This window comes from Modestobacter sp. DSM 44400 (assembly GCF_900107175.1).
In the GTDB taxonomy this organism is placed as follows: Bacteria; Actinomycetota; Actinomycetes; order Mycobacteriales; family Geodermatophilaceae; genus Modestobacter.
Genome location: NZ_FNOZ01000002.1, coordinates 1 through 111,193 on the forward strand (window position 1 = coordinate 1; position 111,193 = coordinate 111,193).

119 protein-coding genes, 1 rRNA gene and 1 pseudogene (1 of these 121 cut by a window edge) are annotated in these 111,193 nt (G+C 73.9%); 41 read left to right on the forward strand and 80 right to left on the reverse strand.

Annotated elements, in window-relative coordinates; genetic code table 11:
* The 11 genes from BLW04_RS02275 to argC form a co-directional block, all read right to left on the reverse strand.
* Nucleotides 1-286, reverse strand: a 16S ribosomal RNA gene (locus BLW04_RS02275); the annotation flags it as partial.
* Between the two features lie 341 nt (nt 287-627).
* Nucleotides 628-1,920, reverse strand: a complete 1,293-nt coding sequence (gene tyrS / locus BLW04_RS02280; RefSeq protein ID WP_091536888.1) for a tyrosine--tRNA ligase — start codon at nt 1,918-1,920, stop codon at nt 628-630.
* Nucleotides 1,917-2,588, reverse strand: coding sequence for a DNA-3-methyladenine glycosylase (locus tag BLW04_RS02285; RefSeq protein WP_091536891.1), 672 nt, complete (start codon nt 2,586-2,588; stop codon nt 1,917-1,919). The genes tyrS and BLW04_RS02285 overlap by 4 nt, the downstream gene beginning before the upstream one ends.
* On the reverse strand, nt 2,588-4,033 hold the full coding sequence (argH, locus tag BLW04_RS02290) for an argininosuccinate lyase (protein WP_091536893.1): 1,446 nt from the start codon (nt 4,031-4,033) through the stop codon (nt 2,588-2,590). Before argH ends, BLW04_RS02285 begins: the two co-directional genes overlap by 1 nt.
* A complete protein-coding gene (locus BLW04_RS02295) occupies nt 4,030-5,244 on the reverse strand; it encodes an argininosuccinate synthase (RefSeq protein WP_091536894.1) in 1,215 nt (404 codons plus the stop codon). Before BLW04_RS02295 ends, argH begins: the two co-directional genes overlap by 4 nt.
* Complete coding sequence (locus BLW04_RS02300; RefSeq protein ID WP_091536896.1) at nt 5,241-5,786, reverse strand: arginine repressor; 546 nt, start codon at nt 5,784-5,786, stop codon at nt 5,241-5,243. The genes BLW04_RS02295 and BLW04_RS02300 overlap by 4 nt, the downstream gene beginning before the upstream one ends.
* A complete protein-coding gene (argF, locus tag BLW04_RS02305) occupies nt 5,783-6,727 on the reverse strand; it encodes an ornithine carbamoyltransferase (RefSeq protein WP_091536897.1) in 945 nt (314 codons plus the stop codon). Before argF ends, BLW04_RS02300 begins: the two co-directional genes overlap by 4 nt.
* Nucleotides 6,724-7,908 carry an acetylornithine transaminase gene (locus tag BLW04_RS02310; protein ID WP_091536899.1) on the reverse strand — a complete coding sequence of 395 codons (1,185 nt, stop codon included), beginning with the start codon at nt 7,906-7,908 and terminating at the stop codon, nt 6,724-6,726. The genes argF and BLW04_RS02310 overlap by 4 nt, the downstream gene beginning before the upstream one ends.
* On the reverse strand, nt 7,905-8,927 hold the full coding sequence (argB, locus tag BLW04_RS02315; protein WP_091536901.1) for an acetylglutamate kinase: 1,023 nt from the start codon (nt 8,925-8,927) through the stop codon (nt 7,905-7,907). The genes BLW04_RS02310 and argB overlap by 4 nt, the downstream gene beginning before the upstream one ends.
* Nucleotides 8,924-10,075 (reverse strand): bifunctional glutamate N-acetyltransferase/amino-acid acetyltransferase ArgJ, encoded by a 1,152-nt coding sequence (gene argJ / locus BLW04_RS02320; protein ID WP_091536902.1) that lies wholly within the window; start codon nt 10,073-10,075, stop codon nt 8,924-8,926. The genes argB and argJ overlap by 4 nt, the downstream gene beginning before the upstream one ends.
* Nucleotides 10,072-11,112, reverse strand: coding sequence for an N-acetyl-gamma-glutamyl-phosphate reductase (gene argC, locus BLW04_RS02325; RefSeq protein ID WP_091536904.1), 1,041 nt, complete (start codon nt 11,110-11,112; stop codon nt 10,072-10,074). The genes argJ and argC overlap by 4 nt, the downstream gene beginning before the upstream one ends.
* A 137-nt stretch (nt 11,113-11,249) precedes the next feature.
* Between argC and BLW04_RS02330 the strand changes: the two genes are divergently transcribed.
* The 6 genes from BLW04_RS02330 (at nt 11,250) to acs (ending at nt 17,801) form a co-directional block, all read left to right on the forward strand.
* Nucleotides 11,250-12,362, forward strand: a complete 1,113-nt coding sequence (locus BLW04_RS02330) for a sensor histidine kinase (protein WP_091536906.1) — start codon at nt 11,250-11,252, stop codon at nt 12,360-12,362.
* 39 nt (nt 12,363-12,401) lie between these two features.
* On the forward strand, nt 12,402-13,136 hold the full coding sequence (locus BLW04_RS02335) for a LytR/AlgR family response regulator transcription factor (RefSeq protein WP_091536908.1): 735 nt from the start codon (nt 12,402-12,404) through the stop codon (nt 13,134-13,136).
* Nucleotides 13,133-13,498 carry a hypothetical protein gene (locus tag BLW04_RS02340; RefSeq protein ID WP_217630800.1) on the forward strand — a complete coding sequence of 122 codons (366 nt, stop codon included), beginning with the start codon at nt 13,133-13,135 and terminating at the stop codon, nt 13,496-13,498. Before BLW04_RS02335 ends, BLW04_RS02340 begins: the two co-directional genes overlap by 4 nt.
* Nucleotides 13,499-13,502: 4 nt before the next feature.
* Nucleotides 13,503-15,023 (forward strand): sodium/solute symporter, encoded by a 1,521-nt coding sequence (locus tag BLW04_RS02345; protein ID WP_091536909.1) that lies wholly within the window; start codon nt 13,503-13,505, stop codon nt 15,021-15,023.
* 157 nt (nt 15,024-15,180) lie between these two features.
* On the forward strand, nt 15,181-15,834 hold the full coding sequence (locus BLW04_RS02350) for an acetate uptake transporter (RefSeq protein ID WP_091536911.1): 654 nt from the start codon (nt 15,181-15,183) through the stop codon (nt 15,832-15,834).
* A complete protein-coding gene (gene acs, locus BLW04_RS02355; protein ID WP_091536912.1) occupies nt 15,831-17,801 on the forward strand; it encodes an acetate--CoA ligase in 1,971 nt (656 codons plus the stop codon). The genes BLW04_RS02350 and acs overlap by 4 nt, the downstream gene beginning before the upstream one ends.
* Before the next feature lie 290 nt (nt 17,802-18,091).
* On the opposite strand, the gene BLW04_RS02360 is transcribed toward acs, so the two are convergent.
* From BLW04_RS02360 to pheS, 3 genes are read right to left on the reverse strand one after another with little or no spacing between them, the layout of a single operon-like run.
* Nucleotides 18,092-18,997, reverse strand: a complete 906-nt coding sequence (locus BLW04_RS02360; RefSeq protein WP_254780969.1) for an SDR family NAD(P)-dependent oxidoreductase — start codon at nt 18,995-18,997, stop codon at nt 18,092-18,094.
* The gene (gene pheT, locus BLW04_RS02365) at nt 18,990-21,470 is read right to left on the reverse strand and encodes a phenylalanine--tRNA ligase subunit beta (protein ID WP_091536914.1); all 2,481 of its coding nucleotides are present in this window, start codon (nt 21,468-21,470) and stop codon (nt 18,990-18,992) included. Before pheT ends, BLW04_RS02360 begins: the two co-directional genes overlap by 8 nt.
* A complete protein-coding gene (gene pheS, locus BLW04_RS02370) occupies nt 21,467-22,534 on the reverse strand; it encodes a phenylalanine--tRNA ligase subunit alpha (protein ID WP_091536916.1) in 1,068 nt (355 codons plus the stop codon). Before pheS ends, pheT begins: the two co-directional genes overlap by 4 nt.
* A 150-nt stretch (nt 22,535-22,684) precedes the next feature.
* Here pheS and BLW04_RS02375 point away from each other — a divergent pair, with 150 nt between their 5' ends.
* Nucleotides 22,685-23,524: a DMT family transporter gene (locus BLW04_RS02375; RefSeq protein WP_091536917.1), complete on the forward strand. Its 840-nt coding sequence runs from the start codon at nt 22,685-22,687 to the stop codon at nt 23,522-23,524.
* A 58-nt stretch (nt 23,525-23,582) separates the two neighbouring features.
* Here BLW04_RS02375 and BLW04_RS02380 read toward each other — a convergent pair whose 3' ends face one another.
* The 5 genes from BLW04_RS02380 to BLW04_RS27990 all read right to left on the reverse strand — a co-directional run bounded on the left by BLW04_RS02380 (nt 23,583) and on the right by BLW04_RS27990 (nt 26,780).
* Nucleotides 23,583-24,386 carry a TrmH family RNA methyltransferase gene (locus tag BLW04_RS02380; RefSeq protein ID WP_091536919.1) on the reverse strand — a complete coding sequence of 268 codons (804 nt, stop codon included), beginning with the start codon at nt 24,384-24,386 and terminating at the stop codon, nt 23,583-23,585.
* A 280-nt stretch (nt 24,387-24,666) separates the two neighbouring features.
* On the reverse strand, nt 24,667-25,056 hold the full coding sequence (gene rplT / locus BLW04_RS02385; protein ID WP_091536922.1) for a 50S ribosomal protein L20: 390 nt from the start codon (nt 25,054-25,056) through the stop codon (nt 24,667-24,669).
* 37 nt (nt 25,057-25,093) lie between these two features.
* Nucleotides 25,094-25,288, reverse strand: coding sequence for a 50S ribosomal protein L35 (rpmI, locus tag BLW04_RS02390; protein WP_091536924.1), 195 nt, complete (start codon nt 25,286-25,288; stop codon nt 25,094-25,096).
* A 100-nt stretch (nt 25,289-25,388) separates the two neighbouring features.
* Nucleotides 25,389-26,090, reverse strand: coding sequence for a translation initiation factor IF-3 (gene infC / locus BLW04_RS02395; protein WP_217630801.1), 702 nt, complete (start codon nt 26,088-26,090; stop codon nt 25,389-25,391).
* Nucleotides 26,091-26,381: 291 nt separating this feature from the next.
* The gene (locus BLW04_RS27990) at nt 26,382-26,780 is read right to left on the reverse strand and encodes a PH domain-containing protein (RefSeq protein WP_091536927.1); all 399 of its coding nucleotides are present in this window, start codon (nt 26,778-26,780) and stop codon (nt 26,382-26,384) included.
* Between BLW04_RS27990 and BLW04_RS02405 the strand changes: the two genes are divergently transcribed.
* From BLW04_RS02405 to BLW04_RS02415, 3 genes are all read left to right on the forward strand, one after another.
* The gene (locus BLW04_RS02405) at nt 26,755-27,960 is read left to right on the forward strand and encodes an MBL fold metallo-hydrolase (protein WP_254780971.1); all 1,206 of its coding nucleotides are present in this window, start codon (nt 26,755-26,757) and stop codon (nt 27,958-27,960) included. The two genes, BLW04_RS27990 and BLW04_RS02405, sit on opposite strands and share 26 nt — an antisense overlap.
* A gap of 729 nt (nt 27,961-28,689) precedes the next feature.
* Nucleotides 28,690-29,268 carry a YeeE/YedE thiosulfate transporter family protein gene (locus BLW04_RS27995; RefSeq protein WP_254780973.1) on the forward strand — a complete coding sequence of 193 codons (579 nt, stop codon included), beginning with the start codon at nt 28,690-28,692 and terminating at the stop codon, nt 29,266-29,268.
* A gap of 58 nt (nt 29,269-29,326) precedes the next feature.
* The gene (locus BLW04_RS02415) at nt 29,327-30,460 is read left to right on the forward strand and encodes a uroporphyrinogen-III synthase (protein WP_091536929.1); all 1,134 of its coding nucleotides are present in this window, start codon (nt 29,327-29,329) and stop codon (nt 30,458-30,460) included.
* Here BLW04_RS02415 and BLW04_RS02420 read toward each other — a convergent pair.
* Nucleotides 30,442-30,984 (reverse strand): DinB family protein, encoded by a 543-nt coding sequence (locus BLW04_RS02420; protein ID WP_175483871.1) that lies wholly within the window; start codon nt 30,982-30,984, stop codon nt 30,442-30,444. The two genes, BLW04_RS02415 and BLW04_RS02420, sit on opposite strands and share 19 nt — an antisense overlap.
* A 221-nt stretch (nt 30,985-31,205) precedes the next feature.
* On the opposite strand from BLW04_RS02420, the gene BLW04_RS02425 reads away from it, so the two are divergent.
* Together BLW04_RS02425 and BLW04_RS02430 are read left to right on the forward strand one after the other, a co-directional pair.
* Nucleotides 31,206-32,003 carry a hypothetical protein gene (locus tag BLW04_RS02425; RefSeq protein ID WP_091536934.1) on the forward strand — a complete coding sequence of 266 codons (798 nt, stop codon included), beginning with the start codon at nt 31,206-31,208 and terminating at the stop codon, nt 32,001-32,003.
* A 144-nt stretch (nt 32,004-32,147) separates the two neighbouring features.
* Entirely contained in the window at nt 32,148-32,390 is a 243-nt protein-coding gene (locus tag BLW04_RS02430; protein WP_139306703.1) for a hypothetical protein, read from the forward strand.
* 32 nt (nt 32,391-32,422) lie between these two features.
* On the opposite strand, the gene BLW04_RS02435 is transcribed toward BLW04_RS02430, so the two are convergent.
* From BLW04_RS02435 to arfB, 3 genes are all read right to left on the reverse strand, one after another.
* Nucleotides 32,423-32,968, reverse strand: a complete 546-nt coding sequence (locus tag BLW04_RS02435) for a DinB family protein (protein ID WP_091536939.1) — start codon at nt 32,966-32,968, stop codon at nt 32,423-32,425.
* A 189-nt stretch (nt 32,969-33,157) separates the two neighbouring features.
* Nucleotides 33,158-34,294 carry a Nickel transporter NicT gene (locus tag BLW04_RS02440; protein WP_217630804.1) on the reverse strand — a complete coding sequence of 379 codons (1,137 nt, stop codon included), beginning with the start codon at nt 34,292-34,294 and terminating at the stop codon, nt 33,158-33,160.
* Between the two features lie 78 nt (nt 34,295-34,372).
* Nucleotides 34,373-34,810, reverse strand: coding sequence for an alternative ribosome rescue aminoacyl-tRNA hydrolase ArfB (gene arfB, locus BLW04_RS02445; protein ID WP_091536942.1), 438 nt, complete (start codon nt 34,808-34,810; stop codon nt 34,373-34,375).
* Between the two features lie 71 nt (nt 34,811-34,881).
* Here arfB and BLW04_RS02450 point away from each other — a divergent pair, with 71 nt between their 5' ends.
* Nucleotides 34,882-35,085, forward strand: a complete 204-nt coding sequence (locus tag BLW04_RS02450; RefSeq protein ID WP_139306704.1) for a hypothetical protein — start codon at nt 34,882-34,884, stop codon at nt 35,083-35,085.
* Nucleotides 35,086-35,095: 10 nt separating this feature from the next.
* Here the strand turns inward: BLW04_RS02450 and yidD are convergent, their stop codons facing one another.
* Nucleotides 35,096-35,374, reverse strand: a complete 279-nt coding sequence (gene yidD / locus BLW04_RS26485; RefSeq protein ID WP_254780975.1) for a membrane protein insertion efficiency factor YidD — start codon at nt 35,372-35,374, stop codon at nt 35,096-35,098.
* Between the two features lie 33 nt (nt 35,375-35,407).
* Nucleotides 35,408-35,593: a hypothetical protein gene (locus BLW04_RS26490; RefSeq protein ID WP_175483872.1), complete on the reverse strand. Its 186-nt coding sequence runs from the start codon at nt 35,591-35,593 to the stop codon at nt 35,408-35,410.
* 90 nt (nt 35,594-35,683) lie between these two features.
* On the opposite strand from BLW04_RS26490, the gene mmuM reads away from it, so the two are divergent.
* Complete coding sequence (gene mmuM, locus BLW04_RS02460) at nt 35,684-36,601, forward strand: homocysteine S-methyltransferase (RefSeq protein WP_091536947.1); 918 nt, start codon at nt 35,684-35,686, stop codon at nt 36,599-36,601.
* A 14-nt stretch (nt 36,602-36,615) separates the two neighbouring features.
* Here mmuM and BLW04_RS02465 read toward each other — a convergent pair whose 3' ends face one another.
* Entirely contained in the window at nt 36,616-37,473 is an 858-nt protein-coding gene (locus BLW04_RS02465; RefSeq protein ID WP_091536950.1) for an SDR family oxidoreductase, read from the reverse strand.
* 116 nt (nt 37,474-37,589) lie between these two features.
* Here BLW04_RS02465 and BLW04_RS02470 point away from each other — a divergent pair, with 116 nt between their 5' ends.
* Together BLW04_RS02470 and BLW04_RS02475 are read left to right on the forward strand one after the other, a co-directional pair.
* On the forward strand, nt 37,590-40,196 hold the full coding sequence (locus tag BLW04_RS02470) for a DEAD/DEAH box helicase (RefSeq protein ID WP_217630805.1): 2,607 nt from the start codon (nt 37,590-37,592) through the stop codon (nt 40,194-40,196).
* A gap of 367 nt (nt 40,197-40,563) precedes the next feature.
* A complete protein-coding gene (locus BLW04_RS02475; protein WP_091536952.1) occupies nt 40,564-40,743 on the forward strand; it encodes a hypothetical protein in 180 nt (59 codons plus the stop codon).
* On the opposite strand, the gene BLW04_RS02480 is transcribed toward BLW04_RS02475, so the two are convergent.
* Nucleotides 40,686-41,294: an SRPBCC family protein gene (locus BLW04_RS02480; RefSeq protein ID WP_091536954.1), complete on the reverse strand. Its 609-nt coding sequence runs from the start codon at nt 41,292-41,294 to the stop codon at nt 40,686-40,688. The genes BLW04_RS02475 and BLW04_RS02480 overlap by 58 nt on opposite strands.
* A 213-nt stretch (nt 41,295-41,507) precedes the next feature.
* Between BLW04_RS02480 and BLW04_RS02485 the strand changes: the two genes are divergently transcribed.
* Nucleotides 41,508-42,299, forward strand: a complete 792-nt coding sequence (locus BLW04_RS02485; protein ID WP_091536956.1) for a sulfite exporter TauE/SafE family protein — start codon at nt 41,508-41,510, stop codon at nt 42,297-42,299.
* Between the two features lie 10 nt (nt 42,300-42,309).
* Entirely contained in the window at nt 42,310-43,071 is a 762-nt protein-coding gene (locus tag BLW04_RS02490) for a sulfite exporter TauE/SafE family protein (protein WP_091536959.1), read from the forward strand.
* Nucleotides 43,072-43,119: 48 nt separating this feature from the next.
* Here the strand turns inward: BLW04_RS02490 and BLW04_RS02495 are convergent, their stop codons facing one another.
* From BLW04_RS02495 to BLW04_RS02515, 5 genes are all read right to left on the reverse strand, one after another.
* A complete protein-coding gene (locus tag BLW04_RS02495) occupies nt 43,120-43,764 on the reverse strand; it encodes a hypothetical protein (RefSeq protein WP_091536962.1) in 645 nt (214 codons plus the stop codon).
* A gap of 166 nt (nt 43,765-43,930) precedes the next feature.
* Complete coding sequence (locus BLW04_RS02500) at nt 43,931-44,617, reverse strand: DUF6629 family protein (protein WP_091536964.1); 687 nt, start codon at nt 44,615-44,617, stop codon at nt 43,931-43,933.
* Nucleotides 44,618-44,679: 62 nt separating this feature from the next.
* On the reverse strand, nt 44,680-46,359 hold the full coding sequence (locus BLW04_RS02505) for an alpha-amylase family protein (protein ID WP_091537311.1): 1,680 nt from the start codon (nt 46,357-46,359) through the stop codon (nt 44,680-44,682).
* A 57-nt stretch (nt 46,360-46,416) separates the two neighbouring features.
* Nucleotides 46,417-47,094 (reverse strand): hypothetical protein, encoded by a 678-nt coding sequence (locus tag BLW04_RS02510; protein WP_091536966.1) that lies wholly within the window; start codon nt 47,092-47,094, stop codon nt 46,417-46,419.
* A gap of 114 nt (nt 47,095-47,208) precedes the next feature.
* Nucleotides 47,209-49,305 carry an elongation factor G-like protein EF-G2 gene (locus tag BLW04_RS02515; RefSeq protein ID WP_254780976.1) on the reverse strand — a complete coding sequence of 699 codons (2,097 nt, stop codon included), beginning with the start codon at nt 49,303-49,305 and terminating at the stop codon, nt 47,209-47,211.
* Nucleotides 49,306-49,390: 85 nt separating this feature from the next.
* Here BLW04_RS02515 and BLW04_RS02520 point away from each other — a divergent pair, with 85 nt between their 5' ends.
* Nucleotides 49,391-50,470 carry a threonine aldolase family protein gene (locus BLW04_RS02520; RefSeq protein WP_091537316.1) on the forward strand — a complete coding sequence of 360 codons (1,080 nt, stop codon included), beginning with the start codon at nt 49,391-49,393 and terminating at the stop codon, nt 50,468-50,470.
* Here BLW04_RS02520 and BLW04_RS02525 read toward each other — a convergent pair.
* Nucleotides 50,445-51,242, reverse strand: a complete 798-nt coding sequence (locus BLW04_RS02525) for a cytochrome c oxidase assembly protein (RefSeq protein WP_175483873.1) — start codon at nt 51,240-51,242, stop codon at nt 50,445-50,447. The two genes, BLW04_RS02520 and BLW04_RS02525, sit on opposite strands and share 26 nt — an antisense overlap.
* Nucleotides 51,239-51,709 carry a DUF2243 domain-containing protein gene (locus tag BLW04_RS02530; protein WP_091536972.1) on the reverse strand — a complete coding sequence of 157 codons (471 nt, stop codon included), beginning with the start codon at nt 51,707-51,709 and terminating at the stop codon, nt 51,239-51,241. The genes BLW04_RS02525 and BLW04_RS02530 overlap by 4 nt, the downstream gene beginning before the upstream one ends.
* Before the next feature lie 48 nt (nt 51,710-51,757).
* Between BLW04_RS02530 and hrpB the strand changes: the two genes are divergently transcribed.
* Entirely contained in the window at nt 51,758-54,244 is a 2,487-nt protein-coding gene (gene hrpB / locus BLW04_RS02535) for an ATP-dependent helicase HrpB (protein WP_091536975.1), read from the forward strand.
* A 141-nt stretch (nt 54,245-54,385) separates the two neighbouring features.
* Here the strand turns inward: hrpB and BLW04_RS02540 are convergent, their stop codons facing one another.
* The gene (locus BLW04_RS02540) at nt 54,386-54,751 is read right to left on the reverse strand and encodes a hypothetical protein (RefSeq protein WP_091536980.1); all 366 of its coding nucleotides are present in this window, start codon (nt 54,749-54,751) and stop codon (nt 54,386-54,388) included.
* Between the two features lie 15 nt (nt 54,752-54,766).
* A complete protein-coding gene (locus BLW04_RS02545; protein ID WP_371327764.1) occupies nt 54,767-56,017 on the reverse strand; it encodes a chromate transporter in 1,251 nt (416 codons plus the stop codon).
* A 361-nt stretch (nt 56,018-56,378) separates the two neighbouring features.
* On the opposite strand from BLW04_RS02545, the gene BLW04_RS02555 reads away from it, so the two are divergent.
* Nucleotides 56,379-56,567 carry a hypothetical protein gene (locus BLW04_RS02555; RefSeq protein ID WP_091536982.1) on the forward strand — a complete coding sequence of 63 codons (189 nt, stop codon included), beginning with the start codon at nt 56,379-56,381 and terminating at the stop codon, nt 56,565-56,567.
* A 285-nt stretch (nt 56,568-56,852) separates the two neighbouring features.
* Here BLW04_RS02555 and BLW04_RS02560 read toward each other — a convergent pair whose 3' ends face one another.
* The 4 genes from BLW04_RS02560 to BLW04_RS02575 all read right to left on the reverse strand — a co-directional run bounded on the left by BLW04_RS02560 (nt 56,853) and on the right by BLW04_RS02575 (nt 59,783).
* Nucleotides 56,853-57,116: a YggT family protein gene (locus BLW04_RS02560; protein ID WP_091536985.1), complete on the reverse strand. Its 264-nt coding sequence runs from the start codon at nt 57,114-57,116 to the stop codon at nt 56,853-56,855.
* Between the two features lie 120 nt (nt 57,117-57,236).
* Nucleotides 57,237-57,716: a glycine-rich domain-containing protein gene (locus BLW04_RS02565; protein ID WP_091536988.1), complete on the reverse strand. Its 480-nt coding sequence runs from the start codon at nt 57,714-57,716 to the stop codon at nt 57,237-57,239.
* Nucleotides 57,717-58,012: 296 nt separating this feature from the next.
* Entirely contained in the window at nt 58,013-58,579 is a 567-nt protein-coding gene (locus BLW04_RS02570; RefSeq protein ID WP_091536991.1) for a DsbA family protein, read from the reverse strand.
* Between the two features lie 628 nt (nt 58,580-59,207).
* Nucleotides 59,208-59,783: a hypothetical protein gene (locus BLW04_RS02575; protein WP_091536993.1), complete on the reverse strand. Its 576-nt coding sequence runs from the start codon at nt 59,781-59,783 to the stop codon at nt 59,208-59,210.
* A gap of 164 nt (nt 59,784-59,947) precedes the next feature.
* Between BLW04_RS02575 and BLW04_RS02580 the strand changes: the two genes are divergently transcribed.
* Nucleotides 59,948-60,361, forward strand: a complete 414-nt coding sequence (locus BLW04_RS02580) for a MerR family transcriptional regulator (RefSeq protein WP_217630806.1) — start codon at nt 59,948-59,950, stop codon at nt 60,359-60,361.
* A 996-nt stretch (nt 60,362-61,357) separates the two neighbouring features.
* Here BLW04_RS02580 and BLW04_RS25635 read toward each other — a convergent pair.
* From BLW04_RS25635 to BLW04_RS02590, 3 genes are all read right to left on the reverse strand, one after another.
* Complete coding sequence (locus BLW04_RS25635) at nt 61,358-61,489, reverse strand: SDR family oxidoreductase (RefSeq protein ID WP_139306705.1); 132 nt, start codon at nt 61,487-61,489, stop codon at nt 61,358-61,360.
* A gap of 128 nt (nt 61,490-61,617) precedes the next feature.
* Nucleotides 61,618-62,406, reverse strand: a complete 789-nt coding sequence (locus tag BLW04_RS02585; RefSeq protein ID WP_091536998.1) for an SDR family NAD(P)-dependent oxidoreductase — start codon at nt 62,404-62,406, stop codon at nt 61,618-61,620.
* 640 nt (nt 62,407-63,046) lie between these two features.
* On the reverse strand, nt 63,047-63,490 hold the full coding sequence (locus BLW04_RS02590) for a hypothetical protein (RefSeq protein ID WP_254780977.1): 444 nt from the start codon (nt 63,488-63,490) through the stop codon (nt 63,047-63,049).
* Nucleotides 63,491-63,598: 108 nt separating this feature from the next.
* On the opposite strand from BLW04_RS02590, the gene BLW04_RS02595 reads away from it, so the two are divergent.
* The 5 genes from BLW04_RS02595 (at nt 63,599) to BLW04_RS02615 (ending at nt 66,874) form a co-directional block, all read left to right on the forward strand.
* A complete protein-coding gene (locus tag BLW04_RS02595) occupies nt 63,599-63,928 on the forward strand; it encodes an ArsR/SmtB family transcription factor (RefSeq protein WP_091537002.1) in 330 nt (109 codons plus the stop codon).
* Between the two features lie 25 nt (nt 63,929-63,953).
* Nucleotides 63,954-64,874: a cation diffusion facilitator family transporter gene (locus tag BLW04_RS02600; RefSeq protein WP_091537005.1), complete on the forward strand. Its 921-nt coding sequence runs from the start codon at nt 63,954-63,956 to the stop codon at nt 64,872-64,874.
* Between the two features lie 29 nt (nt 64,875-64,903).
* A complete protein-coding gene (locus BLW04_RS02605; protein ID WP_091537007.1) occupies nt 64,904-65,638 on the forward strand; it encodes a cation efflux transmembrane domain-containing protein in 735 nt (244 codons plus the stop codon).
* A gap of 17 nt (nt 65,639-65,655) precedes the next feature.
* Nucleotides 65,656-66,066 carry a YkvA family protein gene (locus BLW04_RS02610; protein WP_254780979.1) on the forward strand — a complete coding sequence of 137 codons (411 nt, stop codon included), beginning with the start codon at nt 65,656-65,658 and terminating at the stop codon, nt 66,064-66,066.
* Between the two features lie 76 nt (nt 66,067-66,142).
* Nucleotides 66,143-66,874 (forward strand): sulfite exporter TauE/SafE family protein, encoded by a 732-nt coding sequence (locus tag BLW04_RS02615; protein ID WP_091537010.1) that lies wholly within the window; start codon nt 66,143-66,145, stop codon nt 66,872-66,874.
* 149 nt (nt 66,875-67,023) lie between these two features.
* On the opposite strand, the pseudogene BLW04_RS29445 reads toward BLW04_RS02615, so the two are convergent.
* The 5 genes and pseudogenes from BLW04_RS29445 to BLW04_RS02635 all read right to left on the reverse strand — a co-directional run.
* A pseudogene (locus tag BLW04_RS29445) lies at nt 67,024-67,299 on the reverse strand (hypothetical protein); the annotation flags it as partial.
* 103 nt (nt 67,300-67,402) lie between these two features.
* The gene (locus BLW04_RS02625; protein WP_091537015.1) at nt 67,403-67,975 is read right to left on the reverse strand and encodes a GNAT family N-acetyltransferase; all 573 of its coding nucleotides are present in this window, start codon (nt 67,973-67,975) and stop codon (nt 67,403-67,405) included.
* A 42-nt stretch (nt 67,976-68,017) separates the two neighbouring features.
* The gene (locus tag BLW04_RS02630) at nt 68,018-68,176 is read right to left on the reverse strand and encodes a hypothetical protein (protein WP_217630807.1); all 159 of its coding nucleotides are present in this window, start codon (nt 68,174-68,176) and stop codon (nt 68,018-68,020) included.
* A gap of 158 nt (nt 68,177-68,334) precedes the next feature.
* On the reverse strand, nt 68,335-68,586 hold the full coding sequence (locus tag BLW04_RS25645; RefSeq protein ID WP_139306706.1) for a hypothetical protein: 252 nt from the start codon (nt 68,584-68,586) through the stop codon (nt 68,335-68,337).
* Nucleotides 68,583-69,389, reverse strand: coding sequence for a COG4705 family protein (locus BLW04_RS02635; protein WP_091537018.1), 807 nt, complete (start codon nt 69,387-69,389; stop codon nt 68,583-68,585). The genes BLW04_RS25645 and BLW04_RS02635 overlap by 4 nt, the downstream gene beginning before the upstream one ends.
* An 82-nt stretch (nt 69,390-69,471) precedes the next feature.
* Here BLW04_RS02635 and BLW04_RS02640 point away from each other — a divergent pair, with 82 nt between their 5' ends.
* The 7 genes from BLW04_RS02640 to BLW04_RS02670 all read left to right on the forward strand — a co-directional run bounded on the left by BLW04_RS02640 (nt 69,472) and on the right by BLW04_RS02670 (nt 75,532).
* On the forward strand, nt 69,472-70,146 hold the full coding sequence (locus BLW04_RS02640) for a response regulator transcription factor (RefSeq protein WP_091537021.1): 675 nt from the start codon (nt 69,472-69,474) through the stop codon (nt 70,144-70,146).
* Complete coding sequence (locus tag BLW04_RS02645) at nt 70,143-71,498, forward strand: sensor histidine kinase (protein WP_091537023.1); 1,356 nt, start codon at nt 70,143-70,145, stop codon at nt 71,496-71,498. The genes BLW04_RS02640 and BLW04_RS02645 overlap by 4 nt, the downstream gene beginning before the upstream one ends.
* Nucleotides 71,499-71,564: 66 nt before the next feature.
* Nucleotides 71,565-72,176 carry a DedA family protein gene (locus tag BLW04_RS02650; RefSeq protein WP_254780980.1) on the forward strand — a complete coding sequence of 204 codons (612 nt, stop codon included), beginning with the start codon at nt 71,565-71,567 and terminating at the stop codon, nt 72,174-72,176.
* A gap of 37 nt (nt 72,177-72,213) precedes the next feature.
* On the forward strand, nt 72,214-72,615 hold the full coding sequence (locus tag BLW04_RS02655) for a hypothetical protein (RefSeq protein WP_091537025.1): 402 nt from the start codon (nt 72,214-72,216) through the stop codon (nt 72,613-72,615).
* Nucleotides 72,616-73,135: 520 nt separating this feature from the next.
* A complete protein-coding gene (locus BLW04_RS02660) occupies nt 73,136-73,708 on the forward strand; it encodes a sugar O-acetyltransferase (protein ID WP_091537027.1) in 573 nt (190 codons plus the stop codon).
* Nucleotides 73,705-74,280, forward strand: coding sequence for a TetR/AcrR family transcriptional regulator (locus BLW04_RS02665; protein WP_091537030.1), 576 nt, complete (start codon nt 73,705-73,707; stop codon nt 74,278-74,280). Before BLW04_RS02660 ends, BLW04_RS02665 begins: the two co-directional genes overlap by 4 nt.
* On the forward strand, nt 74,270-75,532 hold the full coding sequence (locus BLW04_RS02670) for an MFS transporter (protein WP_091537033.1): 1,263 nt from the start codon (nt 74,270-74,272) through the stop codon (nt 75,530-75,532). Before BLW04_RS02665 ends, BLW04_RS02670 begins: the two co-directional genes overlap by 11 nt.
* A gap of 96 nt (nt 75,533-75,628) precedes the next feature.
* On the opposite strand, the gene BLW04_RS02675 is transcribed toward BLW04_RS02670, so the two are convergent.
* The 5 genes from BLW04_RS02675 to BLW04_RS02695 form a co-directional block, all read right to left on the reverse strand.
* Complete coding sequence (locus BLW04_RS02675) at nt 75,629-76,000, reverse strand: GntR family transcriptional regulator (protein ID WP_254780981.1); 372 nt, start codon at nt 75,998-76,000, stop codon at nt 75,629-75,631.
* 5 nt (nt 76,001-76,005) lie between these two features.
* On the reverse strand, nt 76,006-76,944 hold the full coding sequence (locus BLW04_RS02680) for a hypothetical protein (protein WP_091537038.1): 939 nt from the start codon (nt 76,942-76,944) through the stop codon (nt 76,006-76,008).
* Between the two features lie 195 nt (nt 76,945-77,139).
* Nucleotides 77,140-77,490, reverse strand: a complete 351-nt coding sequence (locus BLW04_RS02685; RefSeq protein WP_139306707.1) for a hypothetical protein — start codon at nt 77,488-77,490, stop codon at nt 77,140-77,142.
* Between the two features lie 119 nt (nt 77,491-77,609).
* Nucleotides 77,610-78,254: a class I SAM-dependent DNA methyltransferase gene (locus BLW04_RS02690; RefSeq protein WP_091537043.1), complete on the reverse strand. Its 645-nt coding sequence runs from the start codon at nt 78,252-78,254 to the stop codon at nt 77,610-77,612.
* Nucleotides 78,255-78,265: 11 nt separating this feature from the next.
* Entirely contained in the window at nt 78,266-79,144 is an 879-nt protein-coding gene (locus tag BLW04_RS02695) for a bifunctional 5,10-methylenetetrahydrofolate dehydrogenase/5,10-methenyltetrahydrofolate cyclohydrolase (RefSeq protein ID WP_371327765.1), read from the reverse strand.
* 220 nt (nt 79,145-79,364) lie between these two features.
* On the opposite strand from BLW04_RS02695, the gene malQ reads away from it, so the two are divergent.
* The 5 genes from malQ to BLW04_RS02720 all read left to right on the forward strand — a co-directional run bounded on the left by malQ (nt 79,365) and on the right by BLW04_RS02720 (nt 82,953).
* A complete protein-coding gene (gene malQ, locus BLW04_RS02700; protein ID WP_254780982.1) occupies nt 79,365-81,269 on the forward strand; it encodes a 4-alpha-glucanotransferase in 1,905 nt (634 codons plus the stop codon).
* A complete protein-coding gene (locus BLW04_RS02705; protein ID WP_091537048.1) occupies nt 81,266-81,763 on the forward strand; it encodes a GNAT family N-acetyltransferase in 498 nt (165 codons plus the stop codon). Before malQ ends, BLW04_RS02705 begins: the two co-directional genes overlap by 4 nt.
* A 97-nt stretch (nt 81,764-81,860) precedes the next feature.
* Complete coding sequence (locus BLW04_RS02710; RefSeq protein ID WP_091537325.1) at nt 81,861-82,148, forward strand: hypothetical protein; 288 nt, start codon at nt 81,861-81,863, stop codon at nt 82,146-82,148.
* A gap of 80 nt (nt 82,149-82,228) precedes the next feature.
* Nucleotides 82,229-82,426, forward strand: a complete 198-nt coding sequence (locus tag BLW04_RS02715) for a hypothetical protein (protein WP_091537051.1) — start codon at nt 82,229-82,231, stop codon at nt 82,424-82,426.
* 104 nt (nt 82,427-82,530) lie between these two features.
* The gene (locus BLW04_RS02720; RefSeq protein WP_091537054.1) at nt 82,531-82,953 is read left to right on the forward strand and encodes a hypothetical protein; all 423 of its coding nucleotides are present in this window, start codon (nt 82,531-82,533) and stop codon (nt 82,951-82,953) included.
* A 60-nt stretch (nt 82,954-83,013) separates the two neighbouring features.
* On the opposite strand, the gene BLW04_RS02725 is transcribed toward BLW04_RS02720, so the two are convergent.
* On the reverse strand, nt 83,014-83,346 hold the full coding sequence (locus tag BLW04_RS02725; RefSeq protein ID WP_091537056.1) for a YnfA family protein: 333 nt from the start codon (nt 83,344-83,346) through the stop codon (nt 83,014-83,016).
* Between the two features lie 70 nt (nt 83,347-83,416).
* Between BLW04_RS02725 and BLW04_RS02730 the strand changes: the two genes are divergently transcribed.
* Nucleotides 83,417-84,232 (forward strand): DUF998 domain-containing protein, encoded by an 816-nt coding sequence (locus tag BLW04_RS02730; protein WP_091537059.1) that lies wholly within the window; start codon nt 83,417-83,419, stop codon nt 84,230-84,232.
* A gap of 15 nt (nt 84,233-84,247) precedes the next feature.
* Here the strand turns inward: BLW04_RS02730 and BLW04_RS27330 are convergent, their stop codons facing one another.
* The 3 genes from BLW04_RS27330 to BLW04_RS02745 form a co-directional block, all read right to left on the reverse strand.
* Nucleotides 84,248-84,454 (reverse strand): hypothetical protein, encoded by a 207-nt coding sequence (locus BLW04_RS27330; protein WP_091537062.1) that lies wholly within the window; start codon nt 84,452-84,454, stop codon nt 84,248-84,250.
* A gap of 94 nt (nt 84,455-84,548) precedes the next feature.
* Nucleotides 84,549-85,307 carry an SDR family NAD(P)-dependent oxidoreductase gene (locus tag BLW04_RS02740; protein WP_091537064.1) on the reverse strand — a complete coding sequence of 253 codons (759 nt, stop codon included), beginning with the start codon at nt 85,305-85,307 and terminating at the stop codon, nt 84,549-84,551.
* Nucleotides 85,308-85,335: 28 nt separating this feature from the next.
* Complete coding sequence (locus BLW04_RS02745) at nt 85,336-87,234, reverse strand: helix-turn-helix domain-containing protein (RefSeq protein WP_254780983.1); 1,899 nt, start codon at nt 87,232-87,234, stop codon at nt 85,336-85,338.
* 237 nt (nt 87,235-87,471) lie between these two features.
* Between BLW04_RS02745 and BLW04_RS02750 the strand changes: the two genes are divergently transcribed.
* Nucleotides 87,472-88,476 carry an oxamate carbamoyltransferase subunit AllH family protein gene (locus tag BLW04_RS02750; RefSeq protein WP_091537069.1) on the forward strand — a complete coding sequence of 335 codons (1,005 nt, stop codon included), beginning with the start codon at nt 87,472-87,474 and terminating at the stop codon, nt 88,474-88,476.
* 9 nt (nt 88,477-88,485) lie between these two features.
* Here BLW04_RS02750 and BLW04_RS02755 read toward each other — a convergent pair whose 3' ends face one another.
* The 23 genes from BLW04_RS02755 to carB all read right to left on the reverse strand — a co-directional run.
* On the reverse strand, nt 88,486-88,893 hold the full coding sequence (locus tag BLW04_RS02755; RefSeq protein ID WP_217630809.1) for a RidA family protein: 408 nt from the start codon (nt 88,891-88,893) through the stop codon (nt 88,486-88,488).
* Between the two features lie 166 nt (nt 88,894-89,059).
* Nucleotides 89,060-89,926 carry an ATP phosphoribosyltransferase gene (hisG, locus tag BLW04_RS02760; protein WP_091537072.1) on the reverse strand — a complete coding sequence of 289 codons (867 nt, stop codon included), beginning with the start codon at nt 89,924-89,926 and terminating at the stop codon, nt 89,060-89,062.
* Nucleotides 89,927-89,961: 35 nt separating this feature from the next.
* Nucleotides 89,962-90,225, reverse strand: a complete 264-nt coding sequence (locus BLW04_RS02765; RefSeq protein WP_091537075.1) for a phosphoribosyl-ATP diphosphatase — start codon at nt 90,223-90,225, stop codon at nt 89,962-89,964.
* On the reverse strand, nt 90,222-90,752 hold the full coding sequence (gene ribH, locus BLW04_RS02770) for a 6,7-dimethyl-8-ribityllumazine synthase (protein ID WP_091537078.1): 531 nt from the start codon (nt 90,750-90,752) through the stop codon (nt 90,222-90,224). Before ribH ends, BLW04_RS02765 begins: the two co-directional genes overlap by 4 nt.
* Nucleotides 90,753-90,825: 73 nt before the next feature.
* Complete coding sequence (locus tag BLW04_RS02775) at nt 90,826-92,109, reverse strand: bifunctional 3,4-dihydroxy-2-butanone-4-phosphate synthase/GTP cyclohydrolase II (protein WP_091537081.1); 1,284 nt, start codon at nt 92,107-92,109, stop codon at nt 90,826-90,828.
* A complete protein-coding gene (locus tag BLW04_RS02780) occupies nt 92,106-92,723 on the reverse strand; it encodes a riboflavin synthase (protein WP_091537084.1) in 618 nt (205 codons plus the stop codon). The genes BLW04_RS02775 and BLW04_RS02780 overlap by 4 nt, the downstream gene beginning before the upstream one ends.
* A gap of 1 nt (nt 92,724) precedes the next feature.
* On the reverse strand, nt 92,725-93,798 hold the full coding sequence (gene ribD / locus BLW04_RS02785) for a bifunctional diaminohydroxyphosphoribosylaminopyrimidine deaminase/5-amino-6-(5-phosphoribosylamino)uracil reductase RibD (RefSeq protein WP_091537086.1): 1,074 nt from the start codon (nt 93,796-93,798) through the stop codon (nt 92,725-92,727).
* The gene (gene rpe, locus BLW04_RS02790; RefSeq protein WP_254780984.1) at nt 93,795-94,463 is read right to left on the reverse strand and encodes a ribulose-phosphate 3-epimerase; all 669 of its coding nucleotides are present in this window, start codon (nt 94,461-94,463) and stop codon (nt 93,795-93,797) included. The genes ribD and rpe overlap by 4 nt, the downstream gene beginning before the upstream one ends.
* 205 nt (nt 94,464-94,668) lie before the next feature.
* On the reverse strand, nt 94,669-95,202 hold the full coding sequence (locus tag BLW04_RS27335; RefSeq protein ID WP_217630810.1) for an alpha/beta hydrolase family protein: 534 nt from the start codon (nt 95,200-95,202) through the stop codon (nt 94,669-94,671).
* 62 nt (nt 95,203-95,264) lie between these two features.
* The gene (locus BLW04_RS02800; RefSeq protein ID WP_091537092.1) at nt 95,265-96,683 is read right to left on the reverse strand and encodes an RsmB/NOP family class I SAM-dependent RNA methyltransferase; all 1,419 of its coding nucleotides are present in this window, start codon (nt 96,681-96,683) and stop codon (nt 95,265-95,267) included.
* Nucleotides 96,680-97,681, reverse strand: coding sequence for a methionyl-tRNA formyltransferase (gene fmt, locus BLW04_RS02805; protein WP_254780986.1), 1,002 nt, complete (start codon nt 97,679-97,681; stop codon nt 96,680-96,682). Before fmt ends, BLW04_RS02800 begins: the two co-directional genes overlap by 4 nt.
* On the reverse strand, nt 97,606-98,163 hold the full coding sequence (gene def / locus BLW04_RS02810) for a peptide deformylase (RefSeq protein WP_091537095.1): 558 nt from the start codon (nt 98,161-98,163) through the stop codon (nt 97,606-97,608). Before def ends, fmt begins: the two co-directional genes overlap by 76 nt.
* A gap of 144 nt (nt 98,164-98,307) precedes the next feature.
* A complete protein-coding gene (locus BLW04_RS02815; protein ID WP_254780988.1) occupies nt 98,308-100,269 on the reverse strand; it encodes a primosomal protein N' in 1,962 nt (653 codons plus the stop codon).
* Nucleotides 100,270-100,420: 151 nt separating this feature from the next.
* Complete coding sequence (gene metK / locus BLW04_RS02820) at nt 100,421-101,644, reverse strand: methionine adenosyltransferase (protein ID WP_091537098.1); 1,224 nt, start codon at nt 101,642-101,644, stop codon at nt 100,421-100,423.
* A gap of 129 nt (nt 101,645-101,773) precedes the next feature.
* Complete coding sequence (coaBC, locus tag BLW04_RS02825) at nt 101,774-103,009, reverse strand: bifunctional phosphopantothenoylcysteine decarboxylase/phosphopantothenate--cysteine ligase CoaBC (protein WP_091537101.1); 1,236 nt, start codon at nt 103,007-103,009, stop codon at nt 101,774-101,776.
* Between the two features lie 158 nt (nt 103,010-103,167).
* The gene (gene rpoZ, locus BLW04_RS02830) at nt 103,168-103,431 is read right to left on the reverse strand and encodes a DNA-directed RNA polymerase subunit omega (protein ID WP_014741310.1); all 264 of its coding nucleotides are present in this window, start codon (nt 103,429-103,431) and stop codon (nt 103,168-103,170) included.
* A 65-nt stretch (nt 103,432-103,496) separates the two neighbouring features.
* Nucleotides 103,497-104,111 carry a guanylate kinase gene (gene gmk / locus BLW04_RS02835; RefSeq protein ID WP_091537104.1) on the reverse strand — a complete coding sequence of 205 codons (615 nt, stop codon included), beginning with the start codon at nt 104,109-104,111 and terminating at the stop codon, nt 103,497-103,499.
* 50 nt (nt 104,112-104,161) lie between these two features.
* Nucleotides 104,162-104,491, reverse strand: a complete 330-nt coding sequence (gene mihF / locus BLW04_RS02840) for an integration host factor, actinobacterial type (protein ID WP_091537106.1) — start codon at nt 104,489-104,491, stop codon at nt 104,162-104,164.
* A 283-nt stretch (nt 104,492-104,774) separates the two neighbouring features.
* Nucleotides 104,775-104,969, reverse strand: coding sequence for a hypothetical protein (locus BLW04_RS02845; protein WP_091537109.1), 195 nt, complete (start codon nt 104,967-104,969; stop codon nt 104,775-104,777).
* Nucleotides 104,970-105,075: 106 nt separating this feature from the next.
* Nucleotides 105,076-105,975 carry an orotidine-5'-phosphate decarboxylase gene (gene pyrF, locus BLW04_RS02850; protein ID WP_091537112.1) on the reverse strand — a complete coding sequence of 300 codons (900 nt, stop codon included), beginning with the start codon at nt 105,973-105,975 and terminating at the stop codon, nt 105,076-105,078.
* Nucleotides 105,972-106,925, reverse strand: coding sequence for a dihydroorotate dehydrogenase (locus BLW04_RS02855; RefSeq protein ID WP_091537114.1), 954 nt, complete (start codon nt 106,923-106,925; stop codon nt 105,972-105,974). The genes pyrF and BLW04_RS02855 overlap by 4 nt, the downstream gene beginning before the upstream one ends.
* Nucleotides 106,922-107,893, reverse strand: coding sequence for an iron-sulfur cluster-binding protein (locus BLW04_RS02860; protein WP_217630811.1), 972 nt, complete (start codon nt 107,891-107,893; stop codon nt 106,922-106,924). The genes BLW04_RS02855 and BLW04_RS02860 overlap by 4 nt, the downstream gene beginning before the upstream one ends.
* Nucleotides 107,890-111,193, reverse strand: partial view of a carbamoyl-phosphate synthase large subunit gene (gene carB, locus BLW04_RS02865; protein ID WP_175483874.1) — the 3' portion only. 53 nt of this gene lie beyond the right edge of the window; only the last 3,304 of its 3,357 coding nucleotides appear in the window; the start codon falls outside the window, past its right edge — the gene reads right to left on this strand; the stop codon is at nt 107,890-107,892. Before carB ends, BLW04_RS02860 begins: the two co-directional genes overlap by 4 nt.

Below are 111,193 nucleotides of genomic sequence, written 5' to 3' on the forward strand. Positions count from 1 at the left end.
CTACCCGTCGTCGCCTTGGTGGGCCGTGACCCCACCAACAAGCTGATAGGCCGCGGGCCCATCCCCAGCCGATGAATCTTTCCACCACCAGACCATGCGGTCAGCGGTCACATCCGGTATTAGCACCAATTTCTTGGAGTTATCCCAGAGCTGAGGGCAGGTTGCCCACGTATTACTCACCCGTTCGCCGCTAGGGCACCACCCCGAAGAGTGGGCCTCGCTCGACTTGCATGTGTTAAGCACGCCGCCAGCGTTCGTCCTGAGCCAGGATCAAACTCTCCGTAGATGATTTGATCGCAGCTGAGACCGAGAGTTGACACTCTCGTTCAATCAACCAAAGGAACCCACCGAATCCAAAGACCCGGATAGGGATTTGTTACTTGGCACTGACTTTCGGCACGCTGTTGAGTTCTCAAGGAGCGGACGCGCACGGAACCGGACCCCCAGGGTCGTCGTCCGCAGCTTGTGTTGTCCTACTCGGCGCCCGGGCCCGGCCTCGCGGTCGTTCCCGGCGCAGAGAGAAAGTTACGTGGCTCGACGGGAGGTGTCAAACCCGGGGGGTCGTGACGCGCGCCACCCGGTGGAACGCGGCGGACACACGGAGATCACCTTCCGTGAGAGCTGAGGTCAGCCCGCTGTCGGGCCCAACCGGTGAACCCCCGCGACTGTTCGGCGACCACGGCGCAGGACCAGCCAGCCCCCCGGGAGCCAGTCCGACTCCGCCGGCACCGCCTCCGCGTCGGTCACCCGCTCGTTGTTGAGGTAGGCCCCGCCCTCCTTCACCGTGCGGCGGGCCTCGGACAAGCTGGAGACCAGACCGGACAGCTGCAGCAGTTGCGCCACCGAGGGGGTCGGGCCGGTCAGCTCCTGCGCACCGGCCTCCCGCAGCGCGGCATCCAGGGTGCCGGCGCCGAGGTCGGCCAGCTCGGCCCGCCCGAACAGCGCCCGCCCGGCCGCCTCCGCCTGAGCCAGCTCCTCCGGCCCGTGCACCAGGAGGGTGAGCTCCTCGGCCAGCGCCCGCTGGGCGGCCCGCGACGCCGGCCTCTCCTCCGACTCGGCGATCAGCGCCGCCACCTCCTCGGCCGGGCGTTCGGAGAACAAGGGCAGCCAGGTCCGCGCGTCGATGTCGTCGAGGTTGAGCCAGTACTGGAAAAAGGCGTAGGAGCTGGTCAGCTCCGGGTCCAGCCACACCGACACGCCCTCGGTCTTACCGATCTTCTTGCCGTCGGCAGTGGTGATCAGCGGTGTCGCCAGGGCGTGCACCGACGTCCCGTTGGTGCGGCGGACCAGGTCGACGCCGGCGGTGATGTTGCCCCACTGGTCGGATCCGCCGCTCTGCAACGTGCAGCTGTGCCGGGTGAACAGCTCACGGTAGTCGTTGGCCTGCAAGATCTGGTAGCTGAACTCGGTGTAGCTGATGCCGGCGTCGCTGTTGAGGCGCACGGACACCGCTTCCTTCGCCAGCATCCGGTTGACCCGGAAGTGCTTGCCGAGGTCCCGCAGGAAGTCGATGGCTGACAGGGGCTGGGTCCAGTCCAGGTTGTCGACGTAGATGGGTGCGGGCAGTCCCCGCTCGGCCGCGGGCAGATCGAGGAAGGGCGCCACCCGCCGACGGATCCGGTCCACCCAGCCGGCGACGGTGTCCCGGTCGTTGAGCTGCCGCTCCGCGGACTCCCGCGGGTCGCCGATCAGCCCCGTCGCCCCGCCCACCAGCACGATTGGCTGATGCCCGGCCCGCTGCAGCTCCCGCAGCACCATGAACTGGATCAGATGCCCGACGTGCAGGCTCGGCGCGGTCGGGTCGAAGCCGCAGTAGTAGGTGACCGGCCCCTCGGCGAGGTGTGCGCGCAGCGCCTCCTCGTCGGTGCTGAGGGCGATCAGCCCACGGCGGTGCAGCTCGTCGATCACGTCGGGGGTCACGGCGGACCATCCTGCCTGGCACTCCCCCGCCGGGGCTTCCCACCCGCCCGGAACACGCTCACCGAGGGCGCATCGGTCGCCCAGAACCGCCAGGGCAGTTCGGCGGCGACGCTGATCCCCACGCGTGGTCCGACCGACACGGCGGTCGGTGGGCTGCCAGCGTGCAGCCGCACCGGCGAGGCTGGGTCGAGCAGGTCCGTGCCCCGGTCGTCCGGCCCGATGGCGAGCGCCTGGGTCAACCGGGCCGGGCCCCGGGCCAGGTCGCGCGCGGTCCGGGCCGCCGGCCGGCGGGCCCGTGCCAGCTCCTCCCCCACCGCCACCTCACCGGCGCGCATCAGGGCCGCCGACCCCCGCCCCGCGGGACCGACCACGATGTTGGCGCACCAGTGCACGCCGTAGCTGAAGTAGACGTAGAGCCGCCCGGGCGGGCCGAACATGATCTCCGCCCGCGGGGTCGGCCCTCGGTGGGCGTGCGACGCGGGGTCCTCCCCCGCACCCGAGTAGGCCTCCACCTCGGTCAGCCGCAGCGCCACCCGCCCCTCCGGGCGGTCGGTGACCACCCAGCAGCCGAGCAGCGAGGGGGCCACGACGTCGACCGGCCCGAGCAGGTCCTTCTCGGTGAGGAGCGGACCCGGCTCGGACCTGTCGGACGGCGGGACGTCGGCCATCACAGAACGGCGGCCACCGGCGAGGACGACGCCCAGGCGGTGTGCCGGCGCGCCAGCTCGGCGAGTGAGGCGAGCTGCTCGGCGACCCGGATGGGCGCGGTCCCCCCGCGGGTGTTGCGGGCGGCCAGCGCTCCCGGCACCGACAGCACCGACCGGACGTCGGGAGTCAGCCGCTCGTCGATCGCGGCCAGCTGCTCGTCGTCGAGTTCGTCGAGCTCCAGGCCGGCCTCCTCGCAGAAGGCCACCATCGCCCCGCTGATCTCGTGCGCCGACCGGAACGGCACCCCGGCCGACACCAGCCACTCGGCGACGTCGGTGGCCAGCGCAAAGCCCTGCGGAGCCGCGGCCTCGACGACCTCCGGGCGCAGGGCCAGCGTGGCCACCATGCCGGTGACCGCCGGCAGCAACAGGAGCAGCTGCTCGACGGAGTCGAAGACCGGCTCCTTGTCCTCCTGCAGGTCACGGTCGTAGGCCAGCGGCAGGCCCTTGAGCATCGTGAGCAGGCCGGTCAGGTTGCCGACGAAGCGGCCGGCCTTGCCCCGGGCCAGCTCGGCGATGTCCGGGTTCTTCTTCTGCGGCATGATCGAGGACCCGGTCGCCCAGGCATCGTCCAGCCGCGCCCAGCCGAACTCGGTCGACGTCCAGAGCACGACCTCTTCCCCCAGCCGGGACAGGTGCACGCCGAGCAGGGCCGCGACGAAGCAGAACTCGGCGGCGAAGTCCCGGTCGCTCACCGCGTCGATGCTGTTGTCCGCCGCCCGGTCGAAGCCGAGCTCGGCGGCCACGGCGTCGGGGTCCAGTGGCAGTGACGAGCCGGCCAGCGCACCGGAGCCCAGCGGGCTCACCGCCGTCCGCCGGTCCCAGTCCTGCAGCCGGTCGACGTCGCGGGTGATCGCGTGCGCGTGGGCCAGCAGCTGGTGAGCGATGAGCACCGGCTGGGCGTGCTGCAGGTGGGTCATGCCCGGCGCGGGCACGTCGCGGTAGCGCATCGCCAGCCCGACGAGGGCGTTCTCCAGGTGTGCCAGTTCCCCGGCCAGCGCGCGCACGTTGTGCCGTAGGTACAGCCGCAGGTCGGTGGCCACCTGGTCGTTGCGAGAGCGCCCGGCACGCAGCTTGCCGCCCAGCGTGCCCAGCTTGTCCAGCAACCCCCGCTCGAGTGCCTCGTGCACGTCCTCGTCGGCCTCGATCGGCGCGAACGTACCGTCGACGACCTCGACGGAGAGCTCGGTGAGGGCACCGACCATGGCGGCCAACTCGTCGGCGTCCAGCAGCCCGGCCCGGTGCAGCACCCGTGCGTGCGCCCGGGAGCCGGCCAGGTCGTAGCGCGCCAGCCGCCAGTCGACGTCCGTGGACTTGGACAGGGCAGCCATCGCCGCCGACGGCCCGCCGCCGAAGCGGCCGCCCCACAGCCGGGTGGAAGGCGAGGTGGAGGCGTCCGAGGTCACGCCGGGGCCCCACCGGACAGCCGCTGGTCGCGCGCCGTGGCCAGCCTGGAGGGCATCCCCCAGAGCTGGACGAAGCCCTTGGCCAGCCGCTGGTCGAAGGTGTCGCCGGTGTCGTAGGTGGCCAGGTTGAAGTCGTACAGCGAGGCCTCGCTGCGCCGGCCGGTGACGACCGCGCGGCCACCGTGCAGCGTCATCCGGACCTCGCCGGTGACCTGCTGCTGGGACTCGGCGAGGAACGCGTCCAGCGCCCGCTTAAGCGGGGAGAACCACAGACCGTCGTAGACCAGCTCGGCCCAGCGCTGTCCGACGGTCCGCTTGAACCGGGCCAGGTCACGCTCGACGGTAACCGCCTCCAGCTCCTGGTGGGCGGTGATCAAGGCGATCGCGCCGGGAGCCTCGTAGACCTCGCGGCTCTTGATGCCCACGAGCCGGTCCTCGACCATGTCCAGCCGGCCGACGCCCTGGGCGCCGGCGCGGGTGTTCAACTGCTCGATGGCCTGCAGCATGGTGACCGGCCGGCCGTCGATGGAGGTCGGCACACCGGCGGTGAAGCCGATGGTCACCTCGTCGGCCTCCCGCGGGACGGCGGGGTCGGCGGTGTACTCGTAGAGGTCCTCGACGGGGCCGTTCCAGATGTCCTCAAGGAAGCCGGTCTCCACCGCCCGACCCCAGACGTTCTGGTCGATCGAGTAGGGAGACTTCTTGGTGGTCTGGATCGGCAGGCCGCGCTCCTCGGCGAAGGCAATCGCCTTGTCCCGGGTCATGCCGGAGTCGCGGACCGGGGCCAGCACCTCCAGGTCCGGGCCGAGCGCGCCGATGCCGACCTCGAAGCGGACCTGGTCGTTGCCCTTGCCGGTGCAGCCGTGGGCCACCATCGAGGCGCCGTGGTACTTCGCCGCGGTGACCAGGTGCTTGACGATCAGCGGCCGGGACAGCGCGGAGACCAGCGGGTAGCGGTCCATGTAGAGGGCGTTGGCGTGCAGCGCGGGGAGGCAGTACTCGTCGGCGAACTCGGCGCGCATGTCGGCGACGATGGACTCCACGGCGCCGCAGTCCAGGGCGCGCTGACGGATGACGTCCATGTCCTCGCCGCCCTGGCCCACGTCGCCGGCGACAGCGATCACCTCGGCGCCGGTCTCCTCGGCGATCCAGCCGATGGCCACGGAGGTGTCCAGGCCGCCGGAGTAGGCGAGGACGACACGATCGGTCACGGTGCACTCTCTTCCACGTTGTTGTCCGTCCAGCTGAGGTCGATGGGCGGGGCCGACGCGCGCTCGGCGAGGGCGCGCAGGCGGTCGGCCAGGGCCGGCCCGCCGTCAGGCTGCCGGGAGACGACCATCAGCGTGTCATCCCCCGCGATGGTGCCCAGCACGTCGGGCAGGCCGACTTTGTCCAGCGCGGAGGCGAGAAACTGCGCGGCCCCCGGCGGCGTGCGCAGCACCGCGAGGTTGGCGCTGCCCTCGGCGCTGGTCAGCAGGTCGGCCAGCATCCGGGTCAGCCGGGCCGGCGACGACTGCGCCGGCCGCAGCGGGGCGTTCTCCGGCGGCAGCACGTAACTGGCCGGGGCGCCGTCAGAGCCGCGCAGCTTGACCGCGCCGAGCTCCTCCAGGTCCCGCGAGAGCGTGGCCTGGGTGACCTCGACGCCGGACTCGGCGAGCAGCCGGGCCAACTGGGTCTGGGAGGTGATCGGGACGACCGTGATCAGCTCGGTGATCCGCGCGTGCCGGGCCGACCGGGTCAGCGTGGTGGTCACCCCGATCGCTCCAGCAACCACACCAGGAGGGCCTTCTGCGCGTGCAGCCGGTTCTCCGCCTCGTCCCAGACCGCGCTCTGCGGCCCGTCGATGACCTCCGCGGCGATCTCCTTGCCTCGGTAGGCAGGCAGGCAGTGCAGGACGACCGCGTCGGACGCGGCGCGGGCCAGGGCCGGCTCGTCGACGGCGTAGGGCAGGAACGGCGCGATGCGGGTGTCGTACTCGGCTTCCTGGCCCATCGACACCCAGGTGTCGGTGACCAGGACGTCGGCGCCGTCAGCCGCGGCGGCCGGGTCGACGGTCCACTGCACCGAGCCGCCGGTGTCGGAGGCGATCTCCCCGGCCCGCTTCAACACCGCGGGGTCGGGCTGGAATCCCTCGGGCGAGCCGATCCGCACGTGCATCCCGGCCAGCGCGCCGCCCAGCAGGTAGGAGTGCGCCATGTTGTTGGCGCCGTCGCCCAGGTAGCTGAACGTCAGCCCGGTCAGCTCCCCGCGCCGCTCGGCGACGGTCTGCAGGTCGGCCAGGATCTGGCACGGGTGGTAGGAGTCGGTGAGCGCGTTGACCACCGGCACCCGGCTCACCGCGGCCATCGCGTCCAGCCGGTCCTGGCCGAAGGTGCGCCACACTATCGCGGCGACCTGCCGGTCGAGCACCCGGGTGGTGTCCTCGACCGGCTCGCCGCGGCCCAGTTGACTGGTGCCCGCGTCGATGACCAGCGGCTGCCCGCCCAGCTCGGTGACGCCGACGGAGAAGGACACCCGGGTGCGGGTCGAGGGCTTGTCGAACAGCACCGCGACCGTGCGGGGCGTGCCGTTGGACGCCCGCAGCGGTGTCGGTGCCGCCGCGGTGTGCCGGCTGGCCTTGAGTTCGGCGGCCAGCGCCAGGACCTCGGCCTGCTCGTCCGGGGTGAGGTCGTCGTCCCTGGTGAAGTGCCTCATGAGTCGACCATCGCGGCATCCAGGGCGGCGGGGAGCGCCGCCACGAAGGCGTCGATCTGCGCGTCGGTGAGCACCAGTGGCGGCGCCAGCCGGACGACGTCCGGCGCGACGCCGTTGGTCAGGAAGCCGGCGGTGCGCAGCTGCGCCTCGACGGCGGCGGCCACCGGCGCGGTGAGGACGACGCCGAGCAGCGCCCCCCGCCCCCGGACGCCGGAGACCCCGGCGTGCCCCAGCCCCTCGATGCCGGCGGTGAACCGGTGCTCGATCTCCTTGGCCCGCTCCAGCAGCCCCTCGTCGCGGATGGTGTCCAGTACGGCCAGGGCGGCCGCGGCGGCGATCGGGTTGCCGCCGAAGGTGGAGCCGTGGGCGCCGGCCTGCATGAGCTCCGCGGCGTCCCCGAAGGCCAGCGTGGCGCCCAGCGGCAGGCCGCCACCGAGGGCCTTGGCCAGCGTGATCACATCCGGCTGCAGACCGTCGGCCTGATGGGCGAACCAGTGCCCGGTACGGCCGGTGCCGGTCTGCACCTCGTCGACGGCGAACAGCGCCCCGGCGGCGTGCGCGGCCGACTCCGCGGCGGCGAGGTAGCCGGCCGGGGCGGGCAGTACGCCGCCCTCACCGAGCATCGGCTCGAGCAGCACCATCGCCGTCCGCTCCCCCACCGCCGCGCGGAGCGCATCGGCGTCGCCGTACTCGACGAACTGCACGCCGCCGGGCAGCGGGGCGAACGCCTCGGCCTTGCCCGGCTGGCCGGTGAGCGCCAGCGCGCCCATGGTCCGCCCGTGGAAGGAGCCGAGCGCGGTGACCACCTCGGGCCGCCCGGTCAACCGGCTGATCTTGAAGGCGGCCTCGTTGGCCTCGGCGCCGGAGTTGCAGAAGAACACCCGGCCGGGGCGGCCCACCAGTTCCAGCAGCCGCTCGGCGAGCCGCACCCCCGGCTCGTGCATGGCCAGGTTGGACACGTGGCCCAGCGTCTGGGCCTGGGTGGTGATCGCTTCGACCACCTTCGGGTGGGCGTGGCCCAGGATCGTGGTGGCGATGCCGCCCAGCAGGTCGCTGTACTCGCGACCGTCGACGTCCCAGACCGTCGCGCCCGCGCCGCGGGCCAGGGCCACCGGCGGGGTCCTGTAGTTGCCCATCATCACGGCCGACCAGCGAGCGGCCAGCTCCTCGGTGTGCGTCATGGCGCTGTCCCCTCCTCCTGGATCGGTCCTGCGTGTGGTGGTGCGGCCGGGACGACCATCGTCCCGGTGCCCTCGGTGGTGAACATCTCCAGCAGCAGGGCGTGCGGCAGCCGGCCGTCGACGACGGTCGCGCGCGCCACCCCGCCCTCCACCGCCCGCAGGCAGGCGGCCATCTTCGGGATCATCCCGGCGTCCAGGGTCGGGAGGATCTCGGCCAGCTCGGCGGCGTCGATCTGCTCGACCAGCGAGTCGCGGTCGGGCCAGTCGGCGTAGAGCCCCTCGACGTCGGTGAGCACGACGAGCTTCACCGCACCCAGCGCCACCGCCAGCGCGGCGGCGGCGGTGTCGGCGTTGACGTTGTGCACCCGGCCGGCGGCGTCCGGGGCGACCGTGGCGACCACCGGGATGTGGCCGGCCTCGATCAGCGCGGTCACCGGGGTGGGGTCGACCGCGACCACGTCCCCGACCAGGCCGACGTCCACCGGCTCGCCGTCCACGATCGCGTGTGTGCGCGCCGCGGTGAACAGTCCGCCGTCCTCACCGGACAGGCCCACCGCCAGCGGACCGTGGGAGTTGATCAGCCCGACGACCTCCGGGCCGATCTGTCCGGTGAGCACCATCCGGACGACCTCGATGGACTCCTCGGTGGTGACCCGCAGGCCGCCGCGAAACTCACTCGCGATGCCCAGCCGGTCCAGCATGCTGCTGATCTGTGGCCCGCCGCCGTGCACCACGACCGGGTGGATGCCGCAGGTGCGGAGGAAGACCATGTCCTCGGCGAAGGCGCGGCGGCACTCCTCGTCGACCATGGCGTGGCCGCCGTACTTGACCACCACCACGTGGCCGTGGAACTCCTTGAGCCACGGCAGTGCCCCGGTGAGGACGGCGACCTTCGCGGCGTCGCCGGCCGGGTCGTCGGTGCGCATGACCCGCGTGGTGCCGACCTTGCGCTTCGGCAGGGCCGGCGGGGTCTCGTCGGGGGCGACGTCGGGCGGGGTGGGGTCCTGTGCGGTGCTCATGTCGAGTACGCCGAGTTCTCGTGCACGTAGGCGATGGACAGGTCGTTGGTCCAGATCGTGGCCTGCTCGCTGCCGGCCCGCAGGTCGACGTCGATGGTGACCGCCCTTCCGATGAGGTCGACGCCCTCCCGGGGGTCACCAATCCCGCCGCCGCGGCAGACGGTGACGCCGTTGATGGCCACGTCGACCTGGTCGGCCTCGAAGGCGGCGTCGGTCGTGCCGATCGCGGCGAGCACCCGGCCCCAGTTGGGGTCGTTGCCGAACAGTGCGGTCTTGAGCAGGTTGTTGCGCGCGCAGGCCCGGCCGGCGGTCAGCGCGTCGGCCACGCTGGCGGCGTTGCGGACGGTGATCGCGATGTCCTTGGTCGAGCCCTCGGCATCGGCCAACAGCTGCATCGCCAGGTCCAGCGCCGCGGCGTCGAGCGCCTCGGCGAACTCCTCGGCGCTCGGTGTCACGCCGCTCGCGCCGCTGGTCATCAGCAGCACGGTGTCGTTGGTCGACAGGCAGCCGTCGGAGTCGACCCGCTCGAAGCTGAGGCTGGTGGCCGTCGTGAGTGCGGCCCCGAGCAGGTCGGCAGGGACGACGGCGTCAGTGGTCAGGACGACGAGCATCGTGGCCAGCGACGGCGCCAGCATGCCCGCGCCCTTGGCCATCCCGCCGACGCTCCACCCGTCGCGCTGCTGGACGGTCGTCTTGGGCACCGAGTCGGTGGTCATGATCGCCCGGGCGGCATCCGGGCCGCCGTCCCTGCTGAGGGCCTTCGCGGCCGCGGTGATCCCAACGGTGAGCCGGTCCATCGGCAGCCGGGTGCCGATCAGGCCGGTCGAGGCGACCGCGACGTCGATCGCGCCCATCCCGAGCTCGGCCGCGACGTGCTCGGCGGTGGCGTGGGTGTCGCCGAAGCCCTCCGGGCCGGTGCACGCGTTGGCGCCGCCGGAGTTGAGCACGACGGCCCGGACCCGACCGGCGCCGAGCACCTGACGGCTCCACTGCACCGGTGCGGCCGGGAAGCGGTTGGTGGTGAAGACCGCGGCCGCGGCGTCGTCCGGACCGTCGTTGACGACCAGCGCGACGTCCGGGTCGCCGGAGGACTTGAGGCCGGCGGCGGCCCCGGCTGCCCGGAACCCCTGCGGATGTGTGGTGCTCACGGCGCAACTCCTACGGTCGGCAGACCGGTGGTCTCGGGGATACCGAGGGCGAGGTTGGCGCACTGCAGGGCGGCGCCGCCGGTGCCCTTGGTCAGGTTGTCCACGGCGGCGACGACGACCAGCCGGCCGGCGTCGGGGTCCACCGCCACCTGGAGCACGACGGTGTTCGCGCCGAGCACGGCGGCCGTGGTCGGCCACTGGCCCTCGGGCAGCAGGTGCACGAACGGCTCGTCGGCGTAGGCCTTCGCGTACGCCGCGCGGGCCGCCTCGGCGTCCACGCCAGGGGCCAGCGGCGCGGAGCAGGTCGCCAGGATGCCCCGGCTCATCGGCACCAGCGTCGGGGTGAAGCTCACCGTCACCGGTCCGCCGGCGGCCAGCGAGAGGTTCTGCACCATCTCCGGGGTGTGCCGGTGCACGCCCCCGACGCCGTAGGCGCTGGCAGAGCCCATCACCTCACTGCCGATCAGATGGGTCTTGGCCGACTTGCCGGCGCCGGACGTACCGCTGGCCGCGACCACGACGACGTCGGGAGTGACCAGGCCGGCGGCGAGCGCCGGGGCCATCGCCAGGGTGACCGACGTCGGGTAGCAGCCCGGGACGGCGATCCGCTTCGCGCTGCGCAGCTGCTCCCGCAGGCCGGGTAGCTCCGGCAGGCCGTAGGGCCAGGTGCCGGAGTGCTCGCCGCCGTACCAGCGCGCCCACGCGGCGGGGTCGTTCAGCCGGTGGTCGGCGCCGCAGTCGATGACCAGGGTGTCGTCGGGGAGCTGCGCCGCGATGGCCGCCGACTGCCCGTGCGGAAGGGCCAGCACGACGACGTCGTAGCCGGCCAGCGACGCCGGGTCGCTGGGCTGCACCACCATGTCGGCGTAGGGCAGCAGGTGGGGCTGGGACTCACCGAGGCGTCGGCCGGCGCTCGATGCTGCGTGCACCCCGGCCAGCTGCAGCTGCGGGTGCGCGGCCAGCAGCCGGCACACCTCACCGCCCGCGTACCCGGTAGCGCCGGTGACCCCCACCGTCCACGTCCGTCCATCCGTCACGGTGCATCATCATGCATTGTTATGCATTGCCGTGCAAACCGACCCGGTCCTGCCCGTCGTAGGCGCGGGCCGCAAGGCCGGGGGCGTCCGATGGATGATCGTCCCGTCGGACACCGCGCGACGAGCAAGAGGCGACGATGGCACTGCTGCGACGACGCGACCTCGGATCGAGGTCGAACCAGGCCACGTTCGACACGCTGCACACCGTCAGCCTGATCGCGCCGGCCCTGCGCGAAGGACTGACCGGAGCCGGCGCGCACCGGGCCGTGAAGCAGTTGCGCACGCTGCTGGGCGTCACCGCTGTCGCGTTGACCACCGATGTGACGGTGATCGGGCTGGACGGCGGGAACCACCGGCACGGGGCAACCGCACTGGAGCACGCCGCCGAGGTGTTGCGGACCGGGAAGACGACCGTCCACCGGTCCCGGCAGTTGTCCTGCGGCTCGGCCGACTGCGACGTCCGGGCCGTGGTCGCAAGCCCGCTGGTCGAGGGCGGTTCGGTGGTCGGGGCGCTGGTTGCCTACGGCCCGTCGTCCGGAGCCCTGTTGGTCCGGGCCGTCGACGAGGTCTCCCGGTGGGTGTCGACCCAGCTGGAGCTGGCCGCGGCCGACCGCCAGCACAGCCGCGCCGTGGAAGCGGAGCTGCGGGCGCTGCGGGCGCAGATCAGCCCGCACTTCATCTACAACGCGCTGACCGCCGTCGCTTCCTTCACCCGCACCGACCCCGACCGCGCGCGCGAGCTGTTGCTGGAGTTCGCCGACTTCACGCGCTATGCGCTGCGCAGCGGTGGCCAGCTGGCCACGGTGGGCGAGGAGATACGCAACACCGAGCGGTACCTGGTGCTGGAGCAGGCCCGTTTCGGCGAGCGGCTCGCGGTCCTGCTGCGGGTCGCGCCCGAGGTGCTGCCGGTCACCGTTCCGTTCCTGGTGATCCAGCCGCTGGTCGAGAACGCCGTGCGGCACGGCCTGGAAGGGGCGTCCGGGCGGGTCACCGTGACGATCACCGCTGCCGACGACGGCACCGATGCCCGCCTCACCGTCGAGGACGATGGCGCGGGCGCCTCGGCGGCCGCGATCCGCGACAGCCTCGAACGCGCCGGCCGGGCCGGCCCGGACACCCGCGGCATGGGGCTGGGCAACGTCGACGCCCGGCTGCGGTCGGTGTTCGGCGACCCCTACGGACTCGTCGTGGAGACGGCGCCGGGCGCCGGTACCAAGGTGACCGTCCGCATCCCGAAGTCGCTCGCGTGACCCTGTGCGGGGCCAGTACGTCCCTGTAACGTGCGCCACATGTCCGTCCTGGCGGAGGCTGCCTGCAGCCTGCGGGTCCTCGTCGTGGACGACGAGGCGCCGGCCCGGTCGGAGCTGGCCTATCTGCTCAGCTGCGACACCCGGATCTCCTCGGTCCGCTGCGCGGCCAGCGCCGCGGAGGCCCTCGAGATCTCCGCCGCCGAGCCCGTGGATGCCGTCTTCTGTGACATCAAGATGCCGGGCATGGACGGCATCGCGCTCGCCCGCATCCTGGGCAGCTTCGCCCACCGCCCGCAGATCGTCTTCGTCACCGCCTATGACGAGCATGCGGTGGACGCCTTCGAGTTGCGCGCCGTCGACTACGTGATGAAACCGGTGCGCGCCGGCCGGGTGGCCGAGGCGGTCCGCCGGCTCTACCCCTCGCCCGACCGTGCTGACGACCCCGACGAGACCGTCCCGGTGGAGCTGGCCGGCGTCACCCGGTTCGTGCGCCGGTCCCAGGTCCGCTTCGTCGAAGCGCAGGGCGACTACGCGCGCCTGCACACCGCTGCCGAGAGCCACCTGGTGCGGATGTCCCTGGCCACCCTGGAGCAGCGGTGGCCCGACTTCGTCCGGATCCACCGCAGCACGCTGGTCTCCCTCGCCCATGTGCGGGAGCTGCGGATGGACGACGGGCGCTGCACGGTCGGTCTGGACGGCGTGGAGCTCGCCGTGAGTCGCCGGCACACGCGGGAGCTGCGGGAACGGCTGATGCACCGGAGCAGTCCGGCATGACGGCGCGGGTCCGGATCACCCATCCCCGAACCACCGCCGCGCGCTCGGTGCCGGTCCGTCCGCCGGCCCGGGAGATCGACGAGCTGACCGCGCTGGGTGAGCTCTACCTGGCGTCCCTGATGCGCAGCCAACGGCGGGCGGCGTTCGCCGGCTGCGCCGGAACCATCGGCCTGTTGCTCGCCGTAGCCGTGGCCACCGCGGAGTTCAGCTCCTGGGGGCACGTCACGGTGCTCGGCATCGCGCTGCCCTGGATCCTGGTCGGGATCGCGGTCTACCCCGTCCTCGGTGGCATCGGGTTCCTCGCCGTCCGGCTGGCCGAACGCAACGAGCGGGCGTTCGCCGCGCTGATGCACCAGCGCTGAGGCGATGGCACACCAGGCCTGGTCGGTCGTCGGCGTCCTGCTCGTCACCGTGGTGACCCTCGCGGTCGGCAGCCTCGGCATGCGCCGGTCGCACACCCTCGGGGATTTCTACGTCGCCTCGCGGTCGGTCACCCCACGGTGGAATGCCGCCGCGGTCAGCGGGGAGTACCTGTCCGCGGCATCCTTCCTCGGCATCGCCGGCCTGCTGCTCACCTACGGCTTCGACATGCTCTGGTACCCGGTCGGCTACACCGCGGGTTACCTGATCCTGCTGGCTCTCGTGGCGGCGCCGCTGCGCCGCTCGGGGGCATACACCGTGCCCGACTTCGCGCAGATCCGGCTGGGCTCGGTCGCTGTGCGCCGGACCGCCAGCGTGCTGGTGGTGCTGATCGGCTGGTTGTACCTGGTACCGCAGCTGCAGGGCGCGGCGCTCACGCTGTCAGCGCAGACCGGGGCGCCGGGGTGGGCCGGGGGCCTGCTCGTCTGCATCGTGGTGCTCATCAACGTGGCGATAGGCGGCATGCGGTCCATCACCTTCGCCCAGGCGGTCCAGTACTGGATGAAGCTCACCGCCCTCCTGGTGCCGGCCGTCGTGCTCGGCGCGGTATGGCACGCGCGGCACGATCGGTTGCCCGAGGCTGCCGACGGCTGGCTACAGCCGCTGGGGTCGGGACTGGAGCACCCGCTCTATGCGACGCTGTCGTTGATCGTGGCGATCTGCCTGGGCACGATGGGACTGCCCCATGTGCTCGTCCGCTTCTACACGAACCCGGACGGACGGGAAGCCCGCCGCACGGCGCTGATCGTCATCGGCCTGTTGTCGGTCTTCTACCAGCTGCCCACCGTGTTCGGCGTCCTCGGTCGCCGGTACCTGCCCGAACTGGCCGGTGGCCGCTTGGCGGATGCGACGGTTCTGCTGTTGCCCGAACGGATGCTTCCCGGCCTGCCCGGTCAGCTGCTCGGGGGTCTGGTCACCGCCGGAGCGTTCGCCGCCTTCCTGTCGACCGCTTCCGGGCTGACGGTGTCCGTGGCGGGCGTCCTGGCTCAGGACGCAGGAGCGCGTCACAGCCGGACCTCGCGGATCAACCGGTTCCGCGGAAGCGCACTGGTCTCCATCGCCCTGCCGTACGCCCTCAGCCTCACCGGAGCGCGACTCGGGCTGGCCGCGGTCGTCGGGCTCGCCTTCGCCCTGGCGGCCTCCACCTTCTGCCCGCTGCTGGTGCTGGGCATCTGGTGGCGGGGTCTCACCGATGTCGGAGCGCTGGTCGGACTCCTCACCGGCGGCCTGATCGCGGGCTCCGCAGTGCTCATCACGCTGGTCGGGCCCGGCCGCCACGGGTGGCCGGGAGTGCTGCTGTCCCAGCCGGCTGCGTGGGTCGTGCCCCTCGTGTTCGCCGTGATGATCGGCGGCTCGCTGCTCACCCGCTCCCGCATCCCGCCCGACGTGAGCCGGGTGCTCATCCGGTTGCACGCACCGGAGTCGATGGCCGCCGACCTGCCCTCGCTCGACCGATCGGCGCGCTGAGCCTGCCGCTGGGCGCAACGACCCGCCCGCTCACCCGCGCGGATGGTGCGGTGGCCGATCGCTGCTTCCGCGACGCCACCGGCGCTGCCAGCGTGAACGCACATAACGGCCCCGAGCCGCTGAATGCGCGGCGGGCCGCAGCGAAGGGAGCACGAACATGGCACGAACGACCGACACGGCAGACACACCGGGAAGGGCAGCGGCACCGCAGCGGGACGAGGCCGTCAGCACGCCGGCCAGCGTATCCGCCGGTTTCGCCGATCCCGGACCGCTGGGCCTGGCAGGCTTCGCGGCGACGACGTTCTTCCTGTCCACCGTCAACGCCGGGCTGCTGCCCGGCACGGTCGAGGCCGTCGTCCTCGGGCTGGCCTTCTTCTACGGCGGCCTGGCGCAGTTGCTCGCCGGCATGTGGGAGTTCGTCAAGGGCAACACGTTCGGCGCGTTGGCCTTCACCTCGTATGGTGCGTTCTGGCTGTCCTTCTGGTACCTGGTCACCCACCTGCCGGCGGACGCGCCGGCCACCGACGTCAGCCACGCCGTCGCCACGTACCTGCTGGTCTGGACCATCTTCACCGCGTACATGCTGGTCGCGTCGTTCCGGACCTCCGGGATCCTCGTGGCCGTGTTCGCGGTCCTGACCCTGACATTCCTCTTCCTCACCATCGCCGACTACAGCGGGATGGCGTGGCTGACCAGGGTGGGTGGCTGGCTGGGCCTGGTGACCGCGGTGCTGGCCTGGTACGCCTCGTTCGCCGGCGTCCTGAACTCCACGGCCAAGCGCGTCGTCCTGCCGACGTTCCCGCGCTCATGAGCGAGACCCTGTCGAACCTGTCGCGGGAGGATCGGCGGTTTCCCCCGGCGGCGGAGTTCGTCGCGCAGGCCAACGTGAGCGAGTCCGCCTACACCGAGGCGTCAGCCGACCGGCTCGCCTTCTGGGAGACCCAGGCCCGCCGGCTGACCTGGGACCAGCCGTGGGAACAGGTTCTGGACTGGTCGAACGCACCGTTCGCCCGCTGGTTCGTCGGCGGCCGGCTGAACGTCGCCTACAACTGCGTGGACCGGCACGTCGAGGACGGCCACGGTGACCAGGTCGCCTACCACTGGGAAGGGGAACCGGGCGACACCCGCACGATCACCTACGCCCAGCTGAAGGACGCCGTGTGCCGCGCGGCCAACGCCCTGCAGGAACTCGGTGTGCGCACCGGCGACCGGGTCGCGATCTACCTGCCGATGATCCCCGAGACGGTCATCGCGATGCTCGCCTGCGCCCGGCTCGGCGCGCCGCACACGGTGGTGTTCGGCGGCTTCTCCTCCACCGCCCTGTCCGACCGGATCATCGACTGCGATGCGCGGGTGGTCATCACCGCCGACGGCGGCTACCGCCGCGGCGCGCCCGCCGCGCTCAAGCCGGCCGTGGACGAGGCACTGGAGAAGTGCCGGGACGTCCGCGCCGTCCTGGTGGTGCGGCGCACCGGACAGGACGTCGCGTGGACCGAGGGCCGCGACCGGTGGTGGCACGACCTGGTCGACGGGCAGTCGGTCGACCATGAGCCCGAGGCCTTCGACGCCGAGCATCCGCTCTACGTCATGTACACCTCGGGCACGACCGGGCGACCGAAGGGCATTCTGCACACCAGCGGCGGCTACCTGACCCAGGTCGCCTACACCCACTCGGCGGTGTTCGACCTCAAGCCCGACGACGACGTCTACTGGTGCGGTGCGGACATCGGCTGGGTGACCGGGCACAGTTACATCGTCTACGGGCCGCTGGCCAACCGGGCCACCTCCTTCCTCTACGAGGGGACCCCGAACACCCCGGACGAGGGCCGCTGGTGGCGGATGATCGAGCAGTACAAGATCTCGATCCTCTACACCGCGCCGACCACGATCCGGACGTTCATGAAGTGGGGCGAGGAGATCCCGGCGCGCTCGGACCTGTCCTCGCTGCGCCTGCTGGGCTCGGTCGGTGAGCCGATCAACCCCGAGGCCTGGATCTGGTACCGGCGGGTGATCGGCGGGGACCGCACCCCGGTGGTGGACACGTGGTGGCAGACCGAGACGGGCGCGATCATGATCAGCCCGCTGCCGGGGGTGACGGCCACCAAGCCGGGCTCGGCCACCCGGGCACTACCGGGGATCGGCGCGGACGTCGTGGACAACGACGGCACCCCGGTGCCCAACGGGGGCGGGGGTCTCCTCGTGCTCACCGAGCCGTGGCCGGCGATGCTGCGCGGCATCTGGGGTGATCCCGAGCGGTACCAGGAGACGTACTGGTCACGGTTCGCCGACCAGGGCTTCTACTTCGCCGGCGACGGGGCCAAGAAGGACGAGGACGGCGACCTGTGGCTGCTGGGCCGGGTGGACGACGTGATGAACGTGTCCGGTCACCGCATCTCCACCACGGAGGTCGAGTCGGCGCTGGTGTCCCATCCGAGGGTGGCCGAGGCCGCCGTGGTCGGGGCCAACGACCCCACCACGGGGCAGGGCATCGTCGCCTTCGTGATCCTGCGCGGTGGCGGCCCGACCGAGGAGGCCGAAGGGCAGGAGCTGGTGGGCGTCCTGCGCGAGCACGTGTCCCGGGAGATCGGTCCCATCGCCAAGCCCCGGCAGGTCATGATTGTCGCGGAGCTGCCCAAGACCCGCAGCGGCAAGATCATGCGTCGGCTGCTCCGCGACGTGGCCGAGCACCGTGACCTGGGCGACGTCACCACGCTCACCGACTCGACGGTGATGGACCTGATCACCGAGAAGCTGCCGGCCGCGCCCGCAGAGGACTGACGCTGCCCCGTCGGCGCTGCACAGGGTCCCGACCCGCCCCGACCGCGGGCACCGGACAACCGGTGCCCGCGGTCGCGGCGTGCGTGACGGCGTTCTCCCGCGTGCCGATGCCCTCGGCCCGGGCCGATGCCGGGCCCCGCAACCTGGGATTCCACGGGCCTGGGATGCCCCGGCCTGGGACTCCACGGCCCCGTCAGCCGGGCCGGCTCCCGCTGCCGTCGATCGGGCCCTCGCGCAGCAGAGACTGCCCCTGGGCCGGTTGCCCACCACCGGCTGCACGGCCGGCCGCGTCAGTTGATCGGGTCGTCCTCCCCGTAGGGGCGCAGCCGCAGCTGCCGGCCCGCACCGGTCGGCGCCGTCGCCCGCAGGATGGCCAGATCGTCGGCCCCGGCGCGGAAGAACCGCCCCGACCAGGCGTCGAGCTCACCGGCGGCGATGGCGACGGCCAGGTCGACGACGTCCTCGGGCCGGGTCCACTCGGTCCGGCCCTCGTGCATCGGCATGGCCCGGGTCATCTCTGTGTCGACCACGCCGGGTGCCAGGTCGAACGCCCGCACGCCGTGCGCGGCGCCGGCCAGCGCGATGCCCTCGGTGATCCGCATCTGCGCGCTCTTCCCGGCGGAGTAGGCGCTGTAGACGTCACTCCCCCGCGTCCCGAGGCCGCTGGCCAGGCCGACCACCCGGCCGCCACCGCACGCCACCATCGCCGGGACGACGGCGCGCGCCAGCAGGAACGGCCCGCGCACCTGGCTCTCCACCACCTGCCACCACTGGTCGGGGTCGGCCTCCCACAGCGGGACCTCGGCCCCGTCGATCGAGCCGGCGTTGTTGACCAGCAGGTCGACCGGCCCCAGCTCGGCGGCGACCCGTGCCACGGCGGCGTCCACGGCCGCCCGGTCGGTGACGTCGGCGGCGACGGCCAGCGTGCGCGCGCCGGTCGCCGCGGCGATCTCGGCCATCGCCGTGCGCAGCCGGTCGGGGGTGCGGGCGATGCCGGCCACCGCGGCACCGCGGGCAGCCAGCCCCTCGGCGACGTACCGGCCGATGCCGGCCGAGGCCCCGGTGATCAGCGCGACGGTGCCCGCAAGTCGTGTGGCCCCGTCCAGGGCACCGCCCTGAGCGGGCGAAGGGTGGGGAGGACGGGGTCCTTCTACCTTCTCCGCAGGGTGGGGAGGACGGCGTCCTTCTTCAGCCACGTAGCACCGCCGCGGTGGCCGTGGCCGCGGCCGACACGGCGCCCTCGAAGGCCGCGCGGGCCTCCTCACCGGTCAGCGTGCGGTCCGGGGCGCGGAAGGTGAACGCGTACGCCAGCGACCGCTGCCCCTCGGGCACCGGCGGCCCGGTGTAGACGTCGAAGAGGCGCAGGTCCTCCAGCAGCTGGCCGGCGCCGGCGACCAGCGCGGCCCGCACGGCGGCCTCCGGCTGCTCGGCCGGCACCAGCAGGGCTGCGTCCATGTGCACCGGCGGGAAGCTGGACACGTGCGGCCCCACCGGGACCGGTGCCGGCGGCAGTGCGTCGGCGTCGAGCTCCATCGCGCAGGTGCGGGCCGGCACCTCCAGCGCCGCGCACACCCGCGGGTGCAGCTCACCGGCGTACCCGATGACCCGGTCGGCGCCGTCAACGGTGACGACCAGCTCGGCGCACCGGCCGGGGTGCCACGGCGCCCGCTCTCCCGCCCGCACGGTCAGCGCGACACCAGACGCGGTCGCGACGACCCGGGCGGCCTGCACCGCGTCGGCCCAGCCGGCCGGCCGTCCCGGACCCCACCAGCCGCGGGGCTCGCGGTGGCCGGTCAGCACGACGCCCACGTGCCAGGGCTGCGGCGGGACGGCACCCAGCAGCGTGGCCAGCACATCGTCGTCCGGACGGCGGTCGACACCGGGCACCGGCGCCTGGGCGCCGGCGCCCCCGGGGAAGACCACACCGTGCTCGAACACCGCCAGGTCGCGCTGCCCGCGGGCGAGGTTGCGCGCCAGGGTGGCGAGCAGGCCGGGCAGCAGCGTCGTCCGCAGCGCCGGTTGCTCTTCCGACAGCGGGTTGCGCAGCAGGGTCAGGGTGCGGCGGTCGTCGTCCTCGGGTACGCCGAGGTCGTCGAGCACCGCGGCACCGATGAACGGGTAGGACGGCGCCTCGACGTAGCCGGCGTCGGCCAGCGCCCGGCCGATGCTGCGTCGCCGGCGCTGGCGCTCGGTCAGCCCGCGACCGGGCGGTGCGGTCGGCAGCACCGAGGGGATCTCGTCGAAGCCGACGTAGCGGACCACCTCCTCGACCAGGTCGGCCGGGTCGGTGAGGTCCCCGCGCCAGGAGGGCGGGGTGACCGCCAGCCGGTCGCCGTCGGACTCCACCGTGGCGCCGATGGCCCGCAGCACGTCGGCGACCTGCCCCGGGGAGTAGGCGACCCCGGCGATCCGGCCGGGCAGCCCGGCGTCCATCGAGATGACCGGCCGCGGGCCGCGCACATCGAGGTCGACCGGTCCGCCGACCACCCGGGCGCCGCCGTGCTCGGCGAGCAGCGCGGCGGCCCGGGCCAGTGCCACGACCGTGACGTCGGGGTCGGTGCCGCGCTCGAAGCGTTTGGCCGCCTCGCTGGGCAGCTTGTGCCGCCGCACCGCCCGGGAGATCCCGGTGGGCTCCCAGTGGGCCGCCTCCAGCAGCACCGAGGAGGTGCCGTTGCCGATCTCGGTGGTGGCCCCGCCCATGACGCCGGCCAGCCCGATCGGGCCGGACCCGTCGGCGATGAGCAGGTCGTCGTCGGTCAGCGTCCGGACGACCCCGTCGAGGGTGGTCAACCGCTCCCCCGCCGCGGCGCGCCGCACGGTGATCGGGCCGGTGAGGGTGTCGCGGTCGAAGGCGTGCATCGGCTGGCCGAGCTCGAACATCACGTAGTTGGTGACGTCGACCGCCAGCGAGATGCTGCGGATGCCGCACTGCGCCAGCCGGCGGCGCAGCTCCCAGGGGCTCGACGCGGTGGGGTTCAGCCTCTCCATGGCCACCATGGAGAACCGGTCGCAGCGAGCCGGGTCGGCCACCTCGACGACCCAGCCGGGCTCTCCGGACCAGACGGGCGGGGAGAGCGCCGCAGGGTCGCGCCACGCGACGCCCAGCGCGCCGGCGAGGTCACGGGCGATCCCGCGCAGCGACATCGCGTAGCCGCGGTCGGGGGTGACCTCCAGGTCGAAGACCACGTCGTCCAGCCCGAGCAGGCCGGCGGCCGGGGTGCCCGGCGCCGGACCGTCCCCTCCCGAGCCGAGCACCAGGATGCCGGCGTGGTCCTCGCCGATGCCCAGCTCGCGGACCGAGCAGATCATCCCGTCGGAGACGTGGTCGTACGTCCGCCGAGCAGCGATGGCGAAGTCACCGGGCAGCACGGCGCCGGGCAGCGCGACGGCCACCAGGTCGTCGACGGCGAAGTTGCGGGCGCCGCAGACGATGCCCCGCGGTTCCGCCTCGCCGACGTCCACCTGGCAGTAGCGGATCGGCTTCTTGAAGCTGGTGAGCTCCTCGATCTCCCGCACCCGGCCGACCACCAGCGGGCCGGTGGTCTCCGGCGGGCGGTGGACCTCCTCGACCTCCAGGCCCAGGCCGACGAACGCCGCGTCGAGCTCCTCGGCCGTCGTCCCCGCGGGGATGTCGACGTACTCGCTCAGCCAGCTGACCGGGAGCTTCATGCCTGCACTCCGAACGCGCTCGTGAACCGGACGTCGCCCTCGACGATGTCGCGCATGTCGCCGACCCCGGAGCGGAACTGCAGGGCGCGCTCGATGCCCATGCCGAACGCGAACCCGGTGAACTCCTCCGGGTCGATGCCGCAGGCGGTGAGCACCCGCGGGTTGACCATGCCGCAGCCACCCCACTCGACCCACCGGGGGCCGTCGCGGTGCTCGGGGAACCAGACGTCGAACTCCGCCGAGGGCTCGGTGAAGGGGAAGAAGTGCGGGCGCCAGCGGGTGAGCGCGTCGCCGCCGAACAGCTGTCGGGCGAGGTGGTCCAGGGTGCCGCGCAGGTGCGCCATGGTCAGCCCGCGGTCGACGGCCAGGCCCTCGACCTGGTGGAACACCGGGGTGTGCGTCGCGTCGAGCTCGTCGGTCCGGTAGACCCGGCCGGGAGCGACGACGTAGATCGGCGGACGGCGCTCCAGCATGGTGCGCGCCTGCACCGGGCTGGTGTGCGTGCGCAGCACCAGTCCCGAGTCCTCGGGTGCCACGAAGAAGGTGTCGGCCAGCGACCGCGCCGGGTGATCCGGGCCGGTGTTCAGCGCATCGAAGTTCAGCCACTCCGCCTCGAGCTCGGGGCCCTCGGCCACCTCGTAGCCCATGCCGACGAAGACGTCGGCGATCCGCTCGGTCAGCGTGGTCAAGGGGTGCCGGGCGCCGAGCGGGGTGCGGTCCCAGGGCAGGGTCACGTCGACCCGCTCCTCGGCGAGCACCCGCACGTCCCGCTCCGCCTCCAACTCGGTCAGCCGCGCGGCGTGGGCATCGGTGACGGCGGTGCGCGCGGCGTTCACCCGCTTGCCTGCGTCGGAGCGAGCGGCCGGTGGCAGTGCTCCGAGCTCGCGGCGGGCCAGCAGCACAGGAGCGCGGTCACCGAGGTGCGCGGGCCGGACAGCGGCCAGCGCCTCCAGATCGGCGGCCGCGGCGAAGGCCTCGGTCGCCGCGCTCACCGCGGCCTCGAGGGCCTCCGCGGACAGCGCAGCGACCTGCTTGGGGTCATAGGGGTCGTTGGCGCCAGACACGGGAGGCCATTCTGCCCGGCGGCGGTCGCACTGCGCGCCCCGGTTCCGCCGGCAGGCCCGTCGGCGGAACCGCGGACCGGACGCGTCGGACCCGGATGCTAGAACGGATCGGTTGCGCAGCAGCGCACGTCCCCGCATCAGGAGGTCGGCGTGGCAGTGGTCCTGGCGCTGGCTTCGGCCGTCGTCTACGGCATGTCCGACTTCCTCGGCGGTCTCTCCAGCCGACGGGCGTCGGCGTTCGGGGTGGTGGTGCTGTCGCAGGCCGTCGGCCTGGTCGCACTGCTGGTCCTGTTGCCCTGGCCCGGCCCGGCCCGGCCGGCCGACCTGGCCTGGGGCGCAGCCGCCGGCCTGGCCGGAGCGGCGGGGCTGGTCGTCTTCTTCCACACCCTGGCCCGTGGGGTGATGAGCATCATCGCCCCGGTGACTGCGGTGACCGCGGCCGCCGTCCCGGTCGTGGTGGGGCTGCTGAGCGGGAACAGCATCGGCCCGTGGGCTGCTGTCGGCATCGTTCTGGCGCTGGTCGCCGTGATCCTGGTGTCCGCCGAGGGCGGTCTGTCGGCCCTCCGGACGGCACGACCGGCCAGCCTGGCGCCCGCGCTCGTGGCCGGCGCGGCGTTCGGCATCTTCTTCGTGCTCCTCGACCGCACCTCGGCGGACTCCGGACTGACGCCCCTGGTCGCGGCACGTCTGGCATCGGTGTTCCTCGTCGTTGCCATCGCCGTGGTCGGGAGGCAGTCGCTGCGGGTCGGGCGGCCGGCGCTCCCGCTCGTGGCGCTCTCCGGGGTCGGCGACATGACCGCGAACGCCCTGTTCCTCCTCGCCACCCAGCAGGACGGCCAGCTGGCCATCACGGGGGTCCTGGCCTCGCTCTACCCGGTCAGCACCGTCGTCCTGGCGCAGGTGCTGCTCCGCGAGCGCCTGGCCACCGCCCAGGTCACCGGCCTCGGGACGGCGGTGGCGGCCGTCGTGCTGATCACGCTGCCCGGCTGATGAAGGACCCCCTGCCCCCCACCGCTCGCAGGCTCGCGGCGGGCCCCTGCAGGGGGCCTCATTGGGCGAGCTGGGTGGCGTAGAGGCAGATGGCCGCGGCGACGGAGAGGTTGAGGCTCTCCGCGCGGCCGCGCATCGGGATGCGGACGCGCGCATCCGCCGCGGCCGCCAGCGCGGGGTCCAGCCCGCGGGCCTCGTTGCCGAACAGCCACAGCACCGGCGCGGCCAGCAGCCCGTCGCCGGCGGCCTCGTCCAGGGTCACCTCTCCCCCGCCGTCGGCGGCCAGCACGGTGATGCCGGCGGCCTGCGCCTGCGGCAGCAGCTCCGCCAGCGGCGCGCTGCGCACGACGTCGACGTGGAAGATGCTGCCGGCGCTGCTGCGCACCACCTTGCCGTTGTAGGGGTCGGCGGAGCCGGCGCCGAACACGACCGTGCCTGCGCCGCAGGCGTCCGCGGTCCGCAGCACCGTGCCCGCGTTGCCCGGGTCGGCCAGCTCGGCCAGCGCAACGGCCAGCCGCGGCGGATCGGCGGTCAGCACGGAGACCGGCACGTCGCGCAGGGCGCAGACGGCGATCAGGCCCTGCGGGGTCACCGTCTCCGACAGCGCAGCGGCGGCCCGCTCGGTGACCAGGTGCACGGGCACGCGGGTGCCGGCCAGCAGCTCGCGGTGCGCGGCGGCGGCGGCCTCGGTGACGAACAGCTCACGGACGACGTCCGGGTCGCCGACCGCCTCGGCCAGTGCCTCGCTGACCGCCTGCCGTCCCTCGGCGAGAAAGGCGCCGGCGTCGTCCCGACCGCCGCGCCGGGTCAGCTTGCGGGCCGCGGCGACCCGGCCGGAACGCTCGGTGAGCAGCTCGGTCACGGCGTCCTCCTCTCGGACGTGCAGAGACGACGACGCCGTCGCCGGCGGGTCGAGGTGACCCACCGTGCGACGGCGTCGACGGGTGGTGCGGGACTCGGCCCTCCTGCGGGGGGCAGGGTCAGGCCCCTTTCAGGGTCCCGCCCTGAGCGTGCGAAGGGCGGGGGGAAGGGGTCAGGCCCTCCCGCAGGGGCCCGCCGCGAGCCTGCGAGTGGCGGGAGGTCAGGCCCCTTTCAGGGTCCCGCCCTGAGCGTGCGAAGGGCGGGGGGAAGGGGGTCCTTCATCAGGCGGCTGCGGCGCCGGTCGCCTCGGGGTGCGCGACGAGGGCAGCCCGGGCGGACTCCACCAGGGTGGCGAAGGCGGCCGGCTCGTTGACGGCCAACTCGGCCAGGACCTTGCGGTCCAGCTCGATGCCGGCCAGCTTGAGGCCCTGCATGAACCGGTTGTAGGTCATGTCGTTGGCGCGGGCCGCGGCGTTGATGCGGGTGATCCACAGCTTGCGGAAGTCACCCTTGCGGACCTTGCGGTCGCGGTAGTTGTAGGTCGCGGAGTGGAGGAGCTGCTCCTTGGCCTTGCGGTACAGCCGCGACCGCTGGCCGCGGTAACCGCTGGCGGCCTCGAGGGTCGTACGACGCTTCTTCTGGGCGTTGACCGCCCGCTTCACGCGTGCCACGTGGAAGCTCCTGTCTGCTCGTTACGGGTGGGCGGTCTCAGAGACCGAGGAGCTTCTTCATCCGGCTGGTGTCGGCCGGGGACAGCACCTCGGTGCCGGAGATCCGGCGCTTCCGGCTCGAGGACTTGTGCTCGAACTTGTGCTGGTTGTTCGTGTGCTCACGCACCAGCTTCCCGGTGCCCGTGACGCGGATGCGCTTGGCGGCGCCCTTGTGGGTCTTGTTCTTCGGCATGTCGTCGGTCCTCGTCGTCTGTCGTGGGTACAGGCGGGGGCCCGAACGGGTCCTCGCCCGCACCGGTGCGTCTCGGCAGTGCGGTGGTGCGGTGCGCGGCTCAGGCCTGCGGGGCCTGCTCCTGCGCGGGGGCCGGGGCCCGCTCGGCCGGCGCCTGCTGCTCGGCCGGCGCCTGCTCGGACGCTGCGTGCTTCTCGGCCTTCGCGGTGCGTCGGACGGCGTCGGTGGCCACCTGGTTCCGGTGCGGTGCGATCACCATGACCATGTTGCGGCCGTCCTGCTTGGGGTTGGACTCGATCATCCCCAGCTCGGACACGTCGCCCGCCAGACGCTGCAGCAGCTTGTAGCCCATCTCCGGGCGGGACTGCTCGCGACCGCGGAACATCACGGTGATCTTGACCTTGTCGCCGCCCTTCAGGAAGCGCTCGACGTGGCCCTTCTTGGTTTCGTAGTCGTGCGGGTCGATCTTGAGGCGCAGCCGCATCTCCTTGATGACGGTGAGCGCCTGGTTGCGCCGGGCCTCACGGGCCTTCTGCGCGGCTTCGTACTTGAACTTCCCGTAGTCCATGAGCTTGACGACGGGCGGCCGGGCCATAGGGGCGACCTCGACGAGGTCGAGCTCGGAGTCCTGGGCCAGGCGCAGCGCCTCGCCGATCGGCACGATGCCGACCTGCTCACCCTCCGGGCCGACCAGGCGGACCTCGGGGACGCGGATACGGTCGTTGATGCGGGGCTCGGTGATGGCCTCTCCTCTGCTTCCTGCGGTGAGGAGCCTGCCCGCCCACCCCCGGACCGACGACAAAGGCCCCGTGAGCAGCTGCTCACGGGGCCCACTCGCCGGAGTACCGCGCGAGCCCGGTGGGCGCGTGCGGGGCCACCTGGCCGGAACAAGTCCGGCCCGGTGTTCCGGGGACCTGGACGCCTGCGCGGCACCAGGTGGGAGCGGGCTCCTCTTGGTCGGCGACCCGGGGCGGGGTCACCGTTCGATCGTGCGCCTCGATGTAGCGGGGGGAGGCGCACCCATGCTAGCGCGCCGGGGGGCTCCGATCATTCCCGGGTCGGTGCGAATCATTCCTGGGTCGGCGCGAGCTGGTCACTCGTAGAGCAGCTGCGTCCGGGTCGAGGGGTCCTCGGCGGGCACGGCGGCGGCGTGCAGCGCCCGTAGGCCCTGCACCGCGTCGAGCGCGCGCTGCTTGTCCGCGGCCTGCACGGCGAGCACGGCCACCTCCTCGCCGTTGGTCAGCAGCAGCGACGCCCATGGCGAGTGCCGGTCGAACCGCACGGCCCGCACGAACGTCCAGGGCAGCCGGTAGGAGCCGACGATGTTGCGGACGCCGACACCCTCGGCGTCAGCGTCGACCCGCGGCCGGGACACCCAGAGCACCCCTGCCCCGAGCGCGAGCCCGAGACCGACCATGGCGACCTGGTCGGCGGTGTGGAACGCGACGACGCCGGTGGTGGAGGACTTGAGCAGCACCGCGACGACGGTCATCACGACGATGATCGCGGTGGCCGCGCACGCGCAGATCAGCCGCAGCCGACGCGGGACGGCCGACACCGGACGGGGAGCGGGTTGGTCGGGCACCCCTCCATCCTGCACCGCCTGGCTGGCAGAGTGCCCGGACGTGGCGATCACCGGGACGGCGCAGCACCAGGCGTGGCGGCACAAGACCCTGCCGCCGGTCGAACAGCTGCGCCCGGATCTGTGGTCGATCCCGGTGCCGATCCCACACAACCCGCTGCGGTACGTCTCGGTCCACGCCTTCGCCGTCCCCGGCGGCATCTCGCTGCTCGACACCGGCTGGGAGAGCGAAGAGGGCTGGGCCGCGCTCACCGGCGGGCTCGCCGCCATCGGCGCCGACGTCACCGACGTCCGGGGCGTGCTCATCACCCACCTGCACTTCGACCACCTGGGGCTGGCCGCCCGCGTCCGGAAGGCCAGCGGCGCGTGGGTCGCCATGCACCCGGCCGACGCCGAGCTGGTCGTGAGCTGGAACGCCCGGGACGGCGCCGCGGCGGTCGCGGCGGAGATCGAGTTCCTGGTCGGACTGGGCGCCCACCGGGCCGACGCGGTCGCCGACGTCGGTCCGCCGGAGGCGATGGAGCGGTTCACCCGGATGGCCGCACCCGATCGACTGCTGGCCGACGGGGACCTCGCCGACCTACCCGGGTGGGCGCTGCGCGCGGTGCACACCCCAGGGCACACCCCCGGTCACCTGTGTTTCACCGAGGAGCGCACCGGGCTGTTCTTCTCCGGAGACCACGTGCTGCCGCGGATCAGCCCCCACATCTCCACCCGCGCCGAGGGGGACGACGACCCGCTGCGGGCGTTCCTGTCCTCGCTGGCCGCGGTGCGGGGGCGGCCGGCGACCGAGGTGCTGCCGGCCCACGAGTGGCGGTTCACCGGGCTGGCCGAGCGGGTCGACGAGCTCACCGACCACCACGAACAGCGGCTGGCCGAGCTGCTCGCCGCCATCCACGCGCACCCGCACAGCACACCGTGGGACCTCGCCGCACACCTGACCTGGTCGCGACCGTGGTCGTCCTACGAGCGGCGGATGCGGATCTTCGCCGTCACCGAGACCGATGCACACCTGCGACTGCTGGCCAGCCGAGGACTCGTCGTTCCGAGCGGGACGACCGTGCCGACCTGGACCGCCGCCGTTCGCTGACCCGTCCGCGTTTCCCGACCGGCGGGGTGATGATCAGTACGTGCCGAGCGCCCGCCCCGGGGCCGGCCGTCGTCCTACGGTGGGATCCTGTGGCCATCACTGCACTCCCCTGCCCGTTGCTGCCTGCGGTCGACCGGCTCTTCCCCACCGCCGGGCCGCCGCCGACCGCGGCAGCGGCGCCCCCGGTGCGCTGGGCGCCGCTGACCGTCGCGGCCCTGCTGGGTGCCGCCCCGGTCGGCTGGACGTGGAGCCAGTACGGCGGGCAGCGCGGGGTCTTCGCGCTGCTGGGCATCGCGCTGGGTGCGGCCCTGTTCCACTCCCGGTTCGGCTTCACCTCCGCCTGGCGGCAGCTGGTCGCCGTCGGCAACGGCAGCGGGCTGCGCGCGCACGCGGCGCTGCTCGACGCCACCGCCACCCTCTTCGCGCTGATCATCGGCACCGGCACCGGCCTGTTCGGCACCACACCGGCGCCGTCGGCCGGCACGCTCGGAATCGGTCTGGTCACCGGCGCGGCGTTGTTCGGCATCGGCTCGGGACAGACCAGCATCGTGCTCACGCTGGGTGGGTTCATCACCGGCACGGTGCTCTACGCGTGGGCCTACCCGCTGATCGACGACCTGCCTGCGCTGCCGGCGTTCGTCCTGGCCGACCATGTCGGGTGGGCCGGCTCGCAGCTGGTCACGATCGTCGTCCTCGGCGCGATCGTCGCGGTGTCCGCGGTGTCGCCGGGTGCCCCCGCCGAGCGCCGCACCGGATTCGGCCCGCGGATTGGCGCGGGTGCTGCGCAGCTCGTGGCCGATGTGGGTCGGGGCCCTCGTGCTGGCGGTCCTCGGCGCCGGCGTGCTGCTCACCTCCGGCGGCGCATGGGGCATCACCAGCGCCTTCACCTTCTGGGGCTCCAAGCTCCTCCAACTGCTCGGCCTGCACCCGGAGACCTGGGAGTACTGGCAGCAGCCGGTCCAGGCCACGTCACTGGCCGGCCCGGTGCTGGCGGACAGGACCTCGCTGACCGACCTCGGCATCATCCTCGGCGCCGCGCTGGCCGCGGCTGCGGGTGGCGCCTGGACCTTCCACCGGCGGATCCCGCTGAACACCGCCGTCGCCGCGGTGCTCGGCGGCGTGTTCATGGGCATCGGCGCTCGCCTGGCCAGCGGGTGCAACATCGGCGCCTACCTCGCCGGCATCGACTCCTGGAGCGCCTCGGGCTGGGTGTGGGGAGCGGCCGCGCTGGCCGGCCCCTGGCCGGGGCTGCGGGCGTGCCGGATGTTCGGACTCAGCGTCCCGGCCCCTCGCGACAGCGCGTGCTGACGACGGCGGGGCGGAGTCCGCGCGTTCGGCCGAGGGAACTCTCCCCGATCATGACGGGATGACGACGCTCGACAGCCCGGACGGCGCGACCCCGGCTGCGGAGCTGCTGCCGCTGGCCGGCTACACCGTCGGTGTGACCGCCGCCCGCAAGGCGGAGGAACTCGGGGGCCTGCTGGTCCGCCGCGGGGCGCGGGTGCTCTACGCCCCGGCCATCCGCATCGTGCCGCTGGCCGACGACGCCGACCTGGTGTCGGCGACCCGCGAGGTGCTGGCGGCGCCGGTCGACCTGGTGGTCGCCACGACCGCGGTCGGCTTCCGTGGCTGGCTGGAGGCGGCCGCGGCCTGGGACCTGCCCCTGCGCGACCACCTGGCCGGTGGCCGGGTACTCGCCCGCGGGCCGAAGACGCGCGGTGCGATCCGCGGTGCTGGCCTGGTGGACGCATGGTCACCGGCCTCGGAGAGCTCCGCGGAGGTTCTCGAGCACCTGTTGTCGGGCGCCGAGGGGCCGCTGACCGGACGCCGGATCGCCGTTCAGCTGCACGGGGACCCACTGCCGGCGCTGGTGTCCGGGCTGCGGGACGCCGGTGCGGACGTCGTCCAGGTGCCGGTCTACCGGTGGATCCCTCCGGAGGACACCGCACCGCTGCGCCGGCTGGTCACCGGGATCGCCGCACGTGACGTGGACGCCGTCACGTTCACCAGCGCGCCGGCCGCGGCGAGCCTGCTGCAGATGGCCGCCGAGGAGGGCGTTTGGGCCGGGGTGCTGGCCGCCTTCGCCGACGGCGTGCTGCCGGTCTGCGTGGGGTCCACGACGGCTGCCCCGCTGGAGGCCGCCGGACTCGCGACGGTGCAGCCGGAGCGGGCCCGGCTGGGCGCGCTGGCCCGCGAGGTCGTCGCCCGGCTGCCCGCACGCGACCCGGTGCTGACCTCCGGTCCCCACACCGTGCAGGTGCGCGGCCACGCCGCGGTGCTCGACGGGCGGTTGGTGGAGCTGCCCCCGGGCCCGATGGGCGTGCTGCGGGCGCTCGGGCGCCGTCCGGGCGTGGTGGTGTCCGCCATGGAACTGCTCGGCGAACTGCCCGGCGGCGGGGACCCGCACGCCGTGGAGACGGCGGTGACCCGGCTGCGGGCGGCGCTGGGGGCGTCGGTGGTGGAGACCGTGGCGAACCGGGGTCACCGGCTGGCGGTCTGACCCCTCCAGCCGTACAGGTCGCGGAGCAGAGCGATCTCGGCGGCGTGGTGGACCAGTTCGTCGAGGGCGTGCACGAACAGGTCGGCCCAGCGGGACTCGGCGTACGGCCCCCACGACGGACCGAGCAGGCTCCACATGCCCTCCTCGCCGAGGTCGGTCATCGCCGCGCGGAACGCGGTGACAGCGGTGCCGAGGTCGCGCAGCGCCGGCTCCGCGGTGCCGTGCCACTGGGTGCCGGCCACCGCCACCGGGCGCCCGGCCGGGGACCGGTCCAGGTAGCCGGCCAGGCAGTCCGAGCCGAGGTGCCACGTCCGCCAGGCGATGGTGGTAACCGGCGCCGGGTCAGGGTCGGGCCGGGTCCGGTCGACCTCCCACATGTCCCCCACCCGCCGCGCCGTCCACGCGCCGGACACCGGCTCCCACCGGTACTCCTCGTCCCCGAGTCCGGCCAGCCGACGGTCGAGCCGCTCCCAGGCGTCGTCGTAACCCCGGAGCAGGACGGGCAGCACGGCGTGTGCGGTCATGCCCGGGAAGGTAGGGCAGCGCACCGACATCTAGCCGCCGGCCATCCGGGTGCCCGGGCGCAGGTGGGCCACACAGGTCACCACGACGCACACGGCCTGGGGAAGTACTCGGCAAATCCTTCCCTGCAGCACCTCCGTTGTGCTCGCTCCGGGTGCCCCGCTGTGGTGAGGGACGCCGCCTGTCGGGTGCACCGACGGCGCGCAACGGCCATGATCGCCGCGTGCAGGACTACCTCGATGGCGAAGCGGCAGCTGGGCGGCACCTGGTGGAAACCGGGGAACTGGTCGCCGGCTCCATGAGCCGTGCCGTTGCCGGCCTTCTCTTCGACCCCAGCTCCGCCGTCGTCCAGCTCGACGACCGGCTCTCCGGCGTCCTGCGGGAGGCCGCGATCACGGCCGCCGACCTGCCGTTGACCTGGGAGCGGGCCCGGGCCGGCGCCGTGCTGGCCTTCGCGGCCGAACTGGCCGTCACCCGGTCCCACCAAGGCCGCGGGGTGCGCACCGACGGCTTCTTCAGTGTGCGGTCGATGGCCCGGTCGGCGGCCGAGCGGCTGGTGGAGTCCGCCGTCCGGGCGGCCCGGGACACCACCGAGGACCGCCAAGTGCGGCACCTGGGGTACCTGGTCGCCGAGGTGGTCGTCTCCCCCGACATCGACTCCGCGCTGGCCGTGCGCGGCCTGCAGCTCGCCGAGTCCTGCAGCTGGCGGCAGCTGGCCCTGCTGTCCGCCGTCGGCCGCCGCGAGCGCGCACCGCTGCCGCTGGCCCCGCTGGACGACGAGCCCCGCAGCTGGCGGGCATGGGGCGCGCGGCAGGACCTCGCCGACCTCCAGCGCGCCGGCCTGCTCGACCCGTCGCCGGCCGCTCCCCGATCCGGTAGTGCCGCGCTCCCCCGGCTGCGCCCCGCCGACCTGCGGCTCACCCGCCGAGGCGTGCTTGTGCACCGGCTGCTCGCGCTGGACTTCGTCCGGGAGGACGACGTGCTCAGCGCCCTCGCCGACCTGGACCTCGCCGCTTCCTGAGCCGTGCCGGACGCCTGTCGTTGCCGCGCCCCCACCCAGAGCGAGAGATGACCGCGCCGGCACGGGCGCCGGTGGCGGCCGGCGTCCTGCGCGCTGGTCGGCTGCGGGGCCGGCCCGGTGACCGGCTGCCCGGCCATCGGGTACGTGGATGTCCTGGTCGTGGAGTTGGCCCCCGAGTGGCCAGTCGACCAGGCCCGCACCGTGACCATCGCCTGCGAGGGCCAGTGCAGCGATCCGTCGGCCGGGGGACAAGGCGCCGGCGAGCGCATCGAACCGGTGACCGCGAGCGAGGCCGTCTTCTACTGGGGCGCGCAAGCTGACTCCGTCGGCAGGACCGAGGAGTGCGGCGGCCCGCAGCGGGCCACGGTCACCGTCCCGGCGCCCTGACTGCACCGCCGCGATGACCACCCGGCGCCGGTTCACTCGCCCGTCTGACCGTCTATCGACTCGCGGATCAAGTCTGCCTGCCCGTTGTGCCGGGCGTACTCCTCGGTCATGTGGGAGAGCACCCAGCGGAGCGAGACGCGTCCCAGCCAGGCTGGGTGCGTGTCGTCGAGCGCAGCGGCGCCGCCATCCCTGAGCCGCCCGCCGACGACGGTCCGTGCGCGCTGCACACGCTCGCTCCACAGCGCACGCAGCTCGTCGCCGCTGTCGTCGGCCGCGCTGCGCCACTCCCAGCCGGGGTCTGCCGCACGGTCGACGCCCGCCCACGGCTCCGCGGTCGGCTCGCCGCCCACGGCCTCCGTGAACCACTCGTCCTCGACCTGGGCCAGGTGCTTCAACAGCCCGCCGAGCGGGATCGGGGAGGGCGACAGCGCGACCCGCAGCTGGTCGTCGGTCAGACCCGCGCACTTCCACGCCAACGTCGCCCGCTGGTACTCGAGGAACCCCAGCAACGTCGCGACCTCACCGCCGGCCAGCGGCGGGAGCGGCCGGCCGTGCTCGTCCGTGCTGCCCTCGGCCATGGTCGGAACGTAGCTCGTCGCTCTCCGGCACCTGGTCCGGGCTCACCCGCGGTCGGGACGACACAGCACGGCCGGACCAAGCATCCTCGAGCAACGCTTCCAGAACCGGCGGTCGACGGCGGCGAACTCCACCCGGACCCCGGGGAGCCTCGACCCCCTCGTCCATCCGTACGGGCGCGGCCGCCGAGTTCAGGCCTCGGCCGGCGCCGCGGCGCCACGCATCCGGCGGCCGACGGCGGTGTACCGCCACACCAGTGCCGAGACCAGCCACGCCGCCAGGAACAGCCCGACGATCACGAAGCCGACCGCGCTCAGGTCCAGCGACCCCAGCCAGGCGACCGGCCCGGAGGTGAGCCCCATCCGCTCGGTGATCAGCGCCAGCACCTCCAGGCCACCGATCGCGAGCGCGACGACGACCGACAGCGCAGTGACCGTGAGGTTGTAGAACATCTTCCGGCTCGGTGAGGCGAACGCCCAGCCGTACGCGTACCCCATGGCCGCGCCGTCGGCGGCGTCGAGCAGGCACATGCCGGCCGCGAAGAGCACCGGCAGCACCATGATCGCGTACCAGGGCAGCGAGAAGGCGACCGCGCCGCCGGCGAGCACCAGCAGCCCGACCTCGGTGGCGGTGTCGAAGCCCAGGCCGAACAGCAGGCCGACCGGGTACATGTGCCAGGGCTTGCTCACCCGGCGGGTGACCCGGCCCAGGATCCGGTTGAGCACGCCGCGCTTGGCCAGCTGCTCCTCCAGCGCCTGCTCGTCGAGCTGGCCGGTCCGGGAGCGCCGGTAGACCTTGAGGATCCCGACGAACACGACGAGGTTGAGGCTGCCCACCAGCAGCAGGAACGTGGCCGACACCGACAGGCCCACGGTGCCGGTCAGCTGCTGGAGCGTGGAATCCTCGTTCCCGACCTGGCCGGCCAGCGCCCGAAGTCCGAAGGCCAGCAGCACGCAGAGGCCGAAGACGACCGAGGAGTGGCCGAGGGAGAACCAGAAGCCCACCGACAGCGGACGGCGCCGGCTGCCCTGCAGCGCGCGGGTGGTGTTGTCGATGGCTGCGATGTGGTCGGCGTCGAAGGCGTGCCGCATGCCGAGGGTGTAGGCGGTCAGCCCCAGCCCGACACCGAAGACCGTCGTCCCGCCGAGCTGGTAATGCTCCGGGACGACGAGGAGCAGCAGGGTGCCCCAGCCGAGCACGTGGAGCAGGAGGATGAACCCGCCCATGCCGGCCAAGCTGCGCCACTCGGCCCGGGTGGGACGGCCGCCGGGCGGGAGCTCGGACGTCAGATCGGTGTCCGCGATGGTCACGACGTCCGGCGCGCTCATGGCGTCACCCTCGGCTTGTTGCACATCGCTCGCAACAAAACCACATGCGGCGCCCCCAGCGCGAGGTGGCGCGCCCGGTCAGTCCCAGGTTCGCCGCTGCTTCTTCAGCTGCCCGCGCTGTTTCTTGGCCTCGATCCGCCGCTCTTTCGAGCCGCGGGTGGGCTTGGTCTTCCGGCGCGGCGGGGCCGGGGGCGCCAACGCCGCGCGCAGGACGGCCGCGAGCCGAGCGCGGGCGGCCTCCCGGTTGCGCAGCTGGGCGCGGTGCTCGCTGGCCGCGATGGTGAGCACCCCGTCGACCAGCCGGTCGCCGAGCCGCTGCACCAGCCGGGTGCGCTGCGGCTCGCTCAGGCCCGGCAGCTCCAGTAGCGGAACCGACAGTTCGACCCGGGAGTCGGCGGTGTTCACGCCCTGCCCGCCGGGCCCCGAGGAGCGCGAGAACCGCCACGACAGCGCCCCGGCCGGGACGACGAGGTCGCCGACGACCGGCAGGTCACCGAACGCGTCGTCCCCGGGCATGCCGGACAGTCTCCCCGACCGGCGCGGTGCGGACGACCCACTTCCGCCGCAGCTGCTGGCACCCGGCCGCCATGACCGATGCCGACCCGGCCCGGCTGGCAGGTCGTCGACGTGCCGACCGCCCTGTTGGTCCTCGCGGCAGCTCGGACGCCGTGATCGCCGACCTCCTCGGCGCCCTGTATTCGACCGGCATCCGCGGGGTGCTGCCTCTCCTGCTGGCAGTGCGGATCACCCGCCCGCCCGGCTCCCGGATGCCGGCGCCCGCCGGCGTCTGACGCCGCTCGCTCAGCCGGCCGCGGGCACCGGGTCGGCCCCGTTGGATCCGCCGGGGCGGCAGCGCAGCAGCCGGCGCGCGGCGAGCCAGCTCCCCCGCCGGGCGCCGTGGCCCTCCAGCGCCTGGACGGCGTACTCCGAGCAGGTGGGCGTGAAGTGGCAGACCGGACGCCGGTGTGGGCTGACCTCCCGCTGGTAGACCCGCACGGCGGCGACCAGCCGGTCGGCGAGCGTGCCCCGCGAGCCGACCGCCCGGACGCGCCGGGCCGTCGACGGAGCAACCAGCATCATGTCCATGCCGCAGCCCAGCGACTCGGCCAGGCATCACCCGGTGTTGAGCAGCAGCAGGTCGCGGAGGCAGCCGCCGCCCCCGCCGCCCCGCTGATAGCGCGGGCCGCCGTACTGCGGTCCGTAGCCGTATCCGCGGCGGGGCCCGCCCCAGCCACGTCGCCGGCGCGGACCGCCGCCGCCCCATCCCCAGACGAAGACCATGGTCGCGTTCTCCCTCATGTCGTCCGCGGTGCGCGCGCGCCGCGGTGCTCGTGTCGATCGTGCTGTGTGACCGGCCGTTCCGCTGGGCGACCGGGGAGACTGACCCGGGTGAGCCGTCTCTCCCTCGGCGCCGCGCTGGCCGCCGGTCCCGTCGTCCTGGACGGCGGGCTGTCCACCGAGCTGGAGTTCCGTGGGCACGACGTGACCTCGGCGCTCTGGTCGGCCCGGCTGCTGCGCGACGACCCGCAGGCCATCGCCGGCGCCCACGCCGCCTTTGCGGCGGCTGGCGCCCAGGTGGCGACGACGGCCAGCTACCAGGCCACGCTGCCCGGCTTCGCCGCCGCGGGCATCGACGCGGCGGCGGCGTCGACGCTGATCCGCCGGTCGGTGCAGCTGGCCCGGGAGGGGATGGCCACAGCCGGCCGGGACGGCTGGGTGGCCGGTTCGGTGGGCCCGTACGGCGCTTACCTGGCCGACGGGTCGGAATACCACGGCGACTACGTCGTCGGTACGTCGGTCGCCGAGCTGCGGGCCTTCCACCGGCCGCGACTGGAGCTGCTGGCCGAGGCCGGAGTCGACGTGCTGGCCTGCGAGACAGTGCCCGCCGCCGCGGAGGTCAAGGCGCTGCTGGCGGAGGTCGACCGGCTCGGCATTCCCGCGTGGCTCTCGCTCACCGCGGCGACCGGCCCTGACGGGGTACCGCGCAGCCGCCGGGGCGAACTCCTGTCCGACGTGCTGGCCGCCACCCGCGACGTCCCGGCCCTGATCGCCGTGGGGGTCAACTGCACCGACCCGGCGGGCGTCGTCCCGGCGATCGGGGTCGCGGCGGCGGCCAGCGGCAAGCCCGTCATCGTCTATCCCAACAGCGGCGAGCTGTGGGACGCCGCCGCCCGGCAGTGGACCGGCGCCGCCGGCGTCGGCGACGTGACCAGCTGGGTGGCCGCGGGCGCCCGGCTGGTCGGCGGCTGCTGCCGGGTACGGCCGGCCGACGTCCGCGACATCGCCGACGCGGTCGCCGGCGGCTGACCCGGCTCAGCCGGTCACAGGATCGGGTTGCCGCCGGTGACCGCGACCCGGGCGCCGGACACATAACTGGCCTCGTCGCTGGCCAGCAGCACGTAGACCGGGGCGAGCTCGGCCGGCTGCGCGGCCCGGCCCATCGGCACCTGCTCGCCGAAGCCCTCGACCTTCTCCTCCGGCATCGTCGAGGGGATCAACGGCGTCCACACCGGGCCGGGGGCCACGCTGTTGGCCCGGATGCCCTTCTCGGCCAGCAACTGGGCCAAGCTGGCGGTGAAGTTGGCGATCCCGGCCTTGGTCATCGCATACGGAGCCAGCGTATGGCTGGGCATGTCGGAGTTCACCGACGAGGAGTTGATGATCGCCGCACCCGGCTGCATGTGCGGGATCGCGTCCCTGCACAGCACGAACATCGCGGTCAGGTTCGTGGCCACCGTGTGGTCCCACTCCTCGTCGCTGATCTCGTCGAGGGACCCGTGGGTCATCTGGAACGCGGCGTTGTTGACCAGCACGTCGACCCGGCCGAACTCCTCGACGCACCTCGGGATGATCGTCTTGGCGTGCGCCCGGTCGGACAGGTCTCCGGCGACCAGCACGCAGGTCCGGCCCGCCTGCTCGACGTAGCGGGCAGTGTCCTGAGCGTCCTCGTGCTCGTCGAGGTAGGCGATGAGCACGTCGGCTCCCTCCCGCGCGAAGGCGATGGCCACCGCCCGGCCGATACCGCTGTCCCCGCCGGTGATGACGGCCTTCTTCCCGGTCAGCCGCCCGGAGCCGCGGTAGCTCTCCTCGCCGTGGTCGGGCTCGGGATCCATCGCGCCGAGAGTGCCGGGCGGGGTCTGCTGCTGAGTGGGCTGCGATTCGGGACGGGGCTCTGACATCGGGGCCTCCTGCGATCGGTGCGCTGGCGCGCCGCCGTCCCGCTACCCCTGCACGGGCGGGTCAACCGACGTCCTGGGCGGGAAGGTCTGCGGCATCGGGCACGCTGTCCCCCACGATGACGCTCTCCCCCGCCGGCACCGACTCGACCCCGGCCGACTCCCCCGCCACCGCGCTGCCCTCCCCGCCCTCAGGGGCGCTGATCGCCGACCCCGACGACCTGAGCGAGCTGCTGGCCCTGGGCGACGACCCGGACGCGGTGTTCGCCCGCTTCGCCCAGTGGGCCGAGGACGCCGGCACCGTGCTGTACCCGGCGCAGGAGGAGGCGCTGATCGAGCTGGTCAGCGGCGCCAACGTCGTCCTCGCGACCCCGACCGGATCGGGCAAGTCGCTGGTCGCGACGGGCGCGCAGTTCGCGGCACTGGCGGCCGACCGGGTGAGCTTCTACACGGCTCCTATCAAGGCGCTGGTGAGCGAAAAGTTCTTCGCCCTCTGCGGGGTCTTCGGCGCGGCCAACGTCGGGATGCTCACCGGTGACGCCAGCGTCAACGCCGACGCCCCGATCATCGCCTGCACTGCCGAGGTGCTGGCCAACATCGCCCTGCGCGAAGGCCCGGATGCCGACATCGGCCTGGTCGTGATGGACGAGTTCCACTTCTACGGCGACCCCGACCGCGGCTGGGCGTGGCAGGTGCCGCTGATCGAGCTGCCGAAGGCCCAGTTCCTGCTGATGTCGGCGACGCTCGGGGACATGACCTCGCTGCGGGAGGACCTCACCCGGCGCACCGGGCGGCCGACCGCGCTGGTGGCCAACGCCGAGCGCCCGGTGCCGCTGCACCACTACTACGCCACGACGCCGATGCACGAGACGATCGCCGAGCTGCTGGACACCCGGCAGGCACCGGTCTACGTCGTCCACTTCACCCAGGCCTCGGCGCTGGAGCGGGCGCAGGCGCTGATGAGCGTAAACGTGTCGACCAAGGAGGAGAAGGCCGCGATCGCGGACATGATCGCCGGCTTCCGGTTCTCCTCCGCCTTCGGGACGACGCTGTCCCGCCTGGTCCGGCACGGCATCGGCGTCCACCACGCCGGAATGCTGCCCAAGTACCGGCGACTGGTCGAGCAACTGGCCCAGGCCGGGCTGCTGAAGATCATCTGCGGCACCGACACCCTCGGGGTCGGCATCAACGTGCCGATCCGCACCGTGGTGTTCTCCGCGTTGAGCAAGTACGACGGCACCCGGACCCGGCTGCTCAACGCCCGGGAGTTCCACCAGATCGCCGGTCGCGCGGGGCGGGCCGGCTACGACACCGCGGGCACCGTCGTCGTTCAGGCGCCGGAGCACGAGGTGGAGAACCTCAAGCAGTTCGCCAAGGTCGCCGACGACCCGAAGAAGCGCCGCAAGCTGGTGCGCCGCAAGGCCCCCGAGGGCATGGTGCCGTGGAGCGAGTCGACCCAGCAGCGGCTCATCAACGCTGAGCCCGAGCCGCTGACCAGCCACTTCCGGGTGTCGACCGGCATGCTGCTCAACGTCGTCGCCCGGCCCGGCGACCCGTTCGCGGCGATGCGACACCTGCTCACCGAGAACCACGAGCCGCGCGCCCGGCAGCGCAAGCACGTCCGGGAGGCGATCGGCATCGCCCGGGGGCTGCTGGGCGCCGGGGTCATCGAGCGGCTGGACACCCCCGGTCCGGACGGCCGGCGGTACCGGCTGACCGTCGACCTGCCCCCGGACTTCGCGCTCAACCAGCCGCTGTCGACCTTCGCGCTGGCTGCGATCGGGCTGCTCGACCCCGAGTCCGACACGTACGTCCTGGACGTCGTCTCGGTGATCGAGGCGACGCTGGACGACCCGCGGCAGATCCTGGCCGCGCAGCTGAACAAGGCCAAGGGCGAGGCCGTCGCGCAGATGAAGGCCGAGGGCATCGAGTACGACGAGCGGATGGAGCTGCTCGAGGAGATCAGCTATCCCAAGCCGCTGGCCGAGCTCCTGGAGTTCGCCTTCGAGACCTACCGTGCCGGCAACCCGTGGGTCGCGGACGCCCAGCTGTCCCCCAAGTCCGTGGTGCGGGACATGTGGGAGCGGGCGATGACCTTCCGGGAGCTGGTCAACAACTACAGCCTGACCCGCTCCGAAGGCGCGGTGCTGCGGTACCTGTCCGACGCGTTCAAGGCGCTGCGGTCCGGGGTGCCGGCCGACGCACGCACCGAGGAGGTCACCGACCTGGTCGAGTGGCTCGGCGAGCTGGTGCGCCAGGTCGACTCGTCGCTGCTCGACGAGTGGGAGCAGCTGACCAGCCCCGACCAACCGCTGGACGCGCCGGTGTCCGTCCCGGCCCGGCCCCGGCCGCTGACCGGCAACGAGCGGGCGTTCACCGCGATGGTCCGCAACGCGCTGTTCCGCCGGGTCGAACTGATCGCCCGCCGCCGCTGGTATGACCTGGGTGAGCTGGACTACGCCGCCGGCTGGGACGCCGAGCGGTGGGGCGAGGTGGTGCAGGGCTACTTCGCCGACCACGACGAGCTGAACACCGGCGCCGACGCCCGCGGACCGGCGCTGCTCATCGTCGACAAGTCGACACCGGGGGTCTGGCGGGTCCGGCAGGTCCTGGACGACCCGGCCGGCGACCACGACTGGGGCTTCGACGTCGAGGTCGACCTGGAGGCCTCCGACGAGGAGGGCGCGGTAGTGCTGCGCCTGGTGGACGCGGGCCGCCGCGATTGAAGAAGGGCCACCCCCCGCCCCCACCACTCCCAGGCTCGCGGTGGGCCCCCGGCGATGGCCTGACCCTCCTCTCCCTCGCAAGCTCGGCTCGGGGCCCTGGAGGGGGCCGGTCCGGCACGGCCGGGCCGGGCGTGTGGGCGCACTTCTCGCGGGGGCGGCACGCCGACCCGGCGGCGACCGCGACGCAGCTGGGCATCGCCGCCGACGCCGACGCGTGGCAGCGGACCGGCTGGGTTACTGGACGGCGCGACTGCGGGCGCGGACCTGCCGGCCGAGCAGGTGCCGCCCGGCCTGCGGCCGAGGGCGATGGTGGGGGGCGGCGGCTGCGCGGTCCGCACCGGCGCGCGCCGTCGACCCCGCCCGTCCGGTGATCGCCCACCTGCTCGAGCACATCACCGAGTCCCGCGGACGGGCCGAGCGGTCCGGGCTGAGGCTCGTCTGGCGCGGGCCGGACGCCGGCAGCCCCGACCCGGCCGACGTCCGGCTGGTCTACGCCGACCGGCCGGTCGACGACGAGCTGCTGGCCCGGGTGGTCGCCCTCCCCTGAGCGCGCCGGGCCGACCAGCGGAACGTCGGCCCGGGCGGCGCAGGCATCGCGGCCCACTCGGCCGGGCCGGCGGCCCGGCGGCGCCTGAGCTCGAGGGCCAGGCTCTCCTCTCCCCGGTTCATCGCCCAACGGTGGTTGGCCTCGAAGGCACCGCGCAGCAGCCAACCGAGCCGCTTCAGCAACGGCTTGGTCGCGGTGACCTGCCAGTCGTAGGTGATGACAAGCTCGGGGCCGTCGGGCTGGAACGTCCAGCGGCCGGTGCCCGCCAGGTCGCCGCTCGCCGCCAGGGCGAAGCCGGCATCGGTCATCGTCTCGGTGATGCGCAGCGTCCAGCGCAGCGTGTACGGCAGCCAACCCGTGGTGAACACCTCGACCGTGCGCCCCACGCCGTCCGCGTCGCCATCCGCCCGCGGAACGACGTCGAGGTACACCGACGGCCACCACCGGGGCAGCGAGGCGCTGTCACTGAGCACCGCCTTCACCTCGGCCACGGTGCCCGGCACCCGCCAGACGGTGACGAAGCGGTACGACGACGTGGCTCGGCGGGGCACGGGCCGAACTGTCCCGACATCTGACCCAACTGTCCACGCCAGCGCGTGGCTGCGGGCGCGTGTCGAGGTTGTCCTTGGGCATCCCCGTCCACTCCCCCACGGCCCCCGTCGATGCACTCGCGGCGGGTCGGGCTCGGTGTGGTCGTCAGCGGCTTGCCCGGACATGGTGCAGATCACACCACCGGGCTGTGACACCCTCGCGGCGATGCGGCCATGACCGGGTGGGAGATGCTGGCGGTCGCCCTGGCCGGCCTTGCCGCCGGGTCGATCAACGCCGTCGTCGGCTCCGGCACCCTGGTGACCTTTCCGGTGCTGCTGGCGGTCGGCCTGCCGCCGGTGACCGCGACCATCACCAACTCCCTCGGCCTGGTCCCCGGCAACCTCACCGGCGCCGTCGGCTACCGGCGGGAACTTCGCGGTCAGCGGCGCCTGCTGGTGCGCCTCTTCCCCGCCTCCGTGCTCGGTGCCCTGACCGGCGCCTTCCTGCTGCTGCACCTGCCGGCCGCCGCCTTCGAGACGATCGTGCCCGTGCTGGTCGGGCTGGCCGTCGTGCTGGTCGCCGTCCAACCCCTGCTGCAACGAGCCCTCGCCCGGCGCCGCGCCCGCGACGGGGTCGCCGAGGCCGAGGAGCTGCACGTCGGCAGCCTGCGGCTGGCCGGGCTGGTCGCCGGGGCCTACGCCACCGGCACCTACGGCGGGTACTTCGCCGCCAGCCAGGGCGTGTTGCAGATGGGGATCTTCGGGCTACTGCTGCGCGAGTCCCTGCAGCGGCTCAACGCGATCAAGAACGTCCTGACCCTCGGGGTGAACGCGGTCGCCGCGCTGACCTACGTGGTCGTGGCCACCGACCGGGTCGACTGGGCCGCCGCCGGGCTGGTCGCCGGCGGCTCGTTGGTCGGCGGCTTCGTCGGCTCCACCTTTGGACGCCGGCTGCCGGCCCCCGTCCTCCGGACGGCGATCGTGCTGCTGGGCCTGATCGCGATCGCCGTCCTGCTCACCCGTTGAGCACCGCCCCATGAGCGCACTGGAGTTCGGCCTGCTCGTGCTGGCCGGCGCCGGAGCCGGGCTGATGGGCACCATCGCCGGCCTCGCCTCGCTGATCAGCTACCCCGCCCTCCTTGCCACCGGCATACCCCCGCTGACCGCCAACGTGACCAACACCGTCGCGCTGTCCTTCAGCAGCGTGGCCGCGGTGAGCGCATCGCGGCCGGAGCTCACCGGGCAGCGGAGCCGGCTCGGACGGTTGTGCGTCGCCGGCCTCCTCGGCGGAGTCACCGGCGCGGTCCTGCTGCTGCTCACGCCGTCCTCGGCGTTCGAGAAGCTGGTCCCGTTCCTGATCGCCGGCGCGTCGCTGGCCATGCTCGTGCAGCGCCCGCCCCGCGAGCTGGCGGCGGAGGGTGCGGCGCACCCACGTCGCGACGCCACCGGCCTGGTCGTGGCCACCTTTGCCGTCTCCATCTACGCCGGCTACTTCGGCGCGGCCGCCGGCGTGCTGCTGCTGGCGGTGTTCCTGCTGGTGACCGGTGAGGGCGTGCCGCGCAGCAATGCGCTGAAGAACGTCGTGCTCGGGGTGGCCAACTCGGTCGCCGCGATCGGGTACGCCTTCTTCGCCGATGTCGACTGGCTGGCCGCCCTGCCACTGGCGGTCGGCTTCTTCGCCGGGGGCCTGCTCGGACCCGCGGTCGTGCGCCGGGTGCCGCAGACCGCACTGCGCCGGGTCGTCGCCGTCGCCGAGCTCGGCCTGGCCGTCCACCTGGGCCTCGACGCATTCGGCTGAGCCGGGGGGACCCGGGGCCATCCGCGGCCCCGGGTCCCCCCGGCCGGCTCAGCCGCGGTTCGTCACGTACGCGCTGAGCAGCAGGCAGAATGCGCTGGCCGTGATCAGGAGCCGGGCGGGCGTGAGCCCGTTGAGCAGACCGGCGATCACCCCGGCACTGGCCGACCGCGCCTCCACGGCCTGCGTCCCCTTGCGCAGCAGGCGCACCTCGTCGGCCAGCAGCACACCGCCAGCACCCAGCAGGGCCAGCCCCAGGACGACGAAGACCAGCGACAGCCGTTCGGCGAAGCCGGTGACCGCGGGGGCCAGGAACAGCACCACGACCACACCGAGCAGGAGACCCACCCCCGCGCCGGCCACCGGAGCCCACGGCCCCATCCGGATCATCGGGGCGCGGCGCGGCAGCCGCGGACGGGGGCGAACGGTCACCGGCACCGTGGGCAGCGTTCCGGGCTGGTGGTCAGGCCCGGCGGGCAGGTCGCTCGCACCCTCATCGGCCGGCGGTGGCACCGGGTGATCGGGTGGCGGAGTTCCCGGAGGGCCGGCGTCGCCGGGGGCGGGAGCCGGCCCGGGAGCCGTCATCCGCGCCTCTGCTCGGGGGTCCGGCACCGCCGTCGCACCCGTCCCGGCGGCGGCAGGGTCGGCACCGGAATCCTTCCAGCCGGTGGTCAGCACGTCTCGTTCGTCGCTCATCTGGCAATCACCTCACGCCCGACGCTAGGTCGGTCGTACGACACTGCGCGGGAGGTGCCCCGGCGGTTCCCGCGGGGGATGGTCGGCGTCGGAGTGTTTCCGGCGGGCGGTCGCTGACCGTGAGGGCGCACCTGCAACGGGTCAACGAATGCACGATGGGCGCCGCTCAGCCCATCGGAGCCGGTGCCTCCTGCTGGTGACGCCTGACCTGTTCGCCCTGGGCACGGTTGCGACGGAGGAAGAAGACCAACACCGGGGTGCTGGTCACGGCGGCGTAGACGCACCAGATCGAGGCGAACGAAACCTGCAGCACGATCAGGGTGGCGGTCAGCCCCACGGCGTTGGCGATGCCGAAGGCCACGATCGCCGGGTACCCGGCCAGCAGCGCCGCGCCCACGGTGGCCAGGACATAGCCGACCGCCGCGACGCCGAGCGGCGGTGCGTGGGTGTCGTAGGAGAGCGAGTGCTCGGCGATGCCGTAGTCGATCGGCCCGGCGGCGCTGGCCCAGAACAGATAGATCGAGGTGATCGCGCCGATGACGACGAAGGGCACCATGTGCACCCGCCGCCGGCCGGGTGGCTCGATGAGCAGCAGGGACAGCGGCACCAGGATCGGTAACAGCCCGTAGGCGTACAGCACGTAGAGGAAAGCGGCCACGTCCCCGACACCGGTGCTCACGTGCCCCTCCAGGCTGAGCCAGACGAAGCCCTCGGTGAACTGATGCAGGGCGAACAGCAGCGGCAGGGCGGCGAACGGCACGTCGCGAACGGTGCGCACCTGGGTCAGGGCGCCCACCCCGATGCCGCCGACCACTCCAGCTGCCACGAAGTCGGCGGTTGCGGAGAAGCACATGCGGCGACGCTGTCAGACCCACGTCGAGGCAGCAGCGGCAGCAACACGCGTCCGTCGGCGGATCAGACCAGCCGGCGGCTGTCCTCGGCCACGACCCGCAGCCACCGGTACCCGTAGCCCTCCAGGGTCAGCTCGACCGACCCGTCCTCGGTCAGCGGCGTGCTGCACGCCACGAGCAGGTCCTCCAGCCGGTGCGTGCTGCCGCAGCCGGCCAGGGTGAGCGGCACGGTGCACGGCTCGGCGCCCAGGTTGTGCAGCGCCACGAGGGCACCGTCGTCCCAGCTGCTGAGGTGGGCGAACACCTGCGGATGCGGCTGGTCGAGCACCTCGAAGTTCCCCCAGCCCAGTTCCGGGGATTCCCGGTAGCGACGGATCAGCAGCCGCATGAACGCCAGCATCGAGTCCGGGTCCCGGCGTTGGTCGGCGACGTTGACGTGCTCCGGGGAGAAACCGCCCTCCACCACCGGGCCGGGCAACCTTCCCGCCGCCGCGGTGGAGAACCCGCCGTTCTTCCCCGACGTCCACTGCATCGGCGTCCGGACGGCGAGCCGGCCCTCGGCCGCCAGGCTCTCGCCCATCCCGATCTCCTCGCCGTAGAACAGCACCGGCGTGCCCGGCAGGGAGAACATCAGGCTGTAGACCATCCGGATCCGCCGGGGGTCGCCGGCCAGCATGGGCGGCAGCCGCCGGATCAGGCCCCGGCCGTAGACCTGCATCCGCGCCTCGGGGCCGAAGGCGGCGAACACCTCGGCGCGCTCGTCCTCGCTCAGCTTGTCCAGGGTGAGCTCGTCGTGGTTGCGCACGAAGGTGCCCCACTGGTTGTCCGGGGAGATCCTCGGGCGGGCGGTCAGCGCGTCGGCCAGTGGCGCCGCGTCGCAGCGGGCCAGCGACAGGTACATCGCCTGCATCGCGATGAAGTCGAACTGCATGGTCAGCTCGCCGCCGTCCGGGCCGCCGAAGAACTCCGCCTGCTGCTCGTGCGGCAGGTTCACCTCGCCGAGCAGCACGGCGGCCTCGGCTCGCCGGCCGAGGAGCGCCCGCAGCGCCCGCAGGTACTGGTGCGGGTCGGGGAAAGCCGCGGCCTCCTGCTCGTCGACGCCGGCGGTCTCCAGCAGGAACGGAACGGCGTCCACCCGGAATCCGGACAGCCCCAGCTGAAGCCAGAACCCCATCACCTTCGCGATCTCGTCCCGGACCAGCGGGTTGGCGACGTTGAGATCGGGCTGCTGCCGGTAGAACTTGTGCAGGTACCACTCCCCGGTCTTCTCCTCCAGCTGCCAGATGCTGTCCTCCTGGTCGGGGAAGACGACCTGGGCGGAGGTGTCCGGCGGCGGGTCGGCGCGCCAGACGTAGAAGTCGCGGTACGGCGAGTCCTTCGACGACCGGGCCGAGCGGAACCACGGGTGCTTCTCGGAGGTGTGGTTGACCACCAGGTCGGCGATCACCCGCATGCCCCGGTCGTTGGCGGTGCGGATCACCTCCACCAGGTCACCGTGGGTGCCCAGCCGCGGGTCGACGCCGTAGAAGTCGGTGATGTCGTACCCGTCGTCCCGTTCGGCGGTCGGGTAGAAGGGCATCAGCCACAGGCAGGTAACGCCCAGGTCGGCGAGGTGGTCCAGCCGCTGGGCCAGGCCCGCGAAGTCGCCGCAGCCGTCGCCGTCCCAGTCCATGAACGTCTCGACGTCCAGGCAGTAGACGACGGCGTTCTTCCACCACAGGTCGGCGGTGTCGGTGATGCGCACGGTCAGCTCCTCAGGGCAGGTGGCGGGCTGGACGGACCACCCCGTCATCGGACATGCCTACCGGTCGGCGGACGTCCCCGCTGACCCGGTGAGCTGGGCCACGATCCGGGCCGGGTCGGTGACGACGTCCAGGTGCCGGCCGGCGCCGTTGCCGGTCACCGACCAGCCGCGGGCCCGGGCCTGCGCGGCGGACCGGTCGTAGCCCGGCGAGAGGTGGACGTACCGGACGTCGCCGTCCGGCCAGTCGGCGGGCCCCGGGACAGCGACCGTGTAGAAGTCGGCCGGTAGCTCCGGCGCCTCGGCCGCGACCGTGGCCCGCAGCTGTGGGTCGGGCAGCTGGGCAGCGAGCTCGTCGTCCTCCCACCACGTGGGCCAGGCGGCGATCCGGCCGTCGCGGACGAGGCCGGCCACCTGCTCCTGTAGCTCCGGCGACGTCGTGGTCGCGCCCGTGGCGGCCGGCACGATCGCGTCCAGCCAGACCACCCGGCGGGCGCCGACCGCGGCGGCGACGGCGGGCAGCACGACCCCCGCCCCGGAGAACCCGAGGACGACGTCGGCGGCGCCGGTGACCGCGGCCGCGGCAGTGAACCGGTGGTACCAGCCGGGCGCCGTGGTCACCGCGCCGCGGAGGTCCGGGACGGCGACGTCCGCGCCCTGGGCCCGGAGTTCGCCGGCCAGCGGGCCCAGCACCGCCGGCCCCAGCAGGGGTGGGTGGACCAGCAGCCAGGTGCGCACGACGGGCAGTCTGCCGGGCCGGCTGCCCCGTGGAGTGTGCGACTGGGGCGCGTTCTGGGCCTGGGATGCGCCCCGACCGCACATCACCGCCGGGCCGGTCGCCCACCGGCGGGGTCAGGCCGGCTGGAGCTCGGCCACGACCGCCGCCGGAGCCGGCTCGTGACCCAGCGGCGTCCGGGTGAACCGGCCGGTGCCGTGGGCGACCGCCCGCAGCGCGCCGGGATAGTCCAGCAGCTCCCGCTCGGGCACCTCGGCGCGCACGGTCGCCCGGTCCTCGTCGGGTGCGGTGTCGCTGCCGGTGACCCGGCCCCGCCGCGCGGCGAGGTCGCTGAGCACCGCCCCGACGTGCTCGGCCGGCACGGTGACCTCGACCCGGCACCACGGCTCCAGCACTCGGCTGCCGGCCGCGGTGGCCAGCTCCCGGAGGGCCAGCGCGCCGGCGGCCTGGAACGCGGCGTCGGAGGAGTCCACGGAGTGCGCCTTGCCATCGACCAGGGTCACCTCGACGTCCACCAGCGGGCGGTCGCCGCTCACCCCGCGGGCGGCCTGCGCCCGCACGCCCTTCTCCACGCTGCCGTGGAACTGCCCCGGCACGGAGCCGCCGACCACCCGCTGGTCGAACACGATGCCCGACCCCGGCGCCCCTGGCCGGCCCTCCAGGACGACGACGGCGTACTGCCCGTGGCCGCCGGACTGCTTGACGTGCCGGCCGGTCACGGTGGCCGGGCCGGCCAGGGTCTCGACCAGCGACACCCGCACCGGCGGCGTCTGGACGGCGACGCCGAACCGGACGCGCAGCCGGTCCAGCAGCACCGCGGCGTGCGCGTCCCCGACGCACCACAGCAGCGCCTGCCCGGTGTCGACTCGGCGCTCCAGCCGGACCGTCGGGTCCTCGGCAACCAGCCGGGCCAGCGCGGTGGCCAGCCGGTCCTCCTCGGCCCGGGAGGCCGCCTCCACGGCGACCGGCAGCTGCGGCTCGGGCAGGTCCCAGGGCGCGACCAGCAGCGGGCGGTCCGGGCTGGACAGGGTGTCACCGGTCTCGGCCGACCCGAGCCGGGCGACCGCGCAGACGTCGCCGGCCGGGCACTCCGCCACCGGTCGGAGCACCGGGCCGAGCGGGCAGGACAGCGCGCCCACCCGTTCGTCGGCGTCGTGGTCGGGGTGGCCCCGCTCGGCATGGCCGTGCCCGGAGACGTGCAAGGCCATGTCCGGCCGCAGCGTGCCGGAGAAGACCCGGACCAGCGAGATCCGCCCCAGGTAGGGGTCGGTCGTCGTCTTCACCACCTCGGCGACCAGCGGGCCGGCCGGATCGCAGCCCACCGCGGCGACCGGGCGGCCGCCGAGGTCGGTGACCACCGGGCAGGGCCGCTCCAGCGGCGACGGGAAGGCCGTCACCACCAGATCGAGGACCTCGCGCACCCCCAGGCCGGACAGCGGAGCGCTGAACAGCACCGGGTGCAGCGCACCGCGGGCCACCGCCGTCTCCAGGTCGGCGACCAGCTCGCTGCCCGAGACCGGCTCGCCCGCGAGGTAGCGCTCCAGCAGCGTCTCGTCCTCGCTCTCGGCGATCACCGCCTCGATGAGCTCGGCCCGCAGCTGGTCGGCGTCCGGAAGGCCCGGGTGCGGCTCGAGCAGCGACGCCACCGCCCGGGGTGCGCCGTCCGGCCCGGGCTCGACGACGTGCAGCTGGTGCACCCCACCCAGGTGCTCCCGGCAGGCACGGACCGCACCGGCGAGGTCCGCGCGCGGCCGGTCGGCCTGGGTGATGACCACCGCCCGCGGCATGCCCACCGCGGCGCACTCGTCCCACAGCTGCACGGTGGCGGCGTCGATGCCGGCCACCGCGGAGACCACGAACAGCGCGGCGTCCGCGGCCCGCAGCGCCGCCCGCACCTCACCGACGAAATCCGGCCCGCCGGGGGTGTCCAGCAGCGTCAGCCGGTGACCAGCGTGCTCGACGGTGGCCGCGGCCAGCGACACGGAGTGCTGCTCGCGGACCTCGACCTCCTCGGTGTCCAAGCAGGTCGTGCCGTCCTCGACCCGGCCGGCCCGCGACAGCGCACCGGAGGCGGCGAGCAGCGCCTCCGCCAGCGTGGTCTTGCCGGCCGCCGTCCGCCCGACCAGCGCGACGTTGCGCACCCGGTCGGCCGGGCGGGGCACCGGTGCGCCCGCCTGGTCCCGACTGGAGTCCCTGCCGTTTCGTGTGGCCACCGGACCTCCGCGGAAGACGTCGTCGTCCAGGACTCCAGCGTGGCCCTCGTCGTCCCGTCGGACAACCCCCCGCCAGACTGGCGCCGTGGACGACGACCTCACGGCCCTCCGGGACTCGTGCACGCGCTTCCTGACCGGGCACGGGCCCCAGCGGGCCGCCGACCTGCTCGCCGACATCCCGCCGGGGACGGCGGTGGACCGGTACGGCGAGGGTGGCGTGGTCACCGAGCTGGAGGCCGAGGTCGCCGGGATGCTCGGGCAGCCCGCCGCCGTGTACCTGCCGAGCGGGACGATGGCCCAGCAGTCGGTGCTGCGGGTGCACGCCGATCGCACCGGCCGACGCACCGTGCTGTTCCACCCCGAGTGCCATCTCGACCAGCACGAGGGCCGGGCGCTGGAGCGGCTGCAGCGCCTCGTCGGCCGCCCGGTCGGCGACCGTTCCCGGCTGCTCACCCTCGCCGACCTGGCCACGGTGGCCGAGCCGGCCGCCGCGCTGGTGCTGGAGCTGCCGCAGCGCGACCTCGGCGGCCAGCTGCCAGCGTGGGACGACCTGGTCGCGCAGGCCTCGTGGGCCCGCGAGCGCGGCAGCGCGGCGCACCTCGACGGCGCCCGGCTGTGGGAGGCCTCGGCCGGGTACGACCGCTCCCCCGCCGAGATCGCCGCCCTGTTCGACACCACCTACGTGAGCTTCTACAAGGGGCTGGGCGCGCTGGCGGGCTGCTGCGTGGCCGGTCCGGCCGACGTGGTGGCCGAGGTGCGGGAATGGCGGGGGCGGATGGGCGGGACCCTGTTCGGGCTGTGGCCGGGTGCGGCGTCCGCGCTCACCAACCTGCGCCGCCGCCTTCCGCGGATGCCCGAGTATCTCGAGCACGCCCGGGCGGTCGCCGCCGCCGTCCGGGACCTGCCGGGCGTGAGCGTCGTTCCTGACCCACCGCAGACGCCGATGCTGCACCTGCTGCTCCGGACGACGCCGGAGGCCTTCGCCGCCGCGGCCCGCTCGCTGGCCGCCGACCAGGAGTTGTGGACCTGGCCGAAGGCGATGACCACGGTCGACCCGGGCGTGCAGCGGGTGGAGCTCCCGGTGGGCGACGCCACCCTGGCGCTGACCCCGGCGGAGGTCCGCGCCGCAGTTTCGGCGCTCAGCGGGTCGGCACCGGCGCGCTGAGCGCACGGCGCTGCTCGGCGCGCAGCCGCCGGCCGGTGCGCCGGTACCACTCGGCCATCACCGCGACCGCGAGCACCAGCTCGATCGCGTCGCCGCCGTAGTACAGGAGCTCTGCGCCGGCGCGGACCTCGTCGGCGGCGCCGAGGCCGGCCGGTGGGTGCGCGTACAGCAGCTTGGCCAGCACGCCGTGCCCCGCCGACAGCAGCACCAGGACGGCCGCCCGCGCCGGGGTGGACAGCCGCCGGGGCATCGGGTCAGCCCCGATCAGCAGCCAGCTGACCAGGCAGCCGGTGAGCACCATGTGCTCGTGCACCAGCACGTGCGCCAGTGGCGAGGCGTGCAGCAGCCCGGACAGCGGCGTCAGGTAGAGCGCCGCGAGCGACCCGAGCTCCAGCGGGACGACGACCGCCGGCGCGGTGAGCACCCGCAGCGGCGCGCTGTGCAGCACCCGCAGCAGGCCGCGGCGCGGACGGCGGGGCAGCGTCCGCAGGGCCAGGGTGACCGGCGCCGAGCACGCCAGCAGCAGGGGCGCCAGCATGACCAGGGCCAGGTGCTGGGCGACATGCCACGGGAACTCCCCGGTCCCCGCGACCAGCGGCGGCGACAGCGCCGCCGCGGCGACGGTCAGCCCGCCGGCGGCGGCGAGCAGCCGGGTACGCGGCCACGCCGTCCGCCGCCGGCGGAGCACTCCCCAGCCGGCCAGGTACAGCGCTGCGGCCGTGGCGGGCAGGAGCAGCGCCAGCCAGGCGCCCGCCCCTGGCGGGTGGGTCACCAGGGCGGTGCGGCGATCTGGCGCGCCGGCCGGCGCGACAGCGCGAGGCCGGCGAGCAGCAGGACTACCCCGGCGACGTCCCAGGCCAGGTCGTAGGGCAGCAGGTCGACCCCGTACCGGACCTGGTGCAACCCGAAGAGCTTGTGCTGGACCAGCCCGTCGTAGAGCTGGAAGCCGCCGGCGCCGATCAGCCCGCCGGCCCACACGCGCACCGGCACGGTCGCCCGCCGCCGGTGCAGATCGGCGAGCAGGAACAGTCCGACCACGACCGCCGTCCAGCTGAACGCGTGGAAGAGGCCGTCGGAGACGAGGCCGGCGGCGCTGGTCCCGCGGTCGTAGAAGTGGTGCCAGTGCAGCAGCTGGTGGAAGACCGTCTCGTCGACGAAGCCCGCCGCCCCGATGCCGATGAGCACCCCCGTGAGCACCGAGCGGCCGGTGCGGGCCGGACGCTCTCCTGGTTCGGCCACCGGGTCATCCTGGCAGTCCGCCGCCGCCCCGGCAGGGAGACTGGCCCCGTGCTGCCACCCGCCGGGACGCCCGGGACCGATCTGCCGGTCCGCGCGGTGCTGGCCGCGCTGGACACCGCCCTCGGCAGGTCCGGCACCGCCGTCCTGGTCGCCCCACCGGGCACCGGCAAGACGACGCTGGTGCCGCTGGCGCTGGCCGACCGGCTGCCCGGCCGGGTGGTCGTGGCCGAGCCGCGGCGGGTCGCCGCCCGGGCCGCGGCCCGCCGGATGGCGGCCCTCCTTGGCGAACCGGTCGGGCGCTCGGTGGGCTACAGCGTCCGCGGCGACAGCCGCCGCAGCGCCGACACCCGGGTCGAGGTGGTCACCACCGGGCTGCTGGTTCGCCGGCTGCAGGCCGACCCGGAGCTGCCCGGGGTATCCGCCGTCGTGTTGGACGAGTGCCACGAGCGGCAGCTGGACACCGACCTGGCGCTGGCGTTCGCCGTTGACGTCCGGACGGCGCTGCGCCCGGAGCTCGAGCTGCTGGCCATGTCGGCCACCGCGCAGGCCGGCCGGCTGGCGGTGCTGATGGGAGCCGACGACGGGGCCGCCCCCGTGGTCGAGGCGACCGGGTCGCTGCACGCCGTCGAGCCGGTCTGGTGCCCACCGGAGCCGCCGGTCGCGCCGCCGCACGGGCTGCGGGTCGACCCGCGGCTGCTCGACGCCGTCGCCGCGACGACGCGGCGGGCGCTGACCGAGACGACCGGCGACGTGCTGGTCTTCCTGCCCGGCGCCGCGGAGATCGCCGGCGTCGCCGGCCGGCTGGCCGGGGTGGACGCCGACGTCCGGCCGCTGCACGGCCGGCTGCCCGCCGCCGACCAGGACGCCGCTCTCTCCCCCGGCCCCCGGCGCCGGGTGGTGCTGTCCACCGACGTGGCCGAGACCAGCCTGACCGTGCCGGGCGTGCGGACCGTGGTCGACGCCGGGCTGGCCCGGGTGCCGCGTTTCGACGTGGCCCGCGGGCTGGGCGCACTGGTCACCGTCCGGGTGTCCCGCGCCTCCGCCGTCCAGCGCGCCGGGCGGGCCGGCCGGGAGGGACCGGGCCGGGTGTACCGGCTGTGGTCGGCCGCCGAGCACGACCGGTTGGCCGCCGCCGCCGAGCCGGAGATCGCGGTCGCCGACCTGACCGGGCTGGCCCTGGAGCTGGCCTGCTGGGGAGCGCCGGACGGCGCGGGCCTGGCGTTGCCCGACACCCCACCGGAGGCCGCGTTCACCGTCGCCCGGCACACGCTGCGCGAGCTCGGCGCGGTGGGCGACGCCGGCCGGGTCACCGCCCGCGGCCGCGCGCTGACCGCCGTCGGCGCGCACCCCCGGCTGGCCCGTGCGCTGCTGGACGGCGCACCGCTGGTCGGCCGGCGGCGGGCGGCGGAGGTGGTGGCGCTGCTGTCGGCCGACGTCCCGTCCCGCTCCGACGACCTGGTCGCCGACTGGCGGGCGCTGCGCAGGTCCCGAGACGGCGCGGCCGCTCGCTGGCGCGACGAGGTAACCCGGCTGACCCGGTCCACGCCGTCCGCGGCGGACACCGACCTGCCCGACGACGTAGCCGCCGGGCTCGTCGTCGGACTGGCGCACCCCGAGTGGCTGGCCCGTCGGCGCGCGGAGACCGAGCGCACCTACCTGCTGGCCGCCGGCACCGGCGCCGAGCTCGCGCCGGGCACGGCCCTGTCCGGTGCGCCGTGGCTGGCGGTCGCCGCCGCCGACCGGGCGCCGGGCCGGCGGGACGCCCGGGTGCGCTCGGCGGTGGCCGTCGACGAGGCGACCGCGCTGGAGGCCGGCGCGGCCGCACACACCGACGGACCGGAGGTCGCCTGGCGCGATGGCGACGTACGCGCGGCCCGGGTCGAGCGGCTGGGCGCGATCGTGCTCACCGAGCGGCCGCTGCCCTCGCCGGACCCGGCCGCAGTCGCCGCTGCCGTCGCCGAGGGGCTGCGCCGCGAGGGGCTGTCGCTGCTGCGCTGGACGCCGGCCGCGGTCGCACTTCGGGAGCGGCTCGCGGCCGCGCACTCCGGGCTGGGCGCGCCGTGGCCGGCGGTGGACGATGAGGCGCTGCTGTCCGGGCTGGCCGAGAGCCCGGCGCTGTCGGCCGCCCGGAGCCGCGCGGACCTGGCCCGGATCGACGTCGTCGGGGCGCTGCGGGCGCTCATTCCCTGGCAGCTGGCCGGGCGGCTGGACGAGCTGGTCCCCGAGCGGGTCGAGGTGCCCACCGGCACGCGGGTCCGGGTGGACTACGCCGACCCCGCGGTGCCGACCGCGTCGGTGCGGGTGCAGGAGGTGTTCGGCTGGGCCGACGCCCCGGTGGTCGCCGGCCGGCCGCTGCGGCTGCAGCTGCTGTCCCCCGCCTCGCGGGTCGTGGCCACCACCGCAGACCTGGCCGGGTTCTGGGTCACCGGCTACCCCGCCGTCCGCAGTGAGCTTCGCGGCCGCTACCCCCGGCACCCGTGGCCGGAGGACCCGACCACCGCGCCGGCCACCCGGCGGGTCAAGCCGCGCGGCTGACCAGGGCATCGGGATCCGGCCAGCTTGAGGCCAGCCCGCCGGCGGCGTTTGTGGGTCGACCATCGAAAGTCCTCATCCTGGCGACGGTCTTAGCCGCAGGCGGTCGAAGCTGGCCTCTTCCGGTAGGAGAGTGGCTGGCTCTCAGTAGAGGTAGACGTCGACGGCGAAGGCGATCAGCCCGGCGACCAGGGCGAGTAGGGCGGTTCGCCGGCCAGTGGCGGCCAGGGGCCCCAGGCCGAGGGCCAGCGCGGTCAGTGCGATGGTGAAAACGCCCGAGCCGGTGTCCTGCCAGCTCGCCGGTAGGACGGCCAGGGGCGCGTCGGTGAAGAACTCGTGGGCGTGGGTGGCGCGCAGGATCGCGTTCCACGCCGTGGGGGCGAGCAACGTGGTCAGACCGACGGTGAGCGTGACCAGCACCCGGCGGGTGGGGCTGAGCAGCGCAGCGGCGACTGCGGCGAGGACACCGGAGAGAATGGCGCCGTAGATGATGGTGGACCAGGCGAGCACGAGGACTCCAGGAGATCAGAGGAGGGCCGGTCCAGTAGGCCCGTTGCCAGCCCCAGGAGTGCGCAAACGCCGAGGGTGGGCAACACCGACCACTTGAGCCGGAGGAGCAGAAGCCCGGCGACCGCCGCGACGATTCCCGCGACCGGGCGCAGGCTGGCCAGGTCGGGCAGCTGCAGGTGCACTGGCCCCCAGGCCAGCAGAACTGCGGGCGAAGAGGGTGTGCAGTGCGAAGTAGACGGCGAGATTGGCGATCACGCCGACGACGGCGGCGGTGATGCCGCTCAACGCCGCGGACAGCGCGGCGTTGCCGCGCAGGCGTTCGACGTAGGGAGCGCCGAGGAAGATGAACACGAAGCAGGGCACGAAGTGACCCAGGTGGTCAGCAATGCAGCGACCACCGCCGCCACTCACGGGTTCAAGGTCCCGGGATCGCGTTAGGCCCCGACGGACGCGACGAACTGCACCACCATGATCAGCGGGCCCGGAGTCGTCTCGGCCAGCGCCAGGCCGCGGACCATCTCCCCCGGGCGCCAGCCATCCGAAGACCTGCACCGCCTGGTGCGCGACGTAGGGCAGCACGGCGTAAGCGCCGCCGAAGGTGACCAGGGCCGCGCCGGAGCAGAACAGGCCCTGCCCGGTGAAGATGCTGCCGGTCCCGGTCAACGCCGCCACGACCAGCACCGGGAGACCCCAGGCGAGCAGGCCCACGGTGAGGACCCTCAACGCATGCGTGCGGCTGGGACGCTCGGTGTGCAGCGCACCGTCGGGGATCAGTGGCGCCGGCCCGTCCTCGGCGCTGCCGTGGCCGCCGGCGGTGCGCATCGTGTGTGGCGCCCACCGGCGCAGCGCCCAGCCGGCCACCGCCGCCGCCGCGATGACGGCGGGAAAAAGCGGACCGAACACCGACAGGGCGAGGAAGGCCGCCACCGCCAACGCCATGAGCGCGGGATGGCCGAGCGCACGCCCCCCGACGCGCACCACTGCCTGCGCCACGATCGCCAACACCGCCGGCGCCACTCCGGCGAACAATGCGCTGACCAGCGTGGAATCCCCGGCGCCGGCGTAGATCGCGGAAAGGCCCAGCAACGCGACCACGCCGGGCAGGACGAACAGCGTGCCGGCGACCAGGCCGCCGCGCAGGCCGTTGAGCAGCCAGCCGACGTAGATCGCCAGTTGCTGCGCCTCAGGCCCGGGCAGCAGGGTGCGCGCCCGGTTGACTCCGGCAGCGCTCCTGCGGCGTCGGCTTCGGCGCGCACCGCCCGGTATTCCTCAGCCCGGGCCGCGGCCATCCCGACCGCCAGCTCACGCTCCTGGGTCGCCGACGCTGGCTGGGCCAGCCACACCCCGGCGGTGCCCGCCGCCTCACGCGCCTCGGCGGGATCCACTCCAGCTGTTCGCGCGTACGGGCATCGGCCGGCAGCGCCACCAACCCGTCTGTCAGCTGTGCCACACCCAACCGCCGCAGCTTGCGCGACACCGCGCTCCGCGGCGTCGACGGCTCCGCAGCGCCGTCGGGGCGGCTGACGTTCATCCGCACGGCCCAGCGCCTCGGAGTGACTCCGGACGAGGCGAAGGAGATCCTCCGCTTCCGTGAGCGGGGGAGGCGCCATGTACCTATGTCCGCGGGGTGCTCGACGCGCAGCTCACCACGATCGACCGGCGCATCGCCGAGCTGGAGAAGTTACGGGGCCAACTGGTGGAGCTCGCCGCCGAAGCCGACCACCTACCGCCGGCGGCCGCGGGCGTCACCTGCCAGCTCATCGAGCACGTTAGGCAGCACGTGGAAGCGTCGGCGCCGCCACAGTCGCAAGCCTGACCAGCTGAGGCCGCCCGCGCCCGGGTGGACCGGGTCAGGCGGAGGTGCCGGTCATCTGGCGGCAGGCCTCGGCGGCCTTGCGGCAGGCCTCCGCGCACTCGGTCTTGCCGGTCCGCTCACATTCCTGCGCGCACCGCTGACAGGCGTCGGCGCAAATCCGGCAGAGCTCGGCGGAGCACTGGCCGCCGCGGGCGAGCAGCGGGATGCATGCCTGGCATAGGTCGCCTCGGTCGAGGGCGCTGCTGTGTGCCCGGCGGCTGCCGCCCGCCCCGGCTCGGCGGGGGTTCAGCCGATCCGGCCCAGCGCCACCGAGGCGGCGGCGTCGACGACCAGCAGTAGCAGCGCAGCGACCCATGGCGGTAGCCGCAGCAGGCGGGTCAGCGGGCCCACGAAAGGATCGGTCAGCGGCATGGCGAAGGGCGACAGACGCCGGTCCTCACCGGCGCCGGGCAGCACCGGCAGCAGCACCCGCCACACCAGCCAGAACCCGTAGAACCCGAGCACCAGCTGGCCGACTTCGATCAGTACTTCCGCCCCGAAGCCAGCCACGTCAGCGGGCGTGAGGGGTCGGCGGCCAGGTGCCGGTGCTGTCCTCGGTGCCGGGGGTCCCGGCGGTCGTCGTCCGGGCGGGTCCTGGCGGTCGGGGGGGTTTCCGGGCTGGGGGTGTCCTCACGAGCCGCTCTGGCAGTTGGCGTTGCAGTCCGCGGTGCAGTTGCCCTCCTGCTGGCACTGGGCGCCGGCCGCCGGCCACAGCTGGCCATCCAGCGGGCGGAACCGCTCGGTGAGCAGCGCCCGGGTGCGCGCGTAGGTGCTCTCGTCCTCCTCGTCGTCACCGTGGCCGTCACCGGGGTCGGTCGGTTGGTGGTGGATGAACCGGCCGAAGGTGGCGGCGCAGAAGTCGGCGTAGTCGCGGGTGAACAGAATGAAAGTGTGCCAGGCGGTGTCGACCGCGCGCGAGGGCGCGACCGGCTGATCGCTGTCGGCGGCGACGGTGAGGAACTTGGCCATCTCGGTGATCCGGTCGCCGGCCTCGGCGGCGCCGAGCCGTTGATCGGCGGCGAGCTTGGCAACCACCTGCGGGTAGCGATCGGTGACGGAGTGCACGTCAGCGGCCGCCGGAGTGGCTCGATCGAGGGTCGGGGTGCTCATGGGGGTGCTCCTTGCCTTGGGCGAACGGTGTTGTCCTGGGCGCCATCGGCGTGTCCCGCGGATTGTGGGGCCGGTGGCCGTGCCCTGCACTCCCGCAGCCGCTGCCCGGGGGCGGGATAGGAGGCGCAGGGACGGGGCGAGAGGCGCGGCCGCCGCGGTCGCCGCGGTCGCCGCGGTCACGGATCTCGGGCCGGTGCGGGGCCAGCACTTGCACCGGGTCGCGGGCGCTGCACCTGTTCCCGCGCGGGCGTCGGGGGCGATGTCGGTCGCGGGCGATGACGGCAGCCGCTGCGATATCAGTGCGCCTGCGGCGGGGTGACCCGCTGCCACTCGCGCAGCACCGGCGCCCCGACGGCGAGATGGCGCAGGGTTTCCCACAGCGACCAGGCACGGTCGCCGGCCGGGACGTCGTCGAGTTTGACGAACGCCACCTCTCCCGGGCCGAAGGCCAGTGTCGGGGTGCCGAACACCCCCAGTCGTTTGGCCCGGGCGTGGTCAGCGGCCAGCGCGGCGAACGCCGAGTCATGCTCGAAGCTGCCCAGCCCGGCCTCGCGGCCCAAGCCGAGGATGTCCCCGGTGCTCAGCCGGCTGGGCTCCTCGTGCCAGGCGGTGAACATCCGCCGCCGATAGCCGGCCACGTCCCCGCCGTCGGCGCGGACCGCCTCGTGCACCGCCAGCGCGATCAGCGACACGTTGTCGGCCAGATCCGGCCGCTGGAACATCGGCGGGCCGTCATCGTGGCGGCGTTGTTCCAGCAGCGAGAACGGCCGCCATACGACCTCAACACCGTCCAACCTGTCCAGCCAGCGCCGGGCCCGGTTGGAGAACCCGCAGGTGTAGTCGAAGAACACCTCGACACTCATGGAGAGCCTCCTTGCTCGGAGCTGGATCGGTTAGCCGCTGCCATGCCTGCGGGTGTTCTCGGGCAGCCCGGCGGGCTTGTCCGAGGCGTTCGGCTACCGAGCGGGGTCATCGTGGGCGGGCTGCTCGGTCGCAGGGCCTGGCATCGGCACGTCCCGGCGGTGAGCACGCCGGGCCGCAGCCGTCCGCGGTGGCCGGCCGCGCCGAAACCCGGCCTGCCGGCGCGGTGGCGGGCGCCACGGCGCGGGGCGGGCAGCAGCCACAACCGCCAGACGCTGCCGAACCTCGATCGTCGATGTACCCATCCATCCCCTCTGCCGGGGGTGCTGAGGTGAAGCGCTGCGCCTGCTGTAGCGGAACCGGCGCTCGTTCGGCGCGGCGCCGGACCCGGCGGCGGCGGGTGAGGATGGCTGCACCGATCGCGGCGGTGAGGGCCAACGCAGCCACCGCGCCGCCCAGCCACCACGCCACCCCGGCGCCCACGGCCGCCCCGGCGCCGAGCGCCGCGGCCGGTAGGCCCATGCAGCACGCCACCGCCGTTAGCCCACCCAGCCCGGTCACCACCGCTGCGACCGCACGTGAGGAACGGGCCGTCCCGACCGCTTGTCGGCCACGGTGCTCTGGCCCTCCTCACTGCGCCACCGGGGCAGCCGCTGCAGCTGGTATCGGGGTGCCGGCGGGCTCCGGCGGCAGTTCGGTGGTGGAACGCCGGAAGACCAGCCACAGACCGGCCCACAGGAACGCCCCGTAGAGCAGGTGCACCGCCAGAACCTCCACCGCCGCCCCGGCCCCCAGGCCGAGGGCGAACGGACCCCACCCGACGTAGGGCAGCACGCTCAGGCCGGCCAGCACCCACAGCGCCAGCGCCGTGCCGAACGCGGTGCCGAACGCCGTGAGGACGCGGAGCCGCACGGCGTCGCGCCGGCGGCCCAGCGCTGCCACCGCGACCAGCGTCGCGGTCGAGACATACCCGACGTGCAGCAGCAACCCCACCGGCAGCAGCAACTTCATCCCCAGGGTGGCCTTGCCGAACAGGTGCGCGGCGAACGCCACCGCCAGCGGCATCGGCAGCCGGCTGACCTGCTCCACCGTGGCCACCACCAGCAGCGCCGACAGCGACAGGGAGATCCCCGCCCCCATCACCGCCGCCGCGACCAGGTCCCGCACGGCCGGTCCGCGCCAGCGTGCGGTCGGTCGATCGACCATGACGCCCTCCCGTCCACGTGTCTCCCCGACGCCCGTCGCGGCGTCCGGGACCAGCGTTCACCCCGTACCCGGGTACGGAGTCAAGTCCGGGCCTCGGCGGCGACCGCCCCGGCGCTCGCCCGGCGGCGACGGCGACGGCGACGGCTGGCCGGTCCGTGGCGCGGGTGCGCAGTGGGCAGCTGGCCGAGGCCGGCGGGGTGCATGTAGAGACCCTGCGGTACTACGAGCGCCGCGGGCTGCTGGAGTCCCCGCCGCGGCGCGGATCGGGATACCGCGAGTACCCCGCGGAGGCGGTGCAGCGGCTCCGGCTGATCAAGCAGGCGCAGGCGCTGGGGTTCACCCTCGATGAGATCGCGGAGTTGCTGGCGCTCAATCCGCACGCCGCGGTGGCCTGCGGCGACATGGAAGACCGCGTCCGGTCCAAGATGGCCGAACTCGACGAGAAGCTCGACGCCCTCGCCGAGCTCCGCGGCTCACTGGAACGGGTGCTGTGTGAATGCTGCGACGGCCGGCAGGCTCAGGAGGCCTGTCCGGCCCTGAGCCCCCAGCACGATCCAGCCCCAGCGCGGCGCCGCTGACCGCGTCCGCGAGTCCGATGCGGGCCTGGAGCCTCGCCCTGGCCGCGAGCCGTCGGTGACCGGCCCGGATGCTGGGCCCTCCGGCCGGGCGGCGGCCGCACGAGCGCAGCGACTGGAGCGGCCGCTCAGCCGCCGACTTGTTCCGCTCGTGGTGTCTGTCGCGGTGCTCGCGGGTCGCCTTCCCGAGCCCCGGCCGGTACGTGACCGGAGCACAGGGGATCCCGGTCGCGCTCGCCGTTCTGGTGGCCGCCACCGGGCTCTCGCTCACCACCGGGCAGGTGCGGCAGGCCCGCACCGCAACCGGCCGGCTCCTGGTCGTGCTGGCCAACCACGTCGGTGGCGCTGCCGGCGCTGGCATGGGCGGGCGGTCATCTCACCGACCGCGGTCCGCTGCGACAAGGTGTCCTGGTCGCCTGCGTGATCCTGGTCGCGCTCGGCGCGGCGCCACCGTCAGCTCCATTGGGCTGTTGACCCAGTCGGTGCCCCTCATCGCCCTGGTGCTTCTCACCTTCCTGGCCGCGCGCGCCGGTCAACGGCCGGCTGCTCACCATCGGGATTGCCCCCACTCCGTCGGCTGGCCCTCACCTGCCGATTGCGCGACTTTCGCCGTCGCCGTCGCCGTCGCCGTCGCCGTCGCCGTCGCACCACCGTGTTCGGTCCTGCCGCGGCCGCGCCACTGGGCATCTACGGCGTCCTGGTGCCGCACGACGCTCACGCCCATCCGCACATCCGCGGGCTGACATGTCGCAGCACCTGCCTGAGGTTCGCACGCGGGTGGTGGCAGGGCGGCCGGCCGACGCGGCGGCCCGTTTTCGGTTCCCGGGCTCGACGGCGACGTAACGGCACAGGTGGCGCAGCCGACACGCCGCAGAACCCCGTCAGTCTTGGCGTCGGGACGTCCCGTGCCGAACTGTCGGTCGTGGAGGCAGGCGAAGGTGGTGTGGGAGTGCCAAGCCCATTTGGCGCCACATCACTGGGCCCTCAAGTGGGGCCACTTCAGGCTGGCACACCCAGCCTGCTGTCCCCGCTCCTCGTTCCTGCCGCCTGGGCGGTGGCGCGGCCGATTCTGCTGGTAGCGCCGGTGATCAGCGCGGTCTTGCCCGTCAGGTCACTGCTGGGACCGCTCATGGAACCGGGAGCTCCTCTGCTCCACCAGGTGACGGCGGACCGATCGTGGTGGGAACGGAATGGACTCGCAGCGAGGCCAGGGGCTCGAGGTGCCGGGCGGAGGCCGGCTGGGCGGGACGGCGGTCGGGTCAGGACGACGTGTTCACCAGTTCCGCGGCCAGGTCGGACCCGACCGCCACGATCTCTCCGGTGACCTCTCCGGCCGCCAGCGCGGTGATGAGGTTCGCGGGCTGCGTGGGGTGGTTGAGCCGGCCTTCGGCGTGGAACCGCTGGAACATGCCGTGCACCCGGTCGCCGATGACCTCGGCGGGTTGGTCGCGCATGTAGTCCTGCATCGCGGTGTCGACCGGGCCGGGGTCGACTGCGGTAACGGTGACCCCGGTGCCGGCCAACTCGGCGGCGAGGTTGACCGTCAGCTGGTTGAGCCCGGCCTTGCTGGCCGAGTAGGCCGCCGCGCGGGGCATCCCTGGAGGGTTCGCTGCGCCGGTGGTCACATTGACGATCCGACCCCACCCGGCCTCCAGCATCCCCGGCAGGACATGCCGGATGCAGCGCAGCGGGCCCACCAGGTTGACCGCCACTGCCTGCGCGAACTGCTCGGGGTCGATGGTGGCCGTCGGCCCGACCGGCCAGCTCACCCCGGCGTTGTTGACCAGGACCTCGATGTTCCCGAGTTGCCCGGTCAGCCGGTGCAGCGCGTCGGCCAGCGCGGCGGCGTCAGCGACGTCACCGGACGCCCCGGCGGCACGGTGCCCGGCCGCGCGCAGCTCATCGACCGTCCGCTCCACTTCGTCAACCGACCGGGCCAGCACGGCGACCGTTGCACCCGCCTCGGCCAGGGCCAGCGCGGTCGCCCGCCCGATCCCCCGGCCACCACCGGTGACCAGCGCGATGCGGGACTGCAAGGGCAGGGCCATGGGGTTGTCTCCTCGTCCTGAAGCCAGGTCCTAACGTCAGGACCTCGGGCCGGTGGTCAGTCCTCCTGTAGCCAGGACCGACCCCTTCTACTCGCCGGCCGGACGGCTCGGTGGCCGATGCGGACGGCCGCGACCGTGCAGCCGGTTCGTCGGGCTGCTTGCGACGGGTGGTGGTGAGTCCACTGGGGCGAGGGTGGCCTCGGCGTCGTCACGGAAGCGGACCCCGATCCCCGGGTCCTCGCCCGGCCGCACGGATGTCGGGTGGCCGGTCGAACAGGTTGTCCCACCAGCCGGGCATGCACTCCACCATGTGGGCGCTCGGGCAGGCGGCCAGTAGGTGGACGCCGGTTTCGATGAACAGATGGTTGGAGATGGGCAGTCCTGGCACAACAGTCTGGCGATCGGGGCGTGTACCTGTCCGTCGTGGACCGCGCAGGCTTCCGGGAGCGGGCCGGTCGGGCCTACGCGGAGGCGATGCCCGACCCGGCGAGCAGGCTACCCACGGTGCTGTTCCCACGCTTGATACCGGTGGGCGTACCCGCTCTTACGGGTCGGTCGAGGTGACCGCGATCCCCGCCTATGCGCGCCATCAAGGCGGTAGGGCCAACGCCCCGCCGTCACCGGGCCGCCGACACCACCCTCACCGGTCGCTCGGCGAGAGGAAGCGGTCGAAGATCGCCCCCGTGGCGGCGATGACCACGACCTTGTCCAGGACGTCGATGGTGGCCTCCTTGCGCGACCACGTCCACGGCTTGCCGAGCCCGAGTGCGGTGATCATCACCAGGTCCTGGGTGTAGATGGCGCCGAACGTCGTGGCCGTGCCCCGCAGACCGCGCAGGCCCTGGTGGGCAGCCGCGCCGTAGGCGGCACCCCACATGGCCCCCAGAGCGGTGTGGGCCGCGTAGTTCAGCCGCTTCATTCCCGCGTCACTGCCCGGCTTGACGGGCAGCAGCTTCTGGACCAGCTGAGCCGGGCCGTAGCTGTCCTCACGCCCGGAGATGGGCATCTCGACCAGCTTCTGGAACGTGGTCATCACCACGCTGCCGGCCACACCGGCCAGCGCACCTCGACCGAGGTCGGCCACGAGAGAGGGGCGTCTGGTTGAAGAGGAAACGAGTCGCATGGCCCGGAGCTACCCGAGTACGGTCAGCCCGTTGGTTCATCAGTTGCTGAATACAGTTATCGCTGTAGTATGACTGTCGTGGACATCTTGACCCATGGCCAGGTGCTCGCTCGCTTCGGCCACGCGCTGTCGGATCCGACCAGAGCCCGACTGCTTCTCGCGTTGCGCGAGGCTCCCGGCTACCCGGCCGAACTCGCCGACCTGTTGGGCGTCTCGCGTCAGAACCTGTCCAACCACTTGGCCTGTCTGCGCGGCTGTGGCCTGGTGGTGTCGGTGCCTCAGGGCCGACGGGCCCGCTACGAGATCGCCGACTCAGCCCTCTCCCACGCGCTGGGGGATCTGCTCGGCGTCGTGCTCACCGTCGACCCCGCCGCCCAGTGCATGGACGACTGCCGATGACCCGGCGACGACACCGGACGCTGGCGTGAGCGGCGGCCACGACCACAGCCACGACGAGGGCACCGGTAACCGGCGCCGCCTGCTCATCGCGCTGGGCATCACCACGACCATCCTCATCGTCGAGGCCATCGGTGCCTGGGTCTCCGGCAGCCTCGCTCTCCTCGCCGACGCCGGTCACATGCTCACCGATGCCGCAGGCCTGCTCATCGCCGCCATCGCCGCCACCTTGGCCACGCGACCGGCTACCGATCAACGCACCTGGGGCTACCGCCGCGCCGAGGTCCTCGCCGCCACCCTGCAGGCCGCCGTGCTGCTCGCCGTCGGTGTCTTCGTGCTCGTTGAAGGCATCCGGCGCCTGATCGAGCCACCCGAGGTGGCGTCGGGCGCGATGGTCGTCTTCGGCATCATCGGCCTGCTCGGCAACGCGGCGTCGATCTACGTGCTCTCCCGCGGCCGCGGGGCCAACCTCAACGTCCGCGCAGCCTTCCTCGAAGTCGTCAACGATGCACTGGGATCCGCCGCGGTGCTCATTGCCGCCACCGTGATCGCCACCACCGGCTGGCTGCGCGCCGATGCCCTGGTCTCGCTGCTGATCGGCGTGCTGATCCTGCCGCGCACGATCAGGCTGCTGCGGGAGACGACCGAGGTCCTGCTCGAGGTCACTCCCCGCGGCCTGGACCTGGCAGCAGTCCGCCAGCACCTGCTCGGCCTGCCCCACGTCCACGCCGTCCACGACCTGCACGCCAGCCAGATCACCACCGGCCTGCCCGTCCTCAGCGCCCACGTCGTCATCGACGACTCCTGCTTCCTGGACGGCCACGCCCCCCAGCTGCTGGACCGACTGCAGAGCTGCGTGGCGGAGCACTTCGCCATCTCCGTCGAGCACTCCACCTTCCAACTCGAGCCCCTCTGCCACGCCGGCCACGAAGCCCCCACCCACAGCTGAGCCTCGCAGCAGGCCGCCAAGGAGCACGCGTGAGCATCCCCGCCTCCACGACGGACCACCTCAACCGCCGAGCCACCCTCATCCGCCGGATCCGACTGCTCGTCGCAGCGACGATCAGCTACAACGTGATCGAGGCCGTCGTCGCGATCACCGCCGGCAACCGCGCCTCCTCGTCGGCGCTGCTCGGATTCGGCTTGGACTCGGTCATCGAGGTGTCCTCCGCACTCGCCGTGGCCTGGCAGTTCGCCGGCCGGGACGCCGCAGCCCGGGAACGCGTGGCCCTGAAGGTCATCGCCGTCTCCTTCTTCGCGTTGGCCGCCTTCGTCACCCTCGACGCGGTCCGCTCCCTGCTCGGAGGGGCCGAGGCGGATCGCTCCACGGTCGGGATCGTGCTGGCCGCGGTCAGCCTCGCTGTCATGCCCGGGCTGTCTTACACCCAGCGCCGGGCCGGACGAGAGCTGGGCTCTGCCTCGGCGGTGGCCGACTCCAAGCAGACGTTGCTGTGTACTTACTTGTCCGCCGTGCTGCTCATCGGGCTGGTTCTCAACAGCCTGCTCGGCTGGTCGTGGGCCGACCCCATCGCCGCTCTGGTGATCGCTGCGGTCGCTGTCCGCGAAGGCCGGGAAGCCTGGGGTGGAGACAACTGCTGCTCACCGATGGCCGACGCCCTTCGATCCGGGGGAACCGAAGACACCTGCGGGTGCGCACCCGACTGCTCCTGCTGCCGGCCCAGCTCTGCGGGCGCCCCGCCCGCCGACCACTGAGCACGGGGAGCGCGGGCGTGGCCTCGACGTGGTGGTGGACGGTGGGCGGCATCCTCGGCGGTCTGCTGCTGCTCTGGGCGGCGCTGATGGCCGCCCTCTGGGTCAGTCGTCCTGAGGACGTACAACTGAAGGACGTGCTGCGGCTGCTCCCTGACGTGGTGAGGCTGCTGAGGCGCCTCGCCGCGGACCCGACCCTGCCCCGCGGCATCCGGGTCCGGCTGTGGCTGCTGCTGGGTTACCTCGCGCTGCCCATCGACCTCGTACCGGACTTCATCCCCGTCCTCGGCTACGCCGATGACGCGATCGTCGTGGCCCTTGTCCTGCGGTCGGTCACCCGCCGAGCCGGGCCTGAGGCGCTCACTCGGCACTGGCCCGGCACCTCCCAGGGCCTGGAGTCGCTGCGCCGCGTCGCGCGGCTGCCCGGGTGAGCGAGCCTGCGAGCTCACCCATGTGCGCAGCAGCACCCGCGAACGCGGCTGACGAGCGCCAGCGAGGAGAACTCGCGTGAGCGGGCACCTGCTGCTCACCCTGGCCGGCGCATCGGCAGCGGCGTTCGTCCTGGCCGGGGTGTCCGCTGTCGCCGGCTTCGGGGGCGGCGTCCTGGCGCTGCCGCTGTTCACCGCACTGTTCGGTATCCGGACCGCCGTGCCGGTGCTCACGGTGACCCAACTGGCCAGCAACGGTTCCCGGGTCTGGCTGAACCGCCACCACCTGCAGTGGAGCCTCATCGCCCGGTTCAGCCTCGGAGCCGTCCCTTTCGCCCTGGCCGGCGGCCTCCTGCTCGCGCGGACGCCGCTGGCCCCGCTGCAACGGGTGCTCGGGATCTTCCTCATCACCGTCGTGCTGTGGCGACGCCTGCGGCCCCGTCCCCGCCGGCCCTCGGCCGCGGCCTTCGTCGGCGTTGGTGCCGCCTCCGGTCTGGGCTCCGCGCTGCTGGGCTCGGTCGGCCCGCTCACCGCCCCGTTCTTCCTTGCCTACGGGCTGGTCCGGGACTCCTACATCGGCACCGAGGCCGCCTGCGCCCTGGTCATGCACCTGACCAAGATCATCGCCTACGGCGCCACAGCGCTGCTCGACCACCGTGTGTTCCTGCTCGGCCTGGCGCTCACCCCAGGCACCCTCCTCGGTGCCTGGACGGGCAAGAAGATCGCCAACCGGCTCAGCGACCGCCTCTTCACCACACTCGTCGAAGCCGGGCTCCTCGTGTCCGGGACCCTCTTCATCCTCGGTCCCTGACTCCTCGCGCAGCTCCGGCGGCTGGGCGGGCCGGTGCGGCTCACCGGCCGATGCCCAGGAAGTCCTGGAGCCACCGGTCGACCTCGCCCCATGGTCTCGGCGCCAGCCGTGCCCGTGCGCCGCGTGAACCTGGTGGTCGAGATCGTCCGCGGCTGCTCGGTCATCGCGAAACTCGACTTCGAGAGGCCGGTCCGCTCGCCGACCACGGGGACGTGGTGCGGCCAGTGGCGGTCCACGGACGTGATCGGGACGACGGCCGCCAACGCGTCCTGCAGCTGCTGCGTGGTGACGAAGCCCAGCACCGGAGCGCTGCCACACAGACCCCCGTGACCACCGACGACGTCCAACTCCGATGGCCCATGAATCGGAGGAGCAGCACGAAGAACGGGCCGATCACAAAGCCCATGACCAGAGAGATCACCCACCAGGCGCCCGCAACAACCACGCGTTCACCCGGCGATCGTGGGGTACGGGAGGCCTGCGTCGCGTTCCGGGGTGGACGCACCTCCAGGCCGACCGCTGCGCGCGTCAGCGGGCCGGCGTTCGCGCCATCACGTACTGGAGGACGTCGCGGAGCTCTCCACCGACCTCGTGCCCTCGGGGCAACAGCGCTTCCTCGGCGTAGCCGACGCGCGCGGCCACCCCCCGGGAGGCGACGTTCCACGGTTCGATGTGCAGTTCGATGCGGAGCACCGGAGGCAGGGTCCAGGCGAAGGCGGTGAGTGCCGTCAGTGCGTCGATGGCCCGGCCGCCGCCCCGGGATGCCGGGACGATCGCATACCCCGCGGTCGCGACACCGGTCTCGATCTGGCGGAGCCACAAGCCCGCGAACCCCACACAGACATCGGTCCCGGAATCGGCCACCGCGAAGGAGAACCCCGCGCGCTCGGCCAGCCGTCCTCGCTGAGCAGTCACCCACTGCGCGGCCTGCGCTGCACTGGCATGGGCGGGCAACGTGCCGATCAGCGGGACGTACGGATCAGCGGACAGGGCCACCGCCGCGGCGCCGTCCTCGTCGTGGAAGTGACGGAGCCGGACCCCGCCGGAGGCCGGGCAGTCGACGGGCCACGCCCACAGGCCGTCGGGGTCGGGGGAGGACATGGGGCGAGCCTGCCAGCCAGCAGATCGCACGGAAGCGACGGCTCAGCCCGACATCCACTGCTCCCGGGTGATGGCGTACTCGACCGCGCCGAGTTCACTCCCGAGCAGCGCGTCCGCGACGTCGAGGTGGAGGGTCCGGACGTAGGCGAAGACCCGGTTCAGCCTGAGGTCCTCGAACCCGTGGCGGATGAGCTCCCGCATGCGGTCGGGCAATTTCGACCACGGCCGCAACGTCGGCGAGTGGACGACGTACGACAGGACCGGCGCCGACCACAAGGTCACCACCAGGAGCTGACCGGTCGACGGCCGCCGGGCGCCCGCCCGAGGTCAGGGGGCGGCCGCCCGGCGGAGGCCCTGGGTCAGGAGGAGGTCACCCGGCCGAGGAAGGCACCACCCCGGCGACTGCGGCCGCCACCGCGGCGTCGACGACGGTGTCGCTGACACCGGCGAGCAGGGTGGTCGCCGCGCCGGTGCGGTGCCCGACCAGCCAGCGCAGGACCGGGCCGTCGTCCTTCGGCCAGGCCTTCCCGGGTGAGCACCATGCCGAGCAGTGCCACCCAGACGGCCAGGCAGGCCACGAACCAGCCGGTCAGCACGCGACGGTCCGTCATCGGCGGGCCGCCTCGGTGCTCGCCTCGACCGCCGGCAACTGGTCCCGCTTGGTGACCGCGAGGTAGGAGACGACGGCCAGGATGACTGCCAGGAACACCAGGCTGGTGACCGTCGTCCCCAGGCCCAGGCCACCGTCGGCGCGCGGCTGGGACAGTCCGTCACCGAGCGAGGCGCCCAGCGGCCGGGTGAGCACGTAGGCGATCCAGAACGTTCCGACGGCGTTGGCCCGGAACACCAGGTGGCTGCCCGCGACCGCGGCGATCAGCACGGCCACGATCAGCGCGGTGGGCCAGTAGCCCAGCCCCAGCTTCTCGTCGACCAGGTCACCGGCGGCGGTGCCGAGGGCGAAGGTGAACAGGATCGCCAGCCAGTAGAAGGCCTCCCGCCGGCCGGTGACAATGCTGTGGATCGACAGCGTCCCCTCCTTGGCGTACCAGGCGGCGAACGTGGCGCCCAGCAGGACGGAGAACACGATGGTGCTGAGCACCAGCGACACGCCGAGCCCGTCGGTGAGGTTGTCGGTGATCAAAGTGCCGACGACGCTGATCAGCACGACGGTCAGCCAGTACAGCGCGGGGACGTAGCGGCGGGCCCGGAACTGCGCGGCCAGCGCTGCCAGGAAAACCACGGTCATCACCACCGTGGTGCCGACGAGCCCGAGGCCCAGCCCGGACAGGAAGTCGGCGAACGTCTCCCCCACGGTCGTCGCCAGCACCTTGATCACCCAGAAGAAGAGAGTGACCTCGGGGACCTTGTTGAGCATCGTGCGCGCCGGACTCGCGGCGGCTCGGGTGGTCGTCATGCGGGCAGCGTCCGTCCCGGGTCCTGAACGCCGCCTGAACGGTTCCCGCACTCCGACCGCCCGGTGAGGCACCATCGGCGCCGTGCCCGAGGTGCTGCTGGTGGAGGACGACGCTGCGCTCCGGGCCACCGTCGCGCGCGCACTGAGGGCCCACGACCTGGACGTCCTGACCGCAGCCGACGGGACGGGCGCGCTGGCCGCGGTCGGACCGGGCCCGGGCACCCGCTTCGCCGCGGTCGTGCTGGACATCGGCCTGCCCGACTCCGACGGACGCGACGTCTGTGCGGCCCTGCGCGCCCGGGGCATCGACGTCCCGGTCCTGTTCCTGACCGCCCGCGACCAGTTGCACGACCTGCTGTCGGGTTACGCGGCCGGCGGCGACGAGTACCTGACCAAGCCCTTCCACGTCCGCGAGCTCCTGGTTCGGCTGGACGTGCTGCTGCGCCGCGGGGTCCCCCGGCCGCCCCCGGCGCCGGAGGTCCTGCAGCTGGACCCGGCGGGGCACTCCCTGCACGGCCCGGCCGGCCGGCAGCCGCTCACCCCGACGGAGTTCCGGCTGCTGGCCGCCCTGATGTCCGCGACCGGGAGCGTCGTCCGCCGCCGGGAGCTGGCCCGGGCCGGCTGGCCGGACGGCGCGATCGTCGCCGACAACACCCTGGACCAGTACGTGGCCCGGCTGCGCCGCAAGCTCCGCGACGCCGGGAACCACGGCCGGACGATCGGCACCGTCGTCGGCGTCGGCTACCGCTTCGCGTGAGATTCGCCGACCGGCTGCACCGTCAGAGCCTGCGCGCCCGGCTGTCCTGGTCGGCCTCGGCCGTGGTCGCGCTGTGGGTGCTGCTGCTCGCCGTCGGCGCCAACCTGCTCCTCGGGTCGGCCCTGGCCGGCCAGGCCGACAGCGTCCTGCAGGCCCGCGCCGAGGCCGCCGCCACCACCCTGGAGGTCGGCGGGGACGACGCCGTCACGGTGGCCGAGGGTGGGGACGACCGGGCCCTCGACGTGGGCACCTGGATCCTCGCCGGCGACGGCAGCATCGTGGAGGGGCCTCCCGGCAGCTCGGCGGCCCTGGACCGGGTGGCGGTCCGACTGGCGGGGAGCGGACAGCGGACCGCCGACGTCGGGGAGGACGAGGCGGTGCGCCTGCTCGCCCTGCCCGTCCGCGACGGCCGCACCCAGGTGGCGACGGTGGTGACCAGCACCAGCCTGGCCCCCTACCGGCAGCTCGCACGGCTGGCCCTGTGGGGCAGCGCGGCCACCGCGCTGCTGCTGGTGGTGATCGTGCACCTGGTGCTGCGGGCCAACGTCGGGCGCGCGCTCCGGCCGGTGCAGCAGATGAGCCAGCAGGCCGCCCGGTGGAGCGCCGAGGACGTCGATCGCCGCTTCGGCTCCGCCCGCCGTCCGGAGGAGCTGACCGAGCTCGCCGCAACCCTGGACGGCGTCCTGGACCGGCTGTCGGCGGTGCTGCGCCACGAAAAGCGGCTGACCGACGAGCTCTCGCACGAGCTGCGCACCCCGCTGACCCGGCTCCGTGCGGAGGTCGACCTGGCCCGCGAGCGCCCGATCGGGGACCCCGCCGTCCCCGCTGCTCTCACCGCCATCGATGCCGCAGCGCAGGACATGCAGCAGATCGTCGAGACCCTGCTGCAGGCCGGCCGCGCCGGCGCCCGGACCGCACCGGGCCGCTGCCGGCCGGCCGAGGCGGTCGCCACACTGCTCGCTCAGACCGGCCCGACGGGGCCGGCCGGCATCGACGTCGCCGTGGACGTCGACCCCTCCCTGGTCGCCGGCGTGGACAGCGCCGTGCTGCAGCGGCTGCTCGCACCGATGCTGGACAACGCGCTCCGGTACGCCCGCACCCAGGTGCAGGTGCGCGGGAGCCGGACACCGGCAGGGGTCGTCCTGGTCGTCGACGACGACGGACCCGGGGTGGCGGCCGCCGACACCGACCGGGTGTTCGTCCCCGGGTGGCGCGCCGACCCCGCCGACGGCCACCCCGGCGGCGGACTCGGCCTGGCCCTGGCGCGGCGGCTCGCGATGGCGTGCGGCGGAACGGTCACCTGCCGTCCGCAGGAGGGCGGCCGGTTCGAGGTCACCCTGCCCCTGGGATGACCGGGAGTCGCCGTCCACCTGCGCGTTCAGGCCGCGTTCAGGTCCGCGGACCTACCATGCCCTGTCGTGAGTGGCTTCCTGGACCCGACCCATCTGATCAACACCTTCGGGCTGCTCGGCATGATGCTGATCATCTTCGCCGAGTGCGGGCTGCTCGTCGGGTTTTTCCTGCCCGGCGACTCGCTGCTGTTCACCGGCGGCCTACTGGCCGCCACCGGGCTGATCGCGCCGCTCTGGGTGCTGCTGCTCGCGTTGCCCGTCGCGGCGATCGCCGGCAACCTCGCCGGCTACTGGATCGGGCGCGCGGCCGGGCCCGCGGTCTTCAGCAAGCCCTCCAGCCGGCTGTTCCGGCCCGAGTACGTCGAGCGTTCCCAGGCCTTCTTCGACCGCAACGGCGCCCGCACCATCGTGCTGGCCCGGTTCGTCCCCATCGTGCGGACCTTCGCCACGGTGATGGCCGGCGCCTCGCGGATGGACCTCCGCCGCTACGCGCTGCACTCCGCGGTCGGCGGCGTGCTCTGGACCACCGCGGTGACCCTGCTGGGCTACTGGCTCGGGCAGGTCGCACTGGTCCGCGACCACGTCGAGCTGTTCATCCTCGGCATCGTGGCCCTCTCCCTGGTGCCGGTCGTGGTCGAGGTCGTCCGTAGCCGCCGTTCGGCGCGTAGCACCCGCTGACCTCCCCCCCTGCCTGCTCGATGTACCCGGAGGACCCATGACCACGCGCGCCGCCACCCTCGGCACCACCTCCCCGGACACCCTGCAGCGCGCGTTGCGCATGTCCGCCGTCCTGACGGTGGTCAGCCTGGCGTTCCAGTTCGTCACTGCCGGCCAGCTGTTCCCGCAGGGCGGACCCGAGGAGCTGCACGCCGGCGGGGCGATCGTCCTGCACGTGCTCAGCGGGCTCACAGCGATCGCCGCCGTCCTGCTCTGGCGCCGCTCCGCAGCTCCTCCGTGGGCCGCCGTCCTGGCGGTGGTCGTCTTCGTGCTGACGTTCGTCCAGGCCGCCACCGGCGGCCGCGACACCTTGTGGGTGCACGTACCCGGGGCGATGGTGCTCACCGTCGGGGCGGCCTGGGTGATGGTCTGGAGCCTCGGGCGCGGCACCCGCACCTGACCGGTACCCGCGTGCGGCATGCTCCCCGTCAGGCGCACCCGGGCGCTCGGCGCGGCGCTCATCGCCGTCACCGCGGCAGCGTGCCTCTCGGGGTGCACGGTCCTCTCGGGGTGCACGGTCGACGGCGCCGCCCTGCACCGATGCCTGCCGTCCCGGCTCTCCGCCGGCCCGTCGGAGGTGCCGGTCGGGGGCGCGTTCACGCTCTCCAGCCCGCCGTTCGAGTGCGATGCCAGCTATCCGTCGGGAGCCGAGTACACCCTGGTGCTGCAGCTGCTGGGCCGCGGCGACCCGGTCGAGCTGGGTATCGAACCGGTCGCCGAGGACGGGTCGTTCCGCACCACCGTGACCATCCCGCTCACCGCACCACCGGTGCAGCTGCGGTGGAGGTGCTCGGCAGCGCGTACGACGAGCCCTGCGACGACACGGGCGGGGCGAGGTGCGCCGGCTACGACGTCGACCTCGTCCTGCTGCCCTCCGGCTGATGCGTACGGACGTACGCTGACTGTGTACGGTCGTACGCATGGACGACGACAGCAGGACGATGCGGGACCGGATGCTCGCCGGCGACGCCTACATCGCCGATGACCCCGACCTGGCCCGCGAGAACGGCCGGGCCCAGTCGCTGACCCTCCGGTACAACTCGATGGACCCCACCGATGGGCCCGGCAAGCGCGCCGTGCTGGAAGAGCTGCTCGGCGCCTTCGGCCCGGGCAGCGAGATCCGGCCCCCTTTCCACTGCGACTACGGGTACCGGACCACCGTCGGGGCGCGGACCTTCGCCAACTGGGGGCTCATCAGCCTGGACGTCGCGCGGGTGACCATCGGGGACGACGTCCAGATCGGCCCGAACGTCCAGCTGCTCACCGCCACCCACCCGCTCGAGCCCCGCCCCCGGCGGGACAAGTGGGAGGGGTCGGCGCCCATCGTCCTGGAGGACAACGTGTGGCTCGGCGGCGGGGTGATCGTCTGCCCCGGGGTGACCATCGGCGCGGACACCGTGGTGGGCGCCGGCTCCGTGGTGACCCGGGACCTCCCCGCCGGGGTCGTCGCGGTCGGGAATCCGGCCCGGGTGATCCGGCGGATCGACGGATGAGCGGCGCCGCTGCCGATTCCGCGCCGGCGGCCGTCCGGCGGCACGATCCCGAGCGTCGCGACCGGCTCGTCGACGTCGCCATCGACGTGATCGCCGACCACGGTGTCGCCGGCACGACCCATCGGCGGATCGCCGCGGCCGCCGACGTCCCGCTGGGCTCGCTGACCTACCACTTCACTGGCCTGGAGGACCTGCGCGCGCAGGCGTTCGCCCGGCACGCCGCCCGGATGGCAGCGGTCTACGAGGCCCACTTCGCCGGGGTGTCCACCCGCGAGGAGCTGCTGGACGCCGTTACCGACCTGGTACACGGCAACGCCGGTGCCGACGACCGGGACTGGGCGGTGGCCTACGAGCTCTACCTGGCCGCCCTCCGGAACCCGGAGCTGCGGGCGGTCACCGAGTCCTGGATGGGGGCCAGCCGGGCCGTGCTGGAGCGCATCGTCGACCAGGTCACCGCGCGGGGCGTCGACGGCCTGATCGAGGGCCTGGTGATACACAAGATCCTTTCCACCGGACAGCCGCGGCGGGAGGAAACCCGGCAGATCGTGGCCCGGGTCCTCGATGGCCACTGACCTGCAGGCACCCGCCCTCCCGGCACTCCGCCGGGCCCGCGCCGGGGTGGCCGCGTGCTTCTTCACCAATGCCGTTCTCTTTGCCAACCTGGTGCCCCGCTACCCCGAGGTCAAGGACCGCCTGGGCCTCAGCAACGCGGCCTTCGGCGCTGCACTGGCCGCCTTTCCACTGGGGTCGCTGCTGGCCGCGCTGTCGGCCGGGGCGCTGATCCGGCGGTTCGGGTCCGCCCGGCTGGCCTCCTCCGGGCTCGTGCTGCTCGCCGTGGCGCTGTGGGCTGCGGCCGTGGCACCCGCCTGGTGGGTGCTCGCCGCCGCGCTGCTGGTGGGCGGCGCCCTCGACGCGGTGGTCGACGTGGCGCAGAACGCCCACGGTCTGCGCTTGCAACGGCACTACGGCCGGTCGATCCTCAACGCCTTCCACGGCGTCTGGAGCATCGGCGCGGTCACCGGCGGGCTGCTGGGTTCGGCGGCCGCCGGCCTCGGCGTGCCCCTCGCCGTCCATCTGGCGGTCTCAACGGCCGTCTTCAGCGTGCTCGCCCTGCTGAGCGCCCGGTTGATGCTCCCCGGGTCGGACACCGCCGACCGGGCACCCGACCGGTTGCCGGGCGACGCCGCTCCGGGGCACGCCACTTCCGGGGACGCCGCCGCGGGGCGCGGCAGTGTCCGGCGGGCCGCCGTCCCGATGCTGGGCGCCCTGGGCGTCCTCGTCGTCTGCGGCGCGTTCGTCGAGGACGCCGGCGCCTCGTGGAGCGCGTTGTACCTGCGCAACGACCTCGGGGCCGGCGCGGCCGTCGCCGGACTGGGGTTCGTCGCCCTGCAGTCCGCTATGACGATCGGCCGGCTGACCGGGGACCGCGTCGTCGACCGCTTCGGCCAGCGCCGGGTGGCCCGCGCCGGCGGCGTGGCGATCGCCGGAGGCATGGGGCTGGCCCTCACGTTCCCGTCGGTGCCGGCCACCCTGGCCGGCTTCGCGCTGGCCGGGCTGGGAGTGGCCACGCTGATCCCGGCGGTGTTCGCGGCCGCGGACGCGCCGTCCGGCCTGCCGCACGGCACCGGCCTGGCCGTTTCGAACTGGCTGATGCGCATCGGGTTCCTGCTGTCCCCGCCGCTGATCGGGCTGGTGGCCGACGCCGCCGGCCTACGCACCGCCCTGCTCACCGTCGTGCTGGCCGGCGCCGGCGTGCTGGTGCTCGGCCGGGTCCCGCGGACGTCGGTCGGCCCGGAGCGCACTCCCGCCAGACCGGACCAGTAACGCCGGTATCCGGGCGCTGCAATGTGCGGTTCCCGGCGACTCCCTCGACGACGCCGTCCCAGCGTCAGGCACGGACAACGTCAGGCACGGACAACGTCAGGCACGGACAGCGACGAGTGCAGCGCGCAGGAGGGAGATGGTCGTCTCTTCGCTCATCCCGGCTCGACGGGCGCGGGTGGCGAGCTCGGTGGCAGCCTGCCGCACGTCGACGGATGCGGTCGCCGGTGTCGATGGCCCGGTGACCACGGTGCCCAGCCGGCGTCGGCTGGCGACGAGTCCGGCGGTCTCGAGCTCGCGGTAGGCGCGTGCCACAGTGCCCGTTGCGACGCCGAGGTCGGCGGCGAGCGCCCGGATGGTGGGCAGGCGGGTTCCCGCGTCGAGCTGACCACTGTCGATGACCGCGGCCATCTGGGCGCGGATCTGCTCGTAGGGCGGCGTCGGGCTGGCGAGGTCGACGGCAACGTCCACGCGGCTCACTGACCCGCGGCGACGGGCTCAGCCGGCACGGCAGGGGTGCGGACGAGGAAGACCGCCACCCCGGCCAGGGCGCTTCCCATTCCGACGACCGCGAGTGCCCCGCCCACCCACGGCAGGACGGAAGCTGCGACACCGACGGGTAGCTCGTTGAGCCGCGCGGTCTCGGCTGCGCCGGTCGATGCGCTACGGACCGCGAGCCCACTGACCGCCGACAGCCCGCCGACCACGACCATCGCCGCAGTGGTCGATCCGCGGAGCACCCGCTGGGCGGAGGCCCGGCGGAGTGCTGCCTCCACCTCCTCGTGGTCGGTGACAACCGCTGGACGGTTGGCCACCACCCACAGGGCGGCGAGGGTCAGCGCTACGAGGCAGGCCAGGCCCACAAGGGCCGGCACTCCGTATCCGCTGCCCACGAACGGGGAGGCAGCTCCCTCCACGAGCCCACCGCCGGCACGGACCGTGACGCTGCGGCCGTAAGGGTCGGCTACCGCCGCGCCCACCGCGATGAGGGCGACCCCGGCGGCCAGCGTCGCGGCAGCCGACCGCCGCAGCCACGCCGGTACGGAGTGCAGCAGACCGCGGTGCGCCAACCGGGCGCGTCGAACCACTCCACCGGGCCGGGGCCAGGTCAGCTCTCCGACCAGGACGGTGCCGGTGTGGGCGACTCCAAAGGCCAGCGGCAGCATCATCGCGGCCACGCCGGCGCGCCCGGCCATCGCGACCCCGTACACCACCGGGAGCATCGCTGCGAAGCCGGCGGCCACCGCGGCGCACAGACCCACCGCGACGGCGGCTGCAGAGGTCCGAGCGGCGTACTGCCGCGCCTCGGCGACCGTCGTTTCCTCGCCTCCTGCGGACTGGCGCACGAGGAGCGCGGTCAGTCCTGAGACCAGGCCGACGAGCAGCAGGAGTACGAGCAGCGGTGCGAGCGTCATGGCCATCCTCGACTGGGTCTGTATCAAGTAGGCGAGACATCGGCACATCAGTCGGAAGCCATCAAGGCACCATTCCGGTGCGGCGCGTCGCACGTGCCAGAGAGTCTGCGAGGAGCGACCACATACGCCCGGGGTCACGACCCCGGGCGTGGTGTGTGGTGGCTACCGCGTGATGTTCATGTCTGGTCAAGGCGCTCAGCCCCGCCTGTTCCCGGCGACTGCCGAGACGAAGGTCCGCGCCTCGAGAAGGTAGGACAGACAGGACTCCTCCTCCGGCGAGGGGATGCGGACCCACTCCTTCATGGGCCGTCCCGGCCGCGGTGCGCAGGAAAGGCCGCGGCCGCTGTGGACGAGTTCATGGACCCGGACCGAGGGGAGCTTGACCACCAGGTCGGTGGCGGTGGCGAAGGCGTAGAACCTTCCGGACGTCGTGAGCCCGGGGGATCGCAGCATTCGTCCCTCCTCGTCACCGGGGTACATCGCCAGCACTCGACGTCCCACCGACCAGAAGACCCGGTCGACGGAGGGGCCTACCCCTCCCGGCATGTCAGCCCTCCCTCCCGTCCTGCCCGGCGGGTCCGTCCCGTCGGTCGTGACCACGTTCCCGACACGGGCACCAGGATGAAGCGAACGGGCGGTCGCGAAAGGCACAGGTCGTCCGCGGCCTACGCCACCCGCGCCAGCAGGTGCGCCCTCGGCCCCTTCTCCCTGCTGCCCACCTCGGGCTCGCGCACCAGCTGGGCGGAGACGACGAACCCGGCCTGCCCGAGCAGCCCGGCCACCAGCTCCGCGGGCCGTCGGTACAGGTCGAGGGAGACCGGATGGCCGAACCATTCGGTGGCATGTCGGCTCCCGTCGCCGGTCTGGAAGGCCAGCAGCAGCCAGCCGCCGGGGGCGAGGACGCGCCGGAACTCGGCGAACACGGCCGGCAGCTGCTCGGCGGCCAGATTGACGATCGAGTACCACGCCAGCACGCCGCCCAGGCCGTCGTCCGGCAGGTCCAGCCCGGTCATGGAACCGATCTCGTATCGCACGCCCGGGTACGCCTGCCGGGCCACCTCGACCATCCCCGGCGACAGGTCGACCCCGAAGGCGTCGGCGCCCAGGCCGGTCAGGTGTGCGGTCACGTGACCCGGTCCGCAGCCGAGGTCGGCGATCGGCCCCCGGGCGCGGGCCAGCTCCGCGAAGGCGCCGAGCAGCGCCCGGTCCAGCGGCCGGCCGGCGAGCTCGCCCGAGAAGGTGGCGGCGTAGTCGGCCGCGACGGCGTCGAAAGCCGCCCGGGTGGTGCGCAGGAACTCCGGTTCGGTCACGGTCGCGCAGGCTAGGGGGCCGTACCGACCGTTCCGTCCCTCCCGGCAGCGGCCGCGGCGGCGTGCGCCGCGTTGCGGAACAGCATGGCGACCGTCGTCGGCCCCACCCCACCGACCCGCGGCGTGATGGCCGACGCCACCCGCGCGCAGGCCTCGTCGACGTCGGGCAGCAGCCGGCGGCCCGCGTAGCGCACGCCACCGCCGACGACCACGGCGCCGGGCTTGACGTGCTCGGGCTGCACGAGGCCCGGGGACCCCGCGGCGGCGACCAGGACGTCGGCCCGGCGGGTGTAGCGCGGCCAGTCCGCGACGCCGGTGTGCACCACGGTCACGGCCGCGTCGGCGGTGGGCCGCTTCTGCGCCAGCAGCATCGCCAGCGGACGGCCCAGGGTCGCTCCCCGGCCGAGCACCACGACCTCGCGGCCGGCGACGGGGACGCCGTGGTGGGCCAGCAGCGCCTCGATGCCGGCGGGCGTGCACGGCCGCGGCCCGGGCCGGCCGAGGGCGAGCCGGCCGAGGTTGAGCGGGTGCATGCCGTCGACGTCCTTGTCCGGGTCGACGGTGGCCAGCGCGGCATCGAAGTCCAGGTGCGCCGGCAGCGGGTGCTGGACGAGCAGTGCGTGGACGGTGGGGTCGTCGTTGAGGTCGGCGATGGCGCGGTGCAGGTCTGCCTGGCGGGCGTCGGCCGGCAGGTGCACGTGCGGAGACACGAAGCCGAGGTCCTCGGCGGTGCGCTGCTTGACCCGGATGTACCCGGCGCTTGCCTCGTCGTCGCCGACCAGGACCGTTGCCAGGCTCGGCGCGATCCCGGCCGCGCAGCCGCCGGACCTCGCCGGCCACCTCGGCGAACACCGCCTCGGCGACGGGCCGGCCGGGGAGCAGGCGGGCAGTCCGGTGGGGGGACGTCGTGGTCACGGGCTCTCCTCGGACAAGGCGGAGCCCAGGCGCGCGGCGGACGTCGGGACGACGGGACCGCTTCCCGGTGGTGTCCTACCTGCAGCGCCAGTCACGGTCCGACGGCAGCCTAACGGCGCACCCCTCCGGGTGTGACGCCACGCGCAGTCGGGCCCCCATCCGGCGATGTGCCCGGCCAACGGCGAGGATCGAGGGGTGACGAGCACGCCGGCAACGCCCGCGACACCGAAGCCGACGATGGACGACTGGGGCATCGACGCCAGCTGGCTCGACGCCCTGGACGAAGAACACGCGGTCGCCGAGGAGACGATCGCCACGATGCGGCAGGTCATCGGGAAGCCCCCGGCCGACCTGCTGGAGACCGCACCGATCGTGGCCCGCCCCGGTGACCCCCTGGAGGTCGCCGAGGCCGAGATCACCTGCGAGGACGGCGAGATCCGGCACGTCGCCGGCAACCTGCCCGAGGATTTTCCGCTGGGCTACCACCGGCTGCGCACCCCCGACGGCCACGACCGGCGGCTGATCGTCTCCCCCGGTCGCTGCTGGCTGCCCGAGGGCTGGCGCGCCTGGGGCTGGGCAGTGCAGCTGTACGCCACCCGGGGCCGGGGCAGCTGGGGCATCGGTGACCTCGCCGACCTGCGCGCCGTCCGCGAGCTGGCCCAGTCCGAGGGTGCCGGGTTCGTGCTGGTGAACCCGCTGCACGCCGTCGCGCCCACGCCCGAGCAGGAGGCCAGCCCGTACCTGCCGGCCACCCGGCGCTTCCGTAACCCGATCTACCTGCGCATCAGCGAGATCCCCGGCGTCGAGGTCCGGGACGCCGAGGACACCACCGGCCGCGCCCTGTCCGAGGGCGACCTGATCGACCGCGACGCCGTCTGGGCACACAAGCGCCGGGTCCTGCGGCGTGTCTTCGACGCCCGGTCCGATGAATCGGCCTTCCGCGACTGGTGGTGGCACCAGGGCCAGTCGCTCATGGACTGGGCCACCTGGTGCGCGATCGCCGACGTCCACGGCCCGGACTGGCACAGCTGGCCGGCGGAGCTGTGGGACCCGCGGGGCTCGGCGGTCGCCGACTTCGTCGCCGGTGCCGAGACCGAGGTCGCCTTCCACGCCTGGCTGCAGTGGGTCGTCGACCTGCAGCTGCGCACGGCCACCGAGGGCATCACCGTCATCCAGGACCTGCCGATCGGCGTGGCCGGCGGCGGCGCCGACGCCTGGGCGTGGCAGGACGTGCTCGCCGACGGCGTCAGCGTCGGCGCGCCGCCGGACGCCTTCAACAGCCTGGGCCAGGACTGGGGCTCGCCGCCGCTGGTGCCGTGGCGGCTGCAGGCAGCCGACTACGAGCCGTTCATCCAGTCCATCCGGGCCACCATGGCCGGCGCGGGCGGCCTGCGGGTCGACCACGTGATGGGGCTGTTCCGGCTGTGGTGGGTGCCGTCTGCGGGCTCTGCCGCCGACGGCGCCTACGTCCGCTACCCGTCGGAGGACCTGCTGGACATCGTCGCGCTGGAGAGCCACCGCGCCGAGGCGATCGTGGTCGGTGAGGACCTCGGCACGGTCGAGGACGGCGTCCGGGAGGCCATGGCCGAGCACGGGATCCTGTCCTACAAGCTGCTGTGGTTCGAGGACGACGACCCCGCGCAGTGGCCCGCCGAGGCGATGGCCGCCATCACCACCCACGACCTGCCGACCGTGACCGGGTTGTGGACCGGGTCGGACCTGACCGAGCAGCGTGAGCACGGGCTGGGCAGCGACGAGGAACTCGAGCGGGGCCGGGCCTCGCTGCTCGAGCACCTCTCCGGGGTGCCCGCCGACGCCTCTCCCGCCGATGCGGTGCAGGCCGCCCACCGGTCGCTGGCCACCGCGCCGTCGACCCTGCTGTCGGCGACGCTGGACGACGCGCTGGCCGTGGAGCGCCGGCCGAACATGCCCGGCGCGAACGAGCGCCCCAACTGGTGCCTGCCGCTGCCGGTCCCGGTCGAGGAGCTCGCCGCCCACGCCGGCGTCCAGGCGGTCGCGGCGGTCCTCGCCGGGGGCCTGCACCCCGAGAGGCCCCAGAAGAAGAAGGCGCCGAAGGGGAAGGCCGCCAAGAAGAAGTGACCGCGAGGCTCACCGTCACCGCCGCGACGGCGGACGACTGGCCGGTCCTGCGCGCGCTCCGGCTGGCCGCACTCGCCGACGCCCCGGACGCCTTCGACTCCTCCCTGGCGGTGGAGCAGGGGTTCGGGGAGGAGGACTGGCGGGCGCGGCTGCGGCCGGGTGGCCAGCGGCTGGCCTGGGTGGACGGCGTGCCGGTCGGGGTGGCCCGCGGCATCCGACACCGCGTCGAGCACCACCTGGTGAGCATGTGGGTGTCCCCGCCGGCCGCGGGCGCGGGGTGGCCGGCGGGGCTGGTCGAGGGCGTCGTCGACTGGGCGCGGGAGCAGTGCGCGCCTCGGCTGTACCTCTGGCTCGTGGGCGAGAACGAGGCCGCCCGCCGGCTGTACCTGCGCTGCGGCTTCGCGCTGACCGGGCCCCGTCAGCCGCTGCCCAGCCGGCCCTGGCAGGTGGAGCACTGGCAGGTGGAGCAGCAGTACGCCCTGGAACCGAGCTGACACCGCCGTCCTGAGGCGGGCACGCGCGGTCACCGCCGTCCGTGTCACTCGAACGTGCGTTCGATTCCCGTGCAATGCTCTGTCGGTGGCGGGCGGCATGCAGCGGGGGCAGCACGGACTGTCGCTGGCCGACCGCGCGGCCGGCTCCGGGGTCGCGCCCCGGCCGGCCCAGGAGGAGCCCCGGCGGCCGGCCGCGGAGGGGCACGGCCGGCACTGCTGGGTCCGCGACCCACCCGACGCCCCCGGCATCTGGCCCGGCCTGCTCGTCGAGTGGCGGCAGCGCGGCGACGGCTGGCACGGGCGGGTCGCCTACACGGTGGTCGGCGCGCACGGCCCGGTGCTGGTGGAGGCGTGGCTGCCCGCCGAGCAGCTCAAGCAGGGCTGATCCGGTTAGGACGGCGGCCGGCTGCTACCCGGACACCCGAGGGCCCGCACCCATGCGGGCCGCGAGAGCGGAGGACAACGATGACCACCCCGGACGAACCGACGCTCGACGACGTGATGACCCCGACCGAGTCCGCTCCGCGCGACCGGTCCGAGCACGCCAAGGACCCGCACCTGTCCGAGGGGGCGCTCGAGCACCGTACCGAGCAGGAGCGGCAGGCCGTCGGCTCCGACGACGCCAATCCGGCCGGGGCCGAAGAACACGCCGCGATCGACTGACCGGGGCGCGTACGACGGGGCGGTGCCGGCCGGCCGGCACCGCCCCGTCGCATCCCTCAAGCCTGCTGCACGGGGAGGATGGCGGTGCCCGGACGGAGGACGGAGTGACGAAGCTGACCCCCGCGGACGTCGCCTGCTGGGTGCTCAAGAGCAGCCGGCCGGCCGCCGCGCTGGTGCCGGCATGGGCGCCGGGCGCCGAGGCGGCGTTGACCCGGTGCGTGCGCCGCTCCTACCGGCTCGAGCTCATGACGCCCGGCCAGCCGTGCCTGCTGTGGGTCAGCGGCCGGGACGCCCCCGGCGTGCACGCCCTCGGCGCGCTGACCGGCCCGGTGACCGACCCGCCCGGCGGCCCCGAGGTGCCGGTGCGCTGGCGCCTGCTGACCGACCCGGTGCCGCGGGTGGAGCTGCTCGCCGATCCGGTCGCCCGGAAGGCGGAGGTGCTGCGGATGCCGGCCGGTAGCAACCCCTCGTGGCTGTCGGCGCCCCAGTACGCCGCCGTCCTCGCGCTCGCCGGACCCCAGGCATAGGAAGCTTTCCACCCACTTTTGCGGGCTCGAGCGGGCGTAGAGCTTCCTTTGCCTCGACGATCACGCGCCCCGCGGGGCGTACATCAGCAGCCCGACGCCGGCCAGGCAGACCAGCGCGCCGGCGACGTCCCAGCGGTCGGGACGGAACCCGTCGGCGACCGCCGCCCACACCAGCGACCCGGCGATGAAGACCCCGCCGTAGGCGGCGAGCACCCGGCCGAACGGGGCCCCGGTCTGCAGGGTCGCGACGGCGCCGTAGAGGCCGAGGGCCACCACACCGGCGCCCACCCAGACCCAGCCGCGGTGCTCGCGCAGGCCCTGCCAGACCAGCCAGGCACCGCCTATCTCCAGCACGGCGGCCAGCAGGAACAGCAGGATCGAGCGAATCGTCACGAGAGCACTCTGCCGTGTGCCCGGCCACTCCCCCGCCCCGGCACAGCGAGAGCTGGGACGATGACTCCTCGTGGACGAGCACCGGTATCGATGGGGCGGGCTGGCCTGGCTGCTCACCCTCCAGTTCTTCGTCGTCGAGGCGATCGCGGCGCTGCAGTACGGCAGCTACTCCTACTCGGTGGACGTGATCAGCGACCTCGGGACGGCGACCTCGCCGGCCGCCGGTCTGATGAACGCCTCGTTCATCGCCCAGGGCGTACTCATCGCCGCCGGGGCGCTGCTGCTGGGTCCGGGCCTGGCCGGCCTCGGCGGCCGCCTGGCCCGGGTGCTGCTGGTGGCCTCCGGCGCGGGCGTGCTGGCGGTGGGGCTGTTCCCCTCCGACGGCAACGCCACCGCCCACCAGGTCGGCGCCACGGTGCACTTCGTCGCCGGCGCCGTCGGGCTCATCGCGCTGGCCTACGCGGCCCGACCCCGCTCCGAGGGGCTCGGCACGACCCTGGCGGTGCTCGGCCTCATCGGCGTCGTCGGCACGGTGTTCTTCGGCTCCGCAGTGTTCCTCAGCCTTGGCGAGGGCGGCATGGAGCGCGTCGCCGGCTACGTGCAGCCGATCGGGCTGGCCATCGCCGGGGTCGCACTGTGGCGGCAGAAGGACGACTGGCTGGCGCTGACGAAGGCCGACGGGACGCCGACGCGCCGCCAGCTGCGCGAGGACGCCCGGTTGGCCCGCGCCCAGCAGGCCGTCGAGCGCGATGCCGCGCTCGAGGCGGCCGCGAGCCGCCGCGACCAGCAACCGGTCCCATCCCGGGCGACGGACGACGCGGATGCCGAGGCCGACGACGACTTCGACCCCGAGGACCCCTGGGCCCCCCGCCGCCGCAAGGACTGAGCACCGCCCCCGGCCTCAGGCCGCCGGGCCGGCCTCCTGGGAAAGCGGCACCGGCGCTGCTGTCGGGGTCCGCGGCCGCTCCCGGCGGCGGGACAGCGCGACGCCGGCCAGGCAGACCAGCCCACCGGCCACCGCGCGGACGCCGATGAACGCCGACGCCCAGGCCAGCACGGAGAAGACGACGGCCAGACCGGTGCGGCCCGGCGGCGGAGAGATGTGCACGCCGGGAACCCGTAGGCGAGTGTTTCCGGACGACGCACCGGGGCTGTCCGTCCAGCTGCGAGCAACGGCAGGGACGACGCGGTGCCGCCCCGGCTCAGCGCTCCTGGTCGGTGGGCCGCACCAGGATCTCGTTGACCGCCACGTGCGGCGGCTGGGTGACCAGGTAGAGCACCGCCCGGGCGATGTCCTCCGATTGCAGGGTGCGCATGCTCGCCGCGCTCTCGTGCGAGGCCTGCCTGGCGGCGGGCTGGGTGATGTGGCTGGACAGCTCCGTGGCCACTGCCCCGGGCTCGACCAGCCCGATCCGCACCCCGCGCCCGGTGACCTCCTGGCGCAGTGACTCGCTGAAGGCGTTCACCGCCCACTTGCTGGCGTTGTAGACCCCCGCGCCCTTGCGGGCGGTCCGCCCGGCGACGCTGGAGATGTTGACGACGTCGCCGGCCCCCTGCTCGACCATGCCCTCGATCGCCGCGGAGGTCATGTACATCAGGCCGAGCACGTTGGTGTGCAGCATCCGCCGCCAGTCCTCGGGATCCGCGCCGACGATCGTGCCCAGCAGCATCACCCCGGCGTTGTTGACCAGGACGTCGAGACCGCCGAGTTCCTCCCGGGTCCGGGCCACCGCCGTCGAGCACGCCTGCTCGTCGGTGACGTCGAGGTCGAGCTGCAACACCCGAGCCCCGCCGTCCCGGAGCTTCGTGGCGAGCGCATCGAGCCGGTCCTTCCGTCGGGCGCCGATCGCCACCGCGGCGCCGGCCTCGGCCAGCGCGAGTGCGGTCGCCTCGCCGATGCCGGACGATGCCCCGGTCACCAGGGCGACCTTGCCGCCCAGCGGGTGCGTGCTCTCGCTCATGCGTTCCTCCTCGACTGCACGGACCTGGTCAGACGAGCTGCTCGAGCCCGTCGTCGACGAGCGGGGTGGGCACGTGCTCCAGGGGCGGCCGGTGCGACTGGTCCAGCCCGCGCATCCGGGCGGCGTGCAGCGCCAACAGCAGGTTCAGCCGCAGCGTCGGGTCGGTGGTGAAGGGGCCCAGCAGCCGCTCGAGCTTCCCGATCCGGTACCGCATCGTGTTGTAGTGGAAGTGCAGCCGGCGGGCGGACTCCGCCACGTTGAGGTTGGTCTCCAGCAGCACCCGCAGGGTGTCGCGCAGATCGGTGGAGTCCGCGTCGCCGGAGTCGGCCAACGGGCCGAGCACCTCGTCGACGTAGGAGCGCAGTTCGTTGCTGTCGGGGATCAGCGACAGCAACCGGAAGACGCCCAGCTGGTCGAAGTGGGTCACCGCGTGCCCGCCGCGGATCTCCTGGCCGACCACCAGCGCGCGCTGCGCCTGCTGGTAGGCGTCCGACAACCCGGACAGCTCCTCGGCCGGCCGGCCGATCCCGGTGCCCAGCAGCCGGCCCACCCGGCGCAGCCGCCCGTTGACCCGCGCGGTGACGGCGGCCACCAGGGCGGAGAGCTCCTCCGGCGTCCGACCGTCCAGCGGCAGCACGGTGACGATCTCGGTGGCCAGCCCCGCAACCGCGGCACCGGAGACCTCGCTCTCGACCGCGGCCCGCCAGCCATCGGCCAACCGGTCCAGCACGTCGAGGGCGCGGGTCGGGTCGCCGCCGGAGTCGACCGTCTCGGTGGCGGTCACCAGGACGACGACGGGCCCGTCCAGCCGCCACCCGAACGACCGCGTGTAGGCCAGCACCCGCTCGGTGTGCCGCATCGAGCCACCGACCAGCCGGCGGACCAGATCGCCCTGGAAGCGCAGTTCGACCGAGTGCACGGCCTGGTGCCGGATCTCCGACAGCGCGGCGATGACCGCGGCCTGCTCGAGCACCACGCCGGCGCCGACCAACATCGGGCCGTGCCGGTTGACCGCGACCAGCCAGCCGTGCCGCTGGTCGCCGGCCATCACCGGGGCGACGGCGTACTCGCCGCGACCGCCGGGAAGCTCGTGGTGCCCGGGCACCAGGAGGATGCCGTCGGCCGGGGACAGGTCGGCGTCGGCGAGCACCTCGGCCGGGGTGACGACGCTCTGGTCGGCGCGGTTACCCGAGAGCCGGCGGGAGGGCGTCAGGTCGGCGAACGCGTCGTCGGCGGCGGCGTCGAGCAGCCACAACCAGTCGCGGATCTCCTCGACGTCCGCCGGTGGGCCGGCGCTGGTGGCGACCTCCCGATCGGGACCCAGACCGAGCACGGCGGCGCCGTCGAGGAAGGTCGACACCTGCCCGGTCACCTCGACCAGCCCACCGCCGGACAGCGCCACGTCGATGAACTGGTTGTGCATCCGGTTGGCCAGACTCAGCGCCTGGGTCTGCCGGGCGATGATGGCGCCGAGGACCTCGGCCACGACCTCGTCCAGCCGGGCCGTCGAGGGCAGTGCGATCACCGGGAACCCGCGCCGGTCGGCCTCCGCGAGGACCTCCATCGGGAGGTCCGGCGGCAGGTCGGCAGGCTCCTGACCAGGCCGGGCGCGGTAGGCCAGCGCCGCGCTGCCGCCGCGGTGCAACCGTTCCACCAGCGCCCGGGAGTGCGCCGCGTCGGCCGAGGGCAGCTGGCTGCCCAGCACGACGAGCACGTCGGGACCGGCGCCGGACAGCGGGTCGACCGGGTCGTCGACCACCACGTGCCGGACGACGCGGCGGGTACCGCTGGCCCCGCCGACCACCACGGTGCCGATCAACCCGGGCAGGGTGAGCACCTGCTCGACCGCCAGGCCCATGCTGTCCTGCAGCGCGCTTCGGTCGGCCGGTGGGACCTGCGACAGCACCGGCTCCATCGATGCAGGCACCGGACTTCGCGTAGCAATCCGGTCGCGGTATGGAGCGATGCTCACGGACGCCTCACGCTCAGTCACTCTACGTTCCCCCAAGTGCCCCGTTCGGGACATCGTCGACGCGATTCTGTCAGACATCCCTAGACGGGAGAAGTCAGCGTTGGCGAGAATCGCCATACAGACGCGGACGACGCGCCATCTAGGTTCGGAGTCCGGCGCTGTGTCCGGGGCGGATGGTAAGTGGAGGCACGCATGCGCACCATCGACGAGAGCACCAGCGGGCAGGGCCGGGCCGACCAGCAGGTGGCCCGTGGCGGGCGCGCAGCGCGGGCCGGCGTCCCTACGATCTTGCTGTCCGGTGCGCCCGCCACCGCAGAGGTCAGCGCCGGCGCCCGCGGGCCGGCCGGCGCCGTCCCGACCCAGGCCAGCACCGGGGTGGCCGAGCTGCTGCGCGGACCGGTGCGCGAGGCGCGGGTGCTGCTGTCGGTGCCCGCCGCCGTCTACCTCACCGTGCAGACCCCGCAGGGCACCGACGTGGTCGGCGTCCTCACCTCCGACGCCGCCCGGCTGCCGCTGGGTTGCGTGCTCTTCCGCCCGGCCAACGGCCGCCCCCTGGTGTCGGTGCCCAGCGGTGCACGCGCCCTGGTCGGCGGCGGCCGGGTCACCGTGGGCGACCTGACCGTGAGCGCGGCGGCCTGGTGGGACCCTCGGCCCAAACTACCCACGGCACACCCCGCATTGCTGCCCGAGGGCGTCCGCCAGCTGCGGTCCGCCGTCTACGGCGAGGGCGTGCCGCACAGCGCCTTCGCCCTGCCCGGCCTGCCCAGCGGGCCCAGCGGGCCGCTGGCCGCGCTGCGCGGCGCCGTCCGCCGGGCCGACCTGGACGCGGCCCTGCGCACCGCGACCCGACTGATCGGCCTGGGCCCCGGGCTCACCCCGGCAGGCGACGACGTGCTGGCCGGCACCACCGCCGGCCTGGTGCTGCTCGGCCACCCGGCCGCGGAACGGTTCGCGCTCGGCGTGACCTCGCTGGCCGCCGGCCGCACCACCGAGCTGTCCCGGGCCCTGCTCCGCCACGCGGCCGCCGGGCGGGTCAGTGGCGAGTTCGCCGCGGTGCTCCGCGGGCTGGTCGGCGACGGCGCGCTTGCCCCGGCGATCCGCGCGCTGCTGGCCACCGGCTCCACCAGCGGGCGCGCCCTGGCCCTGGGCCTGTGCACCGCCATCGACCTGGTCGACCGGACCACCCGCCCGCGCTGACCAGCGGGCTCAACGCAGCGCGGCGACCGCCTGTACCTCCACCAGTTGGTCGGGGTAGCCGAGCACTGTGACGCCGAGCAGGGTGCTGGGAGCGTCGTGGTCGGCGAAGACGCGGCGCACGACGTCCCAGGCGGCGACCAGGTCCCGGCGGTCGGCGCTGGCGACGTACACCGTCGTGGCGAGCACGTCGGCCAGCCCGGCGCCGCCGGCGGCCAGCGCCGTCGTCAGGTTGGCCATCACCTGCTCCGCCTGCGCCGCGACGTTCCCGGGTGCAACCGTGCGCCCCGCCTCGTCGAGCGGGCACGCCCCCGCGGTCACCACGAGCCGCGCACCCGCGGCCGCTCCGGCGGCGTAGGCGTAGGGCACCTGGTCGGTCAGGGCGGGGGCACGGATCAGCTCGACGGCTCGGTCGGTCACCCGTCCAGGCTGTCAGTCAGTTGCGCGGGCGTCAGTTCACCGGGCCGGGCAGCAGCGGGCCGAGAGCATCCCACTGGCCGGTGCGGCAGGCATCGGTCCGGAACAGCTGCAGGTCCACGGCCCTGCCGTGCCACCGGCCGGTCACCCGCGCAGTCTGCGGCCCTGGTCAGATGCGGCAGGCGTGGATGCTGGTCACGAGGATCGCTCGGGCGCCGAGGTCCCACAGCTCGTCCATCAGCCGGTTGGTCTCGTCCTGGCGGACCATCGCCCGGACGGCGGACCAGCCCTCGGTGTGCAGCGGGCTGATCGTCGGGCCCTCGAGCCCCGGGGTGATCGCCGTCGCCCGCTGCAGCAGATCGTTGGGGCAGTCGTAGTCCAGCAGCACGTACCGCCGGGCCACCAGCACCCCGCGCAGGCGCCGCATCAACTGCGCCACCGCCGGGTCCTCCTCCGCGCCGGCCCGGCGCACCAGGATCGCCTCGCTGGCGAGCACCGGCGCACCGATCATCCGCAGCCCGGCCGCCCGCAGCGTCGTCCCGGTCTCGACCACGTCGCACACGGCGTCGGCGACACCCAGCCGGCAGGCGGTCTCCACCGCGCCGTCGAGCTTGACCACGCCGGCCTTGATGCCGGCCTCGTCCAGGTAGCGCTGCAGGAGGCCCGGGTAGGCGGTGGCAATGCGGGTGCCGGCCAGCTGCTCGAGCCCCTCGATCGAGGAGTCGACCGGGCTGGCGAACCGGAAGGACGACCGGCCGAAGCCCAGCTGCATGACCTCGGCCGCGGCGGGGCCCTCACCGTCGGACGGCGTGGTCTCCAGCAACATGTCCCGGCCGGTGATGCCGACGTCCAGCGTGCCGGCGGCGACGTAGACGGCGATGTCCCGCGGCCGCAGATAGAAGAACTCCGTGTCGCTGTCGGGGTCGTAGACCGCGAGGTCCTTGGTGCTGCGGCGCTGCCGGTAGCCGCTCTCGGCCAGCATGGCGGCGGCCGGCTCGCTAAGGACGCCCTTGTTCGGGACGGCGACGCGCAGCACTGGACAGCTCCTCGGGACAGGCGGGGTGGGGCGGATCAGAGGTGAGCGTAGACGTCGTCCAGGCTCAGTCCCCGGGCCAGCATGAGCACCTGCACCCGGTAGAGCAGCTGGCTGATCTCCTCGGCGGTGCGCTGCTCGCCCTCGTGTTCGGCGGCCATCCAGGACTCCGCCGCCTCCTCGACCACCTTCTTGCCCGCAGCGTGCACGCCGTCCCGGACGGCGTTGACCGTTCCGGACGTCGGGTCGCCGGCGGCCACCTTCTCGGTCAGTTCGGCGAACAGCTGGTCGAACGTCTTCACGCGCCGGACTCCCGGGCGTCGGCCGGGACGGCGGTGAAGCCGGTGGTGCCCCGCGGCGCCCGCAGCTGGCGCAGCACCAGGGCGGTGGCCAGAGCTGCGGCCGTGGCCTCCCAGCCCTTGTCCTCGGCCGAGTCGTCCATGCCGGCACGGTCGCGGGCCTGCTGCTCGCCCTCGGTGGTCAGCACGCCATTGCCCACCGGCGTGCCGGCGTCCAGCGAGACCCGGGTGAGGCCGGCGGTGACCGAGTCGCAGACGTACTCGAAGTGCGGCGTGCCGCCGCGGACGACGACGCCGAGGGCGACCACTGCGTCATGGGTCGCGGCCAGCGCCTGGGCGACCACTGGCAGCTCGATCGCACCGGGCACCCGGACGACGGTCGGCGACTGCACGCCTGAGGCCTCGGCACAGGCGACCGCACGGGCCAGCAGCGAGTCGGTGATGTCGGCGTGCCAGCTGGCGGCCACGATGCCCAGGGTCAGGCCCGCGGCGTCCACCGGCTCCAGGTGCGGAGCCCCTCCCCCACTCATGAGTTCTCCTCGCTGGCGCCCGTCGATCGCATTCGTGCCACTGCTGTGCACCTGGAAGAGCTCGCAAGCCCGCTCATACGGGCTGCTCGTCGTGCCGCACGGGGATGTCGCTGGGCGGGACGGCGAGGGCGCCGTCCGGCTCGATGATCTCCAAGAGGTGCCCCATCCGATCGCGCTTGGTGCGCAGGTAGCCGACGTTCTCCGCGGTGACGTGCGTCGGCAGGGAGACCCTGCCGGTGATCTTCAGACCGTAGCCCTCCAGCCCGGCGCGCTTGGCCGGGTTGTTGGTGAGCAGACGCATGGTGCGCACGCCCAGGTCGACCAGGATCTGCGCACCGGTCCCGTAGTCGCGGGCGTCGGCGGGCAGGCCGAGGTCGAGGTTGGCGTCGACGGTGTCCGCGCCGCTGTCCTGCAGCTGGTAGGCCTGCAGCTTGTGCAGCAGGCCGATTCCGCGGCCCTCGTGGCCACGGATATAGAGCACCACGCCCCGGCCCTCCCGGGCCACCGCGACCAGCGCGGCCTCCAGCTGCGGTCCGCAGTCGCAGCGCAGCGAGCCGAAGACGTCGCCGGTCAGGCACTCGGAGTGCACGCGGACCAGCACGTCGTCGCCGTCGCCGAGGTCGCCGTAGACGAAGGCGACGTGCTCGCGGTCGTCGTAGGAGCTGCGATAGCCGACCGCGGTGAACTCACCGGGCCGCAGCGGCACCCGGGCCTCGGCGACCCGCTCGACCAGCTTGTCGAAGCGCTTGCGGTAGGCGATCAGGTCGGCGATGGCAATCATCACCAGGTCGTGCTCGTCGGCGAAGACGCGCAGCTCGTCACCGCGGGCCATGCCGGTGGGGTCCTTCTCGCTGACGACCTCGCACAGCGTCCCGGACGGACGCAGCCCGGCCAGCACGGCCAGGTCGACGGCGGCCTCGGTGTGGCCGGGGCGGCGCAGCACGCCGCCATCCTTGGCCCGCAGCGGGACGATGTGCCCGGGCCGGGCGAGGTCGGCGGAGTTCGACTCGGCCGAGGCCAGGGTGCGGATGGTGGTCGCCCGATCCGAGGCGGAGATGCCGGTGGTCACGCCCTCGCGGGCGTCGACGGTCACGGTGTACGCCGTGCCGCGGCGGTCCTGGTTGACCCGGAACATCGGGGGCAGGTCCAGCCGGTCGGCGTCGTCCTCGGTGACCGCGACGCAGATGTAGCCCGAGGTGTATCGGACCATGAAGGCGACCATGTCGGGCGTGGCGAGCTCGGAGGCAAAGATGAGGTCGCCCTCGTTCTCCCGGTCCTCGTCGTCGATCACCACGACCGCACGGCCGTCCTTGATCGCGGCGATCGCGCTCTCGATCGTGTCCAGCTGCCAGCTCACCGGCGTGCTCCCAACAGTCGTTCGACGTACTTGGCGATGACGTCCACCTCCAGGTTGACCAGGTCCCCGGGGGCGCGCTCACCCAGGGTGGTCTCCCGCAGGGTCGTCGGGATGAGGCTGACCTCGAACCAGGGCTCGGGGTGGTCGGCCAGCGCGCTGACGGTCAGCGAGACGCCGTCCACGGTGATCGAGCCCTTCTCCACCACGTAGCGGGCCAAATCGGCCGGAACGGCGATGCGCACGACCTCCCACTGCTGGCCCGGGGTGCGGGAGACCACGGTGCCGACCCCGTCGACGTGGCCCTGCACGATGTGCCCGCCGAGCCGGGTGGTCGCGGTGACGGCGCGCTCGAGGTTGACCCGGTCACCGCTGCCGGTCGAGCCCAGGCTGCTGCGGCGCAGCGTCTCGGCCATCACGTCGGTGCTCCAGACGGCGGTGCCGGCGTCGTCCGGCTCGACGCCGGTTACGGTCAGGCAGACGCCGTTGACCGAGATCGAGTCACCCTGCGCCACGCCCTCCAGGACCCTGCGTGCGCGGATGCTCAGCACGGCGCTGTCGGCGGCGTCCTTCCGGGCGACCAGGGTGCCGACCTCCTCCACGATGCCGGTGAACACGTCAGCTCCCTCCTCCGGTCGGGTCCGCTCCCGCGGTACCGGCACCAGTGTGCCGGGTGGGCCGCAGTCGGACCTGCACGTCCCCGCCCATCAAGGTGACGTCGAGGAACTGCAGGTGCAGCGCCGCGCTCATCGTGGAGATTCCCAAGTCACCGACCATGGCCGGACCGCCCCCCAGTAGCTGCGGCGCCAGGTGCACGACCGCCTCGTCGACGAGCCCGGCGGCCAGGAAGGCCGCCGCCAGGGTCGGGCCGCCCTCGAGCAGGACCCGGCGGACGTTCCGGTCGAACAGCTCGGCCAGCAGGGCGGCGGGCGTACCCGCCCGGCTGACGTGGGTGGGCGCGGCATCGTCCAACACCCGGGCGGTGGCCGGCAGCCGGCCGCGGCGGTCGACGACGACGCGCAGCGGCTGGGCCTCGGCCGGGCGGCCCCCGGCGTCGCGCACGGTCAGCTGGGGGTCGTCGGCCAGCGCCGTTCCGGAGCCGACGACGACCGCGTCGCAGGTGGCCCGCAGCCGGTGCACCTCGGCGCGCGCGACCGGTCCGGTGATCCAGCGGCTGGTGCCGTCGACGGCGGCGACCCGGCCGTCCAGCGTGGTCGCCACCTTCCACACGACCTGTGGGCGGCGCTCGCGGACGCCGGTGAGCCAGGCGCCGAGCGCGCCCGCCTCGGCGGCGGACTGCTCGACCCCGAGTTCGACGTCCACCCCGCCGGCGCGCAGGCGGGCGGCGCCCCCGCCGGCCAGTTGGGTGGGCTCGCGGACGGCGACGACGACCCGGGCGACCCCGGCGGCGAGCAGCGCGTCGGCGCACGGCCCCGTGCGGCCGGTGTGCGCGCAGGGCTCCAGGGTGACCACCGCGGTGCCCCCGCGGGCGCGGTCGCCGGCCTGGCCCAGGGCGTGCACCTCGGCGTGCGGACCGCCGGGCGGGGAGGTCGCCCCCTCTCCCAAGACCGTGCCGGCGCTGTCCAGGACGACGGCACCCACGGCCGGGTTGGGGCTGGTGGTGCCCAGCACCCGCAGGCCCAGCTCGCGGGCGCGGGCCATCGCGGCCCGCTCGGCGGACGTGACCGTCATCCGCGCGCTGCGGCGGCCTGCGCGCGCAGGCCGGCGATCGCGGCCGCGGGGTCGGCGGCGCCGTAGACGGCCGACCCGGCGACGAAGACGTCCGCCCCGGCCTCGGCGGCCTCGGCGATGGTGTCGGCGTTGATCCCGCCGTCGACCTCCAGGAACAGCTGCAGGTGACCGGTCGCCACCAGCCGGCGGGCCTCCCGGACCTTGGGCAGCACCTCGGGCATGAAGGACTGGCCACCGAAGCCGGGCTCGACGGTCATGACCAGCAGGGTGTCGAAGTCGGTCAGGACGTCGAGGTAGGCATCCAGGGGGGTGCCCGGCTTGATTGCCAGCCCGGCCAGGGCGCCGGCGGCCTGGAGGTCCCGCGCGACGGCGCGGGGGTCGGGGCAGGCCTCGGCGTGCACGGTGACGTTGCGGGCACCGGCCTCGGCGTAGCCCGGCGCCCAGCGCTCCGGGTCCTCGATCATCAGGTGGCAGTCCAGCGGGATCGGGCTGACCGCCTGGATCGCCTGGACCACGGGCAGGCCGAGGGTCAGGTTCGGCACGAAGTGCGCGTCCATCACGTCGACGTGCAGCCAGTCGGCCGTCGCGACCCGTTGCACCTCGTCGGCGAGGCGGGCGAAGTCCGCGGACAGCAGGCTGGGCGCGATCATCGGTTGCCGGGACACCCGGTGATCGTAGGTGGGGCGCCGGGCATCCCCGCCGGGTCACTCCCCGGTACGGCGGACCACCGCCGTCAGCGACGCCCGCCTGACCGGCAGGTCCCGGCTGGAGAACGGTTCCGCGGAACCGTCGACGAGCCTGCCCATGACGGCGGCTCCGCGGGACTGCGTTCCCGCGGGACGTCCAGCTGGCCGGTCACCCGGCAGCTCCTCAGACGCAGGCCGGCTGGTACGCGGGATCAGCGGGCCCGGTGTTGTGCCGCAGCGCGTCGAGCACCAACTGGTGAACCACTGGGTCGTTGGGTGTCTGGTCGTGCTCGACCATGTCGTCCGGGCACCTGTCCTGGACGAGGATGTTGGTGACCTGCCTGCGCGGACCGGCCAGGAACTGGCTCTGGTACGGCGTCACCACCTCGTCGTGCGTGGTCGAGATGACCGTGTAGTAGATGCCTGCGAGGGTGTCGCCCTGGGCGTTGAGCCTGGTCAGGAACGGCGAGCCGGCCTGCTGGTCGGAACAGGCCGGGCACAGCTCGTTCTTCCTCGGCCTGGCGGTGCTGACCCTCCGGCTCGCCGGGCAGGCTCGACGCTGGACCGCCGGTCCGCCCGGCCCACTCCGCGCGATGCCGTCACCGGGCCGGCGGAGACGTTCGTCCGCTGGATGGCCGTGCTGGGCGCCGTCTGCCCGGTGCTGGGCTTCGCCATCGGACCGGTGGCCGCCCTCCTCGTCTGAGGACGGCGCCGGCATGCCTGCGGGAGCGCTCAGCGGCGAGGGTGGCGGTTCCGCGGAACCGCCCTCCCACCGAACCGTCAGCGCGTGCGGCGGAGCAGCGCCATAAACATGGCGTCCGTGCCGTGCCGGTGCGGCCACAGCTGCCCGTAGTCGCCGCGCGCCAGACCCGGCACCTCGGGGAAGAGCGGCGCGACCGGCAGCACCTCGACGTCGTCCCGCGCGGCAGCGGCGTCGACCACCTCGACGGTCTCGGCGGTGTGCGGCGAGCAGGTCACGTAGGCCACCACTCCCCCGGGCCGGACGGCGGCCAGCGCGCTGTCCAGCAGCTGCCGCTGCAACTCGGCCAGCGGGGCGACGTCTTCCGCCGTCCGCCGCCAGCGCACCTCCGGCCGGCGGCGCAGCGCGCCCAGCCCGGTGCACGGGGCATCGAGCAGCACGCGGTCGTAGGACCCGGCCGGCCAGTCCGGCTGCGTTCCGTCGGTGACCCGGACGTCGACGTCGGAGTCCCCGGCCAGCGTGGAGCGGACCAGCTCGGCGCGGTGCTCGGCCCGGTCGGCGGCGGTCAGGTGCACGCCGTCCGGCCGGACCGCCGCCAGCAACGCGGCCTTGCCGCCGGGGCCGGCGCACATGTCCAGCCACCGGACGTCGGAGCCCTCCAGCGGTGCCCGGGTCAGCGCGAGCGCGGCCAGCTGGCTGCCCTCGTCCTGCACCGCCGCCGCGCCGGAGCGCACCGCGGCGAGCTTGCCGGGGTCGCCGCCGTGCAGCCGCACCGCGTACGGCGACCAGGGCCCCGGTTCGCCGCCGGCCTCGGCCGCCAGCTCGTCGCGGTCGACCCGCCGCGCCACCAGGTGCACCTCGGGTGCGGCGTCGTCGGCGAGCAGCGCCCGGTCGATCTCGTCGGGGGCGGCCAGCGCGTCCCGCCAGGCCTCCACGATCCAGCGCGGGTGGTCGGTGGTCAGTGCCAGCCGCCCGTCCTCGTCGGCCGGGGCCAGCGTGGCCACCCAGGCCTCCCGGTCCCCGCCCGCGGCGACCTTCCGCAGCACCGCGTTGACCAACCCGGACGCGCCCGTGCCCACGATCGCCCGGGTGAGCGCCACCGTCGTGTCGACCGCGGCGTGCGCCGGCACCCGCAGGTCGATCAGCTGGTAGGCGCCCAGCCGGAGCAGGTCCAGCACCTTGTGGTCGAGCTCGGCCAGTGGCCGGGAGACCAGGGTGGCCAGCACCGCGTCCAGCGTCCCGGTGGCCCGCAGCGCGCCGTAGGCCAGCTGGGTGGCGAAGGCGGCGTCGCGAGGCTCGAGCTGCCGCTCGCGCAGCAGCTGGGGCAGCAGCAGGTTGGCATACGCGGCCCGGCTGGAGACGCCGTCCAGGACGTCGTAGGCGGTGAGCCGCGCGCCGTCCAGGACCGGGCGGTGCCGACGCTCGGGTGGGCGCTGGGTGGCCGGCCGCTCACCGCCGGAGCGGGGCCGGCCCGGGCGGGAACTCGCACGCTCGGTCATGCGCCCAACCGTTCGCCGGCGGCCGGCCGCGCGCCGCGCGCCCAGTCCGCTGCCGGGAGCATCGTCTTCCCGGCAGGCTGCACCTGACCGAGCCGGACCGATCCCCCGGCAGCGCCCACCAGCACGCCGTCCGGGCCGACGGCCAGCTCGCCCGGCGCCAGGCCCGGAGCGGCCGGCAGCGGCTCGACCGGGCCCAGCCGCAACCGGTCCCCGCGCCACGTCGTCCACGCGCCGGGCACCGGGGTGACCCCGCGGACCCGGCGGTCGACCACGTGCGCCGGTAGCGCCCAATCGACCTGCGCGTCGGCGGTCTCGATGCGGGGCGCCAGGCTGACCCCGTCGGCCGGCTGCGGCTCGGCGACCAGCGTCCCCGCGGCCAGGCCGTCCAAAGTGGCGACCAGCAGCCGCGCACCGCTTTCCGCGAGCCGGTCGAGCAGGTCGCCGGCGGTGTCGCGGGCGCCGATGGTCTCGGTGACCACGCCGAAGACCGGGCCGGTGTCCAGCCCGGCCTCCAGCTGGAACGTCGCGGCGCCGGTCACCTCGTCACCGGCCATGATCGCGTGCTGCACCGGCGCGGCACCGCGCCAGGCCGGGAGCAGCGAGAAGTGCAGGTTGACCCAGCCGAGCCGGGGCACCGCGAGCGCCGCGCGGGGCACGAGCGCGCCGTAGGCGACGACCGGGGCGCAGTCGACGGCCAGCTCGGCGAGCTGGTCGAGGAACTCCGGCTCCCGCGGTGACCGGGGCTGCAGAACCGGGATGCCGGCGGTATCCGCACGCTCGGCCACCGGGGACCGGCTGGTCTTCCGGCCGCGGCCGGACCGGGCGTCGGGCCGGGTGAGGACGGCGATCACCTCGTGGTCGGAGTCCTGCAGTGCCTCCAGCGCGACAACGGCCGGCGCCGGCGTACCGGCGAACAGGAGCCTCAGTGCGGGCTCACCTTCACCACGGGCGTCGGGATGGGCTCCCCCGAGGGCAGGTAGGCCTGCTCGCCCTGCCACGCGGCGCCCTGCAGGATCTCGAGCGCGGCGGCCCGTGCCTCGGTGTCGAGCCGGTCGATGAACAGCACCCCGTCGAGGTGGTCGGTCTCGTGCTGGATGGCGCGGGCCAGCTTGTGCGAGCCCTCCACCCGGATGGGCTCGCCGTACATGTTCCAGCCGGTCGCGGCGACGTGCAGGTGCCGGCGGCAGTCGAAGCGGAAGCCGGGGATGGACAGGCACCCCTCGGCGTCCTCTTCGGTCTCCTCGCCGACCGGCGCCACGTCGGGGTTGACCAGGTGACCGACCTCGCCCTCGACGTACCAGGTGAACACCCGCAGGCCCACGCCGATCTGGGGTGCGGCGATGCCCGCCCCACCGGCGGAGTGCATGGTCTCGGTCAGGTCGACGACGAGCTGCCTCAGCTCGGCGTCGAAGTCGACGACGGGGGCGGCGGGGGTGCGCAGCACCGGGTCGCCGATGATCCGGATCGGGGTCACGCTCACGGTGTGATCGTAGGCGGCGGCTGAGCGGCGGTCCGGCCCCCTCGTGTGTTGATCATCGGCAACTGGCTGCACGACACGCCGAGAAGGTCGACCGCACGCCGATGATCGACTGCTCGGCAGGCCACCTGCGTAGGGCCGGCGGCGTCACGCGAGCTCGAGCGGGTCGAGCTGGACCCGGACGTGCTCGGCGACCTTGCGGGCGCTGCGCACCCCCTGGACGTCGTGCACGGCACGGGCCAGAGCGACCCCCTCGCTGCGCGGCACGCGCACCAGGTAGCGCTCCCGCTCCTTCTCCGGCGCCGGGGCGCCGGGCCGGTGCGGTTCGGGCACCGGACCCAGGACGTCGGCGCCGGGCGGCAGCCGCAACGCCTCGCGGAAGTCGGCCAGCGCGCCCGGGGACGCTGACAGAGCGGCGATCCGGGAGGCCGGCGGGAAGCCCAGCTCCCGCCGGTCGGCCAGCTCGCGGGCGGCCAGCCCGGCCGGGTCCCAGCGCACAAGCGCCTGCACCACCGGGTGCGACGCGTCCGCGGCAACCACCACCGCGCCGCCGGGGCGGACCAGCGTCGCGGCGTTCAGCCAGCGGCGCATGGTCTCCTCCCCCGCCCGCAGATCGGCCCGGCCGAGCAGCGCCCAGGCGTCCAGCAGCAGGGCCGCGCCGTAGCCACCCTCGGCCACCGGCTCGGCGCCCGGCGTTGCCACGATCAGAGCCGGCCCGCCCGGGACGGTCGCCAGCACGCCCGTGCCCCGGCCGGAGATCCGGACGACGACGCCCGGGAACGCCCGGCCCAGCTCCTCGGCGGTGCGGGCCGAGCCGACAACCGAGGCCCGCAGTCGGGTCCCCGAGCAGTGCGGGCAGACGAAGCTGGCCGCCGGGCGGGCACACCAGCGGCAGGCGGCCACCCGCGAACCGCCCGGTCCCGGGGTCGCCGAGACGCCGAGCGGACCCGCACAGTGCCGACAGCGGGCCGGCGCCCGGCAGCGCTCGCAGGACAGGCCTGGCGCGTAGCCCGCGCGCGGCACCTGCACCAGCACCGGCGCCCCCTCGGCCAGCGCGGTGCGGGCCACCCGGAAGGCCAGGCTGGGCAGCCGGGCACTGCGGGCCGCCGGATCGCGGGCCTGCTCGACGTCGTCGCCCACCGCCTGGACGCGGGGGGCGACACCGCGCAGCGTGGCCCGGTCGGCGACGAGTTCGTGCGCCCAGCCGGACTCCACCAGCAGCGCGGCCTCGGCGGTCCGGGCGGTGCCGGCGACCACCGCAGCGCACGAAACCAGGTGCGCCCGGTGCACGAGCACGTCGCGGGCGTGCGGGTAGGGCGCCCGCGGTTCGGCGTGCAGGTCGTCCCCGTCGTCCCAGACCACTACCAGGCCGAGGTCGCGCACGGGGGCGAACACTGCACCACGGGTGCCGAGCACCACCTGCGCGCTGCCGCGGGCGGCGGCCAGGAACCGGCTGTACCGGGCATCGGGCGCAGCGTCGGCGCGCAGCACCGCCACGGAGCCCGCGGGCAGCCGGGACTCGGCCACGGCGGCGAGTCGGTCGAGGTCCTTGCCGTCGGGGACGACGAGCAGCGCGCCACGCCCCCCGGACAGCGCCGCCTGGGCGAGCTCCACCAGCCGGGCGGGCCAGTCCTCGGCGGGCAGTGCCGTCCACACCGCGCGGGCCGGCCGCCCCTCGGCGATCGCGGTCAGCAGGGAGACGCCGGTCAGGTAGCGGGCGAAGCCGGCCGGGTCCGGCTGCGGGGGCGCCGCGGGGCATTCGGCGGGTGCCCGCTTCTCCGCGGCCGCCCGGCGGGGTGGGACTGCCAGCCGCAGCACGTCGGTCAGGGACCCGGCGTACCGGTCGGCGACCGACCGGGCGAGCGCCGCCACCTCGGGGGTGAGCACCGGCTCGCCGGAGATCAACTTGGCCAGGGGCGCCAGCTTCCCGGTGTGCTCGGTGGTGTCAGCGAGCTCGAGGACGAACCCGTCGACCAGCTTGCCGGCGAAGCGGACCCGGACCCGGCAACCGGCCCGGACGTCGTCGGCGAACTCGTCGGGGACGGCGTAGTCGAAGGGCCGGTCCAGGTGTGCCAGCGGCACGTCGACGACGACCCGGGCCACGCGCACCGGACCAGTCTCTCCGCTCGGACCGACAGCGCTGCGATGCTCCCCCGGCCCCGCCCAGAGGCTCACTCCGAGCTCGGTGACGTGCTGGGACGGCTCCCTTGCAGGGCCCCGCCGCGAGGCTGCGAGCGGTGGGGAGCAAGGGGGTCCTTTCTCAGATGCCCACAGCCGAGCGGAGCGCCTCAACCCGGTCCAACCGCTCCCAGGGCAGGTCGAGGTCGGCCCGCCCGAAGTGGCCGTAGGCCGCGGTCTGGGCGTAGATCGGGCGCAGCAGGTCCAGGTCGCGGACGATCGCGCCGGGGCGCAGGTCGAACACCGCGCCGATCGCCTTCTCCAGCACCTCCTCGGGCACCGTGTTGGTGCCGAAGGTCTCCACGAAGAGCCCGACCGGGTGCGCGGCGCCGATCGCGTAGGCCACCTGCACCTCGCAGCGGCGGGCCAGTCCGGCGGCCACCACGTTTTTGGCCACCCAGCGCATCGCGTAGGCGCCGGACCGGTCGACCTTCGACGGGTCCTTACCGGAGAAGGCGCCGCCCCCGTGCCGGGCCATGCCGCCGTAGGTGTCGACGATGATCTTGCGACCGGTCAGCCCGGCGTCGCCCATGGGGCCGCCGATGACGAACTTGCCGGTCGGGTTGACCAGCAGCCGGTAGCCGGAGGTGGGCAGGCCGAGGGCGGCCAGCTCCGGCTCCACGACGAGCTCGGCCACGTCGGGGGCCAGCAGCGTCTCGATCGAGATGTCCTCGGCGTGCTGGGAGGAGACGACGACGGTGTCGACCGCGACCGGGCGGTCGTCCTCGTAGACCACGGTGACCTGGGTCTTGCCGTCGGGGCGCAGGTAGGGCACCGAACCGTCCTTGCGGACCGCGGACAGCCGCTTGGCCAACCGGTGGGCCAGCGCGATCGGCAGCGGCATCAGCTCGGGTGTCTCGTCGGTGGCGAAGCCGAACATCAGGCCCTGGTCGCCGGCGCCCTGGCTCTCGATGCGGTCCTCGGCCACGGCGGCCCGGTGCTCGACATCCGTGAGCCCGGCGGTGCGGGACTCATAGCCGGTGTCGACGCCCTGCGCGATGTCCGGCGACTGGGCGCCGATGGAGACGCTGACCCCGCAGGAGGCACCGTCGAAGCCCTTGCGGGAGGAGTCGTAGCCGATGCCCAGGATGGTCTTGCGGACGATCGCGGCGATGTCGACGTACCCGGAGGTGGTCACCTCACCGGCGATGTGCACCTGACCGGTGGTGATCATGGTCTCGACGGCGACCCGGCTGCGCGGGTCCTGCGCGAGCATCGCGTCCAGGATCGAGTCACTGATCTGGTCCGCGATCTTGTCGGGGTGGCCCTCGGTCACCGACTCGGAGGTGAAGAGACGCCGTGACACTGGGTACTCCCTGCAGTCGACTGCCGAGCGCGCTGATCGCGTCCGGTGGTGGGGATGGTCCCGACCGATGAGGTTACCGGCGGAGACCGACAGGCGTTCGGGGCGGCGACCCCGGACGGACGGGTGGGGTCAGTCCAGGGCCGCCAGCCGTGGGACGACGACGTCCCAGACGCCCGCGGCCACCGCGTCCTTGCGGCCGGCACGCACGGGGGTGACGCTGCCGTCGGCGGCCAGCACCGTGACCTCGTTGTCGTCGGTGCCGAACACCTGACCGGCCGAGACATCATTGACCACCAGCAGGTCGACGCGCTTGCGGGCGAGCTTCGCGCGGGCGTGGGTGAGCACGTCGCCCTCGGCGTCGCCGGTCTCCGCGGCGAAACCCACCACCAGCTGCCCGGCGGGCCGGGCGGTGACCAGCTCGGCCAGCACGTCCGGGTTGCGCACCAGCGCGACGGCCGACGGCTCGGCCGCACTACCCTTCTTCAGCTTGGTCCCGGCGACGCTGGCCGGCCGGAAGTCCGCGACCGCGGCGGCCATCACCACCACGTCGGCGGCACGGCCGCCCGCCCCGACGGTCTCGGCGTGCACTGCGACGCGTAGCTCCTCCGCCGTCCCGACCCGGACGACGCGGGCGCCGAAGGGCGCGGGGTCCTCGACGTTGGCGCCGACCAGCACGACCTCGGCCCCGCGGGCCACGGCCACCCGGGCCAGCGCCCAGCCTTGCCGGCCGGAGGACCGGTTGCCGAGGTAGCGCACCGGGTCCAGCGGCTCGCGGGTGCCGCCGGCGCTGATGACGATGCGGCGGCCGGTGAGGTCGGGGGCGAGTGCGGCGGCGCCATCGCTGAGCACGACCGCGGCCAGCGCGGCGACGTCAACAGGTTCGGGCAGGCGGCCGGGGCCGGAGTCGGGGCCGGTCAGCCGGCCCACGGCCGGCGGCAGCACCACGGCGCCGCGGCGGCGCAGGGTGACGACGTTGTCCTGGGTGGCCGGGTGCAGCCACATCTCGGTGTGCATCGCCGGGACGAACACGACCGGGCAGTGCGCGGTGAGCAGCGTGGCAGTGAGCAGGTCGTCGGCCCGCCCCGCGGCGGCCCGGGCCAGCAGGTCGGCCGTGGCGGGGCAGACGACCACCAGGTCGGCGGTCTGGCCGATCCGCACATGGGCGACCGCGGGGACGTCGTCCCAGACCTCGGTGCTGACCGGGTTACCGCTCAGCGCCTCGAAGGTGGCCGCGCCGACGAAGCGCAGCGCCGACGCGGTGGGCACCACGCGGACGTCGTGGCCGGCCTCGGTGAACGCGCGCAGCAGCAGCGCCGACTTGTAGGCGGCCACGCCCCCGCCCACGCCCAACACGATCCGGCTCATGTCGACCATCCTCCCTCAGACACGACGACGCCCCCGGCGCGAACCGGGGGCGTCATCATCACAAGGGGCGGGACGGCCAACCGCACACCACCAGCCGTGGCCCCGGTCCAGAGGCTCGCCCCGAGCTTGCGAGGGGTGAGGAGGACCGGGGTCCTCTTTCAGTTCTCGCCGGCGGTGTGGGTCAGCAGGCCCTCGTTGATCTCGCGCAGCGCGATCGACAGGGGCTTCTCCTGGGGCGCGGTGTCGACCAGCGGGCCGACGTACTCCAGCAGGCCCTCGGAGAGCTGGCTGTAGTAGGCGTTGATCTGGCGCGCGCGCTTGGCGGCGTAGATGACCAGCCCGTACTTGCTGCTGGTGCGCTCGAGCAGCTCGTCGATGGGCGGGTTGGTGATGCCCTCAGGGGCGGGTGCGACTCCGGACACGGGCGAGCGTGCTCCTCTTCGTTTGCGGGAGTGGACCCGGCCGGCCGAGGGGCAGCCGGGCGGTCTCACTCGGGGGCGCCGCCGGCGGTCGACCCACTGGACGGCGGGCCGGACGGTGGCGCAGTCAGCAATCGTACCAACTCGTCCGCGGCCCGGGCCACGTCGTCGTTGACGACCACCACGTCGAACTCCCCGGACGAGTCCAGCTCGGCCTGCGCAAGGGCCAGCCGGCGGGACTGCACCTCGGGGTGCTCGGTCCCCCGGCCGGCCAGCCGGCTGACCAGCTCGCCCCACGACGGGGGCGCGAGGAACACCAGCTGGGCCTCCGGGGCCCGCGCCCGCACCTGGCGCGCGCCCTGCAGTTCGATCTCCAGCAGGGCCGGTGACCCCGCGGCCAGTTGTTCGTCGACCGGGGCCTTCGGGGTGCCGTACCGGTTGCCCGCGTACTCCGCCCACTCGAGCAGCCCCCCGTTGGCGATGAGCCAGTCGAAGTACTCGGAGTCGACGAACCAGTAATGCTCGCCGTCGACCTCGCCGGGACGGGGCGCACGTGTGGTCACCGACACCGACACCCAGACCTCCGGGTGTCGGCGCCGGACCTCGGCCACAACGGTGCCCTTGCCGACCCCTGAGGGCCCCGACAGGACCGTCAGGCGGGCCGACGGCGACGGCGGGGCCATGCGGGGCGCCCTGGTGGCGGGGGTGGCGGCTGGGCGGGGCAGGGTGGGGCTCAGGGCTCGATGACCTCGCCGGCGAACTCGGCCTCCAGCGCCTTGCGCTGGTTGGCGCCGAGACCGCGCACGCGACGGGTCGGCGAGATCTCGAGCCGCTCCATGATCTTGGCGGCGCGGGCTTTGCCCACGCCCGGGAGCGACTCCAGTACCGCCGAGACGCGCATCTTGCCGATGACCTCGTCGGTCTCGCCCTGCTTGAGGACGTCACTGACGGTGGCCCCCTTGCTCTTCAGCTTCTCGCGCAGTTCGGCGCGGGCCTTGCGGGCCGCGGCCGCCTTCTCCAGGGCAGCAGCGCGCTGTTCGGGGGACAACTCGGGAAGGGGCACGGAGCAACCCAATCGTTTTCATGCCGGCGGGACAGCCGGCCCGGTTCTTCGGTCTGTGGTGGTCGGTACGCGCGGCCCATGGCGTGAGCCTGGCGCCAACCTAGTCACCCGGAACCGGCTGGTCATCCTGGACCCGATGTCACTGCCCGGTCACCGGTGTGCTTCACCCCGCCCCCGCGAACCCGGTCGTTCCGGAACGCAGGAATCACTGCTGGTCGGCCGGGGAGTCGACAGGTCGACCGCGGCCGGGCCGGGGCGTACTGCGGCGCGGTGGAACACAGCGTCACACCGAAGGTGCGCAACGTCGTCCGGACCGCTGTCCCAGGAGCCAGCCCGCCAGCCCGACGACCACGAGCAGCCCGAGCACCAGCAGGCCGGCTCCGACGAGGTGCCCACCGGTCCAGAGGACGGTCCACCGGTCCGCAAAGGACAGCTGGAGCCGGCTCTCGTAGGCGCCCTCGGGCTGCAGGGGCCGCATGCTCGAGCGGGGAGTAGGCGAACCAGCCGGCCGGGCCGCGGTTCGCCGCGGCAAACACGACCACGCCGGCCGCTGAGGACACCGGTCGCCCACGTCGCGGCCCGTCTCACCCGGCCAGCTCCGCCGTCCACCGGTCCGCGGCGGCGCGCAGCGCGGCGACGTCCGGTCCGGCGCCCAGCACGTTCCGGGACACGGTCGGCACGACGGCCCGTCCGGTACCGAAGAGCCGACGCAGGTCCGCGACCGAACCGCCCTGGGCACCCAGCCCCGGGGCGAGCACCGGCCCGCGCAGCCCGGCGAGGTCGACGTCCAGCTCGGGCAGGGTCGCGCCGACGACGACGCCGAAGGAGCCGGTCGTCCAGCCCCAGCGGCCCTGTTGGTCGGCAAAGGCCCCCGGGTCCGGTTCGGGGTCGTCGACCAGCCACTCGGGGGCGTTCCAGCGGCCCACGGCGTCCACCACGGCCTGGGCGACGGTCCGCTGCCCGGCCGATGCCAGCTGGACGTCGGCGCCCTCGGGGTTGGACGTGCGGGCCAGCACGAACAGACCGCCCCCGAACCGCGTGGCCGTGCGCACCGCGGGCTCCAGCGAGCCGGGGCCGAGAAAGGGGCTCACGGTCAGCGCGTCGACCGCCATCGGATGGTCGCTGCGCAGGTAGTCGGCATAGGCGTCCATCGTCGAGCCGATGTCGCCGCGCTTGGCGTCCAGCAGCACCAGCGCCCCGGCCGACCGCGCCCGGCCGACCGCGTCCTCCAGGACGGCGACCCCCGCGGCGCCGTGCCGCTCGTAGAAGGCCATCTGCGGCTTGAGGACGGCGACGTGCCCGGCGAGGGCGTCGACCACGATGTCGGTGAACCGGCGCAGCCCTTCGAGATCGTCCCCGACGCCCCAGTCGACCAGCAGCGCACGGTGCGGATCGATGCCCACGCACAGCGGGCCCCGGTCGGCCACGGCCGCGGCCAGCCGCCGGCCGAACGGCTCGACCTCGGCGTGCGTCGGCCGGCTCACCGGGGGCCGTCCGGCGGTCGGTGGGCGTGCCCGACCGCGTCGGCCAGCCGGGCGAAGCCGCGGTCGGCCAACGCCTCGGCCAGCTCGGCGTGGATGCGCGCCGGGGCCGACGGGTCGTTGAAGACTGCCGTCCCGACCGAGACGGCGCTGGCGCCGGCGAGCACGAACTGCAGCGCGTCCAGGCCGGTTCGGATGCCGCCCATGCCGAGGATGGGCACGTGGGGCAGTCCCTTGTGCACCTGCCACACGCAGCGCAGGGCGACCGGGCGGATCGCCGGGCCGGACAGCCCGCCGGTCACCCCACCCAGCACCGGGCGCATGGTGTCGGGGTCGATGACCAGCCCGAGCAGCGTGTTGATCATCGACAGGCCGTTCGCGCCGGCCTCGGCGCAGGCGGCGGCCACCGAGACGATGTCGGTCACGTCCGGGCTGAGTTTGGCGTAGACCGGCTGGGCCGGGTCGGCGACCGCACGCACCGCGGCCACCACCTCGGCGGCGGCGACCGGGTCGCAGGCGAACACCTCGCCGCGGCTCTCCACGTTCGGGCAGGAGATGTTGACCTCCAGGCCCAGGACCCCGGGCACGCCGCGCAGCCGGGCGGCGAGCTCGGCGAAGTCCTCCACCCGGGTGCCGGCGATCGAGACGAACGCCCGGACGCCGCGCTCGGCCAGCCACGGCAGCTCCTCGGCCAGCAGCCCGTCGATGCCCGGCCCCTGCAGGCCGATGGAGTTGAGCATCCCGCTGGGAGTCTCGGCCATCCGCGGCGTCGGGCGGCCGGACCGGGGGCGCAGCTGGACCGACTTGGTGACCACCGCCCCGATCGACCCCAGGTCGAAGAAGGGGTCGAGCTCGCGGCCGAAGGCCGAGCAGCCCGAGGCGGTCAGTACTGGGCTGGGAATCCCGGCCCCGGCCAGCGAGGTCGACATGTCGACACAGGTTCCGGCGGTCATGACGGCTCCACCCGGATCACGGAGGTCCCGCCCTCGGGCGACCGTTGCCCCTGCGAACTGAACGGGGTCGAGCCCGTGGTCTCCGTGGCCGTCGGCGCGGATGCGGTCACCAACCCCATCGCGTCGGCCCCGACCACGTCGCCGGGCAGGGTGCCGACGTCGCCGAACCGGACCCGGTCCCCGCCGAACACCGGGCCCTCCACGCAGGACCGGGCGAAGCGGGTGCGCCCGTCGGCGCCGACGATCGGCAGCACGCAGGTCATGCAGACCCCGATCCCGCAGGCCATCGACTCCTCCACCGCCACGTAGCCGGGGATGCCGACGGCGACGGCCTGGTCGCTGACCGCGCGCAGCATGCCCATCGGTCCGCAGGCGTAGACCACCCCGGCGCCGTGAATCAGCTCGGCCACCGCGGTGGTCACCCAGCCGCGGCGTCCGGCGCTGCCGTCGTCGGTGGTGACCAGGAACGGCGCGGCCAGCGCGCCGAGCTCCTCGACCGAGCACAGCCGGTCCGCTGACGCCGCACCGGACACCGCCGCGACCTCGGAACCCGCATCGCGCAGCCGGCCGGCCAGCCCGACCAGCGCCGCGGCGCCGTAGCCCCCGCCCACCAGCAGCGCCGGGGTGCCCGGCGGCGGCAGCGGGAAGGGGCGCCCCAGCGGGCCTACGACGTCGACCTCGGCACCGGGCTGCAGACCGGCCAGCCAGGTGGAGCCGGGGCCGTGCGGGGAGACGACCACGTGCACCCGCCCGCCGCCGACGCCGCTGATGGCGATCGAGCGGCGCAGCAGGTTCGCCGAGGTCGGCCCGCCAACGGCGAAAGCGACGAACTGCCCCGGCGCGGCGGCCCCGGCGATGGCCGGTGCGGAGAGCCCAAGTTCGACGTAGGCGCCGACCGGCCGGCGGAAGGCGACCTGGGCCATGGCCTGTACCGGCGGGGAGCTAGCCGGTGGCACCGGCGGCGTCATGCCCTCGTCGCCCTTCCAGCAGTGATGGCGGAGGTGGGCGCCGCCTTGACAGTAATAATGGCGGCCCGGGAGACCGCCAGCGCGGCGTGCAGGTCCTGCAGGCTGCGGACGCCGATGTCGCCCCGGCGCAGCGCCTCCACGCCCTGCACGGCGGCGGCCATGCCCTGCACCGTGGTGATGCACGGGATGCCGGCGGTGACCGCGGCGGTGCGGATCTCGTAGCCGTCCAGCCGGGGCCCGCTGTTGCCTGGGGCGCCGAAGGGGGTGTTCACCACGATGTCGACCTCGCCGGCGAGAATCCGCTCCACGCAGTTGCCCGGTCCGTCGCTGTACTTGCCGACCACCTCGCAGGCCACCCCGTTGCGGCGCAGCACCTGGGCGGTGCCGGCGGTGGCCAGCACCCGGAATCCGAGGTCGGCCAGCCGCTTGACCGGAAAGATCGCCCCGCGCTTGTCCCGGTTGGCCAGCGACACGAACACGGTGCCCTCGGTGGGCAGCAGTCCGTATGCGGCGGCCTGGGACTTGGCGAACGCGGTGCCGAACTCGGTATCCAGGCCCATCACCTCGCCGGTGGACTTCATCTCCGGGCCCAGCACGGTGTCCACGCCGTGGCCCTCCTCGGTGCGGAAGCGGTGGAAGGGCAGCACGGCCTCCTTCACCGCGATCGGGGCGTCCTCGGGCAGGTCGGCGCCGTCGCCGGCCGGCAGCACACCGACGCTGCGCAGGTGGGCGATGCTCTCCCCCACCGCGATCCGCGCGGCGGCCTTGGCCAGCTGCACCGCGGTCGCTTTCGAGACGAACGGCACCGTCCGGCTGGCCCGCGGGTTGGCCTCCAGGACGAAGAGGATGTCGTCCTTGATGGCGTACTGGACGTTCATCAGCCCGCGGACGCCGATCCGAGCAGCGAGGGCTTCGGTGGCCTGCCGGATGCCGGCGATGTCGGCACCGCCCAGGGTGATCGGCGGCAGCGCGCACGCGGAGTCCCCGGAGTGCACGCCGGCCTCCTCGATGTGCTCCATCACGCCGCCCAGGAACAGCTCGGTGCCGTCGTAGAGGGCGTCGACGTCGATCTCCACGGCGTCCTCGAGGAAGCGGTCGACCAGCACCGGGTGGTCGCTGCTGACGTCGGTGGCCTTGGTGATGTAGGCCTCCAGCGTGGCGTCCTCGTAGACGATCTCCATGCCGCGCCCGCCCAGCACGTAGGAGGGCCGCACCAGGACCGGGTAGCCGATCCGCGCGGCGATCTCGCGGGCCTCGGCGAACGTGGTCGCCATGCCGTGCTTGGGCGCGGTGAGCCCGGTGTCGGCGAGCACCCGGGAGAAGGCGCCGCGGTCCTCGGCGGCGTCGATGGCCTCCGGGGAGGTGCCCAGCACCGGGACGCCGGCGTCCTTGAGCCGCTGCGCCAGGGCCAGCGGCGTCTGGCCGCCAAGGGTGCAGATGACCCCGGCGACCGGGCCCACGGCGCGCTCGGCCTCCACGACCTCCAGGACGTCCTCGAAGGTCAGCGGCTCGAAGTACAGCCGGTCGGCGGTGTCGTAGTCGGTGGAGACGGTCTCGGGGTTGCAGTTGACCATCACCGCCTCGTAGCCGGCGTCCTGCAGCGCCATCACCGCGTGCACACAGGAGTAGTCGAACTCCACGCCCTGCCCGATCCGGTTCGGCCCCGACCCGAGGATCAGCACCGCGGGCTTCTCCCGGGGCCGGACCTCGGTCTCCTCGTCGTAGGAGGAGTAGTGGTACGGCGTGGCCGCGGCGAACTCGGCGGCGCAGGTGTCGACGGTCTTGTAGACCGGCCGGATGCCCAGCCGCCAGCGCAGCGTGCGGACGCCGTCCTCGCCGGCGAGCTCGGGCCGCAGCGCCGCCACCTGCCGGTCGGACAGGCCGTGCCGCTTCGCCCGCCGCAGCAGCTCGGGCGTGAGCGAGGGCGCCTCGCGGACCTGCTCGCCGATCTCGTGGACCAGTGCGATCTGGTCGACGAACCAGGCGTCGAAGCCGCTGGCCTCGGCCACCTGCTCGACGGTGGCGCCGGCGCCCAGCGCCTGCTCGGCCAGGTAGAGCCGGCCGTCGACCGGGACCCGCAGCTGGGCCAGCAGCTGCTCGGCGGTGGCCAGGGACTCCGGACCGGTCCAGAACCCGGCCAGCGTCGTCTCCGTGGAGCGCATGGCCTTGCCGAGCGCCTCGGTGAAGTTGCGGCCCATGGCCATCACCTCGCCGACGCTCTTCATCGTGGTGGTCAGCCGCGGGTCGGCGCCGGGGAATTTCTCGAAGGCGAACCGCGGGATCTTCACCACGACGTAGTCCAGCGAGGGCTCGAACGAGGCAGGGGTGACCCCGGTGATGTCGTTGGTGATCTCGTCGAGGGTGTAGCCGATCGCCAGCTTGGCGGCGATCTTGGCGATCGGGAAGCCGGTCGCCTTGGACGCCAGCGCGCTGGACCGGGACACCCGCGGGTTCATCTCGATCACGACCAGCCGACCGGTTCCCGGGTGCACCGCGAACTGGATGTTGCAGCCGCCGGTGTCGACACCGACCGCGCGCAGCACCGCGATGCCGACGTCGCGCATCTCCTGGTACTCGCGGTCGGTGAGCGTCATCGCCGGGGCGACGGTCACCGAGTCGCCGGTGTGCACGCCCATCGCGTCGATGTTCTCGATCGAGCAGACGACGACCACGTTGTCGCTGCGGTCGCGCATGAGCTCGAGCTCGTACTCCTTCCAGCCCAGCACCGACTCCTCGATCAGCACCGAGGAGACCGGGGAGTCGGTCAGGCCGTGGGTGGCCATCCGGCGCAGCATCGGCTCGTCGGTGGCGATGCCCGAGCCGAGTCCGCCCATGGTGAAGCTGGGCCGGATGACGACCGGGTAGCCGACCTCCTCGGCGGTGGCGATCGCCTCGTCCACCGACGTGCAGACCGTCGAGCGCGGAGCATCGGCGCCGATGGAGCGCACGATGTCCTTGAACCGCTGCCGGTCCTCACCGCGGTTGATCGCCTCGACGTCGGCGCCGATCAGTTGGACGCCGTACTTCTGCAGGGTGCCGTTCTCGAACAGCCCGATCGCGATGTTCAGCGCGGTCTGCCCGCCGAGGGTGGCCAGCAGCGCGTCGGGGCGCTCGGCGGCGATGACCTTCTCGACGAACTCCGGGGTCAGCGGCTCGATGTAGGTGGCGTCGGCGACCTCGGGGTCGGTCATGATCGTCGCCGGGTTGCTGTTGACCAGGCTGACCCGCAGCCCCTCGGCCTTGAGCACCCGGCAGGCCTGGGTGCCGGAGTAGTCGAACTCGCTGGCCTGGCCGATGACG

Excerpts from the sequence above, each read along its gene's own strand:
- BLW04_RS02285 (WP_091536891.1), bottom strand. The coding sequence starts at position 2,588 with ATGGCCGACGTCCCGCCGTCCGACAGGTCCGAGCCGGGTCCGCTCCTC.
- argF (WP_091536897.1), bottom strand. The coding sequence starts at position 6,727 with ATGAGGCACTTCACCAGGGACGACGACCTCACCCCGGACGAGCAGGCC.
- BLW04_RS02310 (WP_091536899.1), bottom strand. The coding sequence starts at position 7,908 with ATGACGCACACCGAGGAGCTGGCCGCTCGCTGGTCGGCCGTGATGATG.
- argB (WP_091536901.1), bottom strand. The coding sequence starts at position 8,927 with ATGAGCACCGCACAGGACCCCACCCCGCCCGACGTCGCCCCCGACGAG.
- BLW04_RS02330 (WP_091536906.1), top strand. The coding sequence starts at position 11,250 with ATGGCACTGCTGCGACGACGCGACCTCGGATCGAGGTCGAACCAGGCC.
- BLW04_RS02335 (WP_091536908.1), top strand. The coding sequence starts at position 12,402 with ATGTCCGTCCTGGCGGAGGCTGCCTGCAGCCTGCGGGTCCTCGTCGTG.
- BLW04_RS02340 (WP_217630800.1), top strand. The coding sequence starts at position 13,133 with ATGACGGCGCGGGTCCGGATCACCCATCCCCGAACCACCGCCGCGCGC.
- BLW04_RS02345 (WP_091536909.1), top strand. The coding sequence starts at position 13,503 with ATGGCACACCAGGCCTGGTCGGTCGTCGGCGTCCTGCTCGTCACCGTG.
- BLW04_RS02350 (WP_091536911.1), top strand. The coding sequence starts at position 15,181 with ATGGCACGAACGACCGACACGGCAGACACACCGGGAAGGGCAGCGGCA.
- acs (WP_091536912.1), top strand. The coding sequence starts at position 15,831 with ATGAGCGAGACCCTGTCGAACCTGTCGCGGGAGGATCGGCGGTTTCCC.
- pheT (WP_091536914.1), bottom strand. The coding sequence starts at position 21,470 with ATGAAGCTCCCGGTCAGCTGGCTGAGCGAGTACGTCGACATCCCCGCG.
- rpmI (WP_091536924.1), bottom strand. The coding sequence starts at position 25,288 with ATGCCGAAGAACAAGACCCACAAGGGCGCCGCCAAGCGCATCCGCGTC.
- BLW04_RS27990 (WP_091536927.1), bottom strand. The coding sequence starts at position 26,780 with ATGACCGTCGTCGCGGTGCTGCTCAAGTCCTCCACCACCGGCGTCGTC.
- BLW04_RS02415 (WP_091536929.1), top strand. The coding sequence starts at position 29,327 with ATGACGACGCTCGACAGCCCGGACGGCGCGACCCCGGCTGCGGAGCTG.
- BLW04_RS02420 (WP_175483871.1), bottom strand. The coding sequence starts at position 30,984 with ATGACCGCACACGCCGTGCTGCCCGTCCTGCTCCGGGGTTACGACGAC.
- BLW04_RS02435 (WP_091536939.1), bottom strand. The coding sequence starts at position 32,968 with ATGGCCGAGGGCAGCACGGACGAGCACGGCCGGCCGCTCCCGCCGCTG.
- BLW04_RS02440 (WP_217630804.1), bottom strand. The coding sequence starts at position 34,294 with ATGAGCGCGCCGGACGTCGTGACCATCGCGGACACCGATCTGACGTCC.
- arfB (WP_091536942.1), bottom strand. The coding sequence starts at position 34,810 with ATGCCCGGGGACGACGCGTTCGGTGACCTGCCGGTCGTCGGCGACCTC.
- BLW04_RS02450 (WP_139306704.1), top strand. The coding sequence starts at position 34,882 with ATGACCGATGCCGACCCGGCCCGGCTGGCAGGTCGTCGACGTGCCGAC.
- yidD (WP_254780975.1), bottom strand. The coding sequence starts at position 35,374 with ATGATGCTGGTTGCTCCGTCGACGGCCCGGCGCGTCCGGGCGGTCGGC.
- BLW04_RS26490 (WP_175483872.1), bottom strand. The coding sequence starts at position 35,593 with ATGAGGGAGAACGCGACCATGGTCTTCGTCTGGGGATGGGGCGGCGGC.
- BLW04_RS02465 (WP_091536950.1), bottom strand. The coding sequence starts at position 37,473 with ATGTCAGAGCCCCGTCCCGAATCGCAGCCCACTCAGCAGCAGACCCCG.
- BLW04_RS02470 (WP_217630805.1), top strand. The coding sequence starts at position 37,590 with ATGACGCTCTCCCCCGCCGGCACCGACTCGACCCCGGCCGACTCCCCC.
- BLW04_RS02485 (WP_091536956.1), top strand. The coding sequence starts at position 41,508 with ATGACCGGGTGGGAGATGCTGGCGGTCGCCCTGGCCGGCCTTGCCGCC.
- BLW04_RS02490 (WP_091536959.1), top strand. The coding sequence starts at position 42,310 with ATGAGCGCACTGGAGTTCGGCCTGCTCGTGCTGGCCGGCGCCGGAGCC.
- BLW04_RS02495 (WP_091536962.1), bottom strand. The coding sequence starts at position 43,764 with ATGAGCGACGAACGAGACGTGCTGACCACCGGCTGGAAGGATTCCGGT.
- BLW04_RS02500 (WP_091536964.1), bottom strand. The coding sequence starts at position 44,617 with ATGTGCTTCTCCGCAACCGCCGACTTCGTGGCAGCTGGAGTGGTCGGC.
- BLW04_RS02565 (WP_091536988.1), bottom strand. The coding sequence starts at position 57,716 with ATGAGCACCCCGACCCTCGATCGAGCCACTCCGGCGGCCGCTGACGTG.
- BLW04_RS02570 (WP_091536991.1), bottom strand. The coding sequence starts at position 58,579 with ATGAGTGTCGAGGTGTTCTTCGACTACACCTGCGGGTTCTCCAACCGG.
- BLW04_RS02575 (WP_091536993.1), bottom strand. The coding sequence starts at position 59,783 with ATGGTCGATCGACCGACCGCACGCTGGCGCGGACCGGCCGTGCGGGAC.
- BLW04_RS25635 (WP_139306705.1), bottom strand. The coding sequence starts at position 61,489 with ATGAGCGGTCCCAGCAGTGACCTGACGGGCAAGACCGCGCTGATCACC.
- BLW04_RS02585 (WP_091536998.1), bottom strand. The coding sequence starts at position 62,406 with ATGGCCCTGCCCTTGCAGTCCCGCATCGCGCTGGTCACCGGTGGTGGC.
- BLW04_RS02595 (WP_091537002.1), top strand. The coding sequence starts at position 63,599 with ATGACTGTCGTGGACATCTTGACCCATGGCCAGGTGCTCGCTCGCTTC.
- BLW04_RS02625 (WP_091537015.1), bottom strand. The coding sequence starts at position 67,975 with ATGTCCTCCCCCGACCCCGACGGCCTGTGGGCGTGGCCCGTCGACTGC.
- BLW04_RS02630 (WP_217630807.1), bottom strand. The coding sequence starts at position 68,176 with ATGCGGGAGCTCATCCGCCACGGGTTCGAGGACCTCAGGCTGAACCGG.
- BLW04_RS25645 (WP_139306706.1), bottom strand. The coding sequence starts at position 68,586 with ATGACGGACCGTCGCGTGCTGACCGGCTGGTTCGTGGCCTGCCTGGCC.
- BLW04_RS02635 (WP_091537018.1), bottom strand. The coding sequence starts at position 69,389 with ATGACGACCACCCGAGCCGCCGCGAGTCCGGCGCGCACGATGCTCAAC.
- BLW04_RS02655 (WP_091537025.1), top strand. The coding sequence starts at position 72,214 with ATGACCACGCGCGCCGCCACCCTCGGCACCACCTCCCCGGACACCCTG.
- BLW04_RS02660 (WP_091537027.1), top strand. The coding sequence starts at position 73,136 with ATGGACGACGACAGCAGGACGATGCGGGACCGGATGCTCGCCGGCGAC.
- BLW04_RS02665 (WP_091537030.1), top strand. The coding sequence starts at position 73,705 with ATGAGCGGCGCCGCTGCCGATTCCGCGCCGGCGGCCGTCCGGCGGCAC.
- BLW04_RS02670 (WP_091537033.1), top strand. The coding sequence starts at position 74,270 with ATGGCCACTGACCTGCAGGCACCCGCCCTCCCGGCACTCCGCCGGGCC.
- BLW04_RS02680 (WP_091537038.1), bottom strand. The coding sequence starts at position 76,944 with ATGACGCTCGCACCGCTGCTCGTACTCCTGCTGCTCGTCGGCCTGGTC.
- BLW04_RS02685 (WP_139306707.1), bottom strand. The coding sequence starts at position 77,490 with ATGCCGGGAGGGGTAGGCCCCTCCGTCGACCGGGTCTTCTGGTCGGTG.
- BLW04_RS02710 (WP_091537325.1), top strand. The coding sequence starts at position 81,861 with ATGCAGCGGGGGCAGCACGGACTGTCGCTGGCCGACCGCGCGGCCGGC.
- BLW04_RS02715 (WP_091537051.1), top strand. The coding sequence starts at position 82,229 with ATGACCACCCCGGACGAACCGACGCTCGACGACGTGATGACCCCGACC.
- BLW04_RS02740 (WP_091537064.1), bottom strand. The coding sequence starts at position 85,307 with ATGAGCGAGAGCACGCACCCGCTGGGCGGCAAGGTCGCCCTGGTGACC.
- BLW04_RS02750 (WP_091537069.1), top strand. The coding sequence starts at position 87,472 with ATGCGCACCATCGACGAGAGCACCAGCGGGCAGGGCCGGGCCGACCAG.
- ribH (WP_091537078.1), bottom strand. The coding sequence starts at position 90,752 with ATGAGTGGGGGAGGGGCTCCGCACCTGGAGCCGGTGGACGCCGCGGGC.
- ribD (WP_091537086.1), bottom strand. The coding sequence starts at position 93,798 with ATGACGGTCACGTCCGCCGAGCGGGCCGCGATGGCCCGCGCCCGCGAG.
- BLW04_RS27335 (WP_217630810.1), bottom strand. The coding sequence starts at position 95,202 with ATGCCGGCGCCGTCCTCAGACGAGGAGGGCGGCCACCGGTCCGATGGC.
- BLW04_RS02800 (WP_091537092.1), bottom strand. The coding sequence starts at position 96,683 with ATGACCGAGCGTGCGAGTTCCCGCCCGGGCCGGCCCCGCTCCGGCGGT.
- coaBC (WP_091537101.1), bottom strand. The coding sequence starts at position 103,009 with ATGAGCCGGATCGTGTTGGGCGTGGGCGGGGGCGTGGCCGCCTACAAG.
- gmk (WP_091537104.1), bottom strand. The coding sequence starts at position 104,111 with ATGGCCCCGCCGTCGCCGTCGGCCCGCCTGACGGTCCTGTCGGGGCCC.
- BLW04_RS02845 (WP_091537109.1), bottom strand. The coding sequence starts at position 104,969 with ATGCGGCCCCTGCAGCCCGAGGGCGCCTACGAGAGCCGGCTCCAGCTG.
- BLW04_RS02855 (WP_091537114.1), bottom strand. The coding sequence starts at position 106,925 with ATGACCGCCGGAACCTGTGTCGACATGTCGACCTCGCTGGCCGGGGCC.
- BLW04_RS02860 (WP_217630811.1), bottom strand. The coding sequence starts at position 107,893 with ATGACGCCGCCGGTGCCACCGGCTAGCTCCCCGCCGGTACAGGCCATG.